Source organism: Streptomyces sp. NPDC107528, assembly GCF_055639295.1.
The window spans coordinates 127380-242722 of record NZ_JBVKAV010000010.1; the positions used below are offsets into that span (position 1 = coordinate 127380).

77 protein-coding genes, 1 tRNA gene and 7 pseudogenes (2 of these 85 cut by a window edge) are annotated in these 115343 nt (G+C 70.6%); 43 read left to right on the forward strand and 42 right to left on the reverse strand.

Translation table 11 applies throughout. The features are described from left to right. The 4 genes from ACZ7L5_RS30000 to ACZ7L5_RS30015 all read right to left on the reverse strand — a co-directional run. Positions 1-261 carry the 5' end (the start) of an ABC transporter substrate-binding protein gene (locus ACZ7L5_RS30000; RefSeq protein WP_471520426.1) on the reverse strand. The gene continues 1413 nt to the left of window position 1, outside the view, so 261 of the gene's 1674 nt are visible here — the first part of the coding sequence; its start codon is at positions 259-261; its stop codon lies off the left edge, out of view. Positions 262-646: 385 nt separating this feature from the next. Then, the gene (locus tag ACZ7L5_RS30005) at positions 647-1909 is read right to left on the reverse strand and encodes a DUF2079 domain-containing protein (RefSeq protein ID WP_471520888.1); all 1263 of its coding nucleotides are present in this window, start codon (positions 1907-1909) and stop codon (positions 647-649) included. Positions 1910-2536: 627 nt separating this feature from the next. After that, positions 2537-3847 carry a sensor histidine kinase gene (locus ACZ7L5_RS30010; RefSeq protein WP_471520428.1) on the reverse strand — a complete coding sequence of 437 codons (1311 nt, stop codon included), beginning with the start codon at positions 3845-3847 and terminating at the stop codon, positions 2537-2539. Further along, positions 3844-4515: a response regulator transcription factor gene (locus ACZ7L5_RS30015; RefSeq protein ID WP_471520430.1), complete on the reverse strand. Its 672-nt coding sequence runs from the start codon at positions 4513-4515 to the stop codon at positions 3844-3846. The genes ACZ7L5_RS30010 and ACZ7L5_RS30015 overlap by 4 nt, the downstream gene beginning before the upstream one ends. A gap of 142 nt (positions 4516-4657) precedes the next feature. Between ACZ7L5_RS30015 and ACZ7L5_RS30020 the strand changes: the two genes are divergently transcribed. Genes ACZ7L5_RS30020 through ACZ7L5_RS30035 form a run of 4 tightly spaced genes read left to right on the forward strand, consistent with a single transcriptional unit; the run spans position 4658 to position 8155 of the window. Further along, a complete protein-coding gene (locus ACZ7L5_RS30020; RefSeq protein ID WP_471520432.1) occupies positions 4658-5128 on the forward strand; it encodes a hypothetical protein in 471 nt (156 codons plus the stop codon). A gap of 26 nt (positions 5129-5154) precedes the next feature. Then, positions 5155-6219, forward strand: coding sequence for a peptidoglycan-binding protein (locus tag ACZ7L5_RS30025; RefSeq protein WP_471520434.1), 1065 nt, complete (start codon positions 5155-5157; stop codon positions 6217-6219). Continuing rightward, positions 6216-6953 (forward strand): ABC transporter ATP-binding protein, encoded by a 738-nt coding sequence (locus tag ACZ7L5_RS30030; protein WP_471520436.1) that lies wholly within the window; start codon positions 6216-6218, stop codon positions 6951-6953. The genes ACZ7L5_RS30025 and ACZ7L5_RS30030 overlap by 4 nt, the downstream gene beginning before the upstream one ends. Further along, positions 6950-8155: an ABC transporter permease gene (locus tag ACZ7L5_RS30035; RefSeq protein WP_471520438.1), complete on the forward strand. Its 1206-nt coding sequence runs from the start codon at positions 6950-6952 to the stop codon at positions 8153-8155. The genes ACZ7L5_RS30030 and ACZ7L5_RS30035 overlap by 4 nt, the downstream gene beginning before the upstream one ends. A gap of 122 nt (positions 8156-8277) precedes the next feature. Here the strand turns inward: ACZ7L5_RS30035 and ACZ7L5_RS30040 are convergent, their stop codons facing one another. Then, positions 8278-9087 (reverse strand): MHYT domain-containing protein, encoded by an 810-nt coding sequence (locus ACZ7L5_RS30040; RefSeq protein ID WP_471520440.1) that lies wholly within the window; start codon positions 9085-9087, stop codon positions 8278-8280. A gap of 309 nt (positions 9088-9396) precedes the next feature. Here ACZ7L5_RS30040 and ACZ7L5_RS30045 point away from each other — a divergent pair, with 309 nt between their 5' ends. The 5 genes from ACZ7L5_RS30045 to ACZ7L5_RS30065 are packed head-to-tail and all read left to right on the forward strand — an operon-like array spanning position 9397 to position 13664. Continuing rightward, positions 9397-9981 carry a hypothetical protein gene (locus tag ACZ7L5_RS30045; RefSeq protein WP_471520442.1) on the forward strand — a complete coding sequence of 195 codons (585 nt, stop codon included), beginning with the start codon at positions 9397-9399 and terminating at the stop codon, positions 9979-9981. Further along, on the forward strand, positions 9978-11162 hold the full coding sequence (locus ACZ7L5_RS30050) for a peptidoglycan-binding protein (RefSeq protein WP_471520444.1): 1185 nt from the start codon (positions 9978-9980) through the stop codon (positions 11160-11162). The genes ACZ7L5_RS30045 and ACZ7L5_RS30050 overlap by 4 nt, the downstream gene beginning before the upstream one ends. 47 nt (positions 11163-11209) lie before the next feature. Then, the gene (locus tag ACZ7L5_RS30055) at positions 11210-11968 is read left to right on the forward strand and encodes an ABC transporter ATP-binding protein (protein ID WP_471520890.1); all 759 of its coding nucleotides are present in this window, start codon (positions 11210-11212) and stop codon (positions 11966-11968) included. Further along, positions 11947-12237, forward strand: a complete 291-nt coding sequence (locus ACZ7L5_RS30060) for a winged helix-turn-helix domain-containing protein (protein ID WP_471520446.1) — start codon at positions 11947-11949, stop codon at positions 12235-12237. Before ACZ7L5_RS30055 ends, ACZ7L5_RS30060 begins: the two co-directional genes overlap by 22 nt. Continuing rightward, positions 12234-13664 carry a sensor histidine kinase gene (locus ACZ7L5_RS30065; RefSeq protein ID WP_471520448.1) on the forward strand — a complete coding sequence of 477 codons (1431 nt, stop codon included), beginning with the start codon at positions 12234-12236 and terminating at the stop codon, positions 13662-13664. Before ACZ7L5_RS30060 ends, ACZ7L5_RS30065 begins: the two co-directional genes overlap by 4 nt. Before the next feature lie 75 nt (positions 13665-13739). Here the strand turns inward: ACZ7L5_RS30065 and ACZ7L5_RS30070 are convergent, their stop codons facing one another. The 14 genes from ACZ7L5_RS30070 to ACZ7L5_RS30135 form a co-directional block, all read right to left on the reverse strand. Continuing rightward, positions 13740-14114: a hypothetical protein gene (locus ACZ7L5_RS30070; RefSeq protein ID WP_471520450.1), complete on the reverse strand. Its 375-nt coding sequence runs from the start codon at positions 14112-14114 to the stop codon at positions 13740-13742. Between the two features lie 46 nt (positions 14115-14160). Then, positions 14161-15087, reverse strand: coding sequence for an NADase-type glycan-binding domain-containing protein (locus tag ACZ7L5_RS30075; protein WP_471520452.1), 927 nt, complete (start codon positions 15085-15087; stop codon positions 14161-14163). Between the two features lie 1481 nt (positions 15088-16568). Beyond that, complete coding sequence (locus tag ACZ7L5_RS30080) at positions 16569-17108, reverse strand: phage tail protein (protein WP_471520454.1); 540 nt, start codon at positions 17106-17108, stop codon at positions 16569-16571. Beyond that, positions 17105-19060 carry a putative baseplate assembly protein gene (locus ACZ7L5_RS30085; protein ID WP_471520456.1) on the reverse strand — a complete coding sequence of 652 codons (1956 nt, stop codon included), beginning with the start codon at positions 19058-19060 and terminating at the stop codon, positions 17105-17107. The genes ACZ7L5_RS30080 and ACZ7L5_RS30085 overlap by 4 nt, the downstream gene beginning before the upstream one ends. Positions 19061-19063: 3 nt before the next feature. Next, positions 19064-19492 (reverse strand): GPW/gp25 family protein, encoded by a 429-nt coding sequence (locus tag ACZ7L5_RS30090; RefSeq protein ID WP_471520458.1) that lies wholly within the window; start codon positions 19490-19492, stop codon positions 19064-19066. A 20-nt stretch (positions 19493-19512) separates the two neighbouring features. After that, positions 19513-21324, reverse strand: coding sequence for a VgrG-related protein (locus ACZ7L5_RS30095; protein ID WP_471520460.1), 1812 nt, complete (start codon positions 21322-21324; stop codon positions 19513-19515). Further along, a complete protein-coding gene (locus ACZ7L5_RS30100) occupies positions 21321-21953 on the reverse strand; it encodes a CIS tube protein (RefSeq protein WP_471520462.1) in 633 nt (210 codons plus the stop codon). Before ACZ7L5_RS30100 ends, ACZ7L5_RS30095 begins: the two co-directional genes overlap by 4 nt. Further along, positions 21950-22552 carry a phage tail protein gene (locus tag ACZ7L5_RS30105; RefSeq protein ID WP_471520464.1) on the reverse strand — a complete coding sequence of 201 codons (603 nt, stop codon included), beginning with the start codon at positions 22550-22552 and terminating at the stop codon, positions 21950-21952. The genes ACZ7L5_RS30100 and ACZ7L5_RS30105 overlap by 4 nt, the downstream gene beginning before the upstream one ends. Positions 22553-22569: 17 nt before the next feature. Beyond that, positions 22570-23100, reverse strand: coding sequence for a phage tail protein (locus tag ACZ7L5_RS30110; protein ID WP_471520466.1), 531 nt, complete (start codon positions 23098-23100; stop codon positions 22570-22572). 56 nt (positions 23101-23156) lie between these two features. Next, positions 23157-25445 (reverse strand): DNA polymerase III subunit gamma/tau domain-containing protein, encoded by a 2289-nt coding sequence (locus ACZ7L5_RS30115; RefSeq protein WP_471520468.1) that lies wholly within the window; start codon positions 25443-25445, stop codon positions 23157-23159. 1032 nt (positions 25446-26477) lie between these two features. After that, on the reverse strand, positions 26478-26654 hold the full coding sequence (locus ACZ7L5_RS30120; protein WP_471520892.1) for a DUF6760 family protein: 177 nt from the start codon (positions 26652-26654) through the stop codon (positions 26478-26480). Then, the gene (locus ACZ7L5_RS30125; RefSeq protein WP_471520470.1) at positions 26648-27049 is read right to left on the reverse strand and encodes a hypothetical protein; all 402 of its coding nucleotides are present in this window, start codon (positions 27047-27049) and stop codon (positions 26648-26650) included. Before ACZ7L5_RS30125 ends, ACZ7L5_RS30120 begins: the two co-directional genes overlap by 7 nt. After that, complete coding sequence (locus ACZ7L5_RS30130; RefSeq protein WP_471520471.1) at positions 27046-27504, reverse strand: phage tail protein; 459 nt, start codon at positions 27502-27504, stop codon at positions 27046-27048. The genes ACZ7L5_RS30125 and ACZ7L5_RS30130 overlap by 4 nt, the downstream gene beginning before the upstream one ends. Before the next feature lie 14 nt (positions 27505-27518). Beyond that, positions 27519-29147 carry a phage tail sheath family protein gene (locus ACZ7L5_RS30135; RefSeq protein WP_471520473.1) on the reverse strand — a complete coding sequence of 543 codons (1629 nt, stop codon included), beginning with the start codon at positions 29145-29147 and terminating at the stop codon, positions 27519-27521. A 165-nt stretch (positions 29148-29312) separates the two neighbouring features. On the opposite strand from ACZ7L5_RS30135, the gene ACZ7L5_RS30140 reads away from it, so the two are divergent. Further along, positions 29313-29984 carry a Pvc16 family protein gene (locus ACZ7L5_RS30140; RefSeq protein ID WP_471520475.1) on the forward strand — a complete coding sequence of 224 codons (672 nt, stop codon included), beginning with the start codon at positions 29313-29315 and terminating at the stop codon, positions 29982-29984. 7 nt (positions 29985-29991) lie between these two features. Here the strand turns inward: ACZ7L5_RS30140 and ACZ7L5_RS30145 are convergent, their stop codons facing one another. Next, complete coding sequence (locus ACZ7L5_RS30145) at positions 29992-30621, reverse strand: helix-turn-helix transcriptional regulator (protein ID WP_471520477.1); 630 nt, start codon at positions 30619-30621, stop codon at positions 29992-29994. Between the two features lie 343 nt (positions 30622-30964). Here ACZ7L5_RS30145 and ACZ7L5_RS30150 point away from each other — a divergent pair, with 343 nt between their 5' ends. The 7 genes from ACZ7L5_RS30150 (at position 30965) to ACZ7L5_RS30180 (ending at position 39751) form a co-directional block, all read left to right on the forward strand. Further along, positions 30965-31858, forward strand: coding sequence for a hypothetical protein (locus ACZ7L5_RS30150; protein ID WP_471520479.1), 894 nt, complete (start codon positions 30965-30967; stop codon positions 31856-31858). 159 nt (positions 31859-32017) lie between these two features. Further along, complete coding sequence (locus tag ACZ7L5_RS30155; RefSeq protein ID WP_471520481.1) at positions 32018-32803, forward strand: hypothetical protein; 786 nt, start codon at positions 32018-32020, stop codon at positions 32801-32803. A 39-nt stretch (positions 32804-32842) separates the two neighbouring features. Beyond that, entirely contained in the window at positions 32843-33799 is a 957-nt protein-coding gene (locus tag ACZ7L5_RS30160) for a hypothetical protein (protein WP_471520483.1), read from the forward strand. Positions 33800-34028: 229 nt separating this feature from the next. Continuing rightward, positions 34029-35594, forward strand: coding sequence for a phytoene desaturase family protein (locus tag ACZ7L5_RS30165; protein ID WP_471520485.1), 1566 nt, complete (start codon positions 34029-34031; stop codon positions 35592-35594). 34 nt (positions 35595-35628) lie between these two features. Continuing rightward, the gene (locus ACZ7L5_RS30170) at positions 35629-36873 is read left to right on the forward strand and encodes a metal-dependent hydrolase family protein (protein ID WP_471520487.1); all 1245 of its coding nucleotides are present in this window, start codon (positions 35629-35631) and stop codon (positions 36871-36873) included. A gap of 455 nt (positions 36874-37328) precedes the next feature. Further along, the gene (locus ACZ7L5_RS30175; RefSeq protein ID WP_471520489.1) at positions 37329-38141 is read left to right on the forward strand and encodes a DeoR/GlpR family DNA-binding transcription regulator; all 813 of its coding nucleotides are present in this window, start codon (positions 37329-37331) and stop codon (positions 38139-38141) included. A 98-nt stretch (positions 38142-38239) separates the two neighbouring features. After that, positions 38240-39751, forward strand: a complete 1512-nt coding sequence (locus ACZ7L5_RS30180) for a hypothetical protein (RefSeq protein WP_471520491.1) — start codon at positions 38240-38242, stop codon at positions 39749-39751. On the opposite strand, the gene ACZ7L5_RS30185 is transcribed toward ACZ7L5_RS30180, so the two are convergent. Together ACZ7L5_RS30185 and solA are read right to left on the reverse strand one after the other, a co-directional pair. Next, positions 39744-40949, reverse strand: a complete 1206-nt coding sequence (locus ACZ7L5_RS30185; protein WP_471520492.1) for a Glu/Leu/Phe/Val dehydrogenase dimerization domain-containing protein — start codon at positions 40947-40949, stop codon at positions 39744-39746. The genes ACZ7L5_RS30180 and ACZ7L5_RS30185 overlap by 8 nt on opposite strands. Before the next feature lie 78 nt (positions 40950-41027). Beyond that, entirely contained in the window at positions 41028-42209 is a 1182-nt protein-coding gene (gene solA, locus ACZ7L5_RS30190) for an N-methyl-L-tryptophan oxidase (RefSeq protein ID WP_471520495.1), read from the reverse strand. Between the two features lie 300 nt (positions 42210-42509). Between solA and ACZ7L5_RS30195 the strand changes: the two genes are divergently transcribed. The 5 genes from ACZ7L5_RS30195 to ACZ7L5_RS30215 all read left to right on the forward strand — a co-directional run bounded on the left by ACZ7L5_RS30195 (position 42510) and on the right by ACZ7L5_RS30215 (position 50502). After that, entirely contained in the window at positions 42510-44594 is a 2085-nt protein-coding gene (locus tag ACZ7L5_RS30195; RefSeq protein WP_471520497.1) for an acetate--CoA ligase family protein, read from the forward strand. Further along, entirely contained in the window at positions 44591-45397 is an 807-nt protein-coding gene (locus tag ACZ7L5_RS30200) for an SDR family oxidoreductase (RefSeq protein WP_471520499.1), read from the forward strand. The genes ACZ7L5_RS30195 and ACZ7L5_RS30200 overlap by 4 nt, the downstream gene beginning before the upstream one ends. Then, positions 45394-46986 (forward strand): 5-guanidino-2-oxopentanoate decarboxylase, encoded by a 1593-nt coding sequence (locus tag ACZ7L5_RS30205; protein WP_471520501.1) that lies wholly within the window; start codon positions 45394-45396, stop codon positions 46984-46986. The genes ACZ7L5_RS30200 and ACZ7L5_RS30205 overlap by 4 nt, the downstream gene beginning before the upstream one ends. A gap of 15 nt (positions 46987-47001) precedes the next feature. Beyond that, positions 47002-48159, forward strand: coding sequence for an acyl-CoA dehydrogenase family protein (locus ACZ7L5_RS30210; RefSeq protein WP_471520503.1), 1158 nt, complete (start codon positions 47002-47004; stop codon positions 48157-48159). A gap of 120 nt (positions 48160-48279) precedes the next feature. Further along, the gene (locus ACZ7L5_RS30215) at positions 48280-50502 is read left to right on the forward strand and encodes a LuxR C-terminal-related transcriptional regulator (protein WP_471520505.1); all 2223 of its coding nucleotides are present in this window, start codon (positions 48280-48282) and stop codon (positions 50500-50502) included. A 66-nt stretch (positions 50503-50568) separates the two neighbouring features. Here the strand turns inward: ACZ7L5_RS30215 and ACZ7L5_RS30220 are convergent, their stop codons facing one another. Continuing rightward, positions 50569-53874 carry a family 78 glycoside hydrolase catalytic domain gene (locus ACZ7L5_RS30220; protein WP_471520506.1) on the reverse strand — a complete coding sequence of 1102 codons (3306 nt, stop codon included), beginning with the start codon at positions 53872-53874 and terminating at the stop codon, positions 50569-50571. Between the two features lie 550 nt (positions 53875-54424). Here ACZ7L5_RS30220 and ACZ7L5_RS30225 point away from each other — a divergent pair. Continuing rightward, on the forward strand, positions 54425-55495 hold the full coding sequence (locus ACZ7L5_RS30225) for a Gfo/Idh/MocA family protein (protein ID WP_471520508.1): 1071 nt from the start codon (positions 54425-54427) through the stop codon (positions 55493-55495). 61 nt (positions 55496-55556) lie between these two features. Beyond that, complete coding sequence (locus tag ACZ7L5_RS30230; protein ID WP_471520510.1) at positions 55557-56567, forward strand: NAD-dependent epimerase/dehydratase family protein; 1011 nt, start codon at positions 55557-55559, stop codon at positions 56565-56567. Positions 56568-56635: 68 nt separating this feature from the next. Here ACZ7L5_RS30230 and ACZ7L5_RS30235 read toward each other — a convergent pair whose 3' ends face one another. Continuing rightward, a complete protein-coding gene (locus tag ACZ7L5_RS30235) occupies positions 56636-58855 on the reverse strand; it encodes a DUF8189 domain-containing protein (protein WP_471520512.1) in 2220 nt (739 codons plus the stop codon). 585 nt (positions 58856-59440) lie between these two features. On the opposite strand from ACZ7L5_RS30235, the gene ACZ7L5_RS30240 reads away from it, so the two are divergent. Next, positions 59441-61315 carry a LamG domain-containing protein gene (locus ACZ7L5_RS30240; RefSeq protein ID WP_471520513.1) on the forward strand — a complete coding sequence of 625 codons (1875 nt, stop codon included), beginning with the start codon at positions 59441-59443 and terminating at the stop codon, positions 61313-61315. 25 nt (positions 61316-61340) lie between these two features. Here the strand turns inward: ACZ7L5_RS30240 and ACZ7L5_RS30245 are convergent, their stop codons facing one another. Beyond that, on the reverse strand, positions 61341-63341 hold the full coding sequence (locus ACZ7L5_RS30245) for a transglycosylase domain-containing protein (protein WP_471520515.1): 2001 nt from the start codon (positions 63339-63341) through the stop codon (positions 61341-61343). A 361-nt stretch (positions 63342-63702) separates the two neighbouring features. Between ACZ7L5_RS30245 and ACZ7L5_RS30250 the strand changes: the two genes are divergently transcribed. From ACZ7L5_RS30250 to ACZ7L5_RS30260, 3 genes are all read left to right on the forward strand, one after another. Next, complete coding sequence (locus ACZ7L5_RS30250) at positions 63703-66444, forward strand: helix-turn-helix transcriptional regulator (RefSeq protein WP_471520517.1); 2742 nt, start codon at positions 63703-63705, stop codon at positions 66442-66444. 320 nt (positions 66445-66764) lie between these two features. Beyond that, positions 66765-69320 (forward strand): discoidin domain-containing protein, encoded by a 2556-nt coding sequence (locus ACZ7L5_RS30255; RefSeq protein ID WP_471520519.1) that lies wholly within the window; start codon positions 66765-66767, stop codon positions 69318-69320. 296 nt (positions 69321-69616) lie between these two features. Next, positions 69617-73336 (forward strand): WGR and DUF4132 domain-containing protein, encoded by a 3720-nt coding sequence (locus ACZ7L5_RS30260; RefSeq protein WP_471520521.1) that lies wholly within the window; start codon positions 69617-69619, stop codon positions 73334-73336. A gap of 140 nt (positions 73337-73476) precedes the next feature. Here the strand turns inward: ACZ7L5_RS30260 and ACZ7L5_RS30265 are convergent, their stop codons facing one another. The 5 genes from ACZ7L5_RS30265 to ACZ7L5_RS30285 form a co-directional block, all read right to left on the reverse strand. Beyond that, positions 73477-74475, reverse strand: coding sequence for an XRE family transcriptional regulator (locus ACZ7L5_RS30265; RefSeq protein ID WP_471520523.1), 999 nt, complete (start codon positions 74473-74475; stop codon positions 73477-73479). A gap of 100 nt (positions 74476-74575) precedes the next feature. Beyond that, complete coding sequence (locus ACZ7L5_RS30270) at positions 74576-75751, reverse strand: S1 family peptidase (protein WP_471520894.1); 1176 nt, start codon at positions 75749-75751, stop codon at positions 74576-74578. Positions 75752-76034: 283 nt separating this feature from the next. Beyond that, positions 76035-77822, reverse strand: a complete 1788-nt coding sequence (locus tag ACZ7L5_RS30275) for a LamG-like jellyroll fold domain-containing protein (RefSeq protein WP_471520525.1) — start codon at positions 77820-77822, stop codon at positions 76035-76037. A gap of 348 nt (positions 77823-78170) precedes the next feature. Continuing rightward, the gene (locus tag ACZ7L5_RS30280; protein WP_471520527.1) at positions 78171-78809 is read right to left on the reverse strand and encodes an HAD family acid phosphatase; all 639 of its coding nucleotides are present in this window, start codon (positions 78807-78809) and stop codon (positions 78171-78173) included. A gap of 374 nt (positions 78810-79183) precedes the next feature. Beyond that, entirely contained in the window at positions 79184-79756 is a 573-nt protein-coding gene (locus ACZ7L5_RS30285) for a hypothetical protein (RefSeq protein ID WP_471520529.1), read from the reverse strand. Positions 79757-80236: 480 nt separating this feature from the next. On the opposite strand from ACZ7L5_RS30285, the gene ACZ7L5_RS30290 reads away from it, so the two are divergent. Continuing rightward, positions 80237-81259, forward strand: a complete 1023-nt coding sequence (locus ACZ7L5_RS30290; RefSeq protein WP_471520531.1) for a Gfo/Idh/MocA family protein — start codon at positions 80237-80239, stop codon at positions 81257-81259. Between the two features lie 261 nt (positions 81260-81520). On the opposite strand, the gene ACZ7L5_RS30295 is transcribed toward ACZ7L5_RS30290, so the two are convergent. The 4 genes and pseudogenes from ACZ7L5_RS30295 to ACZ7L5_RS30310 all read right to left on the reverse strand — a co-directional run bounded on the left by ACZ7L5_RS30295 (position 81521) and on the right by ACZ7L5_RS30310 (position 84757). Continuing rightward, positions 81521-82267 (reverse strand): hypothetical protein, encoded by a 747-nt coding sequence (locus ACZ7L5_RS30295; RefSeq protein WP_471520533.1) that lies wholly within the window; start codon positions 82265-82267, stop codon positions 81521-81523. Between the two features lie 244 nt (positions 82268-82511). Beyond that, positions 82512-82742: pseudogene (locus ACZ7L5_RS30300) on the reverse strand (hypothetical protein); the annotation flags it as partial. 138 nt (positions 82743-82880) lie between these two features. After that, positions 82881-83636, reverse strand: a complete 756-nt coding sequence (locus ACZ7L5_RS30305; RefSeq protein WP_471520534.1) for a LuxR C-terminal-related transcriptional regulator — start codon at positions 83634-83636, stop codon at positions 82881-82883. Then, positions 83633-84757, reverse strand: a complete 1125-nt coding sequence (locus ACZ7L5_RS30310) for a sensor histidine kinase (protein ID WP_471520535.1) — start codon at positions 84755-84757, stop codon at positions 83633-83635. Before ACZ7L5_RS30310 ends, ACZ7L5_RS30305 begins: the two co-directional genes overlap by 4 nt. 162 nt (positions 84758-84919) lie before the next feature. Between ACZ7L5_RS30310 and ACZ7L5_RS30315 the strand changes: the two genes are divergently transcribed. Further along, positions 84920-85489, forward strand: coding sequence for an RICIN domain-containing protein (locus ACZ7L5_RS30315; protein WP_471520536.1), 570 nt, complete (start codon positions 84920-84922; stop codon positions 85487-85489). Between the two features lie 275 nt (positions 85490-85764). Here ACZ7L5_RS30315 and ACZ7L5_RS30320 read toward each other — a convergent pair whose 3' ends face one another. After that, complete coding sequence (locus tag ACZ7L5_RS30320; RefSeq protein WP_471520537.1) at positions 85765-87948, reverse strand: hypothetical protein; 2184 nt, start codon at positions 87946-87948, stop codon at positions 85765-85767. A gap of 538 nt (positions 87949-88486) precedes the next feature. Between ACZ7L5_RS30320 and ACZ7L5_RS30325 the strand changes: the two genes are divergently transcribed. Beyond that, positions 88487-89983, forward strand: a complete 1497-nt coding sequence (locus ACZ7L5_RS30325) for a glycoside hydrolase (RefSeq protein WP_471520539.1) — start codon at positions 88487-88489, stop codon at positions 89981-89983. 136 nt (positions 89984-90119) lie between these two features. On the opposite strand, the gene ACZ7L5_RS30330 is transcribed toward ACZ7L5_RS30325, so the two are convergent. From ACZ7L5_RS30330 to ACZ7L5_RS30345, 4 genes and pseudogenes are all read right to left on the reverse strand, one after another. Continuing rightward, the gene (locus ACZ7L5_RS30330) at positions 90120-90356 is read right to left on the reverse strand and encodes a hypothetical protein (protein WP_471520541.1); all 237 of its coding nucleotides are present in this window, start codon (positions 90354-90356) and stop codon (positions 90120-90122) included. Positions 90357-91154: 798 nt separating this feature from the next. Then, positions 91155-94178 carry a lantibiotic dehydratase gene (locus ACZ7L5_RS30335; protein ID WP_471520543.1) on the reverse strand — a complete coding sequence of 1008 codons (3024 nt, stop codon included), beginning with the start codon at positions 94176-94178 and terminating at the stop codon, positions 91155-91157. A 119-nt stretch (positions 94179-94297) separates the two neighbouring features. Then, positions 94298-95650 carry a lanthionine synthetase C family protein gene (locus ACZ7L5_RS30340; protein ID WP_471520545.1) on the reverse strand — a complete coding sequence of 451 codons (1353 nt, stop codon included), beginning with the start codon at positions 95648-95650 and terminating at the stop codon, positions 94298-94300. A 1931-nt stretch (positions 95651-97581) separates the two neighbouring features. Continuing rightward, positions 97582-97772, reverse strand: a pseudogene (locus ACZ7L5_RS30345) (IS630 family transposase); the annotation flags it as partial. A 682-nt stretch (positions 97773-98454) separates the two neighbouring features. Here ACZ7L5_RS30345 and ACZ7L5_RS30350 point away from each other — a divergent pair. The 3 genes and pseudogenes from ACZ7L5_RS30350 to ACZ7L5_RS30360 all read left to right on the forward strand — a co-directional run. Next, positions 98455-98760: pseudogene (locus ACZ7L5_RS30350) on the forward strand (transposase); the annotation flags it as partial. A 159-nt stretch (positions 98761-98919) separates the two neighbouring features. Next, on the forward strand, positions 98920-99174 hold the full coding sequence (locus ACZ7L5_RS30355) for an STAS domain-containing protein (RefSeq protein ID WP_471520547.1): 255 nt from the start codon (positions 98920-98922) through the stop codon (positions 99172-99174). Positions 99175-99714: 540 nt separating this feature from the next. Next, positions 99715-104964: a hypothetical protein gene (locus ACZ7L5_RS30360; protein WP_471520549.1), complete on the forward strand. Its 5250-nt coding sequence runs from the start codon at positions 99715-99717 to the stop codon at positions 104962-104964. Between the two features lie 48 nt (positions 104965-105012). On the opposite strand, the pseudogene ACZ7L5_RS30365 reads toward ACZ7L5_RS30360, so the two are convergent. Together ACZ7L5_RS30365 and ACZ7L5_RS30370 are read right to left on the reverse strand one after the other, a co-directional pair. Further along, positions 105013-106149 (reverse strand): annotated as a pseudogene (locus ACZ7L5_RS30365) (IS110 family RNA-guided transposase). 237 nt (positions 106150-106386) lie between these two features. Beyond that, positions 106387-106488, reverse strand: a pseudogene (locus tag ACZ7L5_RS30370) (dihydrofolate reductase family protein); the annotation flags it as partial. 421 nt (positions 106489-106909) lie between these two features. On the opposite strand from ACZ7L5_RS30370, the gene ACZ7L5_RS30375 reads away from it, so the two are divergent. The 7 genes and pseudogenes from ACZ7L5_RS30375 to ACZ7L5_RS30405 form a co-directional block, all read left to right on the forward strand. Further along, positions 106910-107752 (forward strand): hypothetical protein, encoded by an 843-nt coding sequence (locus tag ACZ7L5_RS30375; RefSeq protein WP_471520550.1) that lies wholly within the window; start codon positions 106910-106912, stop codon positions 107750-107752. Next, entirely contained in the window at positions 107719-108147 is a 429-nt protein-coding gene (locus tag ACZ7L5_RS30380) for a hypothetical protein (protein ID WP_471520552.1), read from the forward strand. Before ACZ7L5_RS30375 ends, ACZ7L5_RS30380 begins: the two co-directional genes overlap by 34 nt. A 20-nt stretch (positions 108148-108167) precedes the next feature. Next, the gene (locus ACZ7L5_RS30385) at positions 108168-108560 is read left to right on the forward strand and encodes a zinc finger domain-containing protein (RefSeq protein WP_471520896.1); all 393 of its coding nucleotides are present in this window, start codon (positions 108168-108170) and stop codon (positions 108558-108560) included. A gap of 595 nt (positions 108561-109155) precedes the next feature. Beyond that, complete coding sequence (locus ACZ7L5_RS30390; RefSeq protein WP_471520554.1) at positions 109156-110211, forward strand: pentapeptide repeat-containing protein; 1056 nt, start codon at positions 109156-109158, stop codon at positions 110209-110211. A gap of 64 nt (positions 110212-110275) precedes the next feature. Next, positions 110276-110495, forward strand: a pseudogene (locus ACZ7L5_RS30395) (GNAT family N-acetyltransferase); the annotation flags it as partial. A 234-nt stretch (positions 110496-110729) separates the two neighbouring features. Continuing rightward, a tRNA-Met gene (locus ACZ7L5_RS30400) sits at positions 110730-110803 on the forward strand. An 830-nt stretch (positions 110804-111633) separates the two neighbouring features. After that, a pseudogene (locus ACZ7L5_RS30405) lies at positions 111634-112382 on the forward strand (ISAzo13 family transposase); the annotation flags it as partial. A gap of 277 nt (positions 112383-112659) precedes the next feature. On the opposite strand, the gene ACZ7L5_RS30410 reads toward ACZ7L5_RS30405, so the two are convergent. Beyond that, on the reverse strand, positions 112660-113670 hold the full coding sequence (locus ACZ7L5_RS30410) for a hypothetical protein (RefSeq protein WP_471520556.1): 1011 nt from the start codon (positions 113668-113670) through the stop codon (positions 112660-112662). Positions 113671-114322: 652 nt separating this feature from the next. On the opposite strand from ACZ7L5_RS30410, the gene ACZ7L5_RS30415 reads away from it, so the two are divergent. Together ACZ7L5_RS30415 and ACZ7L5_RS30420 are read left to right on the forward strand one after the other, a co-directional pair. Beyond that, complete coding sequence (locus ACZ7L5_RS30415) at positions 114323-114754, forward strand: hypothetical protein (RefSeq protein ID WP_471520558.1); 432 nt, start codon at positions 114323-114325, stop codon at positions 114752-114754. 368 nt (positions 114755-115122) lie between these two features. After that, a protein-coding gene (locus tag ACZ7L5_RS30420) for a hypothetical protein (RefSeq protein WP_471520560.1) crosses the window boundary here: on the forward strand, positions 115123-115343 show its beginning. 646 nt of this gene lie beyond the right edge of the window; 221 of the gene's 867 nt are visible here — the first part of the coding sequence; its start codon is at positions 115123-115125; its stop codon lies beyond the right edge, outside the window.

Consider the following 115343-nt stretch of genomic DNA (forward strand, 5'->3'; position numbering starts at 1 on the left):
GGCCTCCCAGCTGTGCAGGTCCCAGCCGATCGCGGGGTCGTAGGACTGGGCCTCCGTCGCCCAGGCCGTGACGACCTTGCCCCCTCGGCGTGCGCCGGCCGGATCGCCGGGGCCGGGGCCCCACCGGGTGACATGGGCGACGGGGCCGAGCCGCGCGGGGCGCGGGTCCCCGGTGCAGCCGCTCAGCAGCACACCGGCACCCGCGGCCGTGCCGGTGGCCAGGACCTGTCGTCGGGTCGGGGTGTGCAGCGGTCCAGCCATGGGTGTCCTCTCGTGAAACCGCCGTGCGACGGCTGAGGGGGGCGGCGGCGTGCGGGGCGTTGTCGGTCGCGGCTGTCCGGAGCGAGGGGCGGGTGCCCGGACGTCCGGGACGCCGCGAGGGAAGTGGGTGAGAGAGGCGAACGGGGTCGGCGGCGGCGCGGGTTGCGCGTCCCGCTCGGGCCGGGTCCCGCGCGGCCTGGGCGGGGGGCCGTCACCGCCCCTCGACGGTCGTCGAGTTGCAGGGAACGTAGCCCCGCGAGTTCGGCCGTGTCAACGATTTGCGCCATCTTTATTGACCGATGCGTCAGTTGAAAAGTGGGGGTCCGCAGCACTCGGCGCCGGGGGCCGGCGGACGCTGAACACCTGGTGAGAGGGCTGGCGACGGTCATCGCACCCGTTCCATCAGCACGTAACCACCCGCTTCTCCGGCAACGCGGTATCGGTCTTCGGGGTGGAGCTCATGGGCGTAGTCGAGGGGGCCTTCGTCCCCGCCGGAGTTGCTGTCCAGGGCGATCCAGTCAGGGGTGACGCCCCGGCTGTCACCCACCCACAGGACACGGCAGCGGCCGGTCAGACGGCTGAGCGGTCCCACGTCGGACTCGACGGTCGCGCCGTCGGGGATGCGGGCGAGGAGCTTCTCGGCCGCGACCGCCCGCTCGGGTTTGCGGTAGGCGTCGGATTCGGTGAGCGCCGACAGGGGTTGCGCGGTGGCCAGGGCGAGCGCGACCGCCGCGGCGCAGCCCGGCAGCCGCTCCGCGTACGCGCGCAGCCAGGGGCGCCGGCCGTGCCGCGAGATGTCGACGGCGTCGGCGAGGGCGAGGAACACCACCGGCATCAGGACGGCGCTGTAGTGCCAGTCGGTGGACCAGTAGTGCTCCTCGCCGGACAGGAAGCGCCAGCCGAGCGTGGGGGCGCCGACCAGCAGGAGCGGGGAGCGGACGGCGAGCAGCCCGCTGGTGGGCAGCAGCAGCCAGGCCAGCGTGCGGATCTTGGTGTCGGCACCGGCGAACGGGCTCGGGCCGCCCTCCACCTTGGTCCAGTAGGCGTAGCCGGAGCCATTGAAGGCGGGGATGACGGCGGTGACGGTGACGAGGCTGGCGAGGATGCCGAGCGCGGCGACGCCCAGCGCGTACCGGCGGACCCGGGGCGCCTCCCCGCGGGCCCGCCACGCCACCACCAGGGCGATCGCGGCGAGCGTGACGCCCAGGTCCTCCTTGACCAGGACCAGCGGCACGGCCCACAGCAGGGCGGCGCGCCACCGGCGGCGCAGCAGCGCCTCCAGGGAGAAGGCGATCAGCGGGACGGCGAAGCAGATCTCGTGGAAGTCGAAGTCGACGGCCTGCTGGATGCCCCAGGACAGTCCGTACGCCACGCCGACCGCCAGGCCCGATGCCCGGCCCAGCAGCCGGGTGGCCGCGCGGGTGACGGGCAGGGCGGCGAGTGCGAAGAGCGCGGCCTGGGCGACGAGCAGGGTGACGGGTGTGGGGAACATCCGGTAGGCGGGGGCGAGGAGCGCCGTCACCGGGCTGAAGTGGTCGCCGAGGATGTTGGTGCCCGGGCCCTTGAGATCGACGACCGGGGCCCGCAGGTGGGCGTAGGCGCGCACGGCCTGCTCGAAGATGCCCAGGTCCCAGGAGCGGGTCTCCATGCGGTGGTAGCGCAGGACGGAGTGGGTCGCGTACACGGCGAAGAGCGTGAGGGCGAGGAGGCGCGGGGCGAGGACGTGCGGTGCGGGCTTCCAGCGGGTCCGCCGGTGGGCGGGGGGTGGGGCGGGGTGTCCGGCACCCGGAGTCGGTGACCGTGCCTGGGGCGGTTTTGGTATCGGTGCCTTTGATGGTGCGGATTCCGGTGCCGGTGGTCGTGCCGGCGCCGGAATCGGTATCGGTGGGGTCTTCTCGGCGAGCGGCAGGAAGCCGGGTCCACGCACGGGCGGGCTCCTCTGTGGGGGTAGGGACCGGGTTCGGTCGTCTGCACCGGCCGGGTCGTTCAGGCCGGGTGTTGCCGCGGAGCCCGTGACGGTGCCCGGTGCCGGACACCGTTCCCATGCGAGCACGCGCCGGGGCCGGACGCGCAGGCGTGCGAACGACCGGGCGGATGCCGCTCCTCGGCAGTCCTGCGGCAAAGCCGCAGGTGAGGGGGTGTCGATCGGGGTGCAGTGGGCAGGGCGAGGGCATCTGCCGTCGCCTCCGCACACGGTGAAGTGCTCAACCCTGGTGAGCAGATGCCTTGGCGGGCAGGTGGGCAGGGACTCAAGGGACCGGGATCCCGACTTGCGCTACCCGTGGGTAGGTTGACGTAGAAGTAGTTGAAACCCGGTCCCTTCAGTCCCTGTGCCGGTGACACGGGGCCGCACCCCGGTGCCGGCGCGCGTGGCATCCACCCGGACGGTGAGCCCGCCGCCCGGATTGGCCCGTGCCTCGATCGCGCACCCGTGGGCCCGTGCGATGGCGGCCACGATCGACAGGCCCAGGCCCGCGCCGTCACCGGGGGCGTGGCGACGCTCGTGCAGCCGGCGGAAGGGCTCGAACAACAGGCCCACGCTTTCCTCGGGGATCACGGGCCCGGTGTTGGACACCTCGAGCCCCCGCGCATCGGTGTGCACCCGGACCTCGCCCCCGGGATGGTTGTGGCGGATGGCGTTGCCGACCAGATTCTGCGCCAGCCGCTCCAGCAGCACCGGATCGCCGACGGCCGGCAGGGACCGGAGCTCGGTGTGCACGCTCACCTCGCGCCGGGCCGCCTCCGGAGACAGCGCGAGCAGCGCAAGGCCGGTGACATCACGCAGATCGACCTCTTCACGGCGCTGGAGTTCCTGTTCGGACGCCGCGAGCAGCAGCAGTCCCTCGATGAGCTGTTCCTGCCGCTGAGACGTCTCGACGAGCTTGCTGCGGATGGCGGCGACGCGCTCGGGGGTCGGTGAGCCCGCCAGACCGACCTCCGCCGCCGTGCGCTGGAGCGCGATGGGCGTGCGCAGTTCGTGGGCCGCGTTGGCCGCGAACCGCTGCTGGGCCTTGACCTGGTTCTCCAGCCGGTCGAGCATCTCGTCGAAGGTGTCGGCGAGCACCTTCAGCTCACCCGGAGGCCCGCGCAGCGCGATGCGTTCGTGCAGGGTGGTGCCGGTGAGCCTGCGGGCCGTCTCGGTGAGGTGCCGCACGGGACGCAGGACGCGGCCAGCGGTCCACCAGGCGACGGGGACGGACACGGCGGTGAGGGCGGCGAGGCCGAGCAGGGCCGCGGTCGCCAGTTCCCGGGCCGCGGCGGAACGCATGGAGGCGACGAACCGGTTCCGTTCGGCCTCGTCCAGCACGTCGGAGGCGGTCGCCGCGGTCCCGGCCGTGCCCGGCTCGACGGGGGTCAGGGGGATGACCGGTGCGGTCCCGCCCTGCTGGACCGGGCCCTGGCCGCGCTGCGCGGGCACGTCCGACAGGGGGATGCGCGCCACCTTCTGGATGCTGTCGTACAGGTTGTGGTTGGCGAACACGTACACCAGCGCGATGAGGCCGCCGCCGACCACGAGGAGCATCGTGCAGCACAGCGCCGTCAGCCGGGCGCGCTCACCGATCGGGGGACGCACGGAGCCGCTCATGCGACGGGCTCCTCGGCCATGCGGTAACCGGCGCCCGGCACCGTCTCGATGACCGCCGGGTCACCCAGCTTCGCCCGGAGCCGGCTGAGGGTGACACGCACGGCGTTGGTGCGGTAGCTGGTGTGTTCCTCCCACACCTGCTCCACGAGATCGTCGTGGCTCACGACGGCACCGTCCGCCCGCAGCAGTGTCTCCAGCACGGCGAACTCCTTGGGTGACAGCGGCAACGGGCGCCCGTGCCGGCCGGCCCGGCGGGCGGAGGTATCCAGGACTACGCCCGCGCGGCGGATCACCGGGGGCAGCGCGGGGCGCGCCCGCCGGCCCAGTGCCAGGACCCGGGCCACCAGTTCCTCGAAGGCGAAGGGCTTGGCGAGGTAGTCGTCCGCGCCCAGGGACAGGCCCTCGACCCGGTCGTGGACCGTCCCGGACGCCGTCAGCATCAGAATCCTGACGAGAGAGCCGTCCTGCACGGCCCGGCGGCAGACCTCGTCGCCGTGCAGGCCCGGCAGGTCGCGGTCCAGCACGAGCACGTCGTACACGTCGTCGTCCAGGCGCCGCACGGCGGCAAGGCCGTCACCGGCCACATCCGCGGCGATGGCATTGGCGCGCAGCCCCTCGGCGATCATTTCCGCGAGGAATTCCTCGTCCTCCGCTATCAGGACTCTCATGGCGCCCGTTGTACACGAAGCCACCTTTCGGTGGCATAACAGAATCGGTGAGAGCGCCGTAACCGCCGTCTCGTGCACAGTCCCGCCATCCGGAAGGGAAGCCACCCGGGATGTGATCACCGGGTCGCGAGAAGGAGGCGGAATGACACGCAACAGGATCGGACTCGCGGCGGTGTGCGCGATATCGGTGATGACGTTGTGGCTCACCGGCTGCGCGGGGCAGGACTCGGACGGCGAAAAACCCTCCGGCGGGAATTCCGAGAGCGATCAGCAGGCGAAGGCGCTCGATTGTCTCCGCGAGAAGGGCGCCGAGGTCACGGACCCCAAGCCGGGCTCACTGCCCGCCATCCAGCCCGGCGAACTGTCCCAGGAGCAGTTGCAGAAAGCGATGAAGGACTGCGGGGCCGGCGGCGGCAAGGGCGCTGGCGGCATCTCCGCGCAGGCCAAGGACAAGATGCTCAAGTACGCCGCGTGCATGCGCGAGAAGGACTTCGACGTGCCCGACCCCGAGTTCGTCGACGGGCAGGCGAAGATGCCGATGGTCCAGGTGCCGGACGACCGCAAGGACGCCTACGAGACCGCCTCCAAGACCTGCTCCCAGGAACTCGGCTGACGCCGCCGGGCCGAAGGAGACGTCACGTGAGGTTCAAGAAGCCCCTGATCGCAGCCCTCGCGGCAGCACTGGTCACCACGGGCGCAATCCTGGCGGCCACCCTCGCCTCGGGCACATCGACGCCGATGTCCCACGAGGCCCCGGTCCCCGTCCCCACCAGGACGGCCACGGTCACCCGCCAGACCATGGTCAGCACCACGGACGCCGAAGGCACCCTCGCCCACTCCGCGCAGCGCAAGCTGACCGCGGGCGTACGGGGCACCTTCACCTGGCTGCCGTCCGCCGGCTCCACCGTGAAACGGGACGGCAGGCTCTACGAGGCGGACGGCTCGGCCGTGCGGCTCCTCTACGGCGCCACACCGGCCTACCGGACGCTCAGGAAGGGCGACGAGGGAAAGGACGTCCGCCAGCTCAAGGAGAACCTCATCGCGCTCGGCTTCGGTGACGGGCTGGCGGCCGACGACGAGTTCACCGAGGGCACCGAGCGCGGGGTCAAGGCCTGGCAGGAGAGCCACGGACTGAAGGAGACGGGAACCATCGGCCCCGGACAGATCGCCTTCGCGCCCTCCGCGGTCCGGGTGCAGAAGGCCGAGGCCCTCCTCGGCGGGCGTGCCGAGCCCGGCGCCGCGGTGCTGACGGTCAGCAGTTCCGCACGCGTCGTGCAGTTCGGTCTGGGCGTCTCGGCCGCGCAGCAGATCTCCGACGGGGACGCCGTCACCGTCAAACTCCCCGACGGCAAGCGTGTGAAAGGGAAGGTGAGTTCCGTCGGGAGGACCGCCGAAGTGGACGAGCAGGCGCAGGACAAGTCCCCGAAGGTGACGGTCACGGTCGAGCTCGACCGGCCGGGGCAGGCGGGTGGCATCGACAGGACGCCGGTCACCGTGACGATGCCGGGCGAGCGCCGCGCGAACGTGCTGTCCGTGCCGGTGGAGTCCCTCCTGGCGCTGGAGAACGGCGGCTTCGGCGTGCGGGTCGTCCAGGACGGCAAGGCCCGCACCGTGCAGGTGAAGCTCGGCATCTTCGCCGACGGCCGGGTCGAAGTGTCGGGCGACGGATTGCGCGAGGGCATGAAGGTGGGGGTTCCCGCATGACAGTCCTTGAGCGCACAGGCACCCCCGAGGCACCGGGCGCGGAGGTCGTCGCCGAGCTGCGGGGAGTGACCAAGGAGTACCCCGGCGGAGTGAGCGCGCTGAGCGGCGTCGATCTCACCATCACCGCGGGCGAGTTGCTTGCGATCGTAGGCCCGTCCGGCTCGGGCAAGTCCACGCTGCTGCACATCCTCGGCACCCTGGACCGGCCCACCGCCGGCACCGTCGCCATCGCGGGGCACGAGGTGGGGGAGCTGTCCGACCGGCAGGTCTCCGCACTGCGCGCCCGTCACATCGGCTTCGTCTTCCAGTCCTTCCATCTGGTGGCCGCGGCCACGGCGTTGGAGAACGTCACCGAAGGGCTGCGCTACTCCGGACTGGCGCGCGGCGAGCGCCGGCGGCGGGCGAGAGCCGCCCTGGAGCGCGTGGGGCTGCCCGACCGCGTCGGGCACAGACCGCACGCCCTGTCCGGGGGCCAGCAGCAGCGCGTGGCCATCGCCCGGGCGGTGGTCGGGCAGCCGAAGCTGCTGCTCGCCGACGAGCCGACCGGGGCACTGGACTCCGTGTCCGGCAAGGCGGTGATGGAGCTGCTGCACGAACTGAACGCCGAAGGGGCGACCATCGCCGTCATCACCCATGACCGGGAACTCGCCGAGTCCCTGCCCCGCCTCGTCCGCATCCTCGACGGGCACGTGGTCGAGGACACCCGCGCGCCGGGCCGGGGAGGCACACGATGAACCGCGAACGCCGTCTCACCCCGGCCCGGCTCGGCCTGACGGACGTCCTTCAGGTCGGGTCCGTGGGGCTGCGGGGCCGGCCGATGCGCGTCGTCCTGTCCGCGCTCGGTATCGCCATCGGGATCGCCACGATGATCGCCGTGGTGGGCATCTCCGCCACCGGCCAGGCGGCGCTCCTGCGGGAACTCGACAGGATCGGCACGAACATGCTGGTGGTCAGGCCGGGCACGTCGTTCGTCTCCGGGGAGGAGGTGCAACTGCCGAAGAACGCGGTCCGCAGCGTCGGCGCGATCGACGGGGTGGAGCAGGCCGCCGCGCTCGGCGGTGTCGACGGCGTCCACGTGTACCGCTCGGAGCACATCCCGAAGTCGCAGACCGGCGGCATCGCCGTCCAGGCGGCGACGGAGAGCCTGAAGGCCACCCTGCGCGGATCCATGGCGAAGGGCGGCTGGCTCAACCAGGCCAACGGCCGCTACCCGGCGGTCGTCCTGGGACACGCGGCGGCGAAGCGGCTCGGCATCACCGACAGCGGGCAGCGGGTCTGGACGGGCGACCGGTACTTCACCGTCGTCGGCATCCTCAACCCCCTGCCGCTCGCGCCCGAGGTGGACAGCTCCGCGCTGGTGGGCTGGAAGGGAGCCGCGACCTGGCTCGGGTTCGACGGCCACCCGACAGCGGTCTACGAGCGGTCGGCCGACGACCGCGTCACCGCGGTGCGGGACCTGCTGGCCCGGACCGTCAACCCCGAGTCGCCGTTCGACGTCGAGGTGTCCGACCCGTCCGAGGCACTCAAGGCCAAGGCGGCGTCGGAGAACGCCTTCTCCAGCCTGCTGCTCGGACTCGGGGGTGTCGCGCTGCTGGTCGGCGGGGTCGGCATCGCCAACACCATGGTCATCTCGGTGCTGGAGCGCAGGCACGAGATCGGGCTGCGGCGGTCGTTCGGCTCCACACGGGGCCAGATCCGGCTCCAGTTCGTCGTCGAGTCGCTGCTGCTGTGCGGGCTCGGCGGCCTGGCCGGGGTCGTGCTCGGGGCGCTGGCCACCGGGATCTACGCGAGCACCGGCGGCATGCCCTGGACCCTGCCCTTCTGGGCCACGGCGGGTGGCGTGGGGGCGACCCTCGCGATCGGCACCCTCGCCGGCCTCTACCCGGCCGTCCGCGCCGCCCGGATGTCCCCGACCCTCGCGCTGCACGCGATCTGAGGCCGGGGCGGGACCGCGGCCGACGCTCGCCATCCCAGGCCTCGCGGAGGAGTCTTGGCGGTGTCGCGGTGTCGCGGTGTCGTGCGTCACCGGGCGTGCCCTCACCGGGGGGTGGCGGTTCCTCACACCTTCGTGCCGCGCAAAACCTTGGGTGTGCCGGTCTCTTGCTCCGGCGCGGGCGCCGGCTCGGCCCGCGATGCCGGATCGCCGTGGACGAAGGGGTCCAGCGAGAGGACGAAGGCGGTGAGGAGCAGGACGAACACGGGGGCCGTGAGCAAGGGCAGCAGCGTAGGCACCGAGGGGTGGCTGTACGCCTCACCGGCCGCGCTCGCGGGGCGGTAACTCAGCGCGTACAGCGCCGTGTAGTGCGTCCCGGTGGCCGCGACCGCCAGGACGGGACCGGCGACCAGCGGCGACCGGGCAGCCGGTAACCGCACCGCCGCCCGTAGCGCGGCGGTGGCGGCGGCGACCGCGAGGACGACGGAGAGGACGACCATGGCACGGTCGGGTCGCAGGCGGTCGGCGGTGTGCACGGCGGTCATGCCGGCGAAGTGCACGACGGCCGCGCCGGCACCGGTGATCAGCCCCGCCGCGCCCACACCCGCCGGGCTCCTTCCTAAGTAGCCGACGACGAACAGGCCCGCGCCCACCACGGCGATCGTGACGCCGAGGCCGAGGACCGCCCGGTCCTCGTCGTACGTGAGACGCGAGTCGTCGATCGCGAAGCCCATCATGGCGACGAAGTGCGAGATCCACATGCCGCAGCCGATCGCCGCCGCACCGAGCGTGAGCCAGCCCGGTTTGAAACGGGACCGGTGATGCAGGGCCCGCGTCAGACAACGCAGCCCCAGAGTCGAGCCCAGCGCCGCCATCAAAAAGGCGGCTGTCGGCGTAACCGCTCCGTACGTGAATCCGTCGATTTCGCCGGCCATGCATCTCACTTCCAACTCGCTTGCAGAGAAGGAGACTTTCGCGCGGGCGGGACCGGATCAAGCTGGAAGTGCCCTCTGCGGAGCACTGATCAGTCTTTTGAGTAATCGGTTTGCCGCCCCGGCCGCGTCGCTGTCGCGCACCTTGCGGAAAGGTAAGGAAATCTCTTGACCGGGGCGCAACAGGCGGTGCCCTGAAATGGAGCCCGCGACCGGCCGCCGGGCGACCGCGTCCCCCGAGGGCGCCCGGCGAACGGTCGCACCACTGGTCGTCGAGGCTCCGGGAGCGGAGCCCCCTTTCAGGAGGCGTTCATGTACATGTCGCTCCGCACCGGGCGCCGGAGCCTGGCCGCCGTCACGATGGCGCTGCTGCTCGCCTCGGGCGCGGTCGCCTGCGGCGGCGGGGGCAATCCCGCCGCCGACGACAAGGCCAAGGAGCAGCCGGGTACGAGCCAGAACTCGGCCGCGGGCGCGGGCGATGCCGACTCGGGCGACGCCGGCAGCTCGTCGGGGAACGACGACGGCGTCACGTACGCGGCCTGCATGCGGAAGAACGGTGTGGACGTCCCGGACCCGCAACCGGGAGAGCTGCCGCGGCTCCCGGACGACGTCGCGCGGTCTCTTTTGAAGAAGGCCGAGAAGGCGTGCGGCGAGGCGCCGGGGGGGTCCCGGCAAGCCGGCGGCGGAGAGTTCGCGGACGATCCGAAGCTGGAGCAGCTCACCCTCGCGAATCAGAAGTGCCTGCGTGAGAACGGCTATACGGCGCCCGATTCCAAGGATGCGATGCAGCCGAAACTTCCGGGCGAGGACCCCGTCCTCGACCGGGCGATGGCGGCGTGCAAGAAGAGCGGCGACGAGCTCACCGAATACCTCAAGAAGGTCATGGGGGAGAAGTGACCCAGGAGGATCCCGACACGGTTCTCCTGCAGCAGCAGCAGCAGCAGCAGCAGCAGCAGCCGGCCGCACCTTCCTCCGCAGGACCGGAGGACGGCGCACCGGGTGAACCACAAGAGCCGTCGCGGCGACCGCGTCTGCGGCGCGCCGTGCTGGTCGCCCTCGCGGCGGGCCTGGTGCTCGCCACCGCGCTCGCGGGCACGGCGTATCTGCGCGACACCGCGCCCGGCAAACCCGTCTCGCGACAGAAGCTGCCACCCCGGACGGAGCAGATCGTGCGCGGCGACCTGGTGACCGAGGTGGTCGCCACTGGGACGGTGAAGTACACCGGCGCGCGTGCCGTGAAGAACCACCTCACCGGCATCGTCACCTGGGCGCCCTCGCCGAACAGCGTCATCGCCCAGGGCAAGCGCCTGTACGCCGTCGACAACAAACCGGTGTTCCTGCTGCGCGGGGACCTCCCGGCATGGCGTGAGCTCAAGCGCGGCATGCCGGACGGAGAGGACGTCCGCATGCTGGAGCAGAACCTGGCCGAACTCGGCTACACCGGCTTCACCGTGGACGACGAGTTCTCCCCGAAGACCGAGGCCGCGGTCAAGCGGTGGCAGAAGAACAACGGCCTGCCCTCGAACGGGAGGATCGAGCTGGGCCGGGTGGTCTTCGCCCCGGGCTCGGTGCGGATCCAGACCGCCGAGGTGCGCGCCGGTGACTCGGTCGCACCCGCCCAGGACGCGCTCCAGGTCACCGGGTTCCAGCACCGCGTGTCGGCACAGATCCCGGCGAAGGAGCAGGACTTGGCCGTCAAGGGGGCCAAGGCACGTATCGAACTGCCGAACGGCGAACACGTCGAGGGAACCGTCTCCTCGGTCGGAGCCGAGAAGACGACCGAGGACAACAAGAAGGTCGTTCCGGTCACCGTCCGGCCCGAGTCCTCGCGGCTGCTCGGCGATGTGCAGAGCGCGGACGTCGTCGTGGTGCTCCGGCGCACGGAGGCAAAGGACGTCCTCTTCGTCCCCGTCACCGCACTGCTGCCGGCCCAGGGCGGCGGGTTCGCGGTGCAGTTGGTGAAGGCCGGCAAGGTCACCGTGGTCAAGGTGAGGACGGGCGCGTTCGCCGACGGACGCGTCGAGGTCACCGGTCCCGGAATCGCCGAGGGCGCGCGGGTGGGGGTGCCCCAACTGTGACCGCACTCCTGCCCGACGACCGGCACGCCGCAGCGGGCGCCGAGCCCGTGGTGAGTCTGACGGCGGTGGGCCGCTCCTACGGCAAGGGGCCGCACCGGGTCGACGCGCTGACGGGAGTGACCGCATCCGTCGCCGCCGGAGAACTGGCCGCCGTCGTCGGCCCCTCCGGGTCGGGGAAGTCGACCCTGCTCAACCTGATCGGCACGCTCGACCGGCCCACCTCCGGGCAGGTCGTCGTGGACGGGCAGCGCGTGGACCGGCTCGACGACCGCGGACTGTCCGCGCTGCGCGCCCACCGCATCGGGTTCGTCTTCCAGCAGTTCCACCTCGCCGCGGGCGTACGGGCCGTGGACGGCGTCGCCGACGGACTGCTCTACACGGGCATGTCCCGCCGCCGGCGCCGCGACCGTGCCGCCGCCGCACTGCACCGGGTCGGTCTCGGCAGCCGGCTGCACCACCGGCCGCACGAACTGTCCGGCGGCGAACGGCAACGGGTGGCCATCGCCCGCGCCGTGGTGGGAGACCCGGCGCTGTTGCTGGCGGACGAGCCCACCGGCGCACTGGACACCCACTCCGGTGCCCTGGTGGTGGAACTGCTCCGCGAACTGAACGCCTCCGGCACCACCGTGCTCGTCATCACCCACGACACCGAACTGGCGGCGAGGACCGCGTCGGCGGCCTGCGCCTGGGCGCCGACGACTACCTTCCCAAGCCGTTCGACTTCCCCGAGCTCGTGGCCCGCCTGCACGCCCTGCACCGCAGGTCCGGCGCGCCGCCGCCGCCCGTGCTGGAATGGGCCGGCCTGAGGCTGGACCCCTACCGCCGGGAGGCCTACCGCGACGGCCGCTACCTGCGGCTGACGCGCAAGGAGTTCGCCGTGCTCCACGTCCTCATGGGCGCACAGGGCGGCGTGGTCAGCGCGGAGACCCTGCTGGAGAAGGCGTGGGACCAGAACGCCGATCCCTTCACCCAGGCGGTCCGGGTCACTGTCTCCACACTGCGCCGCAAGCTCGGCCAGCCGTCCCTCCTGCACACGCGCACGGGCGCCGGCTACTACCTGGGGCGCTCGGCATGAGCACCGCGCCGCGACGTGCGCGCCTGACCATCCGCGCCCGGCTCACCCTCACCTACGGGGCGCTGTTCGCGGCATCGGGCGCGGCCATGGTCGTGCTGCTGTACGTCTTCATGAGCTACGGCCCGGACTACTCCGAGGCACTCACCAAGTCGGCGGCGGCCACGCCCACCCCGGCCGAGTCCGGCGCGAGCCCCAGCCCGCCGCCGTCACCGCAGGGCGACGACGCCTCGACCCCGACACCCGGCCTGTCGCCGTCACCGCAGGGCGACCTCGCCCCGACGCCGACACCGCCCGGTCTGTCGCCGTCACAGCCGGGTGGTGACGGCTCGGCCGCCACCCCCAGCCTGCCCGGGGACACCAGCGGCTCGCCCACGGCCGGGCTGACCCCCTCCCCGCCGGGCGCCGAATCCGCCGCGCCGGTCGGCGGGCTGTGGTCCATGGAGGTGTCCACCAAGGCCGACTTCCTGCAGGCGCTGTTTGTCTTCGGGATCGTCGTCTTCGTGATCCTGCTGCTCATCTCCGTGATCGTCGGCTGGTTCGTCGCCGGCCGGATGCTCGCGCCGCTCAAGCAGATCACGGCCACCGCCCGCGTCGTCGCCGACTCCACGCTCCACGAGCGCATCGCCCTGGCCGGGCCCCAGGACGAGGTCAGGGAGCTCGCCGACACCTTCAACGCCATGCTGCGCCGCTTGGAGCAGGCCTTCGAAGCCCAGCGCCGGTTCGCCGCGAACGCCTCGCACGAACTGCGCACCCCGCTGGCCAGCATGCGGACCATCCTCCAGGTGGCGCTCGTCTCCCCCGATCCCGAGGAGATACGTGCCGCCGGGCCGCAGCTGCTCACCCTCAACAAGCGGTCCACCGAGATCACCGAGGCGCTGCTGACCCTGGCCCGGGCCGATCACGGAGCGATCACCCACGAGCCGGTCGACCTGGCGGAGACCGCGCGTGAACACTGCGTCCAGGTCCTGCCCCAGGCGCACACGGCGGGGGTACGGCTGACCCCTCCCACCGGCGCGGCGCCCACCACGGGCGACCGGACCCTGCTGCGCCAGCTCGTCGGCAACCTCATCGACAACGCCGTCAAGCACAACCACCGGGACGGCTCCGTGACGGTCCGCGTGCACCGGCCGGAGGACGGCCGGGTGCGGCTGACCGTGCGCAACTCCGGACAGGAACTGGACCAGGAGGCGGTCGAGCGGGCCTTCGAGCCCTTCCACCGGCTCGACGCCCGCACGGAGGCCGGCAACGGCCGTCCGGCCGGGCACGGCCTGGGTCTCGCCATCGTCCGGTCCATCGTCCGCGCCCACGACGGCACGCTGCGTGCCACTCCGCTCCGGCCGGGCGGCCTGGAGGTGGCGGTGGAACTGCCGGGCATCCCGCCGGCCGGCACCTCCCAAGAGCGACTTGGAACCGCTCAGGAAAAGTGAGCAGTGTGGTGGCCCACCGCGGGGCCGACGGCCTTGCCGGCAGCCCCGGGCGGGCACCCCGCAAACTCTGCCCGGTCAGACGTCGTCCCCCGGGCGGAGGGCGCTCGCAGCCCATCCGGCCCTGCGTTGTCGGTCGGCGCGGGCGATGGCGCGGGCGAACTCCTCGCAGAACAGCGGGAACCAGTCGTGGAAGAGGTCCTCGACCGCGCTGCGATAGTCCTCCGTGCCGGTCTTCCCGGGCTTGAGCAGCGTGCCGTCGAAGGAGACGCACTCGCCGAAGTACCAGGACAGGCAGTCGAGGAAGCCGTCCACGAGCGGATCGGGGGAGGCGGACAGGGAGAATCCGCGGGCGAGCCGGAACTGCCGCCAGTACTCCCCGAAGTCAGGAATCTGGGACAGCTCCTCGCGCCATGGTTTCGCCAGGAGTTCCCACGCGACCCGGGACTGCATCGAACTCCTCCAGACGGAACGGGCGTTGACTGCGGATCGCTGGTGCTCACGACAGCAGCGAGAAGAACTCCAGCTCGGCGACGGTGACGTCCTTGCCCTTGTCGGAGGGATACACGTCGGTGATCTCGATCCGTACGGTCTTGATGCCCGTGGCGTTCTTGAGCGGGAACTTCTGCGGCTTGGCCGTGTCCTTGAGCTGGAGGCGCATCTGCTTCTCGTTGGTGAAGGTGAGCAGCATCTGACGCGGCCGGCCGTGCTCGGTGAACGCGTCGCCCGCACCGGCCGTGACGATGAGCTGGTCGAGCGCCACGATGCGGTCGAACTCCACCACCAGGACGGCCTTCCCGGCGCGCTCGGGGGAGCGGGAGGCGAACGGAGCGGCCCAGTACGTCGCGGTGTTGAGGTCCACGAGGTGTTCGGGATCGCTGCCCTTGACGGAGTTCTCGGTGCGGACGCCGGACGGCCGCACGGGGTCGTACTGGGACTCCAGGAAGCCCGTCGCGGTGGCCCGCAGTGACGCCGCCTGGTCGTTGACCGTGTTGCGGAAGGGCGCGTAGGTGGCGTACAGCATGCAGGACACGCAGATGACGACGCCCGCGACGACTTTCGCCTTGGCCCACAGCGCGGCGAGCCCACCGCCGGGGGCGGGGGCCGGTTCGCTCGGCTCGCCGGTGACGCTGTCCAGCGGTACGACCCGCGGGCCGCGCCGCCGGCGCAGCCGGTGCCACCAGGGGGTGCGGGCGACCCGGGCCTCCCGCAACTCGTGCCCGCAGCGTGCGCAGAACCGGCGGGTTGGGGTGTTGCCCTGTCCGCAGTCGCCGCAGATCAGATCGCCCGGGCGGATCGTGTTGCTGCGGAGGGTTGGCCGGTGACGCCGGGCCGGGCGGGGCTGCGGGGCCTGCGGGAGGACCACGTCCGGTTCGCTGTCGAGCAGATCCTCGTCGTCGGCCGACGCGACAGGTGGCAGCGGCACGATGAGGGCGGCGTCCCTGTCACGAGCCGAAGCGGCTGCCGCCGGCACGGTCGGCAGAGGGACGGTGTCCTCCTGCCGCGGGGGAGCGACGGGGCCGGGACCGGCAGCCGCCGACGGCGCGGCGGGCCCAGCCGGGCGTGCGGCAGCGCCGCCCGGACGGGTCGGTCCACCCCTGCCCCCCGGTGACCCGAGCCCGGAGACAGGCACGTGCGTGCTCCGGCCCGACGGGCTTGGGGGGACATCCGTGCCGGGTGGGTTGCCGAGTCCCGGTGGGCGTGGCGGGGTGTCTGTGCCGGGTGGGTCGCTGGGGCCGGGTGGGTATGCCGAAGGGCCCGTGTCGCGTGGGTTGTTGAGGCCGGGTGGGTGTGGGGGTACGCCTGCTCCGGGCGGTGTTCCGAGGCCCGGTGGGCGTGGGGGCGCGGTTGTGCCGGGTGGGGTGGCGAGGCCGGGTGCGTGTGGGGGGCCGCCGAGGCCCGGTGAGCGGGGGGGTCCGCCCTGGCCTGGTGCGCCGGCGGGTCCCGGTGGGCGTGGCGGGACTCCTGTGCCGGGTGGGTTGTTGAGGCCGGGGGAGTGTGGGGGTACGCCTGCTCCGGGCGGTGTTCCGAGGCCGGGTGGGCGTGGGGGCGCGGTTGTGTCGGGTGGGGTGTTGAGGTCGGGGGAGTGTGGGGGCACACCTGCTCCGGGCAGTGTTCCGAGGCCGGGCGGGCGTGGGGGGCCGCCCTGCCCCGGTGCGCCGGCGAGTCCCGGTGGGCGTGGCGGAGCGCCCGTGCCGGGCGGGTTGTTGAGTCCCGGTGGGCGTGGCGGGGTGCCTGTGCCGGGTGGGTTGTTGAGGCCGGGGGAGTGTGGGGGCACACCTGCTCCGGGCGGTGTTCCGAGGCCGGGTGGGCGTGGGGGCGTGGCTGTGCCGGGCGGGTTGGTGAGGCCTGGTGGGCGGGGAGGCCCGCCGAGGCGCGGTGCGCCTCCTGGGCCCGGTGCGCCGGCGAGTCCCGGTGGGCGTGGCGAAGCGCCCGCGCCGGGTGGGTTGTTGAGGCCGGGTGGGTGTGGGGGCACGCCCGCTCCGGGCGGAGTGGTGAGACCCGGGGGACGGGGAGGCCCGCCCGCGGCAGGGGGGCCGCCGAGGCCCGGTGGGCGTGGGGGGCCGCCCAGGCCCGGGGGTCCGCCGAGGCCCGGGGGTCCGCCCAAGCCCGGGGGTCCGCCGGGGCCCGGGGGTCCGCCCAAGCCCGGTGGGCGGGGGAAGCCGCCGAGTGGGGGGACTGTCACCGGGGTGCCTGTCGCGGGTGGGTTGACCAGGCGGGCCGTGCCCTGGAGCACTCTGCGGAGGAGGGGGACAGGGGGAGCGGCGGCGGCTTGTTCGGCCTCTTCCCTGACCTCCTGGGAGATCTCCGGGGCCGTGCGCGTGCCCGACCACTCCAGGAACGCGCCGCAGGACCCGCAGAAGTCGTCGGCGTCATGGTTGCGGCCCCCGCAGCGGCGACAGACGATCATCGGCGTACCACCTCCGTGCGATACGGGACATGGGCCGGCATGCACTGCCGCGTCAGCGACTCCAGGTCGACGGCGCCGGGCTCCTCGCCCCCCGCCACCGTCACCCGGAGCACCGCGGTCTGCGGCAGGTCCTCCGGGAACGGCCTGCCGGGCGTCTGCGAGGTGAACACCCCACCGGAGTCGAGCAGTTCCACCACACCCCCGCTCGCCAACGCCAGCTGCTCACGCACACCCTCGACCGTGCCGCGGGTACGGTGCGCGGTCAGCGCCCCCCGCGTCGCCGCCCGTTGACGCGGCACGGGCCACTTCTCGTCCAGTCGCGTGCCGAGCCGCTCCGCCAGCCACGCGAGGACGTCCGGCGGAGTGAGCCGCGGATCCAGATACGCGTCGAGACAGTCGAGCGTGCTGATCACCGGTGCGATCACCTCGTCCCAGCCCGCGGTCAGCCGCACCGTGAAGGGGTCCTCGCGGAACACTCCGGGCAGCAGATCGGCCAGGGAGTACGGACTGCCCAGCCCCTCGACCGCCGCCCTCACCGCCGCTCCTCCACCCGGATGTGGTGGTCGTAGGACACCACCAGACTGTTCGGCGGCAGATCGATCCGCCGGCTCTCCTGCCCCCGCTCGCCCGTCACCGGGTTCGCGGCGAACAGCCGTACGTCGTCGACCAGATCGACACCGGACACCCGCTGGAGCAGCGCGAAGATCTCACCCACCTGCACCGGCCGCCCGAACGGCCAGCCGGTGCCCCGCGGCCCGCCGCCCGGCAGCGGATCCAGGAACCGGTACAGCGCCTCCTCGGCGTCCTTGCGCACCCGGTCCCCGGTGGCCCGGTGATGGGCCGTCATCCGCGCCACCACGGTCACGCCCCGGTACAACGGCGGCTCGATCATGACCCGGGTCCCCACCAGCCGCGCCCGCTCCAGCCGGTCGGCCACCCGGTCGAGGGTCCGCTGCGCCGGCACCAGATGCTCCAGCCGCACGCGTTCACCGGCCGGCGCGGCCGGCACCACCAGCAGCCGGACCGCCCCCGGTTGCTCGTCGGGCAGCAGCCGCACCCGCGCCAGCTCCGGCGCGGCCTGCTGCGCCAGCGACTCGAAGTCGTCCGCCGTCACCGCCCGGCTGCTGCTGCGCAGCACCAGCGGCGCGCGGGACACCGCCTCGGCCAGGGTCTCCCCGTCGGCGCCGCCCCGCGCGGGGGCGCGGTTCTCCACCCCGGCGACGAACGGCAACGACGACAGCAGCGAACGCACCGCACCCGCCGGGACGTTGCCGCGGGCCCCGCCGCCCACCGCGAACCGGCGCAGCCGGACCGTGGCACCGTCGACCGGGACCGACCCGTACCGGCGCAGGCTTCCGTCAGCCTCCCGCACGGCCGGCCCGAGCAGCACCTCGCGGGCCATCGCGTCCAGCACGAAGTGCCGGTCCTCGGGCCCGCTGCCGGAGAAGTCGTCGACGCGGGTCCAGGTCTCCCACACGGGGTCGTCCCCGCGCGGGGCGATCTCCAGGACGGGATCACCGTACGGGGCGAGGACCGGGCCCCGCGGCACGGGGAAACGCTGCCCCGGGACCCCTTCCGCGTCGTCGAGGTACTCCCGGTCGACGACCTCGACGTTGGTGGCCGGGACCGTCACGCCGATCGTCACCGTGCTCAGGGCGTGGACCACGGGAGAGGAGGTGTAGCCGGGCAGGCCGGCCGGCGGTTCCACGACCCGCGCCCGCAGCCAGGCCGCCGTCCGGCCGCCGAGTACGGCGGTGTCGTTTCCCTCGGGCACGTGGACGACGATGTCGCCGGCCCGGTTCAGGCCGCCCGTCCCGTCCGCCGACACCTCGCACGGCGACCACACCGAACCGTCCCACGCCTCCCACGCCAGCGGTGGCGCCTCGGGGTCGACACCCACGCCGTCAATGCGGCCCTCGAACCCGACGCGCACCGCGCAGCCCGGCACGGCCTGCTCCAGACCGAGCAGCAGGGAGTCCCCGGTGCGCGGCGGCGTGCCGAACGCGGCGAAGGGGACACGCACGCCCTGCGCGCCGAACTCCCGGTCCTGCGGGCCGTCGTCAGCGTCCGCCAGGGTGAGCACCTGCGTCAGCCGGCCGGGCACCATCGTCGCGTCGTGGTCGGTCGAGAAGGCGACGGCCTCCTCGGTCTCGGTGCGCACGGTCGCGACGCGGGTGCCGCCCCGCACCACCAGCGGTGCCTCGGTGACCGGGGACGTCGACCAGAACGTGACCGGCGCGCGGGCCGCGGCGGGCGGCAGCAGCCGCAACCCGATCAGATCGAGGAACTTCACATACAGCCGGTCGGGCACCTGGTTGAGCCGGTGGATGATCTGGTCCGCCATCATCGCGAACGTCTCCACCAGCGTGCTGCCGGGCTCGGACGGGTTGTGGTCGGTCCACTCCGGGCAGCGCCGCGCGATCAGCCGCCTGGCCTCGTCCATGAGGTCGGTGAAGCGTCGGTCGTCCAGGTCGGGGGTGGGCAGCACCGTCTACCGCCCTTCCGCGTCCGGACCGGCGGGCAGGTCGTCGTCCGGCAGCGCGTAGAACGGGAAGACCATGTTGCGCGGGTCGTCGGAGTCCCGGGGCGTGTACGTGATCTCGATGTTCACCAGGGTGGCGCGGTCCGCGTCGGGTCGTGCGCGTACGGCCTGGACGGTGACGCGCGGTTCGCAGGCGGCGAGCGCCGAGGCGACCTCGCGGGCCAGGTCGTCGAGGGTGTCCGGATCGGTGCCGGCGAACACGTAGTCGCGCAGCCGGGATCCGAACGCGGGGAGCATCGGGCGTTCGCCCGGGTAGGTCGTCAGGATGAGCTTCATGGACTGCTCCAGCAGCGCCGTTGCGCTCACCGTGCGGATGGCGCCGCCGACGCCCGCGCCCAGCGGGAACGCCCAGCCCGTGCCGATGTGGTCGTTGTTCACCGCAGCCGCCCTCCCGGACGTCAGTTGAGTTCGATCTTCGAGCCCTTGATGGCGACGGTGCCGGTGCTCTCGATGCTGATGGATGTCCGGGCGCGCATGCTGAGCGAGGCGCCGCCGTCGATGGTGACCTGACCGCCCGCGCCGGCCGAGATGTCGACGGCGCCGCCGTCGCCGCAGTCGATGTGGATCCGGCCGGCGGCGGCACCGCTGCCCGGGGGAGCGGGCCGGCAGGTCAGCATCACCGTTCCCGCGGCCTGGTCGACGGCCAGCCCCAGCCCGCCGTCGCCGGTCCCCAGTACGACTGTGGAGACGTCCGCCGGCCCGCCCCGGCCGGCCGGCACCTTGTCGTGGAAGGCGAGCATGTTCCCGGTCGGCGAGACGATGCCGCGGCGTACGACGTCGGCGGTCCGGCCCGTCGCCTCCACCGCCGGCCCGCCGGGCGCGTACGCACTGGCCTCGCCGAGCACCCCGCCGACCACGTACGGCCGCCGCGGGTCGCCGAGTTCGAAGCCCAGCAGGACCTGGTCCCCCACCTCGGGCAGCAGCAGCGCCCCGGCCCGCCGGCCGCCCCCGGCCTGGACGACCGGCGCCCAGTCCGTCTCGTGGTCGGGAGCCAGCCACGGCAGGACCACCCGCACCCGGCCCTTGCCCACGGGGTCGTTGACGTCCGTCACCACACCGCAGACCAGGCCGGGCACCCGGGGCGCCTCATGGGCGGCACCGGACGGCGCGGTCAGCGCGAGCAGGGTGCGGTCCGCCGGGGTGCCCAGCTCCAGGTGGGTGCGGTAGCCGCCTTCCAGCTGGTCGAAGACATGCCGGGCCGCGTTGACCGCCCACGTCCCGGCGAAGGGACGGGGCGGGCCCGTCACCCTCACCGTCGTGCCCGCCCGCAGCCGGGGATCGCCCCAGACCGTCGCCTGCGCCTCGGCCAGGCTGCCCGCCAGCCGCTGCGCCGGGCCTTGCAGGGCCTCGGTGGACGCGGCGGTGATCGCGCCGCCCGACGCCGGGGACGTGCCGGTCACGATGTGCCCGCCGGCACTGGGGGCCGGGCCGAGCGCCGACGCGGCGGGGGCCGGTGCTGCGGGTGTGCTCCGGCCCCGCACCGCGGCGAGCGTCTGCGCCGCGTCCACGCCGGTCAGTTCCACGGCCGGGCCGGCGGTGTCCGCCTGGGTGGACACCGCCCGTGCCCGCAGCGGATCCCACACCCGCCTGTGCTGGAGTTCGAGGGCGGCGACCGGCGTGCCGCCGGCGCGGCCCGGGCCCGGCCGGAAGAAGAACCCTTCCTCGTCGACCCCGAACTCGTAGCCGATCTCCCGGCAGCGCCAGGCGAGGAACTCCCAGTCGGTCTGGTTCATCTGCCCCAGGTGCGTGTGGGAGGTACGGGTCGGCTCGATCCGCCCCACGGGCAGTCCGGCCTCCCGCGCGATGCTGCCGGCGATGTCGGCGTCGGTCATGTTCACGAACGTCCGCACGCGTGAGCCGCGTTGCAGCCGGTGGCTGCGGTCGTAGGCGCGGACGGTGGTGACGACGGACAGGTCCACGCAGTCCGCCTCGACGGCGGTGACCTCGCCCGTCCCGACCAGCACCGGCTCGGCCGCGCCGATGGGCAGGCACCACACCTCGATCCGGCCGCCGAAGACGATGCCCGCCCGGTCCAGCACATCGGCCTTGTCGTCGCGGAACGCGACCTCGATCATGGTCGGGGCGTTGCGCCGGCTGTCCACCACGGCGCGCAGCACCCGGCTCTGCAGGTCCTCGGCGAGGGCTCGGGCGGTGTTGCCGCCCACCCGGATCGACGGCGAGGGCGCGGGGGGCGCGGTGGGCGCGCTCATCGGCCCGCCAGCCTGCCGGCCATGTTCCGCGTGGGGTCCAGGCCGGGGCCCGGGGTGCTTGCGGGGGAGAACCCGGCGGGGACGCCGGGGGTGACGGCCGCCGGTGCCGTCCCCACCGTCCCGGCGGCCGCCGGTGCCGAGTCGGCCCTGCCCAGGACGTGCAGGGTGAGGTTGCGGAGCTCCGCGCGGATGGGCAGCCCGTCGCGCGCGAAGCGGGTGTACGTGCAGTCGAAGCGCATCAGTTCCACCGTGTAGTCGAGACCGCTGCCCGTGGTGCCCCACTGGAAGGTGAGACGCTCGCGCTCGCCGGGCACCGCCGTGCCCTCCGGCCGCTGCTGCGTCCTCTCCACCACCCACTCCAGCAGCAGGTCGACCCTGCTCCTGATGTCCGTGCCGGTGAGGACGAGCGTCGACATGATGAGCCGGGTCGACCCCCGGGTGACCATCGCCGCCACGAGGCTGTGGTCGTGCTTGCTGTCCTGCCCGACCGGGTCGGTCAGCCCCTCGGCGTTGTGGGACAGGCTGATCTCGGTCGGGTTGTACTCGAACGTGAAGTCCTTGCCCTTCCCGTCCCGCAACACGCCCTTGGTGACGTTGCGTTGCAGGGAACTGCCGGCCGGCACGGTCACCTCGCCACCCCCGGAAGGTCGCCGGAGTGCGCGAGGAACCCGCTGTGCTCGAACGACAGCCGCTCGATCGCGACGGAGTCGCTGCGGGCGTCCAGATCGGGCCCCGTCCACTCCGTGGGCACGGCCCGCTGCAGCACCCAGCCGGTGACGAGCGCCCCCTGGTGGTCGAACAGCCGGATCGTCACGTCCTGCCCCTGGTACGCCCCGGCCCGGCCGCCGTCGTACTCGTAGCCGGTCCACCGCGCCGCCACGCCGGCCAGCCACGCCTGGAGCCGGGGCGAGTCGGCCTGCGTCATCATCCGTTCGAGCGTGACCGTGCTGTACGTGACGCGTTCGGGCAGCAGCGTGCGGTCGCAGTACTGGCCGCCCTCGACGATCTCCTTCGAGCCGAACGAGACCTGAAGCCCGCGGCACGACGACCACAGGCCGAGGTCGATGTCCCGCTCGTCCAGCGTCACATGGAAGCGCATCGCGAGACCCGGGCGCAGACGGTCGCCGGCGGACGGGCCCGGGTGGCTGGGGAACACCCCCGGGCCGGGGCTCTGGACGGGGCCTGGCATCGGGGCACTGGTGCCGGGGCGCGGTGGTGCAGTGGTCATGGGGAACCTCGACGGGGTCAGTACGTGCGGGAGGGGGTCGGGGGTGTGGGGCCGGGGTTGGCCGGTGCGAAGTCGTCGTCCAGGAAGCCGCTGTGCGCGAGTTCGAGGGTCTCCATCGCGACGCCTCCCCCCGCCGAGTCGAACCCGTCGATGCTCCAGGCGGCCGGGAAGAACTCCTTGAGCTGCCAGGTGACGGTGGGTCTGTCCTCCCAGTTCATCAGGGCGATGGCCCCGGTCAGCGGTACGCTCCGGCGCGACGTCTCGGTCAGCCACGCCTGCACGGTCTGCGAATCCCGGCAGGCGGCCCGGGTGAGCCTGATGTGCTCGTACTGCGGCACCCCCGGGAAGACGAACGGCTGGTTCCAGCGGTCACCCGAGCGGTACTCGGCCACCTGCCAGGTGACATGGAGGCCCGAGGCCGTGGCCCAGGTGCCCAGTTGGTAGCGGGAATGGTCGATGGCGACGGCGAAGCGGTGGGCCATGTTGACCGACCCGAAGAACGCGTCGTCGTCCACGGCGAGGCCGCCCGCGGCAGGACGCTCAGGCATCGCCTGCTCCCTTCTTTCGTATCCGTCGGTTCGGTCGTGTCATGTGTTCGGTCGTGTCATGTGCGCGGAACCAGCAGGCCGTTGCGCTCGCGGTCCACGACCAGTTCCCGGCGGATCCGCGCGAGGACACGGTCGTGCAGCCGTCCGGCCAGGGCGTCCAGGAACGCCGGGTCGTCCATGTGCCCGAAGGGGCGCTGCCGCCGGTGCGAGGCCAGCAGGTCCATCAGGGCGGCCCACTCGGGGGTCTGATCGAGCGGGGCGTCCCGGCCGCCTGGTCCGGGCCCCCCGCCGGCCCCGCCGCCTGGGCCGGAACCGGTTCGCGGCGGGGGTGGGGTGACCCACTGGCCCGTGGGTCCCGGTGGGAACGCGGCCGGTGGCGCGCCGGTGAACGGACCCGTCGGGAGCACACCGGAGGGGATGGAACCGAGCGGGATCTCGCCACTGCCGCCCTGCGCGCTCCACGAGGCGACCGGCGCCGGTGGGGAGGCGTGGGGCGTCTGTGCGGCACGGGTGCGCGCGGCACCGAACCACAGGTGTGCCGCGCGCGTGCGGGCACTGCCGGAAAACCGGCTGAGGGCAAGCTCCTCCGGAGGCAGCGTGCCTCCGACCGCGATCGACGCCGGGTACGACACCGACGCCTCGTGCCGCGCCCCGGCCACATGCTCGGGGCTCGTGACGGCCTCCCGCGCCGGCTCCCACTCGTCCTGCTCCGGCCGACGGGCCGCGAGGACGGACGGCGGGGACGTCGGCACGGGCCGGTGCGGCGGGGCGTACGACAGGCCGGCCAGGGGTGCGCCCTCCGGTCGCCGTGCAGGTGCCGGGGCCGGCGACGGCGGCGTATCACCTACGCCGGTTGCCGTCGGACCGAGCCCGCGCACCGCCGGGATCAAGTCCCCGATGGGCCCGGCGACATGCCGCGCGCCGGGGCCGGAGTGGCCCTCGGGTGTCCGAGGGAGTGTCGTGGGGGTGTGGGGGCCGGCCGGCGCTTGCGAAAGGTCGAGGCCGGGGTCCTCGGTGGGGGGCGGTGGTGTCGTGAGCGGGGTCGGCGCCGGTGCGTGACGGGGTGTGCCGGGGCCGGACGGGTGAGCGGACCGTGGAGGTGTCGTCGGCGGGGTCTCCTGCGGCAACTGCGGGCGGGCCGCCGCCTCTTCGGGCTCCGTCGGCGGTGTCGTCGCCGGACCCGTCCCCACCGCGCCCCGGTCGGGCTGCTCCGGCTCCGCCACAGCGCCCGGGGGCTCAGGGAGAGGGGCGTCGCCGTCCGACCGGACCGGGTCCACGGGCCACTCGTGCGCGGTGGGGGAGTAGGAGTCGGCTTCCAGGGGTGGCGCGATGCCGGCACGATCCTCTTCCGGGGAGGGGCCGACGCCGGTCGTCGTCGATGTGCTCGGCGCGGAGTCCTGCGGGAAAGCGCGGCGCGACCCCCTGCCACGGTCCCCGGAGGCCAGCCGCAGACTCCAGGCTGCCTCCCACCCGGGTGGGTTCGCGGACACCTGGGAGCTGTTCGGCTCCGTGCCGCCGCCGTGGCGGAGGCCGTCGGGGTCCTCGGGGGTGCCCGGCGCCGTCGGCTGCGTCGGCTTCCTAGCGGCCGCCGCGGGCGCGGTAGAGGCGTTCGGCCCCGGCAGGGTGGGGGAGGAATCCGCGTCGGTTGCCTCTACGGCTGTGGTCGGGGACGCGGCTTGTACGCGAGAGGCCTGCGAGCCCGTGGTGTTCTCGTGTGCGCCTGCCGTGTGCGCTGCTGCGTCACCCGGAGCCGGTGTTGCCGTACCAACGGCTGCCGGAAGGCCGGAGTCCGGCGGGGTCGGGGGCATCGGTGCCGTCGTCCCGGGTGCGGTGGGCAGGGTCGGTGCCGTGGGAGCCTCCGGGACCCCCGGCGCCCGGGCGCGTCCGTAGTCCTGAGGGTGCCGTCGCGGCCGTCGTGGCCCGGGCAGGCCCGCAGCCGCACCGGCTCGGTGCCGGGGGGCTGGGCCCTGCTCCGTGCCTCCGGCCGCCGGTGCCGCCGGTGCCGCCGGGGTCGCCGGTGCCGTCGCCCGAGGAGCCGGGGACTGCGGGCTCGGCCGGGGGGCCTGCGGCGTGGGGGCGGTCCCTCCGCTCGCCTCGGACGACGACGCCGCGTCCGCCGCCAGGCGTGCCTGGACGAAGGACGGGAGGTCGTTCTCCGCGGCGAGCCGTTCGAGCAGCCAGGCAGGGCGGAAAGCGTCCAGCTTGCGGTCGAACTCCGAGCGGGATCGCACCGGCGGCGGCGTCACGGGCCGGGGCGGGCCGACACGGTCGTCCGTGGCACGCGTCAGGGCCGGCTGCTCCTGAAGCACGGCGTCCGGCACCACGGCCACCCGCCGGACAACCATGACCGGCAGCCCCGAACCGCCCCCTTCCAGGCCACCCGCCACCTCGCCCGAGCGCGCACTGCTCGCCGCGCCCGTACTCGTGTTGGCGGCCGTGGCTGTGTCGGTGCCGCTTGCCCACGTTGAGCGCGTCCTGTTGCCGGAGCCCGTACTCGTGTTGGCGGCCGTGGCTGTGTCGGTGCCGCTTGTCCATGTCGAGCGCGTCCTGTTGCCGGAGCCCGTACTCGTGTTGGCGGCCGTGGCTGAGTTGGTGCCGCCCGCCCATGTTGAGCGCGTCCTGTTGCCGGAGCCCGTACTCGTGTTGGCGGCCGTGGCTGTGTCGGTGCCGCTTGTCCAGGTTGAGCGCGTCCTGTTGCCGGAGCCCGTACTCGTGTTGGCGGCCGTGGCCGAGTCGGCGCCGCCCGCCCCGCCCACACCCGCGCCGGTCGCCGTACCCGTACCCGGGCCGATACCCACGCCGGTGCCCCTGCCCGCACCCGTGTTCCTTGTCCGGCCGGGGCCCAGCAGCAGACCCCGGCCGCTCGACAAGCCCGAGTCCGAGCCCGAGACCATGCCGGAACCAGCACCCGTGCCGCTGCTCTCCCCCTTCCCCGGGCGCCCGACACCCCCGCGGACCGTCATGACCCGCGCCCCGGGCGACCACCACCGGCGGTCTTCCCGCCCCAGCGGCATCACCCTCGGCACCACCAGCGCGTCCACCCGGCCCGTCGGGACGGCGGCGGCGTCCGACGGCTCTCCGCGCCCGCCGTCCAGGAAGGGGACCCGGACCGCGTCCCGCCCGGAGCGGCCGGCCGGCGTCGCATGGATCAGCGGTCGCGTGCCGGCGCGGGCGACCGACCCGCGGCCCAGGGCCGACACCGTCCACGGCACGGACGCGAGCGTCGGACGAAGGCCGGGCCCCTGCATCCACGCGGGAATGCCGACGGGGCCCGCCGGCAGGCGGGACGAACGCCAGGTGCGCCACCGGGCGAACACCTGCCTCCACGACCACGGCACGGGCCGCCTCCTTTCCAAGGGCCGGACACCGGACGCGTCTCAGTCGTCCGGGTCGTCGTCGGGTGCGGAGATCCGCTGGTTGATCCGACCGATCTCCTCGATCACCCGCTGTCGTGCCGGGTGCTCCAGGTCGAGGACCGAATCGGCGGACCAGTGAAGGTAGTAGGCGACGTAGACGACCTCCTCCCAGAGCCGGTCGGCCGTGTACGTCAGGATTCCCCCGGAGCCTCACCCGCCACGTCGACGAGGAAGCGGTGCTCGCAGGACGGGCAGTGCACCTCGGCCTCGGTGCGCCCGTCCTGGTTGATCCGCCGGTAGAGGTCCTGGAGGAACGCCAGATCGGACGCGAAGAGGTTCTCGACGGTGTCGGCGGACACGTCCGTGACGGAGCCGAGCCGCGTGAGGGTCCGGCTCAGCAGCAGCACCGTCAGATAGGCGGGATTCTGCTGCACCTTGGGGTCCGTCTGGGGCGCGATCTCGTCGCGGGCCGTGGCGAGCCGCATCAGGCCCTCCCGGTGCACCCGGCCCTGCGGGTCGACATATCCGCGGGGCAGGACGAACGGGTACTCCGTCCGCATGGTCTGCCCCGTCACCTCGGCACCGGGGCTCATGTCGGAATGACCTCTTCGCAGGTGAACGTGACGGTCTCCAGGACGATCTCGGACGCGCCGGCCTTGAGGTTGCCGATCTCGATCTTGCTGGGCCACGCGTTGATCAGCCGGTAGGTGGCCTGCGGCTGACCGCTCGCGTTCTGGAGCTCCAGCGTTCCCGTCATCCGGGCCCCGGGATTGCCGGCCCGGACCATGCCGTGCCACGCCATCAGATGGCCGGTCCCGTCGACACCGCGCTTGAGGGTGACCGTGGGCGGCTTGGTCTTGCCGAACTGCTTGGTGTGCACGATCGCCCCGGTCCGGGCGTCGGCGGCGATGTACTCCGTGGGCTCCACCTCGCTGGTGATGCCGGTCAGTTCGGAGAAGTAGGACGGAGCGGTCCCGTCGAAGCTCACCACGAAGCGGGCCGCCGAGATGGCCTGGGGTATGCCCGATACGCCGGTAGGCATGGTCATGGTCTGCTGCCCTTCTACTCGTTGCTCTCAGCGCCGGGTGTGTACTGCGAGAGCCGGAACACCACGAACTCGGCCGGTTTGACCGGGGCGATGCCGATGTCGATGGTCAGCAGGCCCGCGTCCCGGTTCTCGGGAGGGTTGTTCTCCTCGTCGCAGCGGACGAAGAACGCCTCGGCCGGACTGCGGCCGAACAGCGCCCCGCTGCGCCACACGCGCGTGAGGAAGGCGGTGACGGTGCGGCTGACGCCTTCCCACAGGTAACGGTCGTTGGGTTCGAAGACGACCCAGTTCGTGCCGTCGAGGATCGACTTCTCGATGTAGTTGAACAGCCGGCGCACATTCAGGTACCGCCACTCCGGGTCGCTGGAGAGCGTGCGGGCGCCCCAGACGCGCACCCCCTGACCCGGGAACGTGCGCAGGCAGTTCACGCCGATCGGGTTGAGGATGCTCTGCTCGCCCTTGGTCACGGCGACGGCCGGGGACAGCACACCGCGCAGCACCTCGTTCGCCGGCGCTTTGTGCACACCGCGGGTGGCGTCGTTGCGGGCCCACACGCCGGCCACGTGTCCGCTGGGCGGGAGGGTCGTGGCCCGCTTCTCCAGCGGGTCCATGACCTTCACCCAGGGCCAGTACAGGGCGGCGTACTTGGAGTCGAATCCGGAGTACTCCTGGCGCCAGTCGCGTGCCTGCTGGGCGCCCATCCCGGGCAGCGGGTCGAGGATCGCCACGCGGTCGCCCATGGTCTCGCAGTGGCCGATCAGCGCGAGCTGCACGGCCTTGACGGCCTCGGCGTCGAGGGCGCCGCTGCCGTAGGCCGACATCAGGTCGGGGACCGCGACCATGGTGATGTCGTCGACGGCCTCCAGACCGGCGAGGCCGGAGCGGGAGGCGGTGTCGCCGATGTAGCGGCCCGCGTCCAGTTCCCGCACGTGCGCCGGCTCGGTGCCGCCGCGTCGTGCCACGGCGGGCGCGGCAGCCGGCGTGACGGGGGCGAGTGACACCTTCGTCCCCTTGGCGGGGCGGGCGGGCGCGGCGCCCTTGACGTCCTCCAGCGTGATCAGGGCGGACTTCTTCAGGGCGGTGCCCACGAAGGACGGCCCGCGCTTGGCGGAGACGTTGTCGTACTCCTCGACCACCTTGCCGTCGCGGCGCACCACCAGCTTGAAGGCCTCGTCGTCGCCGTCGGCGCCGGTGGCGTCCTCGACCTCGACGACGACCTGCCCGCCGGACGGGCCTCCGGACGGACCGTCGGTCGCGGCCAGGGCGACGGTCAGCGCGGGCCGACCGCCGGCACCGGCCAGTTCGCCACGAGGCGGCGGGGCTTGCGTGGCCGGTGGCGCCGGCGTGCCGGGGCCGGCGACGGGGCCGGGCGTGTCCGCGCCGGTGCCCAGGCTGATGACGTACGCGTTGCCGCCGCCGTTGAGGAAGTAGCCGTACACGCTCTGCGGCAGGTAGGCGCCGGCCGTGAACTCGCCGAAGACGTTGGTGTACTGGGTCCAGCTCGTGACCAGGACGGCCTCGTCGACGGGACCCTTCTCGGTGAAGCCGATGAACGCGGCGGTCGCGGTTCCGACACCCTGGATCGGCTTGATGCCCGAGGACGTCTCCTCCACGAAGACGCCCGGAGTCAGATAGTTCGGCACACGCTCCTCACTTTCCTGTGGGACGACTCACGGTTTCACCCGTCCGGTGCCGGGAGAGAGAGCGATCAGCCACACGGGAGGACACCTCCGTCTGCCCCATGGGGAATCCCTTCGGGCGTGGCCGGGCGCCCAGGGAGCGGCCACCATGGCGTGATGATGGAGGCGGTGACCCTCTCACTCGGGGCCTGGCTGAGGCGTTGTGTCCCGCACGCGGAGCTGTCCTTCGAGGACCCGGCGCCGGAATGGGCGGACGCGGACGGACCGGTCGTCGTGCGGATCTGTCTCTACGACGTGCGCGAGGAGAGCCGGGGCCGCGGCGGCGGCATGTTCCTGCGGGAGGGCGCGGACCGCCCGGTCAGCGCCCGGATGCAGCCGCTGCGCGTGGTGAGGTACTCGTACCGGCTGACCGCGCACGGCAGGGACTGGCGGGCGCGGCAGCGGGTGCTCGGGGACGTCGTCGTGGCGGGGGCCGCGGCGCCGTGTCTTCCGGACGACCTCGTGCACGCCTCCTTCTCCGCGTTCGGCGCCGGGGCGCTGCCGCTCGTCGTGGCCCCGGCCGAGCCGGTCCCGGCGCCGCCCTCGCCGCCGCCTCCCGCACCGCCCCTGCACCTCGTGGTGCTGGCGCCGCTCCGGCCGCCCGCCGACCACGCGGTGGACCGCGCCCCCAGCCGGATAGACCTCGGCGCCCGCCGCACCGACACCCCGAACGCCCCTGGCGCCCCGGGCACTTCAGGCACCTACGACACCGGCTCGGGGCGCCGCCGGTCGGTGCCGGGGCAGCGACCGCGCATCGAGGAGCGGGGCGAGGTGACGAACAGGGGGTGGCCGACGGGGTGACGGCGCATCAGATGAGGCCCTCGCGGATGGCGTAGGCCACGGCGTGCGAGCGGTTGCGCAGCTGGAACCGGTGGGTGACGTCGTGCAGCACGTTCTTGACGGTCCGTTCCGAGTACGACAGTTTCTGCGCGATCTCCCGGGTGTCGAGCCCGGCGGCGACGAGCCGCAATACGTCGCCCTCGCGGTCCGTGAGCCCGTTGAAGCGCAGCCCGCGCGGGGCCAGCACATGCTGCTGCACCTGCGACACCTGCTTGAGCAGCCGTCCCAGTAAGTCCGGCGGCACCACACCGGCACCGCGGTGCACCGACGTGATGACCTGCACCAGACGGTCCGCCGTCGCCTCGCGCCGCCGCACCAGCCCGGCCACCCCGGACTCCACGGCGAGCATCAGACCGGCGTCGTCCAGTTCCGACACGACCGCGATGACCTCGTGCATGCCCTTGCCCCGGACCGCCCGCAGCAGGTGCAGCGCCTCCTCGTTCATCTCGTCGGCGACGATGAGCGCGACCGTGTCCGCGCTCGCCTGGGCGCCGTCCGCGATCCAGATCTCCGCCCGTGACTTCAGGGCCGCGACGATCCCCGCCTCCGATATCGGGTCCGACGTCCTCACATGGACGAGAATGCGGTCGGTCGTCATGGTGGGCTGCTCCTCGTGCGTCGAGCCTGCGGGCAACGGTGCTGCCCGGGGCCGTTGTTCCTGGTTGCCCGATCAGCCTCCCTCGCGGACGGGGGCGTGACCATGACCGCGATCGGCTGTTTCCTGGACCGAACCGGTGTTACCGGCTCGTACGCGACGTGGGCCACGGGGCAGACGGCTCGTATCCGGCGCCGGCCCAGGGAGAGGGGCCCGAACGGGCAGCCGGAAGGCCGCACCGGTGTCCCGCCCTCCCCGCGCGATCGCGTTCCCGCCCGCCCTGGCGGGAGAGCGCGTGGCGGACGCACCGTCGAGCGTGAGAGCCGAGGAGGGGAGCCGAGGGGGCATGCCGAGAACACAGGACGCCGTGCACGACGCGGTACTGCGGGCCGTCGGGGGTGCTGTCGAACGGGCCTGGGACACGGACCGGTTCGCCCTGGCCGGAGGCCTGCGCGCCGCCCTGGCCGAGGAGACCGCGCTGCCCGCGTGCGACGCGGTCCGGCAGGTGTTCCAGCGGTACGGCCCGGCGCTGACCGGCCTCGTCCTGCGGTACGCCGGACCCGGTCCGGGCGGCCTGCCGGCACCGCACATGCGCCAGGAGGCCCATGCCGCACTGCACGAGACGGTGGCCGCGCTGGTCGCGGACCTCATCGCCGTCGGCGTGGTCGTGCCGGCCGGTGTGGAGCCCGCCGCCGACGAGGCGTACGAGTCCCCTTCGGTGCACGAGGCGGTGCACGAAGTCCCTCATGTCGTGGCGGCGTCCGCCCGCCGCGCCCCCGGGTCCTGGCCGGAGCCGGGGGAGTACCCGTCCGACGGCCGGGACCGGTCGCCGGGCGCCTCGGCCCGCCGCCGGGCCCAGCGGGCCGAACTCGCCCTTCAGCAGGCGCGGCTGACGGTCGACGCCGTCGACTGGGAAGCGGCCGGGGATGCGAACCGGGCCCTGCTCGCCGCACTGAAGCCCCATCAGCGACTGGCCGTGCTGTGGGCCGCGGACCCCGGCCGGCTCGTCGTCGGCAGCGCCAACCCCGCCTACCCGCCCGTGTGCGCACTGACCGGCGTGCAGGGTGCGGGGGTCTTCGCCGGGTCGGTGCAGCGGGGAGCCAACGCGGGCCCGCTGCGCCGGACGCCCACGGCCCGGGTGACCGGACTGCCCGGGGAGGCGGGCGAGGAGGTCACCGCCGCGTTCGCCGCGCATGGCTTCCGGGTGGCGCTGCGCCCCCCGTCCCGCTGGGACCCGTGAGGGGGCTCACCGGTAGGGGCTCACCCGTATGGGCAGCGGACGGGGTCCGCCCGGGTGCCCGCCGGGCCTGGTGACTGTCGCCGGCGGTCCAGCACAGTGACGGCAACGGCCGGCCCACGACGCCCGCCCCTGCGCATGCCACCCGTTGAGGAGCCGCACGTGTCCGAGGCATCACCGCTCTACGACGACGTTCTGTACCGGTGGGGACAGCTCCCCCCGGGTACCGAGTGGTTGACCTTCGCCCAGATCGTCCACGAATCCGACCTGGCACCTTACGCGTACTACTTCTTCGAGTTCGACAACGTCCTGGCGCAGCTGCCCGCCGACCGCGAGGACGAGGCGCTGTACCGGCAGGACGTCGTGACCCGCTTCGTCTACTGGCTCGCGGGCGAGTTCGGCATCTACGGACAGTGGCCCCCGGCCGAGCAGTACGCCCAGAACACCGCACCCGCCGAGGCGCACCAGTACGCGCAGTACGCGCAGGCCGACCCGTACGACCAGTACGCCGCGTACGACCAGTCGGCGCAGTACGCCGAACAGGCCGCCGCCTACGACCAGTCGGCGCAGTACACCGAACAGGCCGCCGCCTACGACCAGTCGGCGCAGTACACCGAACAGGCCGCCGCCCACGACCAGTCGGCGCAGTACGCCGAGCAAGCCGCCGCCTACGACCAGTACGCGCAGCACGCCGACCACGACCAATACGCCGGTCACGACCAGGAGTTCACGCCCGCGACCGAGGAGCCTGCCCCGGCGCCCGACCCGGCTCCGGCCGACTCCGCCGTGCTCGGGGAGCTGGTCGAGGCCGTGCTGGCGGCCACGAGCGACAGCGAGGCCGAGGGCATGCTCACCGAGGACCACATCCAGCTGATGCAGGAGCACGGTCTCTCCCTCGAGGTCGACCTCGACGAACTGCCGCCCCTCGATGGCGCGGACGCGGCCTGACGGCATCCCGGCACCCCACCCACGACCGGAAGGACGACGATGACCGTCAACCCCGCTCTCGCCGCGACGGGCCCTCTGGGCCTGGTGGCCACGTCGACGGCCAGCCTGGCCTACTCGATCGTCAAGGACCTGAACAGCAGTCTCTCGTTCGAGGCGACCTCTGCCACTCCACTGGACTCGGTGCCCGAAGTGCTCAAGGACGCGCTTGTCGACGAGGACCTCGGGGAACACGCCGTCTCCGGCCTGTTCTACACGCACAGCCGCTTCCAGCCCATCGTGCGCCAGGTGAAGCACCTCGCCGGGCTTCTGCACCGCCACCGCGACGACGTGCCGGAGGCGGTCAACCACAGCCACAGCATCTTCATGGTCCTGCCGCTGCGCATGTCGTACACCGCCGTGCGCCTGAGTACCCGTCAGGCACAGGTGCAGCTCATGAACAAGGCGAACGAGTCCGGCAGCGCGGCGGACGCCGTCGACCTGGACGAGATCGTGCGGGCCGAGGAGCGGGTCGCCCAGCTGCAGGCGCTGCTGGAGGGGCACCGCTACGCGGACAACGCGGCCGCGCGCAAGACCTTCAAACGTGAGCTGGAGCAGCATCTGCGGAAGATCGAGACGTTCAAGGCGCACCGCAAGGCGGCGGACCGGCTCCGGGTGGAGGCGGGCAAGGTGCGCCAGGCGAAGAACCGCGTCCACATGAAGAACTTCAAGATCCGCCCGTTGGAGCAGGTGGGCGGTGTGAAGGGCCGCAGCTCTGCCGGTCTGCGCGGCAAGGGCACCATGGTCGTCACCCCCAGGCAGATGCCCTCGCCGGACGGCGGGCTGCCCCGGCACTTCGTCTCCGTGCAGTTCGACTGGCACGAGGACAACCTCTTCGGCCACTCCTACGACTGGCACGGCCGTATCGACCTGGGGTGCGACGACCAGGGCATGCCCCAGCTCGTCGGGGGCGACGGCAAGTTCCTGGAGAGGTTCCGGCAGAGCTCGATCGTGTCCTGAGTGCCTCCCGCTGACTGTTAGATCAATCAGCAAGCGAAAAGAATAGTGGAGTCGCCAGGCGACCTGAAAGCAGCGCCAGTCGAGCCCTGAAAGCGCCTCTGACCTGGTCTTATCTTCGCCCGTGGGTGAGCTTGAGCCGCCTCTCAAGGTACTGAGTCGTCAATCAGTAAAACATCATTCGCCGCGCCAATCTCTTGTGGTGGTGGTCCGAGGCGTGTTAGCAAGAGGCATGCCTCGGAATGCCTCGTTCTCGCAGGACGTCTACGACGTCGTCATCGTCGGTGGTGGCCACAACGGTCTCGTCGCCGCTTCCTACCTGGCCCGGGCGGGGCGCTCCGTGCTCCTGCTCGAACGGCTCGACACCACGGGCGGCGCCGCCGTGTCCACCCGTGCCTTCGCCGGAGTGGACGCGCGCCTGTCGCGCTACTCCTACCTGGTGTCCCTGCTCCCGCCGAAGATCGTGAAGGAGCTCGGACTGCGTTTCCAGGTGCGCAAGAGGTCCATCTCGTCCTACACACCTGCCGAGCGCGGCGGCCGTGCCACCGGCCTGCTGGTCGGCGGGGGAGAGGAGCGGACCCGGGCGGCGTTCCGGGACTTCACCGGCTCCGACGCCGAGTACACGGCTTGGCGCGAGTTCTACGGAATGACCGAGCGGGTCGCCAAGCGGGTGTTCTCCACCCTCACCGAGCCGCTGCCGAGCAAGGAGGACCTGCGCGCCCGGATCGGCGACGACGACGCGTGGCGGATGCTTTTCGAGGAGCCCCTCGGTGTCGCCGTCGAGGACCGCTTCAAGGACGACGTCGTACGCGGTGTGGTCCTCACCGACGGTCTGATCGGCACGTTCACCGACGCCCATGACCCCGAGCTGGCCCAGAACATCTGCTTCCTCTACCACGTCATCGGCGGGGAGACCGGCGACTGGGATGTGCCGGTCGGCGGCATGGGCGCCCTCACCGGCGAGCTGGCCCGGGTGGCCCGGGAGGCCGGAGCGGAGATCGTCACCGGTCACGAGGTCACCCACATCGAGCCCGACGAGACCCTCTCCGTCATCACCTACGACGACGGCTCCGGCGAGGCGACCGTGGGGGCCCGCAAGGTCCTCGTCAACGCCTCGCCCGAGGCGCTGGCCGGGATGCTCGGCGACACGGTCGACGACCCGGCGGAGGGCGCACAGCTCAAGGTCAACATGCTGCTGCGGCGGCTGCCGCGGCTGCGGGACACCTCCGTGGACCCGAAGGAGGCCTTCTCGGGCACCTTCCACATCTCCGAGGGCTACGACCAGTTGGCCCGGGCCTACCGGGAGGCCGCCGACGGACGGCTGCCGTCGGCCCCGCCGTCGGAGATCTACTGCCACTCGCTGACCGACCCGTCCATCCTCGGCCCCGAACTGGCCGCCCAGGGCTACCAGACGCTGACGATGTTCGGACTGCACGCCCCCGCCCGGTTGTTCGTCGAGGACAACGACGGGGCCCGGGAGGCCCTCACCAAGGCCGCGCTCGCCGAGCTCGACTCGGTGCTGGCCGAGCCGATCGCCGACTGTCTCGCGCTGGACGAGGACGGCCGCCCCTGCATCGAGGCGAAGACGCCCATCGACCTGGAGGACGAGCTGCGGCTGCCGGGAGGCAACATCTTCCACCGCTCGCTGGCCTTCCCGCACGCGACGGAGACGACGGGGCGCTGGGGCGTGGAGACGCCCTACCCCAATGTGCTGCTGTGCGGCGCCGGCGCGGTGCGCGGTGGCGGCGTGAGCGGTATCCCCGGTCACAACGCCGCGATGGCCGTACTCGGCGAATGACCACGCTCGCCATGTAGGGAAGAGAGGGAGACAGATGGCCGTCGCACTGCGTTGTGCCCGCCTCGTGGACGTCGAGGCCGGCAGGGTACTGCCCGATCACATCGTCGTCGTCGAGGGCGAGCGGATCACCGCCGTGCGGCCGGCCGGCGAACCGGTCCCGGAGGGGGTGCGCCTCATCGACCTCGGTCAGGCGGCGCTCGCTCCCGGACTGGTCGACCTGCACACCCACCTGGTGGGCCCTGCGGCCTGCGGTGACTTCATGCAGGAGCTGCGGCAGTCCGGGGCCCAGCAGGCGCTCGACGGGGTGGTGCACGCACGCGACACACTGAACGCCGGTTTCACGACCGTCCGGGACGTCGGGGCCTTCCGCGCCTTCGTGGACGTGGCACTGCGCGACGCCATCGACCGGGGCGTCGTGCCCGGGCCGCGCATGGCCGTCGCGGGAGCGTATGTCTCGGTCTCCACCGGCGGAGGCATGATCACCGGCCTGGCCCCCGGCATCGAACAGCCCCGGGAGTACCGGTTCGGCTCCGTGCGCGATGTGCCCGACGTCCGCGAGCGGGTGCGTGAACTGCTCACCGGTGGCGCCGACGTCGTCAAACTGATCGCCACCGGGGCAGTGCTGACTCCCGGAACGGTCCCGGGCGCCCCCGAACTGACCGAGGAGCAGATCCGGGCCGCGGTGGAGGAGGCGCAGTGGTACGGGGCACACGTCGCCGCCCACGCGCACGGCACCGAAGGCATCAAGCGGGCGATCCGGGCCGGTGTCCGCTCCATCGAGCACGGCACAGAACTCGACGACGAGAGCATCGAGTTGATGCTGGAACATGGTACGTACCTGTCGGCCGACATCTGGTGGAGCGACTGGATCGTCGAGAACACCGAGACGTTCGACGACGAGCAGTTGGCCAAGAACGACGCGGCGACCGAGCGGCAACGGCGAAGTTTCGCCAAGGCCGTTCGGGCCGGGGTACGCATCGGGTTCGGCACCGACGCCGGCGCCTTCCCGCACGGCCTGCAGACCCGTCAGCTGGCCACCATGTGCGAATGGGGCATGACACCCCTCCAGGCGCTGCGGGCCGCGACCCTCACCAGCGCCGAGTGCATGGGCTGGGAGGACCGCATCGGCTCCATCACCCCGGGCAAGTACGCCGACCTCATCGCCGTGACCGGCGACCCCGAGGACCCCACCTCCTACAACGACGTCCGCTTCGTCATGAAGGGCGGCGAGGTCGTCCGCAACGACCTCACACTGCTCGGACCGGCTGAGCGATCCTAGGGACTTTCCCTGTTCCCCCAGGAAGGAGCGGTGAGCGAGTCTGGGAACAGGTCGGGCCTTGCCGAATCGGCGGCGTGCCCGGCCCTCCAAACGCTCACTTGCTTTGATCACTTCGGGGAGTAAGAGTAACTGTCTGATTATCCCCCGTTATAGTGTTCCAATCCTCGCCTTCCGCGTTCCGCCCGCGCAATGCGAGAGTCGCAAAGTACTGGGCGAACGGAGGAACAGGAGCTGATTGTGGCGCCCTATCGCCACAACCGCGATGGCTTCACAGCGCACGCGGTCAGCCCTGTCATGTAAACCGCCGGGTGAGGTCTCACGGAACATTCCATGAAATTGGACAGCCAATATTCGGTTCTCGGTCTATCGATGAAACATGACGCGAGAAAGTGGGTCGCGCGATGTGCCGACGGAACCTTCCGGAAATCTGTCTCGACGGCACGACGGAGCCAACGGTGACCGACCGGACACGCGATACGCGGATCTCGACCGTCCTGGCGCTCCTCTCGCAGCGCGGGGAACTCCAAGTGCGATTCCTGCCGACGATCCTCGGGGTCTCGGGCGCCACGGTGCGCCGGGATCTGGCGGTGATGGAGGAGAAGGGGCTCATCCGCCGCTCCTACGGCAAGATCGCCGCCGCCCGACGCGGCGCGGAACTGCCCGTCAGCCTGCGCCGCTCACAGAACACCGAGGCCAAGCGTCGTATCGGTGCGCTGGCCTCCTCCCTGATACCGAACCGGCCGCTCACCATGGCGCTGAGCGGCGGCAGCACAGTCGGGTTCGTCGCCAGCAGTCTGGCCGGCCGCCCGGACCTGACGGTCGTGACCAACGGCCTCGACACGGCGACGTCCCTCATGGCGCGCCAGGTGGTCAGTGTCGTCGTCACCGGGGGCACCGCGCGCCCGCTGTCCAACGACCTCGTCGGCCGGGCCGCTGAGAAGACACTGCGTTCGTATCAATTCGACTTCGCGATCGTCGGCGTGGACGGTATCAGCCCGGAGGTCGGTTTTACCCGGCACAGTGCGCGCGGTGCGGAGATCGACCGGATCATGCTGGAGCAGGCGCAGCACAAAATCGTCGTCGCGGACAGTTCAAAACTCGGGCGTGTGCATCAGGCGAAAATTGCGGATGTCGGCTCCATTCACACGCTGGTCACGGATTCGCATGCCAACACCGAGATGGTCGCCTCGCTCAGGAAGAGCGGAGTGAACACCACACTGGTCGTCATTCCCGCCACGGTGAAGAGCAATCGCATTCGTTTTCCTTGATCTTCGGACTCCCGTGAGCGGCATTCATGCTCTTATCATGCAAGCCCGAAATCCGCGGACGTCGCGGGCTCGGTGAGCGAGGGGAGGACGTCTGCGTCATGGCGCTGACCGCCATAGCGTCCCGTACCAGGGCGGAGAGCCGGGGGGACGCCGAAGTGCTCCGGGCCGTCCGCGGCGGACAGGGCCCGCTCTTCGAAGTGATCCACCGGCGTCACGGGGACGCCGCCCTCGCCTATGCGCTGACCTGCACTCCGTCCGTCCAGGTGGCGAAGGACCTGGTCTCGTCGGCGTTCGGCTATCTCCGCGACCGGATCGTCTCCCCCCTCCCGCTGGAGCAGGGCCGCCACTCGGGCTGCGTCCGGCTCCAGTTACTGGAGTCCGTCCGCCTCGCCGCGGTGACCCGGGCCCTGAGATCCCCCCACTCCTTCCTGCCGGAGTTCACCAGGTGGATCCGCGGCGGTTCCATGTGGCCGATGCTGGACGACGGCCAACTCGCCCTCGCCTACGAACAGTTGCCGCCCATGGCACAGTGCCTGCTGTGGCACGCCCTGGCCGAGGGGGACGACGACTCGGACATCGCGGCGATCAGCGGGCTGTCCGGCCGCGAGCTGGCCCGCGGCCTGCAGCGCGCGAACCTGACCCTGCGCCAGGTCCGCATAGACCTGTACTGCGAACGGATGGAGAACGCCGACTGCCTGCAGTACCTCCAATCCGTCGCCGACTTCCCCGGGACGCCCCTGGACCCCGCCGTCGCCGACCACCTGGGCAACTGCCCGCGCTGCTTCGCGCTGTACGAAGACCTCGTCGACCTGGACGCCCGCGCCTCGCGGCATCTGCCGCTCAGGCTGCTGGGGTGGTGGCCGGTCCACGAGTACCAGGCCAACAAGAGGCAGTTCCGCAGTCCTTCGTTCGACTTCCACAAGCGTCCCCGCCGTGGTGCCGCCCCCGCCGCCGGCACCACGGCGGCGGGGGCGGGCGGGGCGCGCCACCGCAAGCCGTCGGCGTACCGCAGGTTCATGGCGCCGGCGAAGCGGCGCCGGGCCGTGGCCCTCGCGGTCGTGTCCGGAGTGCTGGCCGGCACGGCTCTGACCGTGCAGTGGGTGGCCGACACGGGCACCGACCCCGACCTCGGACCCGGCTCGCCGGGACCCGGACCGTCCGCGCCGGACGACCCCTCACCCCCGGCCGAGGGGGAGGTCCTCGCCGACACGTTCGCCTACTCGCAGGGCCCGGTGACGCCGGCCCCGTCGGGCGAACCGAATGCCCTGCTGCTCACCGACGGAGCACAACTCGGCTACGAGGACGTGCGCTTCGGCACTGCGCGGTACGACCGGCTCGGTGTGCATGTCTCCGGGCTCACCGAACAGGCGCGACGGCTGGAGTTCTACACGGGAAAGGGCAAGGGCAAGCTGTGGGCCTCCGTCGACCTGATGTCGACGGGCGCCGACGGCGAACCGGTCCAGGTCACCGTCAAGCCCCTGTCCGGACGGCAGAATCTGCGCGTCGTCGCCCGGTGCGAGGGTGAGCGCCCGTGCGTCACCCTGCACTCCTTCCGCCTCCTGCGCTCCGAGTCCCGGCCGAACCGCCCGGGGAACACGGCGATCAGCTGAACGCGGCCTCGATGGCGGTGAGGTTGTGCTCCACTACGGCCTGAGCGGCCTGTCGCGGCGTGACACCCTCGGCGTCTGCGCTGTCGAGCATGTTCTCGGTGAGCCGGCGCATGGCTCCCCGGACCATGGCATGGGCCTCGTCGGAGTCGGCGCCGATGTCGCCGAACAGGGTCCACCACCACCAGGCGTTGGTGGCGGAGTTGACCACGAAGTCCGGCAGGACCGTCACTCCGCGGGCGTGCAGCGCCGCCTCGGCCTCCGGCAGCACCGGCATGTTCGCCGCCTCGGCGATCACCCGGGCCGTGATCCGGTGCTGGTCGGCGGGTGTCACGCAGTAGGAGACCGCCGCCGGCACCAGGACGTCGCACTCGATGTCGAGCCAGGTGCCGCCGTCCGCCTCGGTGTCCTGCGGGCGCAGCTGCGTGCGGTCGACGGCACCGAAGGCGTCCCGGGTGAGCAGCAGCCGCTCCACGTCGAGGCCCTCGGGGTTGGCGACGACACCGTGCGCATCGGCGACTGCCACCACCTTCACGCCCGCTCGGGCGAGATAACGGGCGGTGGCGCCACCCATGGACCCGAAGCCCTGCACGACCGCGCGGGCCGCGCCGTGCTCCATCCCGATGCGGTCCAGGGCCGTCAGAGCGGACTCGGCGACGCCAAGTCCGCCCACGAGTTCGGGCAGGGGCACCGCGTCGACGGTGACGGCGAACGCGTCCGCGAGCCGCAGCCGGGCCGTCACCGGGTCGTCCAGCAGCGGGTAGATCGCCTCGATGGTGCTGTCCAGGCCGAGCTTCGCCGCGGCCTCGTCGACGCTGTCCTGCCGGACACCCAGGTCCTCGCCCGTGGTCCAGTAGTCGCGCAGCAGCGGCTTGATCCCCTGGAGGAACCGGCCGAGCACCGCCGGGCTCTGGGGGTCGCGCGGGTCGAAGTCGATGCCGCCCTTCGCGCCGCCGAGCGGGATGTAGCGCCGGGCCGGGTCGTAGTGCAGCGCCTCCTTGCGGGTCATGCCGGCGGCGAGCCCGCGCACCTCCTCCAGCGTGCAGCCGTCCCGCATGCGCAGTCCGCCGCTCGCCACGCCGCGGACGAGCCGGTCGATGACCACGAAGCCCCGCCGGCCGGTGACCGGATCGGTCCACACGACCTCCAGATACGGTCTGCGGGTGGTCGTGGCGCCGGAGGTGGTGATGGTGGCAGTCATGCGTCGTCCGTCCCTTTGCCCGGTGCGGGGCGATGTCGAGGCAGGGGTGTGGTGCGGGCCGGCCGGGCCGGCGGCCGGTCAGGTCATCCAGTTGACCGGGTGGTCCGGGTCGGTGAGGGCCGGCCGGTCCAGGCGGAAGGGTGTGTACGGCTCGGTGGCGCCGAGCGCCGGATCGCCGGCGAGCTCGGCCAGCATCCGGCCCAGGGTCGGGGCGAACTTGTAGGCGTGCCCCGCGCCGAGACCGACCAGGATCCGCTCCGCCCCGGGCACGGCGCCGAGCACGAAGTCACGGTCGGGGGTGAGCGTGTACAGACAGCGCTTGGAGCGCACGGGGGCGCCGCTGCCCGGGAAGGTCGCCGCCATGAAGGACGACAGCCGTTCCAGCATGACCGGGTCGGTGGTGCCGGTGCGCGTTTCCGGGGTGACCTCGGGCCCGCCGCAGTCCTCACCGGCCTTGACCGTGGCCTCGCCGTAGCAGGGGAAGCCGAAGAAGCTCGGGTCGTCGAGCCAGATCCACACCGGGAACACCTCGGGGGCGTACCGGGCCGGTTCGGCCGGCTCGAAGTAGGTGATCTGCTGGTCGAGGACCGTGAGCGGGATCGCGGCGCCCAGCGGCTCCAGCAGCCTGTTGGTCCACGCGTCGCCGCACAGCACCACCTTCTCGGCGGAGAACCGCCCGGCGGGCGTCACCACCTCGACGCCGTTCGCCCGGTGGTGCACCTCCGTGACCGGGGTGCGGTCCATCAGTACGGCACCCGACTGCAACGCCAGACGCTGCATCGCGGCGACCGACTGCGCCGCCGGCACGATGGAGGTGCGCTCCTGGTAGAGGGTGGAGGTCCCGTCCGGGAGCCTGACCTGCGGCCAGCGGGCGCGGACCTCCTCGACACCGAGCACTTCGTAGGGGATGCGCTCGCTGTCCAGGCTCTTGGTGTAGTCGTCCAGGGGGAGTGCCGAGCCCTCGGGGCACAGGTCGATCCCGCCGGTGGTGGTCACCAGCGTCTCCCCGGACTCCTCCTCCAGCGTGGCCCAGTCGGCGTAGGCGTGGTGGGTGAGCCGGACGTAGTCGGGCCGGTGGTAGCTGTGCCTCAGGATCCGGGAGGTGTCGTGGGAGGCCCCGCGGTCGTGCCCGAACGCGAACTGTTCAAGTCCGAGGACGCGGCGTCCGGAGCGGGCGAGGTGCCAGGCCGCGGCTGATCCCAGTCCCCCCAGACCGATGACGACGACATCGAAGGTCCGGGTACCTGCGTGAGCGCTCATGGAGGTCCTTTTCGCTGCGCAGAAGCGGTGCCGCCCGGAAAGGGGCCGCGGCGCGTCGGCCGGGCATGACCCCCTGCGGGTGGCGGCTGTGCTTCGACGATGGCGGACTGCCTTTGGGATGTCAATAGATTCTGAATCTGTTGCTGACTCGCCAGTCAGTGACTTTCCCTTTGGTCTGCTGCTGGTGAGGGCCATTGACATGACACGGGAGGAAGCTTCACGATCCGTCTTACTGACTGTATCGCCAGTCAGTAGATACCTCCGGTCCTCCGGTCTTCTTCGAACGAGGAGTCGAGACTCATGACCGACCCGCCCGCCGGCGGCACCCCGCGTTCCTCACTCGCCGTGTTCCGTGACCCGGCGTCCGTGGCCGTCGTCGGGGCCTCGTCGAACCCGGCCAAATGGGGCCACTGGCTCGCCCGCGGCGCCCTCGCGGGCCGCGACCGGCGATCCGTGCACCTCGTCACGCGCGGCGGCGGCGACGTCCTGGGCATGCCGACCGCGCCCACGCTCGCGGCGCTGCCCGAGGTGCCGGACCTCGTCGCCGTGTGCGTCCCGGCCCCGCACGTCGGCCCCGTGATCGACGAGGCCCTCGGCCTCGGCGTCCGCGGTTTCCTCGGCATCACCGCCGGCGTCCCCGACGCGGCCGCCCTGGCCGCGCGCATCACCGCCGCCGGGGCAAGGATCATCGGCCCGAGCAGCCTCGGCCTGTACGACGCCGAGACCCAACTGCACATCGCCTGGGGAGACTTCCAGCCCGGGAGGCTGGCCATCGTCTCCCAGAGCGGCCAGGTCGGCAGCGAACTCGCCCAGCTGGCGCAGCGCGCCGGGCTCGGCATCTCCCGCTTCGTCTCCGTCGGCAGCCAACTGGACGTCACCATGGCGGACCTGCTCGACGACCTCGCCGACCACGCCGCCACATCCGTCGTCGCCCTGTACGCCGAGGGCTTCGACGACGGAGAGCGCGTCTTCGCCGCCGTACGACGGCTGCGCCGGGCGGGCAAGCCGGTGCTCGTGCTGAGCGCCGGGGACAGCGAGGCCGGCGCCCGCGCCGCCCGCTCCCACACCAGCGCCCTCACCTCCCCGGCGGAGCTGGTCGACGCGGCCTGCCGCGCCGCCGGAGCCCTGCGCGTGCCCACTCCCGCCGCGCTGGTCGACGTGGCCGCCTGCCTCGCCGCGGGCACGCCGCCCCGGGGCCGGCGCATCGCCGTGCTCAGTGACAGTGGCGGCCAGGGCGCACTGGCCGCCGACTGCGCCCACCGTGACGGCCTCACCGTCCCGCGGCTGAGTGCCGCACTCGCCGGTGAGATCGCCGCCCTGCTGCCCAAGACCGCCGCCACCGACAACCCGGTCGACCTCGCCGGTGCGGGGGAGCAGGACCTGGCCAGCTACACCGCCGTAGCCCGCGCCCTGCTGCGCTCCGGCGAGGTCGACAGTGTCCTGATGTCGGGTTACTTCGGCCGCTACGGGCTCGACAGCGCCGCCCTCGCCGGAGCCGAGCAGGACGAGGCCGCCGCCCTGGCCGCGCTGCCGGACACCTACGGGCGGGCACTCGTGGTGCACTCCATGGGCGCCGACGGCGAGGCCGCGGACCTGCTGCGCGACCTCGGTGTACCCGTGTTCCCCACCGTCGGCGCCGCCTCGGGAGCCCTGTCCGGCGCCGTCGAACTGGACGCCCGGCCGGTGCGGGAGTCCTCTCCCCGCGCCCCCGACATCTGCGCCCCCGCCGGTTTCTGGGAGACCCGGGCCGATCTGCTCGGCGCCGGCATCGTCTTCCCCGAGGCGCGCCGGGTGCAGGACCGGGCGCAACTGCTCGGCGCGTTCGCCGAGTTGAGACCGCCCTTTGTGCTGAAGGCGCCCTGGCTCGAGCACAAGACCGAGGCGGGCGGGGTCCGTATCGGCCTTGTCGACGCCGGCGCGGCGACCGCGGCATTCGACGAGATGCGCGGGCGCCTCGGTGAGGGCACCTACCTGCTGGAGGAGCAGGACGTCCGCCCCGATGTCACCGAGCTGATCGTCGGCGCCCGCCGCGCGCCCGGGCTCGGCCCGGTCGTCACCGTAGGCGCGGGCGGCACCCGGGCCGAGGTGCACCGCGACACCGTCACCGAATGCGCGCCCGTCTCCCCGGAACAGGCCCGCGCGATGATCCTCCGCTTGCGCTGCGCCCCTCTGCTCACCGGCTGGCGCGGAGCGCCCCCGGCCGACCTGGACTCCCTGGTGCACGCCGTGGTGGCGGTCTCCCGCCTCATCGCCCGGTACCGGGGCGACCGGATCGAACTGGAGATCAACCCGCTGCGGGTCGGTCCCGACGGAGCCGTCGCCGTCGACGCGCTGCTGCTCGCCCCGGCCGACGGCCCGGGCCACGACACACAGGGAGAGACATGAACGACGGGACACATCCGCAGGAGTTCGCCGGACGGGTGGCCCTGGTCACCGGCGGCGGCTCGGGCATCGGCCGGGCCGTCGCCCGGCGCTGGGCCGCGGGCGGCGGGCACGTCACCGTGCTGGGCCGCCGCGAGGACGCGCTGAACGAGACCGTGAAACTGATCGAGGCCGACGGCGGCAGCGCCGACGCCGTCACCTGCGACGTCCGTGACGCCGCCGCCGTCGAGACGGCCGTGGACGCGGTGGCGGAACGGCACGGGCGGCTCGACGCCCTGGTCAACAACGCCGCCGGCAACTTCGTCGTGCCCGGCGAGAAGCTCTCCCCGGGCGGCTGGAAGGCCGTCATCGACATCGTGCTCAACGGCACCTTTCACTGCACCCGGGCCGCCGCCCGCCACATGCTCGACCAGGGCGGCGGCGCCGTCCTCAACGTCATCGCCAGCTACGCCTGGCACGGTCACCCCGGCACCGTGCACAGCGCCGCCGCGAAGGCCGGCGTGCTCGCCATGACTCGCACCCTCGCGGTGGAATGGGCCGCGCGCGGCGTCCGGCTGAACTGCCTGGCCCCCGGCCCGACCGAGACCGAGGGCGCCTCGGCCGCGCTGTGGCCCACCGAGGACGCCCGCGCCCGCGTCCTCGCCAGCGTGCCCGCCGCCCGCTTCACCACCCCCGAAGAAGTGGCCGGGACCGCCGCGTTCCTGCTCGGCGACGGCGCCGCCTACATCACCGGCGAGGTGCTCACCGTCGACGGCGGGCAGTGGCTCGGCAAGCCCGTCTACACCGACCCGGGGGCCGGGGCATGACCGAGAAGCTCACCGGCGGCGAGGCGCTCGTCGCGGCCCTGCGCGCCCACGGCACGGACACCGTCTTCGGTATCCCCGGCACCCACAACCTGCCCGTCTACGCCGCCCTTTCCCGGTACGGCATCCGCAATGTCACGCCCCGGCACGAGCAGGGCGCCGGCTTCGCCGCCGACGGCTGGGCCCGCGCCTCGGGGCGGCCCGGTGTCTGCCTGACCACCACCGGGCCGGCCCTGCTCAACGCCGCCACCGCCGCGGCACAGGCCTACTCCGACTCCGTGCCCGTGCTGTTCCTCTCCCCCGGCCTGCCGCTGCGCCACCCCGGGCGGGGCAACGGTTACCTGCACGAGGTGAAGGACCAGCGGGGCGCGCTGGACGCCGTCGTCGCCTACAGCCACCGCGTCACCGCCGTCGAGGAGATCCCGGTCGCGGTCGCCCGGGCGTTCGCCGCGATGACCACCGGGCGGCCCCGCCCCGTGCATCTGGAGATCCCCCTGGACCTGCTCGACGAGCAGGCCGAGGTCACGCTCGCCGAGCCGGTCACGGTGCCGCACCTCGCCCCGTCCCTGCCGAAGGTCAGGGCCGCCGCCCGGATCCTCGCCGACGCGGTGCGGCCGGTCGTCGTCGCGGGCGGCGGCAGCAACGACGCCGCCGGGGAACTGCGCGTCCTGGCCGAACGGCTGGGCGCGCCCGTCGTCACCACCGCCAACGGCAAGGGCGTCCTGCCCGACGACCACCCGCTGGCCGTCGGTGCCGGACTGCACCACCGGGCCGTGCACGACCTGGTGCGCGACAGCGACGCCGTGATCGCGGTGGGCACCGAACTCGCCCCCAGCGACCTCTGGTTCGGGCCACTCGACATCCCCGGCCCGCTGATCCGGATCGACGCCGACGCGGAGGCCGTCACCGCCAACGCCCTGCCCGACGTCGCACTCGTCGCAGACGCCGCCCTCGCCCTCGGCTCGCTCCTGGAGCACCTGATCCGCCCTGGTGCACCGGCCCCGGGCGCCGAGCGCGCCGCGCGGGCCCGCGAGCACCACCGGGAGCAGGCCCGCGCCGAAGGCGCCGCCCACCTGGGGCTGACCCGGGCACTGGCGACGGCTCTGGGGCGCGAGGGCGTCCTGGCCGGCGACTCCACCATGGCCTGCTACTACGGCGCCCTGTCCAACCTGCCCGGCTACATGCCCCGTTCGTTCCTCTACCCGACGGGCCTGGGCACCCTCGGCTACGGGCTGCCCGCCGCCATCGGGGCCAAGCTGGCCCGCCCCGAGGTGCCCGTGATCGCCCTGCACGGCGACGGCGGAGTGATGTTCACCGTGCAGGAACTGGCCGCCGCGGCACAGCTGAAGCTGCCGCTGCCCGTGGTCGTCGTGGACAACGGCGGCTACGGCGAGATACGCGACGAGATGACCGCCCGCGGCGACGCCGTCCACGCCGTGGACCTGCCGCCGGTCGACTTCGCCCTCGTGGCCCGCGCCATGGGCTGCCACGGCGTGCGCGCCGAAGACGAGGAACAGTTGGTCCGCGCGCTCGGCGCGGCCCTCGCGGCGGACCGGCCCACCCTGATCCACCTTCCCGAAGCCGCCGGCTGAGACAGGAGCACCAGCATGAACGCACTGACCGAACCCTGGCCGCTCACCGACGAGCAGCGCGCCGTCGTGGACCTGTGCCGGGACTTCGCACGCAACGAGATCCGGCCGCGCGGCCGCGAGGTGGACGAGGCGGACGTCGAGACGCCCGTCGGCCTGTGGCGCGAGGCCGCGAAGGTCGGCATCACCGACTTCATGCTCCCCGAGGACCTGGGCGGCGGCGGTTTCACCGACGTCTTCACCCAGTGCCTGGTGCAGGAGGAGCTCTGCTTCGGCGACCCCGGCATCGGCAATCTGCTCTGCTCGAACGGATTCTTCGCCGATCCGCTGCTGGCCCTCGGCACCGAGGAGCAGAAGCAGCGCTGGCTGGGACCCCTGGTCGGCCCGGACGCGCCCATGACGTCACTGGCCACCACCGAACCGGGCTCCGGGTCCGACGCCGCCTCCATCACCACCACCGCGAAGAAGGTGGAGGGCGGCTATCTCCTGAACGGGCAGAAGGCGTGGATCTCCAACGCCGGCGCCGCCCGGTTCTACGTCGTCTTCGCCAAGACCGATCCCACCCTGCGCTCCCGGGGCGTCAGTGCCTTCCTGCTGCGCTCCGGCACCGACGGGCTGAGCGTCGGCGAACCCATGCGGAAGATGGGCCAGCGCGCCATCGTCTGCCGCGAGGTGTTCCTCAGCGATGTCTTCGTCCCCGAGGAGGACCGGCTCGGCGCGGAGGGAGAGGGCTTCACCGGGCTGATGCGCACCTTCGACATCTCCCGGATCGTGCTGGGCGCCGCCGCCGTCGGCGCGGCCCGCGCCGCCTACGAGTACGCCCGTGACTACGCCCGCACCCGGGAGCAGTTCGGCAAGCCGATCATCGAGCACCAGGCCGTCGCCTTCCGCCTGGCCGACATGGCCAACCGTATCCACGCCGCGCGACTTCAGGTCCTGCACGCCGCGCGGGTCGTCGACGCGGGCGGGGACGTGACCGGACTGGCCGCCATGGCCAAGCTGACGGCGTCGGAGGCGGCCATGTTCTGCACCTGGGCCGGACTCCAGACCATGGGCGGCTGGGGCTACTCGCGCGAGTACCCCATGGAGCAGTGGATGCGGGACGCGAAGCTGGAGGAGATCGAGGAGGGCACCTCCGACATCATGCGGCTCGTCATCTCCCGCAATCTTCCCTGAGCCGGGGGCAACCGCTCGGTCACCGTGAGCAGTTGCCGCCGGGCGCCCTCCTCGCTGATCAGACACGTCACCGCCTGCGTACTGGGCGGTGTCGCGTTGTCCGAGCAGAGGAGGGACCGCATGCGTGCGGACACCCCGCCGGCGCCCCCGGGGCCCCGGTCCGACGAACCGTCGGGACCCGCGGGGCCGCGCACGGCGTCCTCGGACCACGGCTCCGCCCCGGCCGTCGAGGCCGCCCTCCTGCTCCTGAAGGACGGGCACCTCGCCTCATGGACGGACGCGGACCCCTCGGCGCCGGGGCGGCCGGCACCGAGGGGCCTCGACCTGTGGCTGCGTACGGCCCCGTACCGGCCCCTCACGACCTCGCAGCCCGAATCCGGCGAGGTGCGGCTGCCCCGGCCCTACCGGCGGCTCGTCCAGTGCCTGGCGGTGCTCGGCGAGGAGGCCCCGCTCCAGTGGCTCGGCGAACTCGTCGAGCGCGTACCGGAGGTGGCGACGATCGTCGAGGCCGCCGCGGAGGCCGGACTGGTCGTCTGGCACCCCGGTGAGGGCCGGGTGTCGGCGGCCGGGCCGATGCGGCCCCTGGTCATCGCCACGATGAGCGCCTCGGAGACCTGCTTCGCCCACCGCTGGGCCGCCCGGCACGCCCAGGGCGCCGCCGCCCTGCTGCACCGCGCGGCGGCCGCCTGCGGACCCGACGAGGATCTGGCCCGGCAACTGGACGCGCAGGCGCGGCGGCTGGCGGCCGGCGGCCGGTCCGGGCAGGCCGCCGAGCTCGCGCGGCGTGCCGCGGATGTGTCGGACGGCGCCGGTCCGGCCGCCCGCCGGACGGCCGACGCGGCCGAGTACGCACTGCGCGCCCACGACCTCGCCCACGCCCGCCGGGCGCTCGCGCGGCTGGAACCCGACGCCGCCCCCGCCCGGCACCGCGCCCTGGCCGGCCGCCTCGCCGTTCTGGAGGGCCGGTTCGGCGAGGGCGCGGCCCGGCTGGGCGAGGCGTGCCGGGAGCTCCGGCCGGCCGACGGCCCTGCCCCGGCGGGCCTGGAGGCCGCGGCCGTGTGGGCCGTCGAGGCCCGGTGGCTGGCCGGCACTCCCGTGACGGAACTGCGGGAGTCGCTCGCCCGCTGGGACCCCCCGCACTCCGGTGATCCGTACTGGGAGGGCGAACGGCGTTGCCTGGACGCCGTACTGACCGCCGCCGCGGAGGGGCCCGCCCAGGGGCTGGCCGTGCTGACCGCCGGTGCGCCGTCCCCGCTGCGCCGCACCGCGCAGACGCGGGGGCGGGCAGCCGTCACCGAGGCGTGGCTGCGGCTGGAGAACGGCGACCCCGAGGGCAGCGAGGCGGCGGTACGTACTGCCCTCGGGGCCGCCCCGCCCGCCGCGGGCGAGCAGGTCAGGGAGATGGCCCTGACCGTGCGCGGCCATGCCCTGTGGCTGCGCGGCGCATGGGGCGCGGCCGAGGCGAGCGGCCGGATCGTCGCCCGGTCGGCCGTCCCGCTGTGGCGGTCGCGGGGACAGGAACTGCTCGACCTGGTTGCGGCGGCCCGCGGCGACGCGGTGTCACAGTCCGGGGCAGGCGGGCAGGAGCCGGCGGAGCCGTCCGCGCCGGGCGCCGCCGCGCGGCTGTTCCACGCGCTCGTCACCGACGAGACCGCCGGAGGCACCCGCACCGCAGCCCTCCTCAGGGCCGGCGAACACCGTCTCGGGCTTGACGTGCTCTCCGGCCCGTTGCTGCCCTGGCGCAAGGCGGAGCTGGCCCGCGCCGCGGTCACCGCCGGGGACGGCGCACTCGCCGCCGCACTCCTGGACTCCCTGCGCTGCGAGGCGGCCGGCCTGCCGCCGTGGGTGCGCGCCTGCGCGTCCTGGGTGGAGGCCCGCGCCACGGCCCTGACCGGCTCCCGCGAGGCCACCGCCCGGCTCTACGCACAAGCCGACGAGGCCGCCGTGTCCTTCGAGGCGGCGGCCCCCTGGTACTACGCCCGATACCAGGCGGACCACGCCGAGTTCCTCGCGGCGGCGGGCCGCCGCCGCGACGCGGTCGACCGCTACCGCGCGGCCTGGACGGTCGCCGGGCGGATCGGCGCCGAGCCGCTGCGCCTGCGGTGCGCCGCCGGGCTGCGCGCCCTGCGCATGCCGGGCCGGACCGAGCCGTTCGCGCTCACCGCCCGGGAGACGGAGGTGGCCCGCCTCGTCAGCGGCGGCCTGACCAACCGCGAGGCAGCGGCCCGCCTGTTCGTCACACCCGCGTCGGTCGGCTTCCACCTCGGCAACATCTACGGCAAGCTCGGCATCCGCTCCCGCTACGAACTGCGCCGCTGGTGGGCGGGCCACCACGAGGACTGAACCCGCGCGCCCGCCCCGGGGCGAACACACCCCGGGACGGGCGCGGGACCGGCGTCCAGCGGAACATCAGCCCCGGGAGACGAACTCCCAGTCGCCCTGCGGCACCCGGTAGACCACGAAGCCGTTGTCCAGCCGGACGCGCTCGGCGTCGTCGTGGGCCGTCACCCTGGTCCGGCCGGATGTGGGGACGTGGACCTCGGCGGTGGAGCCGACCGGGACGCGCACCGACAGCCGGAGCGTGCCGTTCTCCGCCTTCCAGGAGACGGCGATCTCGCCCCGCACGGTCCGCAGGGAGGTGCGTGCCCAGTCCACCCCGTCCCGTGCGTCGGGGCGGACGGTGAAGGTGCGGTAGCCGTCCTGGCCCTGCCGCAGTCCCGCCACGTTCTGGTGGAGCCAGTCGACGACCGTGCCCTTGAAGAAGTGGTTCTGGGAGCGGTTCCTGTCGACCTCCCAGTACTCCCACATGGTGTCGGCGCCGCCGTTGTCGAACCAGTTGCCCCAGCTGGGGTAGGCGGTCTGGGTGGCCACCTTGTGGGCGACGTCGGCATGGCCGTGCGCGGTGAGCTGCGGAAGCAGGACGCTGGTCCCGAGCACGCCCGTGTTCAGGGTGTTGGGCGCCCTCTTGACCCCGGACGCGGGCGGCGACGTGACGTCCTGGACGAGTGCGGCGACCACCTTGGGCACCGAGTCGTCCGGAACCAGGCCGAACGCCAGCGGGATGCAGTTGTTGGTCTGCTCGTAGCCCCGGTCCCCGGCGGTGCGGTACTGCCCGGCGGAGGTGAGGAACCTGTCGTTGAACGCCGTCCTGATCTCCGCGGCCGCCGCCCGCAGCCGGGTGCCCTCCGCCTTCTCCCCGATGGTGTCGGCCAGTTCGGCGACGGCTGTCAGGGAGCGGTGGACGTAGGCGGTGCCCGTCAGGGTCCTCGACTCCTCCGACGTCTCGAAGTACGGGCCGGGCGCGAGATAGTCGCCCAGGGTCGAGCCGATCAGGCCGTCCTTCCTGCGGCCGAGCTCGAAGTCCAGGTAGCGCACCACGGGGCGGAAGTGCTCCCGGACCAGGCGCTCGTCGCCGTACGCCCGGTGCATCTCCCACAGCAGCAGCGGGTACACCGTGGTCCACTCCGGCGCCGGGTTGTAGGAGGGGGTGAAGCCCCATCCGCCGTTCGGCACGATGGACGGGACACGCCCGGCCTCGTCCTGGCTGTCGCGCAGATCGCGCAGCCACTTGGTGAAGAAGCGCCGCATGTCGAAGGAGTGGAGCATCGCGGGCACGGCGACGTTCGCGTCGCCGGTCCAGCCGTTCTTCTCGTAGGTCGGCGTGTCGGTGGGGATGCCGTGCAGATTGTTGGCCAGCGTGCGCCGCATCGCCTTGTCCATCTGGACGTAACGGTCCAGCGAGCAGTCGAACTCGCCCGCCTCCCGCAGGGCGCTGTGGACCAGACGCCCCTCCACCTGCCCCGGCCCGGGCGGCCCGGGCAGGCCCGAGACCTCCACGTAGCGGAAGCCCTTGTAGCTGAATCTGGGCTCCCACACCTCGTCCTCGCCGGTGCCGGCGCACACGTACTCGTCGGTCTGGAAGCGGCCGGGCGTGAAGCCGCTGGTGGCGACGACCCGGCCGTTCGCGAGCTTCTCGCCGTGGGCGAGTGTCACCTTGGTGCCCGCCGCGGCGCGCACGGTGAGGCGGCACCAGCCGGACATGGTCTGCTCCATGTCCAGCAGATAGACGCCGTCGGCCACCTCCCTCACGAGCTTGGGCCGCACCGTGTCGATGATCTCGATCGGCTCGTGCGTTTGGGGGCGCAGCTCGCCCTTGGGCGCCTCCCGCCGCAGCGCGGGGCTCCAGGCGCGGTCGTCGAAGCCGGGCTCCGTCCAGCCCGCGGGCTCCTCACGGGCGTCGTAGGTCTCGCCCGCGTAGAGGGAGTTGGAGCGGGTGGGCCCGTCCGTGATGCGCCAGTCCTCGTCGGTCGCCACGGTCGTGACCGTGCCGTCGGTGTGCCGGATCTCCAGCTGGGCGATCAGCCGGGGCTCGCCGGACCAGTAGGCGTTGCCCCAGTCCCAGGCGTTGGGGGTGAGCAGTCCGTAGAAGCCCCGCCCGAGGCTCACACCGATCGCGTTGCGACCGCGCCGGACGTCGTCCGTGACGTCGTGCACGGAGTACAGCACCGTCTCGTCGTAGGCGGTGAAGCCGGGGTCGAGGACCTGCTTGCCCACGCGTCTGCCGTTGATCTCGGCCTCGTAGTAGGCGAGACCGCTGATGTAGAGGCGGGCGCGATCCACCTTCTTGGTGACGGCGAACTCGCGGCGCAGCAGCGGCGCGGGGGTTTCCTCGGCCAGGGGCAGTCCCGCCCCGCGGGTCCAGGGGCCCTCGCCGTAAGGGGCGACGACGGTGGCCTGCGCCCAGCCGCTGTCGTCGAACGCCGGTGTGTTCCAGCCCTGTTCCTCCCGCTCGGAGACCCTCCAGTCGTCGCCGGTGACGAACTCGGCCGTCCGGGCGCCGGTTTCGTCCTCGACCAGCAGCCGGACCAGGAGCCCGGCCGGGTTGTTGCCGCGGTTGGTGGCGACGGCGGCGAGCTGCACCCGGCTTCCCGCCGTGAGCCGCTCGGTGATGTCGGCGAACTTGCCGTCCTTCCATGCGTCGGGCTGCTGCGGCTGGTGGGCGATCCGCTCGCCGTCGAGATACAGGGTGAAGTCGTCGTCCGCGGTCACCACGACGCCCGCCTTGGCCACCTGGGCACCCTCGGGCAGCGTGAAGGAGCCGCGGAACCAACGCGGCCCGACCGGGGCGCTGTTCACCGTGGCACCGGCGGACCAGATCCAGGACGCGCCGTCGAACGGGGGGAGCCGGACGGCCCCGGCCGGGCCGATCCACTGCCCCTGCCAGCCGTCCTCCGGCAGGGCCGTCTCCCACCAACGCACCGGGCTCCAGGCCGACGGGCGGCCCTTGTCGTCCCAGACCCGCACCTGCCAGTGGTACCGGGTACGAGGCTTCAGCGCGGGACCGTCGTAGACGACGCCGACGGACCGGCCGGACCTGACGCGGCCGGAATCCCACACCGGACGCCGGGAGAGGCCGGACACCGAGTAGGCCGTACGGATCTGGTAGGCGGTCTGTTCGGCGCCGCGCCGTCCCTCGGCCGACAACTCCCAGGAGAAACGGGGCCGGGTGACATCACAGCCCAGCAGGGTCTCGGCGTGCTCGACACTGGTGCGCCGGACCCGCAGGGGCGCCCGGGAACCCTCCCGGTCGTCGTCGTGTTCGTCGTGGTCGCGCGCCTGGGCCGGCACGGTGCCGAGGGCAAGGGCCGCGGCGGTGGCCCCGGCGGCGACGGCGGTGGTGCTGAGGAAACTTCTTCGGTTCCAGTCTTCGGACATCGTGTTCCCTTGTGCGGCGACGAGGAGCACGGGGGTGTGAGTGGGGGGAGCCTGCGACCGAAACGGCAGGTTGAATCGTTTCACCCCGGTGTAGGGCGGCGATCGTAAGCAGCCTTCGGGAAAGGCGGCAAGGGCCCGTGACGGCGGGACGGCGCGAGAACGCGCAAGGCCGGTGCGCATTGTGTTCCGGCGCCGCATGCCGGCAGGAGCGGGGAACGCGGGCCCACCGCTGACTCGGGGCCGACCGGCCCGGGCGGTCCGACTCCGTTCCGGCCGGGTAATGCCCAGCCCGCGTGAGCAGTTCACCGTGGATCCGGGGTCGCGATCCCGGCGGCAGCCGCGCCCCGCGGAAAGGGCTTGCGCCCCGTTCCGTGATCCGCTTGCATGGCCGGGCCCCTGTCCGCACCGCGGAGGGGGACGCGCGGTGGCGCCGGGCCGGAGTCGCCCTGCACACCGGCCCCGGCGCCATGTGACGCCGCCCCGCCGGGGGTTCGAAGCCGCACCCCCGACGCCGTACGCATCCCGCCCGTACCTCCCGAAGAGGAGCCCCATGCCGCAGACCCGCCAGGCCGACGGACCCGCGGACCGCACGACCCGCACGGTGCTGCCCGCACCCCGGACGCCCTCCCCGCGCGACGCGCCGGTCCTGCACTGGGGAGTGATCGCCCCGGGCGGTATCGCCGCGTCGTTCGTCGGGGCGCTGCGCGCGCACACCGAGCAGCGCATCGTGGCGGTCGGCTCACGCGACGCCGGGCGGGCACGCGCCTTCGCCGACCGGTTCGGGATACCGGCGGCCTACGGCAGCTACGCCGAGGTCCTCGACGACGTGCGTGTCGACATCGTGTACATCGCCTCACCGCACTCCGAGCACTACGCCCAGGCCCTGCAGGCGGTCGAGGCCGGCAAGCACGTCCTGGTGGAGAAGGCCTTCACCCGCAACGCGCGTGAGGCCGAGCAGCTCATCGAGGCCGCCCGCGCCAAGGGCGTGTTCTGCATGGAGGCGATGTGGACGCGCTTCCTGCCGCACATCGACGTCGTCCGCCAGGTTCTCGACCTCGGACTGCTGGGCGAGGTGCGCACGGTGACCGCCGACCACGGCCAGTTCATGGACCCGGCCACCGCCCACCGGCTGTTCGCACCCGAACTGGCCGGCGGGGCCCTGCTGGACCTCGGCGTCTACCCGGTCTCCTTCGCGTCCATGGTGCTGGGCCCGTTCGCCTCGCTCACCACCGTCGGGGACACCACCCCCACCGGCGTCGACGGGCAGGCGTCGGTCGTCGTCACCAACGACGCCGGTGCGCACGGCGTGCTCAACACCTCCCTCCACGCCCGCACCCCGACCACCGCCTCGATCTCGGGCACGCGTGCCCGGCTGGAGATCGAGGGCGCCTTCTACGCGCCGGCGACGGTCCGCCTGATCGGGCGGTCGAACGAACTGCTCGGCTATCACGTGCCCGCCCAGCGCGAGGGAGGCCTGTGCTACGAGGCCGCCGAGGCCGCCCGGTGCGTGGCCGCCGGCAAGTCGGAGTCGGACCTCATGCCGCTCGACGAGACGCTGCGCGTGATGCGAGCCCTCGACCGGATCCGCGCCGACCTGGGCGTGACGTTCCCCGGCGAGTGACCCGGCGCCTCCCACCCGGCGAGAGCCACCGTCCCCCCACCCCCGAGGAGCGGTACCCCTCATGACCACGAACCACATCAAGGGCCGGAGCGTCCTGTTCATCGGCGGCACCGGGGTGATCAGCTCGGCCTGCGCCGCGCGCGCCGCCGAACTCGGCGCCGATGTGCACCTGCTCAACCGGAGCGTCTCCGCCGCGCGGCCCGTGCCCGAGGGCGCCACCGTGATCACGGCCGACGTCCGTGACGGCGCCGGGGTGCGCGCGGCCCTGGGCGGCCGGGAGTTCGACGTCGTCGTCGACTTCCTGGGCTTCACGACCGAGCAGGTCGCACTGTCCGTCGACCTGTTCGCCGGGCGCACCGGCCAGTACGTGTTCATCGCAACGGCCGCCGCCTATCAGAGGCCGCCCGCCCGGCTGCCGGTCCCCGAGACGGCGCGGCTGCACAACCCGCACTCCGCCTACGCCCGGAACAAGATCGCCTGCGAGGAACTGCTCGCCCGGGCCCACCGGGAGCAGGACCTACCCGTCACCGTCGTACGGCCCTCCCACACCTACGACCGCACCGCCGTGCCCTTCGACGGCGGCTGGACGGCGGTGGAGCGGATGCGGCGGGGCAAGGAGGTGATGGTCCACGGCGACGGCACCTCACTGTGGACCCTGACCCACCACACCGACTTCGCGCTGGGCTTCACCGGGCTCCTCGGCAACCCCGGGGCGCTGGGGGAGACCTTCCACATCACCGGTGACGAGGTGCTGAGCTGGGACGAGATCTACCGGATCGTGGCCGGGGCCGCCGGAGTGGCCGAGCCGAGGCTGGTCCATGTGCCCTCCGACGCGATCGCCGCCGCCGACCCGGCCTGGGGGGAGGACCTCCTGGGAGACAAGGCCCACTCGATGGTGTTCGACAACACCGGAATCCGCAGGCTGGTGCCCGAGTTCACGGCGTCCGTGCCGTTCGCGCAGGGCGCCCGGGAGATCGTCGCCTGGTACGACGAGGACCCCGCCCGGCGAGTCGTGGACACCCGGCGCGAGGCGATCATGGAGCGGCTGATCGAGGCGCACCGGCCGCGTTAGCGGACCGGTGCGTCCCGGCGTGCCGGGCCGGGGGCGTCCGGGCAGGTCACACCCGGACGCCCCCGGTTTCAGCGGGTGGTGAGGAGGAGCCGGCTGGAGCCGTCGGGCAGTCCGGCGATGCCGACCTGGTCTCCCGCGAACGCCTTGGCGCCCCTGATGCCTGCGACGGGACGGAACGGCGTCCAGTCACCGCCGCTGTGGCGGACGGCGTGATGGACATTGCCGTCGAGTCCCACGGCGGCGACCTGGCTGTCACCGTTCGGCAGGCCGGTGATCGACACGGCCGTGGCGCTCATGGTGGCGGTGTTCACCCCGGCGGGTGCTCCCCAGCCGGTCCAGGTGCCGTCGGCGCGGTGAATGGTGTGCCAGATGTTGCCGTCGTTGCCGATGGCGGCGATCTGGGCATCACCGTTGGGCAGGGCGGCGACGGACAGGGCCGGGCCGGCGAAGTCGGGTGCGTTGACGCCCGCGACCTTCTGCCAGGGGCTCCAGTCGCCTCCGGCGGCGCGGGTGCTCAGGCGCATGGTGCCGTCGGCACCGTGGACGAGGACCTGGGTGGAGCCGTCGGGCATGCCGGCCGCGGCGACCCGGCCGGCCTTGACCAGCCCCTTGTCGGGGCCGGGCATCGCGGCCCAGCCCTGCCAGCTGCCGTCCGCGCGGCGGATGTTGTGGTAAGCGTGCCCGTCCTTGCCGACGGCCACGATCTGCGCGTCGCCACCCGGCATGCCGGTCAGGGCGACGTCCTGGGCGGCGAAGCCGAGGCTCCTGTTGTCGGCGGCCGGCAGCACGTTCCAGCCCTGCCAACTGCCGTTCGCATGACAGATGTTGTGCCAGATGTTGCCGTCGAGGCCGACACCGAGGACCTGGATGCCGCCGTCCGGCATCGCACCGACCGCCTGCCGCTGCCCGGCGAAGCGGAACGACTCCCCGGCGCCGCGCAGGGCGCTCGGCGCGCTCCAGCTGCCGTCGGCCCCGCGGCCGGTGTCGTAGAAGGTGTGCGAGCTGATCCGCTGCGGGAGGTTTTTGGAGATGATCTCCCGCTGAAGTTCTCCGGCGGCCACCCCGCCCCGGTTCTGGTTGACGTCGTCGGTCATGACGATGTTCATGTTGTCGGTGACGTCGGTGTGGTTCCAGGCGGTGCGCAGCCTGTTCAGCACCTGCTTGTTGAGCTCGTTCTCCATGGCGATGAGGTAGTTCTCGGCCTCCCAGCCGGAGACGATGCCGAGCTTCTCCAGGATCTGCATGAGGGCGGCGTCGGGTATGGAATGGGTCGGGTCGACGATGGCCTGCTGGACGAAGAACTTCTTCTCGGCTCCCGGCTTCGGCGCCCTGGCGAGGACCTCGTCGCCGCGCCGGAGCACGGCGTCGTAGGTCTTCTGCCGCAGCTTGGGGTCGAGGGCCGCCTTGAGGATGTCCTGCCAGTCACCGCTGACGCCGACATAACTGCCGCGGTAGTCCTGCACATCGGGCTGCCGCCATGCCCACGGGTAGGAGGTGCTGTCGGTGTCGTCGACGACAACCACGTGCTTCCCCGCGGCCATGAAGTCGTCGTACGTGGAAGTGGGGGTCAGGGAGCCGTCCGCGATCGCGGGGTTGTCGAGGCGGCCGCCGCCGACCATGCCGCCCAGTTCGGCGACGGCCGCGCGGCTGTCCTCCTTGAGGGTCGCGGCCGGGCCGGTGGTCTTCACCCGCAGGATGACGATCTCCTTGGGGTGGCGGTTGATCCAGTCGGCGAGTTCCCGCGCCTCGCCGGGGACGATGCCGCCCTGCGCGCCACCGTGCGCGTCGAAGAACTGCCGGCCCAGGGGGCCTCCGTGGTACGAGTACCAGCGGTCGCCCTGCTTGCACAGGCGCAGGTCCAGATAGCGCGACCCGCCCTCGAGCTGCTGCACGAGCGAACCGCTCTGCGTGCGTGACAGGCTGCTGGCCAGCTCCGGCCACTTGCGCGCGGTGTCCACCGTGTCACCGGCGTCGCACATGCCGCTGTCCGGGGTGATCCCGGCCGTCCCGGCGTCATGGCTGCCCGGTATCACGACCTGGTTCAACGGCCGGTCCCCGATGGTCGCCCCGAGCTGCTCCATCCACGCCCCCAGCCGGATGCCGCCCGGCTCCACCGCCGAGGTGCCGGCCGGCCCGGCGGACGCGGCAGGGGCGGCGGTGACGGGGGGCCCGGCGGGGGGCCCGGCGGGGGGCCCGGCGACGGCGGTACCGGACGTCAGCGCCGTGAGGGCGATCGCCGAGGTCCCGAGCACGAGTCTTCGGCGCACTGATCTGCTGCCCGCGTTCATACGTTGCTCCCTCCCATCCACGCTCACCCGGATCTCGGTGCGAGCGCTCCCAGAAGACGCCTGATCATCAGCAGCTCCTGACGCTCAGTCAATGACGCCGCGTCGAAGGTGATCCGGCCCTCTGCGGCCGGGGCCCGCCCGCATGCCCCCGAGGCACCCGGCGGGCCTGCGGCGCAGCACGTCGGACCGAGGCGGGCAGGGCTGCCGGACCCGGCCGGGAGGCCCTCACGCGCCTCACCAACTGCTCATGGCAGCCGAGCAGTTCGGAGGGTCGGGCCAGGACGCTCCCCGCGCCGCAGGGGCCCTGACCGTGCGAAAACTGGTCGACCGGTCTTTTCGTCGTGCGGGAACACACCGCCACCGCACCCGTCCGAAACTGGGCAGTGATCTCCGGGTGTGGCACGGTGGCCCGGACTTCGTCGTGATCCCCCGCACGGCGAAGTCCCCGGCCCACGGCGCCCGTTGCCGCCGACCGCGTCGGTCGGGTCAGCGGCCAGGACGTCGTGCGGCGGCGGGGTGACAGGAACGCGCGCGCGAGCCGGGGGACCCTCCTCGACGAGCGACCCCATTCCTCAGGAGAACGACGTGCCGCAGTTCGGGTGCCGGCTCCCCCACACCGCCGGCCCTCCCACCCCGCCCCTCCCCTCGCCGCCGGGCGAGACGGGACCGAGCGATGGCGACCTGGTGCGCGCGGCGCTCGTGCCGCCCGCCACCGCGGATCCGCTCGCCCGCGAGACGGCCGCCAGGGAACTGGCCGACCGCCACGATGCCGAGGTGACCGCCTACGCGACCCGGTGCACCACCACCACGGCCGCCGCCGAACTGCTGCGCACCTCCGCACAGCGCACGGCGGCACAGTCGTTCCTGCGCGACGACGAAACCGCATGGCGGCCCCACCTGCTGAACACGGTCCTGCACACCGCCGCCGCGTGGAGCGGCGCGGACGCCCGCCGCCACCTCGTCCCCGACCTGCTCACCTGGCTGGAAGGGGCCCGCGGGGAGATACCCGTCCCGGTGCCGGCGGACGACGACACGAGCGACGTCCCACTGCTCGTCGCGGCGTTCCGCCGGCTGCCCGGCAAGCTGCAGACCGTGCTCTGGCACGTCTTCGTCGAGGGGGAGGACCTCACACTGGCCGCGCGCTGCACCGGCAGCGGCACGGCCGTCGTGCGGCGGTGGACCGAGACCGTGGAGGACGAGTTCCGTGCCGTGTACGGGCGGTTGTACGAGGAGTCCGTGCCACCCCCGTGCCGTCCCTACAGCCGCCTGGTGCTGACGACGGCCCGTACGGGAGCCGACCGCCCGGTGCGGGGCGCCGGCGAACTGGCGGGACATGTGCAGGGCTGCGAGGGCTGCGCACGGGCGTTCCGCGATCTGTCGCTGCTCCACACGGGGCAGTGGGCGCCGCTGCTGGCCCAGGAACTGCTGCCCTGGGGCGGACGGCAGTACCGTCAGGAGCGCGCGGGGCGGCGGCTGCTGCCCGAGGTCCGTGCCGCCGCCGTTCCGCACAAGCCCCTTGCGTGGCGCGGCGAGCGTCGCCTGTGGTGGGCCGCCCTGGCCGTCGCGGCGGTGCTGGCCGCGACCGGAGCGGGACTGATGGCCACCGGCGCCCCGGACCCGGTGGCCACGACCCGTACGGCCCGGACCGGGGAGCACGGGGACAAGTGGAACCACTGGACCGGGTCCTCGCCCCCGCGGCCGGGTGACCTCACCGACATCCCGGCCTCCACCCCGCCGCCGAAGCCCGAACCCTCCCGGTCGTCCCGTGCGGGCGAGCCGTCCCCGCCGGGGAAACCCGCGCCGCCCGCCCGTCTGGACCTCGCGCAGGCGCAACTGCGCTGGGACTTCCGCACATGGGGGTCCCGTCCGAAGGACACCTCGTCCTTCGACCGGCCGGGCGAGTACCACGGCTATGTCGACTGGCGGCCGGACCGCGAAGGCTCCGTCTGGTTCGACGGCAAGAGCCATGTCCAAACCACCCGGGCCGTGCTGGACACCTCCCGCAGCTTCACGGTCTCGGCCTGGGCACGGCCGGTACCCGGCGGCGGGGCCCACACCGTCGCGGCCCAGGACGGAGCGAACGTCAGCGGGTTCCTCCTGCAGTACTCCGGCGACGACAACCGCTGGCGCATGACCATGGGCGACGCGGACTCCCCGGACGCGGCTCGCGACGAAGTCCGCTCCCTTGGCCCGCCCGCCCTGGACGGGTGGCAGCACCTCACCGCGGTGTACGACGCCGGGAAGCGGCAGCTGCGGCTGTATGTCAACGGCACGCTCCAGGGCACCGACAGCCACACCTCCGCGTGGCGGGCGAACGGCCCCTTCACGGTGGGACGTGGCCAGCGCGGCGGTGCCGGGGCCGATCTGTTCCAGGGCTACCTGGACGACGTACGGGTCTTCCAGGACGCCCTCGGCCCCTCGCAGATAGAGGACCTCGTCTCCGCCGGGCACAACCGCTGACCCGGCGCGGCGGCCGGACGCGCGCTCACCGCGACATGGCCTCCATGTACGTGGTCCAGATCCGTCCCGGCAGCCGTTGTGCGCTCGCCCGTCCCGTCCCGCCGGTGCCGGCGAGCGGCAGCAGCGCCTTGCCGGGTTCGGCGCGGAACAGCGTGACCGCGGTGGCCAGGTCGTCCCCGTAGCCGGCGAACCAGGCGACCCGCTGCGTCTCACGGTCGCCCGTGGACATGCCGGCGAAGCGCCCGCCCGGGCCCGTCGTGTCCGCGGCCGCGTCGCGAAGCACCGACGTCATCTGCCGGGCGACGAACTCGTCCATCGCCCTGCTGCCACGCGGCCGGGAGAACCCCGCGAGTCGTTCCCCCCTGCGCAGCACCTTCGTCACCGAGTACGGCTCGTGCCGCGTCCCGCCGTCGGCGAACGTCGCGTAGGCGGTGGCGACCCGGATGGCGCTGGGGGAGGACGTGCCGAGCGGGAACTCCTCGTCCAGCGGCGCCATGGTGTCGCGCAGCATCCCCGCGTCGACGGCCAGGTCCCGCACCCGCGTCAGGCCCGTGCCGGCGCCCAGACGCCGGAACGTGACGTTGGAGGAGGAGACCAGCGCCTGTCGCAGCGTCGGGAAGTCGGCGGACGGTGCCAAGACCGCGGCCGTGCCCGGTGAGCCAGGGACGACCGGCACGCCGCCCGTACGGAACTCGCCGGAGGCGTCGTAATAGCTCTCGGGCAGGAAGCGGGCCACCTTGCCGTTCTCCGTGCGGACCCCGTACTGCATCCCGGCGGCCAGCACGAACGGCTTGAACACCGAACCCGCCGGGACGCCGGCCGTGTCGGCGTTGTTGCTGAACTGCTTCAGGGCGTCGGCACCGCCGTGGACGGCGACGATCGCGCCGTCACCCGGCCGCACGGACGCCGCCCCCACCTGCACATGCCGGTCCTTCGCGCGCCGGGCGGGGCGGATGTCGCGCAGGGCGTCCTCGACGGACCGCCCCAGCCGCCGCATCGCGTCCTTCTCGAACGTGGTGTGGATCTGGTAGCCGCCCCGGTCGAGCTCGGCGTCGGTGAGACCGGTCCGCTTCTTGACGTACCGCCTGGCGAGGTCGACCAGATAGCCGGTCTGGCCGCCGAGGCTGGTGGCCAGGGTCTGCCTGCGCGGGACGGGGAACTCGGTGTATCGCGCGCGTTCGCCGCGGTTCATCATGCCCAGCTCCACCTGGCGGTCCAGGATCCACGCCCAGCGCTTCTCGGCCCGGTGCCGCTGAGCCTCGCCCTGGAACGGGTCGAACTCGTTGCCGCCCTTGAGCAGCGCCGCGAGGAAGGCGCCCTGGGACGGGTTCAGCCGGCTGACATCCACGCCGTAGTACGCGTTGGACGCCGCCTGGATGCCGTAGGCGCCGCGCCCGAACCAGCTCGTGTTCAGGTACCCCTGGAGGATGTCGTCCTTGGACGTGCGGTTGTCCAGCTTGAGGGCGATGGCGAGTTCCTGCACCTTCCTCGAGAGGGTCTGGTCCTGGGTCAGGTACGTGTTCTTCACGTACTGCTGGGTGATGGTGGAACCGCCCTGGGTCTCCTGCCCCCGGGCCATGTTGACGATCGCGCGGCCCATGCCGCCGACCGAGACGCCCGAATCGCTGTAGAAGTCGGCGTTCTCCGCGGCGAGGACCGCGTCGCGCACCGCCCGGGGCACCTGGGACAGCCGCACGTTGCGACGGTTCACCGAGCCGACGCTGACCATGTGGCTGCCGTCGGCCCAGTAGTAGACGTTGGCCTCGTGCCGCATCTCGGCGTTCTGGCCGGGGATGTCGACGTAGAGGTACACGGCGACGCCGAGCCCCGCGATCGCGGCCGCACAGGCCAGCAGCGTGCCGGACACCAGCCGCCAGGACGGGAACCAGCGGCGCGGGCCGGACCTGCCGTCGCGCGGGTAGTCGAGCCACCGCCGCTTCCTGCGGTGGCCGCCGCTCCTGGCATCGCGGATCGGTCGGCCGGCGGCCCTGCGCCTGGACCGGGACGGGCGCGGCTGTGCGGTCACGTGCGGTCTGCTCCCTCGGTCGTGCCTCATGTGGCCCCGTCGCGCGTGGCGGGCCCGCCGAGGAGGACGGACGGCGCACGCCGGTCGTCGGCGCCGGCAGCCGTGAAGGACATCACGCAACTGCCAAGGGGGCTGCGGCGTCCGCTCGCACCACCGGGCGGCCGGCGGGGGCGGGCCGGACGCGCCAAGGGATCCGGCTGTCCCCGCCGGCCGCACGGCACCGCACGGACCCGCCGCCGGCATCGCGGATCACTCACCCCGAGTGAGCGATCGGAGCGGGCCGCCGCGGCGACGCGGGGTTGCTCCGTTCAGCGGCCACCGACATGCGGGCACGGCGCCCGGGTGCATACCATGCGCGGTCATGACGGCGCAGTCAGGCATGGTGGGACGTGGCGATGAACTGACGCGATTGCTCGACATCGCGGAACGGGCACGCCGTCAGGAAGCACAGATCGTCTTCCTCTGCGGACCGGCCGGTATCGGCAAGACCGCGCTCACCGCGGCTTTCTGCCGCGAGCTCTCGGACTTCCGCATCCTGAGCGTCGCGGGAGTGCCGACGGAACGCCTCATCAAGTACGCGGCCGTCAACAGGATGATCCAGAACGCGCGCAGCGGACTGCCCCTGGACCAGCGCCGCGTGAACCTCGTGCCGGAGACCAGCAGTGTCATGGCCGCAGGCGGTGCGCTCATCGACGTACTCGACGACTTCCGGGGGGACAGTCCCACGGCCCTGGTGATCGAGGACGCCCACTGGGTCGACGCGAGCTCGCTCCAGGCGATCGCTTTCGCGGTGCTGCGCATGATGCACGATCACCTCCTTTCCCTGGTCGTCACCGAGCAGGTCCGCCGCACGAAGAGCGACATGGGGTTCACCGGAAGCATCAGGGGAATCACTCAGCTCGATCTCGGCGGCCTTTCCCCGCAGGCCGTGCGGGAGTATCTCGCCGCGCGGGGATTCCCGGCCGTGCCCGAGTCCCAACTGCTGCGGATCCGCCGGTGGAGCGACGGAAATCCGCTGTACCTCAAGGCACTGCTCGCGGCCTCGGAGGCCGGCTACCTGCCCGGCCGGCCGACGCTCGCCGAGGTGCCGCCGCCACTGGCCGAGGCGGTGCGGGAATGGTCCCGCTCCTTCCCTCCGGCCGGCCGGCTGCTGCTCGACGTGCTGGCCGTGCTCGACGCCCCCGCGACCGTTCCGCTGCTGCAACGGATGACGCGCGACGAGAACGTGCTCCAGCACATCGACGACCTGGTGGCGGCGGGCGCGGTCATCTGGCGGGACGAGGCCGGGGAGCCGAGCCTGCACCTCATCCACTCGGGCCAGCGCGACGCGTTGTACTCCTCTCTTCCCCTGCCCGAGCGCAGACGCCTCCATCGCGCGGCCGCCGAGAACGTCGATCTGCCGCGGCGCTGGCGCCACCGAGTCGCCGCCCTGGCCTCCTACGACGCTGAACTCGCGGCCCAACTGGGCCGGGCCGCGGAGCGCGAGTGCGCCGAGGGAGACCTGTCACTCGCGGCGCAGTACCTCCTGGCGGTGTCGGCCGTCTCCCCCGAACCGGACACCCGCGATGCCGCTCTGCTTCAGGCGGTGCGGCTGCTCGTCGGCAGCGGACAGTACGCCCCCGCCCTGACGTACGCCTCGCGCGTCGAAGCCCACCCGGCGTCACCGCGAAAGCAGGAAGCCCTCGGATTCCTCGAGTACGCCCGGGGACGCGACGTCAGTGCGGCGGAGCACCTGCGCCTGGCCCGGGACGGTTTCGCCGGCGTCGACGAGGAGGCCGCGGCCCGCGCGGCGGGCGACCTGGCGACCCTGCAACGCTCCCTCGGCCTGGGCGAGCAGTCCGCCCGCTCCGCCCGGTACGCCCTGGCCCGGACCTCCGACCCGGCGATCATCGGCGAGGCCCGCGCCAACATCGCCTACGGCGCCGCCCTGTCGCGCGGCCCCGCCGAAGGGCTGCGGCTGCTGACCCATCTCAGGCAGAACCCGGCGGATGTCGCGCCGGCGGACCTGGACGCGCTCGTCTGCAGGGGCACTCTCAGGGGACTGTCCGGGCAACTGGTCCAAGCCCTGTCGGACCTGCGCGTGATGGCGCGCACGAGCGCTCCGGGGCTCACCCGGCGCACCGACTTCGCCGCCAGGGTGCATGCCGCCTCATGTCACTTCCAGCTGGGGGAGTGGGAGGAGGCCCGGCGCACCGTGTCGTTGGCGTTCGACGAGGCACAGGTCTCGGGACGCGACGTGGACTTCGCGGTGCTCCACACCATGAGTGCCACCCTCCACGCGTGCAGAGGGCGCTGGGAGGCGGTGGCCGCGGACCTGAACGCGGCCGAGGAGATCGCCCGGACGACGGACTTCTCCGCACCCGGCTTCCATGTGCTGCAGTCCGGCGCCCTCGCCGCCTTCCTGCGGCAGGACTGGCAGGGCGTGATGACACGGCTGCGGCGGGCGCAGGACGACCCCGCGAACGCCGGCCGGGTCCGCCTCTACGGGACGTGGTTCCTGCCTCTCCTGGGCGTCGCCTGCGCCCGCGGCGGGCAACTGCCCTGGGCCGAGGAGGCGTTGACGGCAGTGGAGGAGATCGAACCGACGGGAGCCATGCCGGTCGTCGCGCGACTGTGGCTGCTGGGCAACCTCCTCCACGCCCGCGGTGAGACGCACGCGGCGGTCCGGGCCTACCGCGACGGCCTCGCCGAACCGCCCGACGGCGGTGAGCCGGTGATCCACCGCTCCCTGCTGCGCTGCGACCTCGGCCGTGCGCTGACCGAGCTGGGCGAGTCCGGTGAGGCCGAGTCGCACCTGGCGGACGCGGAGCGGGCGTTCCGTGGGCTCCAGGCCCGGCCCTGGCTCGAACAGTGCCTCGCCCTGCGCGGCGAAGGCGCCGAGCCGGGCCGGGCGGCGGACGCGGAGCGGTTCTGGAGCGAGCTGACCGACCGGGAGAAGGACACGGCCCGGCTGGTGGCGCGCGGCTGGACGAACCGCGAGATCGCGGGGGAGCTGTACCTCAGCACCAAGACGGTGGAGTACTACCTGGGGAAGATGTACGCCAAGGGGGAGCTGCGGAACCGGCGTCAACTGCGTGACCTGGTACAGGCGTTGACCGCCTGACCGCCTGACCGCCTGACCGCCTGACCGCCTGACCGCCTGACCGCCTGACCGCCTGACCGTCGGCCGCGGCAACCGGTCACCGTGCCTGAGCATTTGCCGTGACCGTGCCACGCCCGGTCGGTGAGGAGCGTGCGGCGGCCGGAGTCTTCGCGTGGCGCCTGCTGCCTGTACCGGAGGGCTCCGGCGCATCCCGACACCGTTGCCGCCCACCGTCGTTCCGCGGCACCCAGCGCCCCTGTCCGCTCTGGACAGCACCTCGGCGGGACTGAATGCTCGCGTCGGCCCGAACGCGGCCACACAGTGCACTTCAGGAGGTTGCTTTGCCGTCCGGACGATTACGCGACTCGATACGAAGACTCCGCTACTCCCACTGGCTCGTCGCCTTCGCCGTCGGCTCCCTGCTGGTGGGTCTGACGCCGATGCTCGGCGTGGCGGAGCCGGCCGCGGCCGAGCACGCACCGGGGCACCGGGACGTGCCCTTCGACCAGCGAACGGCGATGTCCTCGCCGCACCACCCCGTCGTCCCGGCGAACGCCGCGGAACCGGCCGCGTCCGTCCTCGACCGGAAGGGCTGGACGGTCACGGCGAGCAGCGAGGAGACCGCCGGCGAGAACGGCCGCGCGGCCAACGTCCTCGACGGCGACGCCCGCACCATCTGGCACACCAAGTGGAGCGGCACCGCCACGCCCCCGCCCCACACCCTCACCGTCGACATGCACGGCACGGCCGTGGTGTCCGGGCTCGTCTACCGGCCCCGCGCCGACAATCCCAACGGGCGCGTCGGCGAGTACAGCATCAGCGTCAGCAAGGACGGGCAGGACTGGGCGGACCCGGTGGGCACCGGCACCCTCGCCGACGACAACAGCGCCAAGACCCTGAGCTTCGCACCGCAAGGGGCACGGTACGTCCGGCTGACCGTGCTCGGCGAGGCCGGCGGGCGCGGGCCCTGGGCCGCAGCCGCCGAGATCGACCTGCTGGGCGACCCCGGCACACCGTCCGCCACGGTCGACCTGTCCCGCAGCGGCTGGACGGCCACGGCGAGCAGCGAGGAGACCGCCGGTGAGGACGGCCGGGCCGCCAACGTGCTCGACGGCGACGCCGACACCTTCTGGCACAGCAGGTGGAGCGGCGGTACACCCGCCCCCCTGCCGCACAGCATCACCGTCGACATGCACCGCACGGCCGGTGTCTCGGCGCTGAGCTACGAACCCCGGCAGGGCAAGGCCAACGGCCGCGCCGGCGCCTACACGGTCACCACCAGCACCGACGGGACCACCTTCGGGGAGCCGGTCGCCCAGGGCACCTGGCGCGACGACGGCACCGTCAAGACCGCCACCTTCACCCGGGCCGTGCAGGCCCGCTACGTACGCCTGACCGTCAGCTCGGAGGCCGGCGGGCGCGGACCGTGGGCCGCGGCGGGGGAGATCCGCCTGAGCGGCCCGGCCGACCCGTCCGCGCACGGCTCCTGGGGCCGGCTCATCGGCTTCCCGCTGGTGCCGGTGGCCACCGCCGTCCTGCCGGGCGACAAGATGCTCGCCTGGTCCGCCTACGCCGTCGACCGCTTCGGCGGCAGCAACGGCTACACCCAGACCGCCATCCTGGACCTGAGGACGAACAAGGTCACCCAGCGCCGCATCGACAACACCGGCCATGACATGTTTTGCCCCGGCATCGCGATGCTCGCGGACGGCCGGGTCCTGGTCACCGGCGGCAGCAACGCGGACAAGGCGAGCATCTACGACCCCGCGACCGACGAGTGGTCCGCGACGTCGAAGATGAACATCGCGCGGGGCTACCAGGCCATGACCCTGCTGTCCACGGGCGACGCGTTCGTCCTCGGCGGGTCCTGGAGCGGCCGGGCCGGCGACAAGGCCGGTGAGGTGTGGTCACCGGACACCGGAACCTGGCGCAAGTTGCCCGGCGTGCCCGCGACCCCCGCGCAGACGGCCGACCCGGACGGCGCCTACCGCGCCGACAACCACATGTGGCTGTACGCCACTTCGGGCGGCAAGGTCCTGCACCTCGGCCCGAGCAAGAAGATGCACTGGATCACGACCAGCGGCAACGGCAGCCTCACCGAGGCCGGCACCCGCGCCGACAGCGGCGACGCGATGAACGGCAACGCGGTGCCCTACGACATCGGCAAGCTGCTCACCCTGGGCGGCGGGCCCGCCTACGAGAAGAAGCCCGCCACCCGGCGCGCCTACACGGTGAACGCCTCCGGCGACCAGGTTGAGGCCGCCCGCACCGGGGACATGGAACAGGCGCGCAGCTTCAGCAACAGCGTCGTCATGCCCGACGGCAAGGTGGCCGTGTTCGGCGGACAGTCCATGCCGGTGCCCTTCAGCGACGCGACCTCGGCCATGACACCGGAACTGTGGGACCCGGCCACCGGGAAGTTCACCCCCCTGGCCACCATGTCCGTCCCGCGGAACTACCACAGCGTCGCCAACCTGCTGCCGGACGGGCGTATCTTCTCGGGCGGCGGCGGCCTGTGCGCCCAGCAGGGCTGCGCCACCAACCACCCCGACGGTGCGGTCTTCACACCGCCGTACCTGCTCAAGGCGGACGGATCGCCCAAGCCGCGCCCGTCCATCACCGACGGGGTTCCGCCCCGGGCCGCGCCCGGCGCGTCGCTCACCGTGAAGACGGACAAGCCGGTGAAGTCCTTCGTCCTCATGCGGGCGGCGGCCGCCACCCACTCCACCGACAACGACCAGCGGCGTGTCCCGCTGACCTCCACACAGACGGCCACGGGCACGTACAAGGTGTCCGTCCCGGACGACCCGGGTGTGGCCCTGCCGGGCACGTACATGCTGTTCGCCCTGGACGCGGAGGGCGTGCCGAGCACCGCGAAGTTCGTGACCGTCTCCTGACACCACGTCGGTCACGGTGGCCCGCACCAGGCGACATCGGGTGCGGGCCACCCGAACGTGCACCTGAAGTGAGCACTTCCGCCCCCTCGCTGACCAGCCGTTTCGCCCATATGCCCGGGTGTTGTGCGTGTCCGGCGCGTGCTTCCCGGTCGCAAGGGCGCTCACCCGCCCGGCCGATGACAGTCCCTCCGGTTACGGTCCTCGGCAACATCGACCGCGGCGGCATGAAGGGCCCTGGTCGCGCCGCCTCGCTGAACGGGCGCCGGCCCGACCCGAGGAAAGGACGTGAACACACGATGCGGCGTTGGGAATTCGACCAGGGCACCTCGTCGAAGTTCTGGGAGGCCGAGGCCTCGGGCGACCGGGTGACGGTCCGTTACGGACGCCTCGGCACGCAGGGGCAGGAGCAGCACAAGGAGTTCGCCGACGCCGCGGTGGCACAGGCGTACCTGGACAGGACGATCGCGCAGAAGGAACGCAAGGGCTACCGGCAGGTGACCACCGGCTCCCCGGCCGCCAGTGCCGGGCCTGCTGCGAGCGGCAGGCCCGCGACCCCACCGGCGGCGCAGCCACCGGCGAAGTCCCGCACGGACGACGACGCCTTCGCCCTCCCCGTGGCCTGGCGCAAGCAGTTGTACCCGCGCAGGGGCGGTGTGCGCCGCCCGCCCGCGGCATCCGGGACGGCCGGGCACGCGCGGACTTCGGAGCTGCTGCGCGACCGTGAGCACTGGACCCCGGCGACCTTCAGCGAACGGACCGATCCCGCGCTGGTCGCGGCCGCGCTGGCCCATCTGGAGGGGCGGGACGACCCGTTCGGCGCCGCCGTCGTCGGCACCATGGCGACCACCGTCGACATCGACCGGACGGCCGTCGTCGACGCCTGGGCCGCCCAGCACGGCTTGCCGTTCGCGGCCTGCGGCGTCCTGGACATGCTGGATCTGCACGTGTCCTGGGTGCACCAGAAGGACCCGCGGCTGGACCGCCTGGCCCACAGCCTGTGGAATCGCTCCATGGCCCTGTTCCGCGGGCAGGACTCCCCCGCCGAGTGCCGGGAACTGCGTGAGCGGGGAAACACCGTCGCCGGCATGGCGGGCCCGATCCACCCTTCGGTCGCCGTGGTCACCGAGTCTCCCCTGCCGCTTCGTCACGGACGCAGGGAAGCGCTCGACCGGGTCCGTGAACTCCTCGCGGCCTGCGAGGAGGAGACCTACCAGGAGACCCTCACCCGGCTGGCCGGGCGCCGCGGCGGCTTCCTCCGCAAGGCCGCGGCCGCCTACCTCGCCCCGACCGAGAGGGCCTGGGTCGCCGACTGCTTCGCCGACGTCGCCTCCGTCGCCGAGGCCCCCGGCGACCTGCGCGCGCTGCTGCGCTGTCTGCCGCTCACCGCCGACCAGATCGCGACGCTGACCGAGCACGACCGTGAGCCGGCGACCCTCGCGGAGTGTGCGACGGTGGCCGAAGGCGCGGGCACAGCCGTCGAGGAGCTGATCGTGCACGGCCTTGGGCTCTGGGGAAACCGCAGCCACGACAAACCCACGCACCTGCGTCGCGCGCTGCTCGCCATTCCCACCGACCGGTCCTTCTCCTGGTTCCTGGAACGCGCCGGTGACAAGGAGATACGGCCCTACACCGTCCAGGCCGTCGAGCGCTACCCGGTACGGGCCTTGCGCCTCCTGGCCCGCGCGGCGGCCGCGGACGGTCCGGGCTCCGCCGCTCACGTGCTCCTCGTCTCCCACATCGGCACCCATCCGGACCTGACGGCCGCACACCTTCCCGCGCTCGATGCCCGAGCCGCCGAGACCGTACGGGACGTCCTCGGCGCCTCCGCAAGGCTGCCCGACGCCACCGACCTGCCGGAGCTGCTCGTCGACCCGCCCTGGAACAGGCCGCGCAAGGCGGTGCGGCCGCTCACGGTCACCGGCCTCACCCCGGCCGGGCAGCCGCAGGAGGCGTGGCTGCCCGGGGAACGCGAGGAATGGGCGGCCACCCCGTGCGATTACGTGCCCTGGCCCTGGACGGGTTCCATGCAGTACGACGAGGGGCTGCTGCGCGAGGGACTTCTGTCCAACGAGGTCCACAGGGCGGGCTGGTACATGGAGCTCCCCGAGGACCGGATCCTGCCGCTGCTCAACGACTGGACGCCCGAATACTTCCACGGGCATGAGGTCCTCAGACCGTTCCTGGCCAAATTCGGCCTCGACGTCCACACCTTCCTCGTCCGCCTGGCCACCCGCGAACCCCAGATCACCGGACATCTGCTGATGCCGCTCGTCAGCTCGGACATCGCCCGGCTGATGGCCGACTGGCTGGTGCGGCTCAGGGCATCGGCCGCCACGGCACGCGCCTGGCTCGACCGGAACGGCCCGCAGGCCGCGCAGCTGCTCGTCCCCGACGCAGTCGGAAAGGCGGGGCCCTCGCGACGTGCCGCCGAGGCCGCGCTCAAGCACATCGCGGCCCGCCACGGCGACACCGTGGTCCGGGAGGCCGCCGCGGGGTACGGGGAGGAAGCGGCGGCAGCCGTCGGCCAGTTGATGGACACCGCCGATCCGCTGCTGGACGCGCTGCCCCGGACCATGCCGAAACCGCCCGACTGGGCCGACCCCGGGCTGCTGCCGCAGATCGAGGTCCGTTCCGGCGGCGCGCTGCCCGCCGACGCGACCCGGCACGTGGTGACCATGCTCGCCCTGTGCAAGCCGGGCGCGCCCTATCCGGGCCTGGACGTGGTCGAGGAGACCTGTGTCCCCGCCTCCCTCGCCGAGTTCACCTGGAGCCTGTTCCAGCGCTGGCGCCAGGCGCACATGCCGGCGAAGGAGAGCTGGGCGCTGACGGTGCTGGGCCGGTTCGGCGACGACGAGACCGTACGGCGGCTCACCCCCGTCATCCGCGCCTGGCCCGGAGAGTCGGCGCACCGCCGCGCGGTGGAGGGCCTGGACGTCCTGGCCGAGATCGGCACGGACGTGGCCCTGACCCATCTGCACGCCATCGCCCAGCGGGTCAAGTTCACCGCCTTGAAGGAGCGGGCCAACGAGAAGATCGGGGAGGTGGCCGAGGGGCTGGGGCTGACGACCGACCAGCTGGCCGACCGGCTCGTGCCGGACCTCGGTCTCGGGCCCGACGGCACCACCGTCATCGACTACGGGCCGCGCCGCTTCACCGTCGGCTTCGACGAGGTCCTGCGCCCGTATGTCCTGGACGGGGACGGCAAGCGCCGCAAGGACCTGCCCAAGCCCGCCGCGAGCGACGACACGGACCTGGCGACCGCCGAACGCAAGCGGTTCAGCGCTCTGAAGAAGGACGTGCGGACCGTCGCCGCCGACCGGATCGGGCGGCTGGAGACGGCCATGGTGCGCGGCGGCTCCTGGACGGCGTCCGAGTTCCGTGACCTGTTCGCACACCATCCGCTGATGCGGCACCTGGCCCGCCGCCTGGTGTGGCTGAGCGCGCACGCGTCGGGCGACCGGACCTTCCGCGTCGCCGAGGACGGGACGTTCGCCGATCAGCACGATGACGCGTTCGACCTGCCGGAGGACGCGTTGGTGCGCGCCCCGCACCCGATGCATCTCGCCGGCGAGGCGCTCGGGGCGTGGCAGGAGGTCTTCGCGGACTACGAGATCCTCCAGCCCTTCCGGCAACTCGACCGCCCGGTCCTCGCCTTCACCCCCGAGGAGGCCAAGGCCTGGGAGCTCACGCGATTCGCCGGGCGGAAGGTCGTCGTCGCTACCCTGCTGGGCCTGGCCGAGCGGGGCTGGCGACGCATGTGCGTCATGGACGCCGGCGGCTTCGCAGGTGTCTGCAAGGAACTCGCCCCAGGCCAGTTCGTGATGGCGGCTCCCGAGGACGGCCTCAACATCAACGACATCGATTACGCGGCCACGGTCGAACTGTCCGGGGTGTGGATCAACGGCTACGAGGACGACTTCGTCCGAGAGGGCGATGTCCGCTACGGCGACGTCGACCCCCTCACCGCCTCCGAACTGCTCCTCGACCTCACGTTCCTCACACCGGACGCCAACTGACCCCTCCTCGGCGCCCTGCCTCGGTCCCTGGCCTCGGTCCCTCGTCTTTGCGCAGGTGGCAGGGGGCCGTGCGAGGGGGACAGGGACTGAAGGGACCGAATTCCCTATATAGGTGCCCGGTAAGGAAGGGCCTCGGCGCCTCAGCCGCCCGCCTCGGCAGGGCCCGGCCACCGCCACGAGACGCCGTGGATCCCGGCCGGGCAGCGGCCCGGCGCGGAGTGGACGCTGTGCGAGGCGTCCGGCAGCAGCCGGTGGTTGTACGCGAGCCCCGCCGTGCTGTGCTCGCGGTAGTAGCGATGGCAGGCCACCGGCCGGGCCGCCGGGTGGAAGTACACCTGGAGCAGATAGTCCCGCAGGCGGGTCCGGGTCCGCCGCTCGTAGTGGTCGTCCGTCCCGTCACCCGGCTCCACCCGCACGGTGTAGTCGACGACGGCGGTCTCGTTCGGGGCGAGGACCCGTCCGAACCGCACCTCCACGACGGCCGTGCTCAGCTCCGGCAGCTCCCGCAACGGGCCCGGCAGCCCGCAGCGTACGCGTACCCGCGCGCCGCGCATGCCGCTGTCGAAGGTGTGCACGGCGGTCAGGCGGTCGGCGCCGTCGCCGGTGGCCCGCACCAGCTGCTGGATGGACAGGGAGGTGATCCGCCGCCGGGCGTCGAGGGTGATCACCTCTCGGATGCTGAGCGTGCGCAGGGCGTCGTTGAGGCGGTCGAAGCCGGCGCCGAGGGCCTGTTCCACCAGGGAGTTCTCGCCGAGCACCCGGTGCGTGGCGGAGAGGTCGTGTCCCGGTGCGGTCATCCGCCCGCGCGGCCGATAGGGCCGCAGCAGGGAGCGCAGGGCGCCGGGCGGCAGCGCGAGAATGCGCTCCAGCGCGTCCACCGCGCGCAGCGAGTCGGCTCGCTCCGGCTCGCTCCTGCCCCGCTGCCAGTAGCTGAGGGTCGTCAGGCTGATCCGGATCCCCTGGGCCGCGAGCCGGTGCTGCACCCGCTCCAGGGACAGTCCGCTGTGCCGGACGGCCTGCTGGAGCACCTCGGCGAAGGGCGGCGCGGCGGGTGGCGACGTGCCGTCGGGATCGGGCCACGCGGGCTGCGTCGCGGGATCGGCCTGGTGCAAGGGCGTTCTTCCGGTGTCGGCGGGCATCGGACGACCGGCACCAGGGCCGGTACGGCAAGGGCCGTCCACCGTAACCGGTGGACGGCCCCGCACCAGGTGCCTCAGATCAACTGCTCACTGGCTTGATTCATGTGTTGAGGGTGAGACCGTAGTGGGCCAGCGCGTCGTCCAGGGGCTGGAAGTACGACGAACCCGGCGAGTTCACACCGCCGTCGCACGACTGGCTGGACGGGCCGCCCGAGGTCATGCCCTGGGCCTGGGTGCCGGAGATGTAGGCGCCGCCGCTGTCGCCGCCCTCGGTGCACACCGAGGAACTGCCCAGGCCGGTGACGACCGTGTCGGGGCCGCCGTTCGCGTCGGAGTAGGTGACGGTGGCGTCGTAGGACTCGACCTTGCCGCAGGTCCACTGCGTGGTGCGGCCCGACTTGCAGAGGTCGGCACCGACGGGTGCCCGCTCGCTGCCCTCGACGGCGATCTTTCCGGCCTGGCCCCAGGTGCCGACCTCGGTGGCTATGGAGCTTCCCTCGTCGAGGGTGGCGATGCCCATGTCGACGCTGTCGGACCCGAGGGCGAAGCGGGTGTCCGTGCCCTGGGCGAAGCGCTGGCCCTCGTACTCCAGCACGGGCAGGTTCTCGATGCAGTGACCGGCGGTGACCAGGACCTGCTTGCCCGAGGAGTCCTGGGCGCCGTAACCCACCGAGCACAGGAAGCCGTCGAAGGTCATCTCGTCGCCCGGTGTGACGACGGCCTGGGTGCTCAGCTCCGGGGTGTCCCGCAGCACGCGGACGGCGTCGCCGTGGGACCGCGCGGCGTCGAGGAAGGACTTGGCCGCGGCACCGGCGGCGTCGTGCACCTTGACGACCACCTGGTCGGAAGCGAGGTCCACCGACCACGAGTTGACGCCCGCGGGCGTCTTCTTCAGTGCCAGGCCGTCCAGTTCGGCCTTGACGCGTTCCAGCGCCGCTCCGCCGTGTTCGGCCGAACGCGGCGTCAGACCGGCCTTCTCGATGCGCTGTCCGGCCCTCGCGTCGGCCGCGTTCACCACGAGCCGGCCCGACTTGTCGAAGAAGGCCCCGTCGGTTCCGGCTCCCTGCCGTTGGAGTCCGGCGAGTGCGTCCTGCTGCTCCGCCTGCCGGTCCAGTCGGTCGGCCGCCGCGTCCTCGCTCACGCCGAGGGAGGTGGCCAGGGCCTGGAGCATCGCACGGTCGTAGCCGGACGCGGTGTCCTGGGCCGCCTGGGCGGTGGGGAGGGCGGTGAGGGAGAGCAAGGTTCCCGTGGCCGCCGCCACGAGAGCGTTCCGGATGAATGCCAAGGTCGTTCCTTCCGTTGGCGGAACGCACGGCGGTCGAGGTGGGGGGTTGCGCGTCCGAAGGGGGACGGGCTGTGGGGGACCGTGCGTCCGGCGGCGTGGTGGGGGATCGGCCGCGGTTCGAAACTTTGACGCATTCCTGCCAACGCGGACAAGGGAGTTGGCGCGCCCGGAATTCAACAGAGTTGCGCCACAGTGTTGAACCGGCGTTGAAGCGGCATCGAACCGGCGTTGAACCGGCGCGGCGCCGGACGTGTGCGAAGTCCGGCCTCAGGCCTCAGGAGTTGGGCCGGGCCTTGGCCAGCGCCGCGACATCGGACGCGCCGAGCGCGCGGTCGTGGACGCGTACGTCGTCGATGCCGCCGTCAAAGACGTCCGACGGCTTGCCCTCCCACAGCCCGCGGCCCACGGTGAACGAGCCGCGGGCCGACCATGCGGGTGTGTGCTCGTCGGTCTCCTGATGCACGCCGTCCACGTAGAGGCGGATCTCGTCGTCGTCCGCGTCGAACACGGCCGTCAGATGCTGCCACTGGCCGACCTTGGGCGGGGCGAGCGACAGGGCGTCGCACTCGTCGTCCTCGGCCGAGTCGGAGTGCCCCACCGCCAGGCGCCACCGGTTGTCGTCCTTGCCGTACTGGAGGAAGAAGCCGCTGACGTTCTCGCCGTCCTGCCCCGCGACCGTCTGGAAGTCCGCGGTCGAGGTCAGGCGCGCCCAGGCGGACACGGTGAAGTCGCCCTTGGTGTCGGCCACGGCATCGTGCGACTCGACGTACCCCGTCCCGTCGAACTCCGCGGACCCCGCACGCTGCCCGCTGTGCCGCACACCCTTCACCGAACGGCCCTCGGGAGCACCGGGCTTGGTTCCGGGTCCCGCGAAGTCCCAGCGCAACGCGGCACCCGGCACCGACAGGGGGCCGACGCGGGGGGACGACGAAGGCGAGGGCGGCGGCTTGTCCGGCTCGTCCCGCGGGCGCTCGTCGCCGCGCGCCGCGTCCGTCTCGTCGGGGCCGCCCGACCCGGAGGCGGAGGGCTCGGCGCTGGGGACAGGGATGTCCGGGGGGCTGACGACGGTGGGCAGGGAGGTGACACGGGGACCCTCGTCGGTGCCGCCCTCGGGGACCGCCATCCATGCGGTCAGTGCGGACACTACGACCAGGGCGGAAGCACCGAGCAGGTACCGGCCTGTGCGCGACCGCGGCAGTCGACCGGTCACCTGGGGCAGGCCCGCGCGCTCCTGTGCGCGGGCCGCGGAACCCTCCGGCCGCCTGTCTCCCCGGTGGGCGCCGTCGCGGGATGTCCGTCCCTGGAGGTAGCCGGTGCCGTCCCACAGCAACAGCGCTTCGGCGAGCTGCTCTGGGCAGGAGTGGTCCCGCATCCGCCGCAGATCGCGCAGGGCGCGGGAGCAGGAGGGGCAGGACGCCAGGTGTTCGTCGAGCCCACCGGCGGCGGACGCGGCGGCGGCACGGTCGTGCTGTGCCTGCGCGGCGGTGAGCAGCAGCCTGGTGTACGGCCCGCACGCCGGTCCCGCCGTTTCCCCGAGCACCTCCGTGAAGGCGGTCTGCAGCCGGCGCTCCGCCGTGGCCGTCCACGGCAGGACCGCGCCGCGTGCCACTCCCAGATGCCGTGCAACGGCCGCCGGTTCGTCTCGTTCCACGGCGTTGTGCCACAGAGCCACCTGGATGCGGGCGGGCAGCCGGTAGAACGCGGTCACCAGTAGGGACGGCTCGTCCTCCACCGGGGAGGCGGTGTCGGACAGCCAGGCCAGCAACTCGCCGCCGAGGCGGTCGCGCCGCTCGTCCAGGGACCATTCGACGGCCGTGCGCAGTACGGCGCCGAGCACATGCGGGCGCCAGGCCGTCTCGTTGCCGTGGCTCAGGAACTCGCGCACGGCCGCCTCGCACGCGGCCGAGGCGAGGAACGTGGCGGCCTGTGGCGTGGCGGTGCACCGGGCCGCGTAGGCGAGCACCGCGTCCAGGTGACGCTCGGTCAGCTCCGACATGGCGGCGTCGGCCTCCCAGCCGGTCCGCGCCGCCCTGCGGGCCAGGGTGAGGTCGGAGACATCCACGTCGCTTCCCCTTCGCCTCCTGCCGACTGCCTGCACGCCGGAGCCTTTCGCTCCGGAAGTACTGGATCAAGGCGTGGCCGGCGACACGGCGGGCGGGTGACGGAGGCGGACGGTGCGGGCCGGGGCGGGCCGGGGCGGGCGGAGGACGGATCGCGGCTGCTCATCGCCGTGCGCCGGCCCCCGCCGCAGCCCTGGGATGTGACGGGCCAGGCTCCCAGGGGAGCCGGCGCACGGGCGAACTGTTCACTGTCTTGAGCGTTGCGCGTTCGGCATTCGCACGTTCGCGCGTCCGTGTCGCTCGGTGAGTCGCTTCGGTAGCTGCCGGAGCCGGAAGCTACTGGCCCGGCCTCACAGAAGCCGCCCGTTGTAGTCCGGGAGCTTGAAGGCGCGTTCGGCGTGACCGCCGGCGAGGTCACCCGGGGTGTTCCCTATGTTGGCGATGATCGTGTACCCCTTCGCCTCGATCGCCGCACGCTTCCCGGTCTTGTACTCGGTCACCGCGAAGAGGTCGAGGAGCTCGGTGAGATAGAGCCCGTCGACGGGATAGCCCGCCTTCTTCAGGTTCCATTCCGTGAGGTCTTCGACGATGCCGGGCCGGGCCGTGACGAAGAAGACGTCCACGCCCCGGGAGTCCGCGTAGCGGACCAGGTCCCGGACGGCGGCGACCGCGGGTGTGGGCTGCTTCCACACGGGGTGGAACTGCGTCTCCAGCGCGGTGTTGTCGATGTCGAGGACGATCGCCTGCTTCTCGGTCCCGGCCTCGGCGCTGCGGCTCTCGATCCACGGGCGTGCCTCGGCGACGACGGCCGCGACGTCGCTCTTCCAGGTGCCGTAGTCGACGCCGAGGGCGAAGGCGTCCCGGGCGGTGGTGGTCGCGGCGGGCGGGGCCGTCTCCGCCGCGGCGGCCGCCGTGGCCGGGACGGCAGCGAGGGCGAGGGCGGCGGTGAGTGCCGCGGCCCGGCGGGCGGTGGTGGCACGGACATCCATGGGGGGTCTCCCGGAGTGGTGGAAGCTGCCGACGGGGGGTGCGCCGTCCCACGCGGACGGGGCGTGGTGATGCCGCCCTGATGATGGAGGGCCGGCGACGCGCGTGCTACCGGCCGGTAGTAGCCCTTGCGCGGCACCGGCCGACCCGCACGGACCCGCCCGCCGGGCGCCGGACGCCGGCCCGGACACGTCACGCCGTGGTCACCGCGACCGTGAGAGAGCAATACGTCCCTCGCCGGACTCCGCCACCGCGGCCGCTGCGCCCCCCGAACTGCTCACTCGCGATGAGCGTTTCCCAACTGGCCGCGCGCACAGCCACGTTGGCGGTGGAACTCCCCCGGCTCGTGCGGGAGATCCAGATGCCCGGCCCGGGATCAGCTGACGCCGGTGAGCTTGTCGAGCTGGGCCTGAGCCACGTCCGGGGGCCGCTTGCCGTTGCCGGAGAAGTCGAAGCTGGTCGAGGAGACCGTGACGACGACGGACCCCTTGCGCACGGCGACGACGTTGACGGGCAGGGTGAGGCCGTCCTCCCCCACCTTCAGGACCCAGGCCGCGGCGTCGTCGCCCTCGTCGACGGGAACGGCCTTGAGGGACACGACCGGCATGGGGCAGTCCTGCCGGCCGGCGCCGTCGTACGAGCTCAGCGAGACGACCTCCATGTGCATGTCGGACATCGCGTCGAAGGTCTTGTCCAGGCCGTCCTCCAGCCCCTGGGCCTTCTCCGGCTTCTTGTTGCCCAGCTCGCCCATACCCCGCACTCCCACGGTCCCCGCGGCGGCGCGCGGTGTCCCCTGGGGCGTGGCGAGCATGCTGCCGGAGAGTGCCTGACAAGCGGGCTTGTCGGCCGCGAAGAACTTCTGGGCTTCGCTGTTGAAGACCCGCTCGGTCTCCTTCGAACTTCCCGGCGGGACCAGGAAGTCGGGTACGTCCGCGGCCTTGACGAGCATGCCCTTGAGGGCTGTGGCGTCCGGCGGCGGGGGAGCGCCGTCGCCGGCGCCTGCGGTGGGCCCGGAGCCGGTCGCCTCGGACTTCTTCTCCTGCGCCGCGTCGCTCGCGCCCGCTCCGTAGTCCGAGCCGCCGCACGACGTGACCAGCAGGGCCAGGGAGGCGGCGGAGGCGTCTCCTCGCGGCCTGTCCCCGATGAGGGCGTCACGCCGATTGCGGGTCCGGCAACACCCGGCCCTGAACCGGACACCGTCCCGGAAATCGTTGGCACATTTCTGTGTGTTTCCTCTGTTATGCCCACCGCTGAGAGGCGGGTGAATGCGCGGAAAGCCTGAGCGTTGCGCGTTCGTCTCGCGGGAGGCCGTGCCAGGCGGGCCGCCTGCAAGAAGCGGCAACGCTCGATAGCCTCTCTCCGGTGAGTTGGAGAGATGCGGGATTTAGTTTCATTGCCCTTTCCTAAATGTTGTTATCTGATGATGCGCATGAAGCTTCCCGCGCCCCGCACTCCGGACCCCCGTGACGCCCCCACGCAGAACTGGGGCGTCATCGCCCCGGGTTGGATCGCCGCCTCGTTCGTGGAGGCGCTGCAGACGCACACCGCTCAGAAGGTGGTGGCGGTCGGATCGACCGACGCCGCACGGGCCCGCGCCTTCGCCGACAGATTCGGCATCCCGGCCGCCTACGAGGGCTACGCGGCGCTGCTCGCCGACCCGGACGTCGACATCGTCTACATCGCGTCCCCGCACTCCGGGCACCACGCACAGGCCCTTCAGGCCATCGAGGCCGGCAAGCACGTCCTGGTCGAGAAGGCGTTCACCCGCAACGCCCGCGAGGCCGAGCAGGTGATCGAAGCCGCCCGGAAGCGGGGCGTGTTCTGCATGGAGGCGATGTGGACACGGTTCCTGCCGCACATCGACGTCGTCCGCCAGGTGCTCGACCTCGGCCTGCTCGGCGAGGTCCACACGGTCGTCGCCGACCACGGTCTCCCGACGGAGCCCAACCCGGCGCACCGCCACTACGCACCCGAACTCGCCGGCGGCGCCCTGCTCGACCTGGGCGTATACCCCGTCTACTTCGCGGCGATGGCCCTCGGCCCGTTCCGTACGGTACTCGCCGCGGGTACCACGACGTCCACCGGCGTCGACGGGCAGACCTCCCTCGTGGTCACCGACGAGGCCGGAGCGCACGGACTGCTGAACACCACGCTCTTCGCCCGCACCCCCACCACCGCCTCCATCTCCGGCACCCGCGCCCGCCTGGAGATCGACGGCCACTTCTACACACCCGCCGAGGTGCGCCTCATCGGCCCCGGTCACGAGCTTCTCGACACCTTCGTGCCCGGGCAGCTCGACGGCGGGCTGTGCTACGAGGCGGCCGAGGCAGCCCGCTGTGTCGCCGCCGGGCGACTGGAATCGGAGCTGATGCCGCTGGACGAGACACTGCGTCTGATGCACGTCCTCGACGGGGTCCGCCGAGACCTGGGCGTCGTCTACCCCGGCGAGTGACCGCCACCCGGCCGGGGCCCGACCGCGTGGAACGTCAGCCGCGGCCGATCTTCCTCGGGGGCGGACCGGCCGCCGCCGAGGACCACGCGCGCATCCGCTCCGGGGTCGTGCCAGATCCGGCGGTACAGCATCTGCCCACGGTTGCCTCACCCGGGCCCCACAGGGCGCCGTGCAACTTCCCCTGGATTTAGCCCCGTTCGCTCGGCAAGGGGCGCGACGGTCGAGAGGCGGTCGTGCGCGCGGGCGGCGGAGTCGACGACGTCAGGAACGCGGGCGGTTGAACCAGGCCGTGCCGGACGGGACGGTCATCGCTGCCGCCATGATGCCGCCGAAGACGACCCAGAGCAGGGACATCACGATGGCACCGCCCCCGCCGTCCGAGTTGATCAGGAGCACGATGCCGACGACGGCGCCCAGCACACCGTAGACGGCCGTGATGACGCGGACGCTCTGACCGCCGCGCGAGAACTTCACCCCGAGAACGATCGACAGCGCCGCGAGGAGGAAGAGGAACAGCGCGACGCCGATCATCAGGCCGGCACCCATGTTCCCGAGGTCGGAGAAGGGGTTGTCTCCGAACTTGGCCTCGCCCGCGTCGGACACCTTGCTGAACACCAGGGCGCCGATGACGGCGAGGCCGCCGATGATGATCTGCACGGCGGACACGATGTAGAGCAGGACGCGTGCGGTCATCATCAGACCCGGCATCGCCGGGGCAACGGAGACATGTGCCCGGTGGGCGGCGATCGGCGTGGGCTGCGCGTAACTTTGCTGCGGGACGCCGTAGTTCTGCGAGGGCAGCGCTGCGCCGAAGGCCTGGGGGTCAGGGGCGCCGTAGCCCTGCGGATTCTCTGGGGCGCCGTATCCCTGAGCGGCATGTGGTTGGGACGGCGCCGTGCCGTAGGGGTTCTGGTTCGGGTAGCCGTAGCCGTAGCCGTAGCCATGAGAGGCCGGTTCCTGAGACGGCGTCTGCGCGTAGGGGTTGTGGTTCGGGTCGCCGGAACTCATGGCGGGTCTCTCTCTGATGGCCGGAAGCGGTACGAAGCGCGACACGATGCGGAGGCGAACTCTCCGAGGAGGCCGGTTGGACGGCCCTGTCCCCGGCCGTGGGACGCACATGGTTCGTCGGTGCCGCCGCAATGTCCGACAACCGTCCGGGTGGCGCTGTCACGGACAACGGCCTGTCATGGCCGCGATCCGGGTCTGTGCGAACGTACGTGTGCGCGGATCACATGTGCCAGAGGCGGCGAGGCTAGTGCTCACCGGCCATGAACGTTGTGTCTGCGGCGAGTTGTGTCTGTGCCGTGTCGATCAGCCGGTCGACGAGCACGATGAGCACGTCCCGGCACGATCCGCGTTCGCGGGCGTCGCACAGCAGGACGGGCACTTCGTCCGGCAGGGCGAGGGACTCCCGCACGGCCTCGACCGGGTAAGGGTGCTCCCCGTGGGACCCGTTGACGGCGACGACGAAGGGCCGCCCACGGGCGCGGCAGGGACCGGTTCAAGCCAGAATGAGCGCTGCTCACCCCGTAGCTGACGATGTGTCAGTCCGAGGTGGGGAGGGACGGCAACCGCGCACCCATCATGAACACTTCGATCCCGATCTCACGGCCTGATGTCGTCACGTGCCCGCCGCCCACCCGTCCTCACGCACCCGCGCCGCCAGGTCGATCTTCGTGTATGTCGGCCGGCCGGCCTGCTGGTACTTCTCCTTGACGCGGTCCAGGTAGTACTTGGCGGTGTGCGGGCTGACGCCCGTGCGGCGGGCCGTGGCCTTGAGGGTGAGCCCGGAGGCGTACTCCAGCAGCACCTGGCGCTCCTTGGGGGACAGGTTCGGTCGCGCGGGACCGTCGTCGTGCACCCAGGAGAAGGCGAGTTCGGCCGAGTGCGCCGTGCCGCCCGCGGCGACCTCCCGGATGGCCGACACCAGGTCCGGCAGGTCGTGGTCCTTGGTGAGGTAGCCGTCCGCACCGGCCGCGACCGCGTCGACTATGCGTCGGCGGTCCGGGGCGTTGCTGATGATCAGCACCCGCGTGCCGGCCGACAGCAGCCGGCCGATGTTCCGCTCGGGCCGCGACCCGTCGCCGAGCAGCAGGTCCAGCAGAACGACGTCGTAGGGCAACACCCGTCGGCCGACGGAGGAATCGGCGGGTGCGGTTCCGGCCTCGGCCGCTGCCGTACCGGTCTGCGCGGCTGCCGCTGCCGCACCGGTCTGCGCGGCCGCCGCTGCCGCACTGGAATGTGCGGCCGCCGCGGCGAACAGGCCGTCCACCGTGCAGGCGGTTTCGGCCAGGCGTATCCCCGTCACCTTGTCCAGCCAGGCCCGCAGTCCGTCGAGCAGCATCCGGTCGTCGTCGACGACGGCCACGGTGATCACGCGGGCCACCGCAGGGCGATGCGCGTGCCCTCGCCGGGCGCGCTGTCCACCTCGACGGCGCCCCCGGCCTCACGCATCCGGGCGCGGACCGAGGAGGCGAGGCCGCGGTCCGCGGGGACGCTCAGCGGGTCGAAGCCCGGTCCGCGGTCGACGACGGACACCGAGAGCCCGCCCGGGTGGCCGCTGACCGTGACCCAGGCCCGGCGTGTACCGGCGTGCCGCAGCACGTTGTTCAGCGCCTCCGTCAGCGCACTGGCCAGCGCCGCGGCGGCGGGTCCGGGTATGTCCTGAAGGTTCTGGTACTGGGCCGTCACCCGCAGGCCCAGGCTCTCCGCCGAACGGACCGCTCGCTCCAGCGCCGCCGCGACCCCGGGGGCGTCGTCCTCCGAGGCGTGCCGCTGCACGAGCCGTCGCAGGTACGCCGCCTCCCGCGCACAGCGCTCCCGCACGGGCAGCGCGTCCGCGTCGGCCCGGCCGCTCGCGATGGCGGTGAGGGTCGCGAGGACGGTGTCGTGCAGGTCCCGGTGGTGGGCGATCCGCTCGGCGTACCGGGCGCGTTCCGCCTCCGCGCTGAGTGCCTGGGCGGTCGCCGTGTCGAGCAACTGGCCCTGGCGGCGCAGGTACCACCAGAAGACCCGCGCCAGCACCGCCGACCACACCAGGGCGTTGAGGTGCGCGGCGAGCACCGCCACATCGGCACCGGCCAGCGCGTAACCGACGGCATGGGTGGCCGTCAACGCGGCCACGGCGGCCCCCACGGCCGCGACCGGTACGAACGCGACGGCGCACACCGCGCTGGCCGAGCCGCCGAGCAGCATCGCCCAGGACAGACCCTGCGGCCCCTCGATGCCGCCCGCCAGCACCGCGAACGGCAGGGCGCAGCCGACCAGTACCGCGTCGACGCCGGGCGGCCAGGCGCCGAACCAGCCAAGGGTGCGCGCCCGGCCGAACACCAGCAGGCTGCTCGTCACGGCGACTCCCAGCCCCAGCCACGACACCGCACTGTCCCGCTGGTGCTGGACCACGGCCACGGCACCGGCCACCAGATGGCTGAGCCGGTACAGGCCCGTCGCCAGGACCATGAACGACCGGGCCCGGTGCAGCCCCGACCCCACGCTCATGGCACGTCCCCCCGCGCCCACACAACCCCCCTGAACCGGCGGTAAGACGAGGCGCCGGAGCGCCCGCTAGGTTCGGGCGTCGCGGCGCCGGTCACGACGAGACATCAGATCATCGCGGCGGGTCACGGCGCCGGTCGGATTCCGGGCAAAGAAGGAGGAACTGTGGCTCGAAGTGTGCGCTTCGGGGGAGTGGCGGCGGTATTCACCGCGCTGCTCGTCCTGCTGACCCCCCAGGCGGCCGTGGCGGCCGATCCGCCGGTCCGCTACACCGGCTGGATCACCAATGCCGCCATCTACGAGATGCGTGCCTCGTACTCGTGGCAGTGCATGGACGTGCGGGGCGAGTCGCAGAGTCCGGGCGCCGTCGTCCAGCGGTACGACTGCAAGGGCAAGTTGCACCAGCGCTTCTACTTCCAGCCCTCCGGCACCCCGGGCCTGTTCATGATCGGGGTCTACGGCAAGTACTGCGTCGGTGCACAGAACGCCTCGGTGGCCGACGGCACCCCGATGGTGATCGGCCACTGCCAGGGGCCGGGCCAGCACTTCCGCTGGGTCGACCAGGGCAACGGGCACTGGGAGATCGTGGAGGCCGCCAGCGGCAAGTGCCTGATGGACGGAGGGCGTCGGGAGGCGATCCGCCTGGGGACCTGCGGCAACATCGCCGAGCCGTACCCGAGTCTGTGGACGCCCCGCTACGACCGTCAGTACAACTACACCAGCGTGTGGGGCTGATGGCCCCGGACATCCCGGCGTCCCGAACGGACCGGTGAGCGAAGGCGCGGCGGGCCCGGGGGGACCCGCCGCGCCGACGCGTGGTGCGCACGCGCGCCTTGCGACAACGTAAGGAAATCTCCAGACCCGCCCGCAACAGGCCGTCCGGTGTGATGACGCTCGTGACCGGCTGCCGGACGATCTGTTCCCCCCGGCGCCCGGCGCCGGTCGCACCACCGCCCGTCCGACAGGCTCTGCGAGCGCGGCCCGTCAGTGACAGCCATGTGGGCATGTGGTCAGCGTGCGTTGACGACGCTGTACGTCCTCCCGTCCGGCAGGCCGGCGATCTTCACGCCGGTGGCGCCCAGCGCACGCCCCCACGGGCCGCGGACCGCGCCGAAACCGGCCCAGGTGCCGTCCTCGGAGCGGACCGTGTGCCACGCGTTGCCGTCCATGCCGACGGCGAGCAACTGCGCCGACCCGTCCGGCAGGCCGGTGAGCGCGACGCCCGTGGCGCGCATCGCGTCGTTCGGCGCCCACTGCGGGTTCGACCAGGGTGAGTAGCGCAGCATGTCGTCCCGGGTGGTGTGCCAGACCTTGCCGTCCTGGCCGATGGCCGCGATCTGGAGAGAGCGGTTCGGCAGGGCGGTGATCGAGAGGTCGCTGCCGGCGAAGGTAGCGGATCCGCCCACCCCGGGCACGTGCCGCCAGCCGGCGTCGTCCCAGCCTCCGTCGGCCCGGCGTTCCGTCAGCCGCATGGCGCCGTTCCCGTCGTAGGCGAGCACCATCAGAGAGTTGTCCGAGGTTCCGGTCACGGCCACGTCCCTGGCCTTGAAGACACCGCCGTCATTCCCGGCCGGCGCCGCCCAGCCCGTCCAGGAACCGTCCGGCAGACGCACCTGGTGCCGCAGGACACCGTCCTTGTCGACGGCCACCGCGTGCGTCTTGCCGTCGGGAGTGCCCGCCAGGGCGAGCGGTCCGCCGGTGAACCTCTTGTCCGTCTCGTCACTGTTGAGGCGCCGCCAGCCCTGCCACACCCCGTTCGGGCCCCGGACGTTGTGGTACATCCGCTTGTCGAGTCCGTGGGCGAGGTACTGGAGCGAACCATCGGGCAGTGCGGTCACCGCCTGCTCGCCGCCCGCGAACTCCGGTGACGTGTACGCCCCGGGCAGAGCGTGGGCGTCGCTCCAACTCCCGTCGGTTCGGCGCTCGGTGCCGACGAGTGTGCCGGGTGCCGTGGTCGGGGTGTTGTTGGCGATGACCGCCGCGTTGATGTCGCCGGAGCCGATCGGAGTGCCGTCCCTGCGCCTGCCGTCCATGTCGATCCAGTCGAGCTGTACGACGTTGGTGTTCTCGGCGATGAAGGACGGGCGCCAGGCACCTTCCAGCTTCTCCAGGAGCCTGATGTTGTGCTCGCGGGCCAGGTACAGCATGTACGGCAGACCGTCGGGCCTGTAGTCCATGCCGTGGGTGACGACCTTGATGGTCGCGTCGGGGACGGCGAGTGTGGAGTCGACGTTCCCGGAGAGCACGAAGAGCTTGGAGTCATCACCTATGTCGCTGGTCAGCACGTCGTGGTTGCGTCTCAGCGCGGTACGGCTGATCAGATCGAGAGCGGGGTCCGACGAGGTGGGGTTCGTGAGCCTTTCCTTGACGAGGGCGCCCCAGTCCTGGTTCTCGACATAGCTGTTGCGGCCCTCCATCCGGGAGCCGGCGGGCCACATCCACGGGTAGTCCGTACGGTTCCTGGTGTCGAGCAGGACGACGCTCGCGCCCGCCGCCCGGAACTGGTTGTACGTGGACGTGGGCGAGAGCTTGTTCCGGTCGGCCATCCGCGAGGTGCCGATCGTGTCGCCTAGGAGCCGCACGGCCTCCAGATGGTCCTCGGTGGCGGTGTCCCGCTCCGCCGAGTGGTCGGCGTCCGGCGGCACCGAGGTGCGCAGTTCGATCGTGACGATCTCCTCGGGGTGGTCGCGCATCCATGCGGCGATGTCGTTGATCTCGCCCTTCTGGCCGGTGGCGGGATCGTCGAAGAACAGGCCGCCCAACGGACCGCCGTGGTACGTGTACCACTTGCCGTTCTGCTTGCACAGCCGCAGGTCGAGGTAGCGCGAGCCGCCATCGAGCTGTTCCTTGATGGGTGTCTTCTGCGTGACCGAGACGGTGGCGGCGATCTGCGGGTGGTCCCTGGCCATGTCGGCCTGGCTCGCGGTGTCACAGACCCCGGTCTTGTCCGTGATGCTCCAGGAGCCCGCGTCGTGACTGCCCGGCATCACGATCTTGTTCAGTGGCCGGTCCCCGATGACGTCCCTGATCTGCCCCATCCACCGGGCCAGATCGAGGCTGTCGGGGTCGATCGCTCGATCGGCGGGAGCGGGAGCGGGAGCGGGGCCGGGGCCGGGTGCGGCGGTGGCCGTGCCGGGGAGACCGGTGACGGTCAGGCCGGCTGTGAGCGCGGCGAGCACGAGGGTCGTGGACATGCCACGACTTAAGGTGTGGTGAGTCATGTGTCAGCACAGTCCGTTCTGGGAGTCGCGCGCGTCCGAAGGGGCGTCACCAGGTCGGCTCCTGTCACGTGCTGAGAGCCGCTCACCGGCACAGGAAACCGACGCCGGCTGAACCTACGCATGTTCGTCCGGGCAGGACAGACACCGCTGCCCGGGCGGGAGCGGTGGAGCCGTCCCGGCTCGCCGGTTCGCCCTGAGGCGGGGCGGACCGCCAGCCTGTTGACGCAGGTCCCCGGCATCTTGACAAGGCTGTCGGCGGATTCCGGCAGGCTCGTGAAGGCGCGCAGAGTGCGCGCCGTGAGTGAGCGATTCGGTGCGCGCGGACACCGCCTCCCCGACGAACGGGCGTGTCCCATCTGGCCGTTCACCCTCACGACCCGACGCCCGCACGCCTCGCTTCCTTCAATGGTTTGAGGAAGGCTTGTCGAAACTCTGGACGTGCCCCGGACCGGGAGCCGATGCTTCGCGACAGCCGAACGGGACCAGGCTGTCGAACGAGCGGAGAAGCCACATGATCGGACGAAGAACACTGCTGGCCGCCACCGGAGCGGGCGTCATCGGCGGCACGCTGGCGACCGGTACGGCACGCGCCGACGCGACAGTCGTCGTCGATCCGGCGGCGGACGGGGGTGTCTGGGAAGGCTGGGGGACATCGCTGTCCTGGTGGGCACGGGCCCTCGGCGACCAGGACGTGTTCGCCGACATGTTCTTCACGACGAACTCGGTGATGTACAAGGGCCAGTCCCTGCCCGGGCTGGGCTTCAACATCGCCCGCTACAACGCCGGCGCGAGCAGCTGGAACCAGACGGCCGGCGGCGACCGGATGGTCGTCTCCGACAACATCCAGCCCTGGAAACGCATCGAGGGGTTCTGGCAGGACTGGACGAGCGAGGACCCCGCCTCCGCCGCCTGGAACTGGGACGCCGACGCCAACCAGCGCGCCATGCTGGTGAAGGCGACCCAACGCGGCGCGCAGAGCGAGCTGTTCGCGAAGTCCCCCATGTGGTGGATGTGCAAGAACCACAACCCCTCGGGGGCGGCACAGGTCCACCAGGACAACCTCCAGTCCTGGAACTACCGCAGCCATGCCTACTACCTGGCCACCGTCGCCTGGCGTGCCAAGACGCAGTGGGGCGTGGACTTCGTCTCCGTGGAGCCCTTCAACGAGCCCTCCGCCGAGTACTGGTACGCGCAGAACAAGCAGGAGGGCTGCTACATGAGCCACGGTGTGCAGAGGGCGGTCCTTCCGCATCTGCGCAGCGAACTGGACAAGCGCGGTCTGACCGAAACCATGATCGCGGCTTCCGACGAGACCAGCGTCTCGGCCGCCCTCACCACATGGAACGCCTTCGCCCCGACCACCCGCGGCCTTGTGGACCGCGTCAACGTCCACGGCTACGAGACGGGCAACCCGCCCCGCGCGCAGTTGTACGACGAGGTCGTCACCCGGTCCGGCAAGGGCCTGTGGGTGTCCGAGACCGGCAACGGAGACGGCGGGGGCTTCTCGATGGCCCTCGGCATCCTCGCCGACCTGCGTCAACTCCGGCCGACCGCCTGGATCTACTGGCAGGCGATGGACAACAACGTGAACTGGGGGCTTCTCGACTACATCCCGGGCACGGGGTACGGCGCCATCCCCGACACACCCGCGCAGCCCGGCTCGGTCCGCGCCAAGTACTACCTGATGGCGCAGTTCAGCCGGCACATCCGCCCCGGCATGAAGATGCTCGCCACCGGCGATCCGTTGTCGGTGGCGGCGCTGGACGAGAAGACCGGCAGGCTGGTCATCGTGGTCGCCAACAAGGGCAGCACCCTTCGGAACATCACCTTCGACCTGTCCCGCTTCTCCGCGGTCGCGGGCCGCCCCGACGGTGTGGTGCGCCGCTGGAACACCGGTGCCGGTGACACCTACAGGGAGCGGGCCTCGACGCTCGACGGGAAGTCCGTCACCGTCCCGGTCAACGCGAAGTGCCTGCAGACGGTCGAGGTGGAGGGCGTCATCGCCTAAGATCTGTCCCGTCGATCTCGGCAGCCGTGGGGAGTATGGCAACCCTGCCAGGTGTGACAGAGAAGGAAAACCACAGGTGAAGAGCTGATTTCTCTGGCGCGGGCTCCTTGAGACTTCCGGCTTGGCGAGCGGCCTCCTAGGTCGTGTGGTGTATCTCAACGAGCGCGCGGAGAGACAGGTCACTGTCCGCGATATTCGCGTTCGGCGGGACCTCGCTGATGCTCCTGATCTCGACTGCAGTACAGGTCACTCGCTCGAGCCAGCGGCCGGGGTGGTTCGGCATCTCCGCGACCGGAAGCGGCAGATCGTTTCTCCTGTCCTGCAGTATGCCCAGGAATGCGACCTGTTTGATCTGTAGTTCAAAAAGTCCCATTGCACACGCCTCCTGCAGGATTTCAGATCTCCTGACCCTCTCAGCGAGGTGGCAACTCCGATGACCGGCTCTGTCCTCAGCGTTCGCGGCTCCACTGCAGCGTCTACTGGGGCCGGGTCACATTCGGGCGTCCCGCGGCCGCGGGACGTCGAGGCTGCGTCCGTTTCAGGCCAGCCACATCCGGCTACACCGTGAACAAGTGCCCCCTCATGGACAGTGTCTGCCCGGCGTCACCTGTCGGCCACTCGAGGGCTTGCCGGTACGGGGACTTGCTGTGCCCCGAGTGCGGCAGCAGCTGAGTGACAGGGGGACCCGCGGTCTACTGCTCGCGGAAGTGCTGGCCCTGCGACGCCCGGTCTGCGAGACAAGAGGGGCCCGTGGCGTCTCGGGCCGTCGGCTCCACCGCCGTCGACGCGATGGATGCCGCCCGCGCGGCCCGACCGGGCCGGACTCACGGCTTGTGACCGACGATCACCTGCAAGTTCAACGCTGACGGTGGCACGATGAGTTGGGATGAAGGGTGGTGGTTCGTGCGTGGTGACAGGCGGCAGATTCAGACGGCGGTCCTGGGCGGCGCGGACTCGGAGGAGAGCCGCTGATACTCCCGCTGGAGGCGATCGAGCTGGACGCCTTCCGCCGGCGTCACGAGCACGAAACGTTCTGGTGCGGGCTGCTGCTCGGTGGCTGCGGCCTTCAGCTGACCACCAAACCGCAGGCGTCAGGCGGCTGCCGCGCCCACAGCGAAGCGGCGTACGAGTGGCCGCCTGCCCTCGTTTGAGTGTGTCAGGCGTCGGCTGGCTAGACCTCGGACCGCAGCTGTGCGGGAGCGACTGGAGCGTGAACGAGGCTGGCGCGGGTACGGCGGAGCAATTCCAAGGTCAGGGCCTCTGTCGACCGGTCTATCCCGAAGAGGCGGTTCGCGTGCATGTGTACAAAGCTCTGGCACAGCGCCTTCCGGGACTGACACAGGTTGCCGTCGCGGTGGAGCGCCAGGAGCTGGGTGATGGCGGACTGGAGTGCTGACCGTCGTGCGCTGAGCAGCCGGGACACTTCGTCATCGACAGGGGGGGCTCCCAGAGCCTGACGCAAGGCGCGTTGCCGCTCGCGGTACTCGTAGCCGCCCTGGCGTGACGATGGGGGTCCTCCGTAGGAGAAAGTCGCACGTTCCTGAGAGGACAGGCCAAGGCAGGCCAGGAGGTCGTCGATGCTGACCACGGCCAGGTCTACAAGATCTGTGCTGAGCCGCCCGTCGGTATGGGCCCACAGCATCTCGGCGACGCTTGGGCTTTCGGCCGTGAACAGCGCTTCTGCCGCCTCGATACCAGATTCGCCTCCGTACCTCTCGACCTCACGCTCGTAGGTTTCGAACGAGAACTTTCTGCAGAAGCCGTCGGTCGTCAGTCCGTTAGCCCAGACACAGGTTTGCTCCATCAGCTGCCCCACGAGCATGGCTGGATCGCCGTGGAAGCGGAGGCGTACGTGGCGTTCCGGATCCGCGTAGCGCACGAAGAACCATCCGTCCGCGAGGCCAGTCGAGGCGGCCTGGTTGGCGAACGCGCGCAGAGGGCCACCGATCAGATCAGCTTCGAGCTGCGGATCGCAATAGAGCTTCAGACTTAGCCAGTCGCTGCCCGGCGGACGCAACCGTGTCACCGGATCGACCACTTGGGGAATTGATGAGGATTCGCTGCTGGGGCGCTCGTCGCCGCGCCGCACGAGGGGTGCCACTACCTCGCACATGTGGCCGCCCTCCGTCCCAGGCAGCCAGGCGTGTTCCGGTCCTGGCAAAGCTTCCTGGAGCAACAAGGACCTACCGGACGTTTCTGACTTGAGCTCTTCCCGGAGCAGCTGAAGGTCCTGTAGATCGTCCAGGTCGAGCAGTAGCCGATTGTCAGCGACGGTCAGGTACACGTGAGAGGGAACATCCCACGTGCTCCGCCATCGCGAGATGGCCTGTCGGAAGTCGTTGTCGAACGCGCCGCTGTCGGTGGCGACGGAGTTGAAACGCCACTGGGCGGGGGCCAGGACGGTCCGGTGGCGCTGAACTCTAGGGAGGTAGGCCAGGCTCGCCGCTGGCCCCCACGAAAACCCAGTGAACTGGCACCAGCGGTCAGAGGCGACGTCGGCCAGAAACCGGATGGCAGCTGATGCCCGCCGGGTGTTGAGCATGTGCCCTTGGAACCCGACGACCTCGGCTCCCCCGTCCGGCCAGCTGACCACGAAGCGCCCCTTCCTCAAGCCGATGACCAGCTCGCGTACCGGTATCACGCCCTCGGGCGGTACACCGGGCCAGGCATCGACAAGGATTTCGTGTCGTCGAACGGCGGGCCTCAACGCGACGTTCGCGGACCGCGGGGGGGCGGGTGAGTAGACGATCTCGGCAATGAGCGTGTCGGGGTCGTGTGCCTGCTCGATTCGCGCGAGCTCTTCTAGTGCCTTCGCCGCGGGCGGACCGAGGAGACCGGCGAACCGCCCCAGGCAGCGGCCAGCAGCCGACGCCCCGAGGTTGGGGCCAACTACGACCTGGAAGTCCCCTCTATCGATGGCATCCGACGATGTGGCGGCGACGAAGAAGGACAACTCCAGTGAAGGCGGGACGCGCTCGAGGTCGAGAGCAGAGGGGGCTAGTCGGGAAAGAAGCTCGTCGTCCAGTTCCACAACCAGGCGGCGTTCTCGGTTGGCTTCCATGGCAAGGTCGAGGAGCAGTCGTTCGCGCGGACCACTTGTGAGCTCGCCCGCGGGTTGAAAGGAGGGCGGCCCAAGCCCGATTGCAGGGTCGAGAAGTTCCAGTAGGGGAACCTGGCGGTGCGCCCCGTATCGGCCTTCGAAGGCGCGGCGGTAGTCGGCCAAGTAGGGCATTCCCTGACGGAAGGGGCTTAGGCGGAGTAACACCTCGGCCGCCTCGGCAGCTTCGGCGGCCACTGAAGCGTGCAATCCAGAAGACCGGAGCGAGACGGCGGTGTCGGTTTGCAGGATCTTGTTCCGGGCCCTGGCGCCATCGACGCCGCCCTTCGTTGTGCCGCCCCCTGGAGTGGTCACAGCGGAATGCAGCTCGGTCAGCAAAACGAGCAAGTCAGGTAGGTGGTCTGCTTTCTGATCGAGAGGGAGTTCATCCCAGTTGGCGAGCTCGGCGGCCAGCTGGGCCAACTGCCGCGCGACGGCACGTGCTCGGTCAGAGGGGGCTGTCTCGAGGGATCTGCACAACCGCGTCACTGGATCGCCGCAGGTTGGTGCCAGGCATAGTTCGGAGATGAGGAAGCCCTGGCTCCACAGGTCGTCGACCAACTGGACGGCCTTGTCATGAGTGGCGGCGGGGATGCTGCGAATCGCCTTTGCCAGTTCATTTCGCGAGGTGGCCACCCGTCCTGCGCTCAATACAAGACGTACAGCAGCCGTGGCGGAGACAGATGTTCCTGCCGTTGGTCCCTCCGTGAGAATGGCGCGACCGCCGTGCAGCATCACGGCTGGGCTGGTCATCAGGAGTAGGTGTGGACCGATGGCCGGGTCGTCGCGGAGGGACTCGGACAGCGCGTCCAGCCATCCCATGTCGGCCCGGGTGGCCGTGCGTGATGCGGCCGGGATGATCTCGAGGTCCGTACAAGGAGCCCATCGGACCAGGCTGACTCCTGCGAACAGGCCGAATGGCGTCGGCCTGGTGGTCATCCGGATGAGATAGCGCCTGAGTTTTCGGAGCAGCCGGGGAGCTTGTCCATGGTGCGGGCCGGTCCGCTCCAGCGCCGCGGCTAGGTCCGGACTGGCCACTCGTATCGCGAGGCGCAGCAGTGAGTTGGCCGGCTGCAACGACAACTCGGACGCGGCCATGTGAGTTGCGTTGCGGCTATCGGCCGGCAGAAGGGGGGCTCTTAGTACGGCCCAGCCGAGCGGCTCGTAGAGGGCGGGTCCGTGGTGTTGGCGCGCCTGTACCGCGCGGTGGGGACGGGTCATGAGAGGAGGAACATCCTGTCCCAAGTCGGTTCGATTCCGGTGGCTGCAGCAAGAAGAGTCATAGCAACGCCAGCAGCACCGTCGAGGAGACCGGCACGGTCGACAGCGACGTTGGTCGCCTCCATGGAGGCGTAGCCGAAAAGCCGTTGGGGCTCGTATACCGCCAGAAGTTCGTCGACGAGCGCGACCGACGCGTCCGCGAATGGCTCCGATGACATGTCGCGGGCGAAGCGCAGGACGATCTGGAGCAGTCCGGCAACTCCGTGGCAGAAAGTGGGTGAGGTCAGGTGCCGCAGTGCGGCAGGGCGTCGCAGGACGCTGGCCATGGCTTCTGCCGCCGAGTGCCTAATGCTGTCGTCGGCCAGGGCCTCGCCCGCCAGCCAGAGCGAACGAGCTACCCCCGGCGTGCCGTAGCACCAGGCACCTCGCGTTTGGCCGGACGATCGGCCCGGGACCGACTGCCCCGCAGGCGTCAACGGCACGGCGTCGGGCCAGTCGCGCCCCCATGGGTTCTCGATCCGATGCGAGATCAACCATTGGGCGAGGATGCGCACCGCTCGGTGCTGACCGGGGACCTCAATGCCGCTCTGCAAGGCGAGGGACAGCACTGCGAGCGGCCCGGGTATGCCGTGCGCGAGCCCACAGTTGAGCTGTCCTGTCGGGTAGACCCGGCGTGAGGAGTCGGAGGGCAGGAGTTCGGGTGGAGTGGCCCAGCGAGGCTCCCCTCGGGAAGATCCGGTGAGGCGCACCAAAGCGGTGAGAACGTCCGGCAGCACGCCGAACGGATCCCTTCTCAAGAGGTACGCAGCTATGCCACTGGCTCCCGAGACGACGTCGAAGGCACTAACCGGCAGGCCGCCCTCGGCACTGACCAGTCGCGCCGCGAGTTCCGACGCCCCCGGGGCCAGCAGGTTGTCGACGGCTGTGAGCACGCGCTGGTAGCGGGCGCCGTTCCGACTGAGGGACTCCAGTGCAAAGGCGAAGCCACCGAGTCCGGCGAACAGCCCTGCGTAAGTGGAGCCCTTGTTCTCCAGGGCGGCTGCCCCTTCGGTGAGGAACCCATGGCCGACCGCGTCCCACCCCTCGCCAGGGAGGCATTGATCGAAGTATGAGCACATCACTGCGATCCCGGCGTCTCCTCCTGCAAGTCCAATCGGGTTCCAGTGAATCGAGTTGGGGTGGCGAGATTGGTGGCGGGCCAGCGAAATGGACTGAGTGACACGTGCGCGGTCAGTCGTTCGGATAGCAACGTCCCGTGCGATGATGAGCGCAGCATTCCGCCGGGCTGCGTCGAGAGTTCCACTCCAGGTCGCCCCTGGTTGCTTGAAAATGGTGGTTCCCTCCGGCACCTTGGCCTCCCTCGGTGCGAGAAATGGCCGACCTTCCTCGTTCCGCCATTCGCCGTTAGCAGTAGTCTGTGACGCACGCCGTGTCAATACAGGTAATCGTATTGTCGTACTCTTCTTCTGGGAGGCAGCCGGCGCACGTGCTCTCGCACGTGATATTGGCGGGATAAGTATCGCAAGTGCATGTCATTGACCCACAGGTACAGGTCAAGAAGCTGTCTGTGAAACACTCCTCGGCAAGATTCGTGATGGGGTTGGTCCACCAGTCAAGCGGACGAGTCTGATCGTCGTACCCCGTAATCGCGGCTGCGAGAGGCTGTGGCTGACGCAAGGCTCGCCGTCGGCTTTGACGCCTGCTGATGGATGACCCTCGCCTGCGGCGAAGATCCAGGTCGAATTCATCTGGCGGGCGGACAGATGTCGTACGCGTGTAGTTGATATGGGCACCCTTCTTCAGCGTGACTCGAGTTGACTCGGTACCGCGGAAAGGTGGCCTAGCCGAAGGAATCTGCGCGCTGTCGAGAACATCACTGATGGCAAATTCGATGAAGTAGTCAAGGCCTTTCGTGAGGTAGAGGCGCCTGTGGCCAGGTCGATCGCTGTCCCCGAGAAGCCCGCTCACGGTCAGACCTACCTCTGGTGGTCGTGATGGGTTCGGGCGTAGTCGTTCGACCAACGGGTCCTGAGGGCCTTCCATGTCCCTGGAAGCGTTGCTATCTGCGGAGTCGGGCATGACACTCTCCCCAAGCAATCCAGGCGGTCCGACCAGCGAACTGACTCGGGCCCTTCGCGCCTAGTTTCAGTGTCTCTCGCCACCGTGACCTGGGCCAGCCGAGCCCAGCTGACCGCCCCTGGCACTCTGGCCTCTTTCGAAGATGTAGGCTCCCGGAGCCTGAGGGTTGGTTCCGCCGGCTCAGGCTCGGCGGATCGTCCTGCTTCCGGGGGCCCGCCGATCCTGCTTCGTTGACCAAAGGTCGGCGGGCGGAGACTGATATGAGCGGTGGCGCCAACCATGCACGAGCCCGTTAGGGCGTGCAGAAGAGCAACATGCGGGCGCTTGATGGGCTGACCTGCGAGGTCAAGTCTCGGAACAGGCAAGTTGATTCTCTGCATGCCCTTAGGTCTGTTCGCACAGTCGGGAGACGGTGGCGCTGACGGCGCCATGGGCGTCGAGCACGGCTGGGTGGAAGGCGTGGGCCACCTCGAGAGTGGGGCCCGAAGGTGAGGCCGGCGACGTCAGTTCGGTACGCACAGCACGGACGCGGTCTTCGAGCATGGACGTGCCGACCTCGCGGATCAGGGCGGCGATGGCCGTGTTGACCGTAGGAACGCAAGTCGAGATGAGCGAGGAGCTGGTGGGCCAGGGCCGATTTCATCGCACGGCCGCCGGCAGCGGCTCGGCCTCGCGCGAGCACGCGACTGGCGCACCGCCCTGCTCGGCCTGGTGGGAGTTGTAGAAGGCTGTTCGGCTTCCGTGCCTACGGCGAGGTAGGCGTCGGCTGCACGGGCCGGCCCTCCGGAGCCACCAGATATCGCCCAGGACGCGGTGGTGGCGTCCTTCCCAGCCAGGGTCCGTGCGTCGGCGTGCTTGGTAGGGAAGGTCTCCGGCGAGGCGGGCGGCCTGGGCGAAGCCTCGCCCTGCGGCTGGGTTCAGGCGGCCGTTGCCGTCGGCGACAAGCCGGTGTCCGCGTGTGAGGCCGCGTGCGTCCGATATCGCGATGCGCCTTGGCCCGGTAACCGCCCCCGGCGAGGACCTGCGCCCGGCCTGCCTCGGCTGGCCGCCCTGCCGCACCTGCCCGGGACCGACACCCCGCCGCGCCCACCCCGACGGCGACGGCCGCTGCACCACGTGCGCCTCCACGTTCATCGACCACCCGGAAGGAAGCACCCCGTGACGCAAAAGTTCTACAACACGCAGCCGACCGCGCACCACCAGCGGCGAATAACTCGCGCAGGTCTGCGGTCAGATGAATGCGGACGTTGTCCCAGAAAGCACGATCGGACCACCGAGTTGGATCCGGGCGCGGATCAGCAGGGCACGAACGTCTCGGGAGCCGAAACCTTTCGGCTGGTCCTTGCGCCCGCGGTATTCGCGGACTGCGTAGATCAGCCGCGATCGTTCGCCGGCCACCTCGCCGTCGTCGTATGACAGCAGGGCGCGCACCAGCCACAGCAGCCAATCCAGGGAGGCGGGGCGGCGACGTCCGGCGAAGATCTCGCTCATGGAGGCTTTCGACAGGCCGACGATGTACCCAGAAGCTTCTCGCCACGCGCGCGGATCCGGTCGTATGACGGAGTCCCTTGCTGCCTCATTAGACCGGTGAGGGTTTCGCCCAGCTCCTGCAGCACCCTGTCGTAACTGCCGTCGCTGTTCCCGGCCTTGTCCGACATGATGCCGCCCTCATCCGCTGTGACGACAGCGTAGAGTCTTTCCGGGGCGGAACAGTGAACACCACGGAACACAGGCGCCAACGGTCGACGGTCGCACGAGGCTGTTCCGAAGGCATCGGGGTTGTTCCATTCGTGCAGGTCAGCGCCCCGGCAGGTCGATCGTGGTGGCACGAATCAGATGACGCCACCCCAGGAGGGCCCCAGCCATGGGGGTTCCGCAGAGCCGCCGTTTCTGTCCCTGCACACCACCGTGGTCCTGCTCGCCGGGCTCGTTATCGGGCTGGTGACGGGCTGCCTTACCGTCCTGACCGGGGCCCCAGCAGCGGCAGCCGTACTCGCCGGCCTGGCCACAGCTGGCTTCTCGGTGCCGGTGTTGAGCTCCCTGATCGGTCCAGCCGATGAGTAACTGGTCCACGGTCCTGACGTCGACGCCGGCAGTCGGCGTCAGGACCGGAGCACGCATCCCGATCGAGGTCGGCGACGGCAGCACCTTCCCGACCGCCGGCCGCCTGGCCGCCTACGCGGGTCTCGCCCCGGCGACCCGGAGCTCGGGCTCATCGATCCGCGGCGAACAGCCTTCCCGGAGAGGGAACAAGCAGCTTTCCCGCGTCGTGATCGAAATGCGCGGCGTCAGGTTCATGGACTACACCGGCATCAGTATCCTGCTCATCGCTTGCCGTGCTCTCAGTGAGGCAGGCGGCTGGCGGCGCCCGGCCCGATAGGCCGCCTACCCTGCGATCGTCGGCGTCGACACCCTCATCAGCTGCCACGAACCCCTCTATCAGGCCCGGAGCGCCTGAGGTCCGTCAAGGGGAACTGACCTCCAGGAGCTCGGACTTGGGCCTTTGACAGGTTGGGCCTGTGGCCCTGAGGCTAGTGTCATGGACAGTGGCCTGCAAGGCGGGCCCGGTAGGTGTCTGCGAGTGTCAAGCGCGGTCGGAGCCGACCGGACCCTGGTAGTCGTGGTGGGCGAGGCGGATTTCACCACGTCGCCTCGGCTGGCAGAAGCCTTGGAGCAAGCGATGGCCAACAGAGGTGGCCGGGTCGAGGTGGACCTCGCCAGCCTGTCCTTCTGTGACTGCTCCTGCGTGCATGTTCTGCTGGCCGCCCGCGAACGCGCCATGGGGCCGGGCTGATGTTCGTGTGTGTGGCACTCTCACCGTGTGCCGAGCGGGCCTTGGAACTCACCCAGGCAGGGCCGCTGCTGCAGGCGGCCTGAGCGCCCCAGGCTCCTGACACCGACGTGTCTCAGTCAGGAGGCTCTGCTCGGGCGCGCGTGACGTCTGTGGGTGAGCACCCCACGTGTTGAATCACGGATAGACGGCAGATTTGCCCGTGCTGACCGTGACGAGTCAGTTGATCATTGCGGGTCAGCCTGGCAACGTTCCGGTGGAAGTTGCCTGAAATGTCTGGTAATGGTTGAGATGGGCCTGTTCAATGCCCGTCACGCGCCCGGTCTAACACCAGCGCAGCCACGGGATGTTGGAGGCTGATTCAGTGCGGATTGCAGCCGTGAACCGGTGTAGTAGCGCCGATCCGCTGGCCAATGCGCCAACTGTGGCGTGAATGGTAATCGTCGCGCCCGGCTGCCTACGGCGAAAGTAGCGCCCGATGGCATCAAAGATCACCTTTCCTATGTGTGTAGGACGTGCGGGAAGTCCCGCAGGAGTGGCGTCATGGGTATAGAGACGTTTCGAAACAGCATGCCGTCCGCTGACGGAAGCGTGACAGTCGACCCCCATCTGAAGGCTCCGGATTCGTTCTCGATAACAACCCAGATGATGCAAGATGCAGTTCAGGCGCAGGGCGTGTCGGTGGCCGAAGGGGCGAACAAGGAGGCGCTATTTTCGAATCCCTATAAAGATGCACGTGAGGAAGCCCTCATCCTGAACGCGAATAATCAGCTGACGTACCTGGAACGCATTGACTCCTCAAGTACAGGATGGGCACAGAAACAAGTCTTGCCTGACATTGAGACAACCTTCTCCGAGGTCGTGATTGCCGTTCACCCGAGCCGCGAAGTGTGGGCCTTTTGCGTACCCGCCAGTTCAGAAGGCGGGACCTTGCTGCCTCCGGAAGCTTTCGTGCTGAAGAAGACCGGTTCCAATCCAGACGGCACGTCCCAGTGTGCATGGAAGCCTGCCACCACTGACGCAATCGATGGCCCTCTGGCGGCCATGAAGTCTTTGTCTGTTTCATACTCACCCGGAGGGGGCCCGGCAGTAGTCGGACAGCCAGCAACCGGTATCACGTGCCTTATCGTCTCTGCCGTAGCCGGGGATCCTACATCGGACAACCAAAAATTCGTTGCACGGAGGTGGACCCTCAAGCAAGGCCCGCCAGTTGCTGGAGCAGGGCGCATTGTCGGCGGAGGCTATATGGTCTATCCGGCACCGACAGTTTACGCATCATACGTCTACTATGTGCTCGATAAAACTACTCTGTCTCGTTATTCGTTCAATGTGGACACCCTCGCTCTTGGGTATCAACTACTCAGCACATCCGTCGCTGCTTTCTGCGGAACATGGAACGTTCCCCGTTTCCCGCATCTCCATCCTCAGACTGATGTCGGTTATATCTACCTGGATGAGGATGGGCGTCTAGTCACCGGGTACTTCCCGCCGACATCTCCCGGAGTGAGGGCGGAGAGGTCGGAATCCGGGCTGGGTTTCGTCATCCCCGAAGGAACAAAGTCTCCCGCTGCACCTACGTCGTGGCAGGACGCTGCCGGCCGCTTGCACATTTTCGGCATCACCGGAGAAACGAATGAAAACGGTGCCGGAACGCTGAGTGTCCTGCATCAGGCAGGTTGGCAGTCAACGGGTAACGACAAGACTTATCCGATATTCCCGGTGTGGACGACAGCCCGACTGGCGGGTGCCCCGTCGGGTATCGACGGCTTCGACCTGATGGATTCAAGCTCACGGCTGATCGCTTTCGACTACTCGAGCTCCGGAGCGTCGGATGCCCTGCTCGCCGTCGATCAAACGACGGGTTCAGTTATCACCCGGACACTGAATCCTGGCGAACCGTTCGTGTCATCCGTCACGGGCAGTGCGCTTGACTATCCTTTCGACTGCATGAGGCAGCAGGTTGTTCCGTTTGACTTCACCAGCTCAACGAAGGAGGACCATCTTCTGTGCTATACCTCGCAGCCATGGATGGATAAAAAGTCTGTATGTGTATTCCGCAAGGGAGAAGGAGATTACCTCGAGCTCGTCTACCAGAACGACCAGATTGCTGGCTTGCCGATCACTGATGAAACGAGGCTCGTGCCCTTCGATTACACCAAGACCGGCGCAAATGATCACCTGTTGTATTACACGACCGGCTCAGGGAAAATGGTGTGGGTGCTCGAGCGCAAGACCGGGATCTTCGGCAGCTATTTCCAGGTTCTGGGTCCCCAACAGCATAACTTGGGAGGTTTCGACCTAGGGTCGCCCTGCTTTGCCGTTGGCTTCGACTACAACAGTAAGGGTAGCAATACCCATGTACTGGCGTATCGGCCCGGCACGGGCAAGGTATATGTGGTTACGACGAACGCTGATGCTGTGTTTTACCCGGTGGTCGCCAACGAAAGTGGTGGTATAGGCGGCTGGGACCTGGCGGAAACGAGAGACCGGCTTGTTCCATTTGACTACACCGGTCTGGGATGTAACGACCACATTTTGACCTATAGGCCCGGAAGCCCTGGGCAGCAGGAATGGATCCTTGAGCGAGTGGATCCGGATTTTGATGTGTACGCACCTGTCGTCCAGGGCACCAGCATGGCCGGCTACGACTTCGCCAGTCGCTCCGACATGGTAACGGCGTACGACTACTACCGATCAGGCAGTCTGGAGTATCTCATCGCCTACCGGCCTGGACAGGGCAAGGTGTCGGTGTTCGGGCAGCAGGGCGGGGAGATGAGATCGGTATATCAGGCCCCGCTCGCTTCGCCCACACTGGTCACGGTCGGGCTCCAGAGCACAGTTGCTGGCTTCTTGCTTGATCCCCAGCCCGACTTCAAGCCTTCTGAGCTCATCAAGCTGGACGGCAAGAACCCAGCTGAGGCTTACTGCCTCAACACCCAGGACGTCAACACCTCTCAGTGGCACACGGACAAGGTCCGGCTCCCGCATGTCACCACGCCAGACACGTATGTAGTCTCCCACTACGTAGCCAACGCCACGCTGCTCAGCCGAGCGGGCAACGCCCTGGCCGGGCACAACGTGACCGTTTCGGCAGAGTCTCTTATCGAGGTGCAAATCGGCGATATCTCCTACCAGGTAGGACCAGGCCGTGAGATAACCGCCATGACTAATGTAGTGGGGCAAATTTCGGTAAGCGTCGCCGCTCGAGGGCTGAACCCGCCGGTGATACACCTGAACGCCGATGGACTCGAAACTGGGGCTGCCATTGACTTCGCTGGCCCCGCCAACGCATTTCTTGCGGGTGAGAGCACTCTTCCGTCCCAGAAGGGATTTTTCAACGCCGAGCTGCTCTACAAAGCCACGGCGCCCCCGAACCCAAGCAAGGGTGTGCCAGCATTGGATGAGGATCCGCCGCCCCTGGTTCCGGATTGGAATGCGCTGAAGGAACGTGGCCTGACCCCGCAGATAGTTGTTGATCACTGCAAAAACGCCTACACGCAGGCTGCGAGCAGTGAAAAGACCGTACTGCTCCACATGGATGGGTTTGAGGAGCAGCAAACCATTCACGGCTACGTGATCCAGCTCTGGGACCCGGACAGGCCTGCCTTCCAGGCATTTCGCACCCACGGCGAACTGGACGCCTACAAGGCTTACCGCGACGGCCATCCAGCCTACGGCGGCTGGTGGGAGGACGTCGTCAGCTGGGCCTCAGATGTGTGGGAGGGCATCAAGACCGGCGCTGCCCAGGTGGCCGAAGTCATCGTCTCCACCGTCACGGAAATCGCCATCTTTGTCGGCGATGCCATTGTCTCCCTGGGAGAAATCATAATCGACGCCATCGAACAAGCGGTGACAGTCGTCGAAGCAGTATTCCAGATGATCGCTGACGCTATCTCCCGCGTGGTCGACTGGCTCAAGTCGCTTTTCGCAATGAAGGACATTTGGGAAACGGCGAAGGCCATTGAGTCCTGTGTCACGGGAACAGTTTTCCCGCTCGGCAAGACCATGATCACTGATTTCGGCCACAAGTCGGAACAGTGGTTCCTGGATCAACGAGCTGTGTGCAAGCAATATTTCGACGACATCTGCAACCAATACGGGGACACTCGCGTAGGCGATTTCCAAAACAAATGCGGGAATGTTCGCACCGCATCCGGGGGAGAAGTTGCAAAAAGCGATCTCAGCACACCCCAGGCTACCTGGATGCAGAATAAGGTTCTAGGCAGCAAGGACCTTCCTGCACCAGTCGCCCTCAAGACCAGCGATGGTGCTCCACTTCCAGATTTTGCAGCGTTTGTTGCCGAAATTGTTGGCGACGCGGCCTGGAAGACGCTACTCAACGACCTCAATCGGCTCGGGAGCATTCTCACTGATTTTCTCGATCCTCGTGATGCTGGTACGACAGGTAGCGCCTCTGTGCCCAAACTGGTGCGTATCGTGCAAAAACTCGTAGACGACTTCCTTCAAGCGGCAGGGAAGCTCGTATCGAAGGTCACCGATTACTTGTCCACGGCAATTGACGCAGTTGAGGAGTTCCTCAAGGCGAAGTTGGAGCCTCTTGGTCTCATCGACACTCTCTATGACTGGGTACAGGAAATGGCGGGGGTCGAGCCGGAGAAGCGTACAAAGCCCACCATACTTGGGCTTTGCAGTCTCGTCCTGGGGTTCTTCGTAACCATCTTGTACAAGCTCATCAACGGAGTGGACAACCCTCCCTTCCCAGGGGGTACGTTCACCGAGATTCCCGTCCCACCCTTTAAGGATCCGCAAGCTCTGGACGCCACGCCCGAACCGACTCTGAACAAGAGGCTCGTAGAATTCCAGATCAGTGCAATCGCGGCGGGAATCATGTCAGGCCTCACCACGGCGGCTACGGATTTGGTTAACATCCCAACGACGGCGGTGGCTCCCCCTTCGCCCGCGAAGAAAAGGGCAACCTATGTCCTTAACCTTCTGCAGCTCATATGTATGGAATGGGCTTTCGCCCTGGGTATCCCGAGCGTTACTGCCGGAAGGAAGCGTTGGGACGGACCAGGGTACGCTGGGTGTGCAGTCAAAGGATTTGCTCTGTTTCTCGATATCGTCGCAGTGGTTCAGTCTGGTGTCACGACGGCTACGGGAGAGGAATCCAAGCTCCTCAAAAACCTTGGATATAGTGCAGCAGGTCCAAACGAAGCCAACAAAACACTGCTACCTGGCACCTTTATCCAAACGATTCTCGGTGCGGGAATCCTTGGCTGCAATGTAGCCCAAACCATAAACTCCAAATCGGAAATTTCGGAATCGTTGTATGCGATGGCCATGGCCGAATCGGTCATTGACCCCCTTCCGAGAGTTATTCAAATCGGTCGCAACTTCGCCGAAAGTGCGGAATCCGCCCCTCGCGTATGGCCCATCGTCGCCGCTGTAGACGGGGTCCTTGCCGGCACTTCATTGATCCTGCAGGGTGCCGCGGCGGCCGACGCATACTCGAGCCGGCCTCGACCTGTTCAGAAGAAGGACCTCGTCGTAACTGCCGGTACGCCCTTCGAGCTTCAGGTTTTTGATGGGGGAGACTCCATCTTCCAAGACGGACTTCATCTCGTGGAAGGTTCAGTTGTATGGAACCCGGCGCTGGGGAAGGATGTGGATATCAGCTGGCCGACCACCAGTACAGGCCTCGCGATAAAGGGGACACTTCCTGTTAAAGGGGAGTACACCGTGAGGTTGCAGGTCCACGACCGGTTCGCTCCAAATATGTACGCATCCGATGCCTTCAACATCACGGTGAAGGCGCCTACCAACGGCTACTGATTCCCAATGTGGTTGTCAACGCCTTGCTCGTGACTGGCCGTAGCTGCCTCAGCGGAGGAGTGCGCACAGGACGTTCAGGCGGCGGCGTGCGAGGGCGATGACGGCCTGCTTATGGGTTTTCTTCTCGGCCCTCTTACGTTCGTAGAACGTTTTGGAGACGGGATCGGGTGGCGACCTGGGCCGACATGTAGAAGACTCGCAGCAGGCGGCGGCAGTAGCGATGGGGCCGACGCATGTTGCCGCTGATCCGCCCCGAGTCCTTCGGGACGGGCGCCAGGCCGACGACGCCAGCGAGGCGGTCGGCCGTGCCGAATATGCTCATGTCACCACCGGTGTGGGCTATGAACTCGGCGCCCAGGACGAATCCGATGCCGGGCATACTCAGGATGACCTCGGCGTGCGAAACCGGCTCTCGATCAGGGCGTCGGTGTCGGCGATCTCCTCATCCAGGGCCGCCACTTCCCTTGCCAGCCTGGCCACGACGGCGGCGGCCAGCTTCTCTCCGGGAACGACGGTGTGCTGGGCCTCGGCGGCTTCGATGGCGGCGGCGATAAGCCTGTAGTTGCGAACCTTGCGGTTCTTCAACCAGCCGGCCAGGCGGTTCCTGCCGGTCCGACGCAGCGCGGCCGACGTCTGGTAGCCACTCAGCAAGACCAAGGATGCCTTTGAAGTGCTGTAGTCGAAGGCTCGCTCCAGGGCCGGGAAGTATCCCAGCAGCTGGGCCCGCATCCGGTTGATCGTCCTCGTGCAGTCTGCGGCCAGGTCCAGGCGGCGAGATGTGAGGATGCGCAGATCGACAGCGATGGCGTCGCCATGGTGCATCGCTTGGAAGTCGCGTCGCATACGGGCCTGGTCCGCGATGATGAAGGCGTCCTTCGCGTCGCTCTTCCCGTCGCATCGGTAGGAGCCGGAGCCATGGTGGACGGTGCGGCCAGGGATGTAGAGGACTGCTGCCCGTTGTCGGTCAGCAACGCGATCATCAGCGCGGCACCACCGGCATTAAGATCGATAGCCCAGGTCACTGGCTCATCTTCGGTGAGCGCGAGCACATCCGCGATCAGCTCCAGCGACGCGGCCTCGTCGTTGGCCACCCGCCGTGGACAGCCTGCGCTTGCCCTCTGCGTCGATCACCACGCAGTGATGTTCGGCCTTGCCCGCATCCGTACCGGCCCACAGTTCAGGCACGGCCACCTCCGGAGTCGTTCCTGTTCGAATCCCAGCAGACGACCTCGCCAGCGTGTCCTTACCAAGCGATCTTGCCGCGCGTCCCAATCAGTGGCCGAGTCGTCGCGGGGCACCATGCGGCCAATCAGTAGAAGCCACTTCTACGGCATGAACTTGACAGCTACACCCAGTGCCCCCGGGCTTCCCGATCCTACGCGTAACCGGTATCAACCCACCAACAACGTAAGGAACTTGATTGGGGACGACGAGTGGCGGGTGCTCGAGCACGCGGCGCTTGTACTTGATCAGCTGGATGCGGCCGTCGAAGGTGCGGTGCTCGATCATCTCGAGGGCAACGTCTAGTCCCCGCTCAAGGAGGCCTTGGGGGCGCTTCGCGGACCAGCCTGCTCATCGTTGGAACCCACGCAGAGCGACTGAGTGCAAGCAGGCCAGGCCCGACAGAGTGCACTAGCAACTGTCCATCCAGATAACGGCAATCGGCTGTGGTGCGTGTGGCACGGTAGGCAATAGCCTGACCCGTTGCTCTCCCCGTCGTGACGGGCCAGGGCCGTCGCGAGGGTGAGCGTCCAGTCGGCCGACCACCTCAGCCTCGAACCGGCGGTGGCAACGCCAAGCCCGCATCGCGGGGAACCACGCCCGGCGCTGCCATGGATGCCGCCCATGAGGCCTCCCGGGGTCGGACTAACGGCGTAGGACCGACGATCATCTGCAAGTTCAACGCTGGTGGTGGCACGATGAGTTGGGACGAAGAGTGGGGTTCGTGCGGGGTGACAGGCGGCAAATTCAAACGGCGGTCCTGGGCGGCGCCGACTCGGAGGAGCCGCTGATACTCCCGCTAGAAGCGATCGAACTAGACGCCTTCCGACGGCTTCACGAGCACGACACGTTCTGGTGCGGGCTGCTGCTCGGTGGCTGCGGCCTTCAACTGACCACCAAGCTGTACACCGACCGGGTCTGCCACTTCGCCCACCACCCCGGTCCCGATGGTCATCCTCACCTGTGTGGGCGCCGCGCCCGCGGCGTGAGCAGCGCCGATCACCTGTATGTGAAGGCTCAGACCGCCGTCTGGCTCCGTGACCGGGACCGGCACGCCGATTTCGAGTTCGCCCAGCTCGGAGGAGCGCCGATCGGCTCCGTGGTGGACATCCGGTTCCAGCGCGGCGGGCTGCGCGTCCACTTGGACCGGTCGGTGGAGCCTGTGTGGGACCAGGAGGGCCACGAGCCGGTGCTCGGGATGTCTGTGCCGGTGGACCGGGACACGCTGATCCATCGCTGGTATGTGCACCGCATCCGTTTGGACAGTGAGGGCACGGCACGGCGGGTCCGTATCGGAACAGAAGCCTTCGCGCGGCCCACCGAGTGGTCCGGCCTGAACGAGTGCGAGATGACGGAGCGGGGTCTGTCGACGCCGGCGGTCGAGGCGATCATTCAATCCCGCAAGGCACCCCGACCGTCGCGTTGGTCCCCCGGCAAGGCGAAGAAGGTTCCGAAGCCGGATGCACGAGCCCAGGGCTTGTTGCGCCGGCTGCTGTATGCACGCCGCGTCGATCTGTCGTCATGGTGCGAGAGGTGTGCGCTGAGATCGCCGACCTGTCCGGGGTGAGCCAGGAGATCCAGAGCCAGCTCGAGACCGCAGTTCGACACGGGCACATCTGGCTGGAGGAGCAGGCCGGAATCCGCCAAAGGCTTTTCGCCCGCCTGGACAAGGCAGTGTCCGATCACAGGCCCGGGCAGGTGCGCAGGCTGCTGATACGCGTCAACTTGACCGCCTCCGATGACCGCACGGGCACCGAGGACGCGATCGTGGAGAGGGCGACCGACTACTTCGCCAGCCTCGACAATCCCACGCAGGAAGCAGTGAGCAGGAGGCAGCAGCGGCCGCCAGCCGCCTGCGCACCATCCTCAAAAGCCTGCGTCGCCACGACGCCTACGCGCATGACCTGCGGTCCCAGGTGGAGGATCTGGTCCGGGCAGCGGCCTTGGCAGGAGACCGTGTGACTGCCGGGCAAGCCCGAGATGTGGCCACCTGGAAGCAGCGCGCCACAGACGGGGCGCAGTTGCCGTTGACTCCGCTGCATAAGCAGGTAGGACGCCAGTACTGGATAAAGCAGAGCTGTCCACGCTGCCACGCAGGGCAGGGCAAGCCCTGCGTCCTCGCTGAGGGCACCGACGTCGGCAAGGCTCGCCCATTCCCTCACGACGAACGCGTCCAGCCGATCCTGGACGAACGGAAAGCCCGGCAGCAGGCGAATCCGAAGGTCGTCCCGCGCCCGTGGCGCGTGTACGAGGTGACATGCCCGGACTGCGACCAGGGCCCGGATCTGCGTTGCAAGAGCCCTGGCGGCCCACACCGTGCACGGGTCGAAAGGGCGAAGGAGTACACCCGCCTGCAGAAAGCGCGGCCGCAGTGATCCATGGCGGGCGGCCAGCTGACAACCTACGCAGGAAATTTCGCTTCCTCGGGCTTCGCCGATGACGGGCAGCTCTGCCCTGTACCTCGCGGGCGTGTCGGCCCTCTTGGAATGCGTGGCGCACGCCTCACCGATGGCTTGTGCCCCCTCACCGCCGTGGTGTAGCTGCGCCGCGGCTGCTGTGACCGCGCCATCGCAGAGGCCTCAGTCGAGATGACCTATAAGCAGCTCCGATTCGGGCGGAGCGACGTCGGCTGACGATTGCTACGCGGCGAAGCTATGCGCCATGGCCTCCTTCTGAGGGACTATCAGTAATTGGTCGGGCCGTAGATCCAGACTGTTCTGCTGTACCCGATAACGTCGTGGCCCAGACGTTGTCCCAGAAGCCTTAACGGGTCTGGTCTCCCGTCAGGTGAGGGTTTTAGTAGTCAGGTTGATCGATGTGTCGGATTTCGGTGTTCATAGGAGGGGCATGGTCAGGAGGAGGCTCCCACCAACCCGTGGCGGGGGTGCCAATCAGGATGCTCGTCAGGTGGTCGGCCGGGTACGAAGGAGGGTGCGGCCTTCGGCCCCGTCCGAGCATGCTGATGCCAGCGTGCATCAGCATGTCACTTCCGCAGCCACTGCTCTCACTGCGCTGGCCGCCGTTGCGGCTCTGCTGTTCACCGGGCTGTCGGCGCGGCAGGCCCAGAATGAACTCGGTAATCGGCGAAAGGAATTGGATATTGCCCAGGAAGGACTTATCACGGATCGGTTCACTGCCGCTGTGGAACAAATTGGCGCCGAGTCGGTAGACGTGAGGCTTGGCGGAATTTATGCCCTCGGGCGGATCATGCAGGATTCTCCAAGGGATCAACCCGCTATTGTCAATGTGTTGTGTGCATTTGTGCGTAAGCATGGTGGTGAACGTGTCCAGGTAAGGTTCGCCGGGCAGAAGGTTTGGGCGCCTGCAACACACGTACAGGCTGCGCTCTCGGTCCTGTCCGCTCGCGACCTCGGAGCCGACGGGGAGAGTTCGGTTGATTGGGTAGGCGTCTCGATCACTGGCGCCAATCTGAGAGGCGGGCACCTTCTAGGAGTGCAGGCGGCCGATGCCGACCTGAGTGAAGCCGATCTCCGGAGGGCCGATCTCCGGAGGGCTCATTTGTTGCGTGCTGACCTTTCGAGAACAGACCTAAGGTGGGCAGACTTGCGTGGTGCAAAAATGTTCCGCGCGGTCACTGAAGGCACCCTATTTACGGGGGCGCAACTGCGCGGCGCAAGACTCGATGACATCTCTATGGTTGACGCCGACCTCAGGGGAAAGGATCTAACGGGCGTGAAATTGCACAACTCGCGCGTTGAGCGCGTAAACTTCAGTCGGGCAACATTGCACGATGCCAAGTTGGTTGGAGCAGTATTTACTGATGTGAACCTACGTGCCGCCGACTTGCGCGGCAGCGACCTAAACAGCGCCGTATTCGCTAACTCTCAGTTGCATGGGGCGACTCTTGATGGTGCAGAGCTCCACAGGGCTGACCTGCGGGGTGCTCGTGGCCTTACTGTCCAGCAGGTGCTTGCTGCCCGGCTGGGTTCTGAGACAAGACTTCCCTCAAACATCGCTCACGACCGACGCGTGCAGAAGCGGGTACAGGTGGTAACCCCGGGGTGAGGCACACCTGGCCGCTTAGTTACAAGGAATAGAGGGACACTGTTCACGCTGCCCAAACCGAACGGTACTGCCCACCGCGGCGATCAGCTGGCGGCTCGGCTCAGTTCTGGGGCCAGGGATACGCATCCGAAGCCGCCCTGGCCACGCTGGAGTTTGCGCTCCAGGACCGCGGCCTTGACCGCATCATCAGTATCAACCGGGTCGGTGACGATGCCTCCAAGAACATCAGCCGCAAGCTCGGCATGGTGCCGGAGCATGTGACAGGCCGCCCGGTGTACGACTAGCCGCTGCACGTTCACACCATCGACCTCACCGGGTTCGAGGGCGTAAGCCGGCTGAGCCGTCGTGAAGTCACGAGATGGATCGCCTCGGAATGAGGCACCCTGGCGGAAGATCTCGCCTCCCTGCCGGTGACCTGCACCTTCACGGAGCCATGGTCAGCGACGAGAGCTGCATCATCTCCGAGCAAAATTCGATTCGGCCCAACCCGATCACTGCCGTACAGTTCACCGTACCGACGCGGGGTGGAGCAGCTCGGTAGCTCGCTGGGCTCATAACCCAGAGGTCGCAGGTTCGAATCCTGTCCCCGCTACCCACACGTGAAGGCCCGGTATCCACCGGGCCTTCACTGCGTCTGCGCCTAGCCGAACCCGATTCGGAATGCCGCGGACAACCTCGCCCTTTGTGACCGCACCCGTCTCTCCGAATGCGACGTGTTCGTCGTCGAAGACCGCTCCCCGGCCCGCCTCTCGACGACGACCGAACGCTGACCCTCTGACGGCTGATCAAAAGTGACCCACTTGGTGATCTTCGTCTGACTCTGGCCTTGGTGATCAAGGTCAGGACGAAAGGTGATCGCGGTGGCCGTCGGCGTGCTGACCGTGCTGGCAGGGAACGCATGGGCTGTCGCGGTACTGGCTGCCGGGGGGCGCCTTCGCAGGCACTGTCGCCTTCGCCCGGTCCGTGATCGGCTGAACCGGCCCGGGCGAACGGACGCCCGGGCCGACGCCGTGGTCACCGCGAAGTACACACGTAGTCGCTGCGGGCGTCAGGCGCCGCCCCGTGCAGAGAGCTTGTCGCCTTGCAACTCGTCGACGACGAAACCGGCCTGACCACCGTGGACCTACTCGAACCGCCTCGCTGAGCACAGCCGTGACGTCGAAAGTCCCGTCACGCGACGCTCCGACATGATCAACTGCGTGCTTCAACCCCCACCACAGACAGACCCACGACCCAGCTCAGCCGTCGTCACCGCTAATCACGCACAAGGTCGTTAGGGCGTGCAGAGAATCAACTTGCCTGTTCCGAGACTTGACCTCGCAGGTCAGCCCATCAAGCGCCCGCATGTTGTTCTTCTGCACGCCCTTAGGGCTCGCAGAGAATCAACGTGTTGCTTCCCGTGATTCGGCTCGTTGTTGTGATATGAGCGTCTCCGCTGAGGTCCGAGGTCAACTCGCTGTGAAGTTCGGGGTGTTGTTCCCGCATCTCGACGAGCGGCAGCGGCGGTTGTTGATGGGTGCCGAGGCACGAATCCTGGGGCATGGTGGTATCCGGGCGGTCGGGAGGGCGGCCCAGGTCAGCGAGACGACGGTCCGCAAGGGCGTGGGCGAGCTGGAAGCCGGCGAGGAGCCTCTGGGCCGGGTACGCAGGCCCGGTGGTGGCCGCAAGAGAGCCGTGGCCCTTGATCACGGTCTGCGGCGCTGCTTGCGCTGGTGGAACCTGATGAGCGGGGCGATCCGATGTCGCCGCTGCGCTGGACGGTGAAGTCGACCAGGAGCCTCGCGGCCGAGCTCACCCGTCAGGGACACAGGGTGAGCGCGGACACGGTCGGAGACCTGCTGCGCTAGGAAGGATTCAGCCTGCAGGCCGGCGCCAAGACCATCGAGGGCAAGCAGCACCCCGACCGTGACGCCCAGTTCCGCTACATCAACGGGCAGGCCAGCCAACACATGGATGCAGGCCAGCCGGTGATCAGTGTGGACACGAAGAAGAAGGAACTCGTCGGCGACTACAAGAACGCCGGGCGTCAGTGGCGGCCCGAGGATGAGCCGGTACTGGTCAAGACGCACGACTTCCTGGACCGGCAGGGACCAGGCAAGGCGATCCCGTACGGGATCTACGACATCGCCGCGAATACCGGTTGGGTCAGTGTCGCTGTATCGCATCAGTCCCGCACGGCAGGACCAGTCCAGGAATCGAGCGAGCCGCCACGGGAGACGCCCCGTTTCCCGCTACCGGACGGCGGCGATCTTGTTGTCGATCTGGCGCAACCACATGGCATGCCACACCCGGAGTGTGCGCAGTCGCTCCAGGTCAGGTGCAGGTCATCGAACACGACTCGTGTGACTGAGCACGTTAGTTGGCCCCAAAGGACAACTGCGATGCACAGAACGCGATCAGGTGCACAGGCGACGTGGTTGAGGGCCAGACACTCGTCGCTCAGGGCAGTCAGGCCCAGGGGTCGTCGGACGGTTCGGGCTCTTCCGGGTAAAGCATGCGGCGGACGCAGCGCAGGAGCCCGGGCTCGCTGCCACCGGCGGCAGCCATCCAGGGCAGGACGTCCATGGCACGGGCGCGTTCTGCCGAGGCCAGGGCTTCGACGGTGGCGCGCAAAGTGTCGGGGGCGGGTTCATCGGTGAGGCAGAGCCAGCCGATTGCGGCCGCAAGGCGGACTTCGGGGGCCTGTGCCCGGTCCTGCCACAGCTCGCGGATCCATGCGGTGGCCGGCTGGTGCGGGTGTGCACGTGTGGTCTCTGCGGTGGCGAGAACCAAGGCGGCCCGGGACATGGGGTCCTGCTCCTTGACGAACCGGGTAGCGAAGGCGCTTCGGACCATATGCCCGGGGTCGGCCGCGGTGGCGAGAGCGTAGGAGGCGTCGATGCGCATGGCGGGGTCGGCGCCGTCGAGTAGAGGCAGGAGCACGGGGGCTCCGGTGGTGATCGCGGCTCGGGCGGCGGCCACCGACCAGCCTGCCGGGTAGCCGGTCACCTCGACGCCGTAGTCGTCGTAGTCGTCGTGCTGAGGGCCGGAGCGGTGAAGGAGGAGTTCGTCGCGGGAGGCGACACCGAAGTTACGGGCGCGGGCCGGGGCGGCGAGACCGCCGAGGGCGTCGGCGCGGTGTCGATGGTGGGGATCGGTGGCGATCCGGATCAGGAACGGGACGGCGAGAGCAACGGCGGCCCGGCTGTCGTCGGCGCACATGCCGATCAGGACACCCATCGAGTTACGTGCCGCCCCGTCTCCGGTGCGCAGCAGGCGAACGGCCTCCCGGGCGTTCTCCCCGTGAGGGAAGTTTCCCCAGGGAAGGTCGTCGAGGACGGCTCCGTCGAAGGTCCCGGACCGGATGGTCGCTACGACAGCCCGGATGTCGAACGGGCCTCCCGCGAACGAGGTCAGATCCTCTCCGTCCACCAGCGCCCGACACATCGCGAACGTCGGATCGGTCCGCCAGTCCCCCACACCACACCATCCCACCGTCAATCCCCAGAGATTCGATCATGCGCGATTCGGACGACGCGAAGCCACCTGGCAGTCAGGCCGCTGCATGCCGCAGACCACTATGAACCCAGAAACCCCCAGCTCAGCGTGTCTGTGCCGCCTACTCGCGAGCCACATATCGCGCACAGGGGCCAACCAGCGTACTCAAGGGCCAACTATCTCGCTCAGTCACACCGTCCTCGTGTGCCTGAGCGTTTTACTTGGCCCCTGAGTGCTCTAGTTGGCCCCGCTGAGCGGCGTAGGTGGCCCGCAGGGTAGCGGGAGCGGCCAGATTCGTGGCAGTTTCCGCGGTACTGCTAGCGGAAGGCCTGGCCGTCGAGTGTGCTGGTGCTGTGGCGTCCTCCCTCAACCAGGCGAACCCGGACCGGGGTCCGGTCTGGTCCCACAGCTGCTCGCTCACAGACCCATGGCCGGGCCATGCTCCGCGACCAAGGCGCTTGGTGCCGACTGGAGGTGGGGGATTTGTTTATCGTGCATGTCGGGTGAGACCAGTACGAGTACGTGGGCAGCGACCGGCCCTGCGCGGACGCCGTGGCCCGTACACGGGAACTCGGCCTCTTCCCGGAAACCGCTAACGGCCTCGCCCTACGCGGCCGAGGTCGACGAAGCGGAAGTGACGGAGCCAGCCGACGAGCACTTCTGGATACGCGTGCACACCGCGCTGGCCTCACGGCATGCGCTGCTCCTCGAGGAATGCTACGTCCGCGGCGCCGCACGCTGGCACCGAATCACACCGAAGAACCTCAACACAGTGCGCGCCGGTCTCGGCCCGCGCGCATTGCTGACCGTCTGGCCCGACCTGATCCCGAACGTCGGCGCCGTCCTCGCCGCATTGCCCCAGGAGGAGGCCATCCAGTTCGTCTGGGAAGCGCAGGACGGGACGATCAGCCACGCGATCGTCGACGACACCGACTACCAAGAGCTCACCGTCCACGTGGCCGATGCCCGAGCCGCCTGCGCCCTGCCTCTGTCCCTCACCGAACACCGCCCACTGCTCTGTGCTGCCCTGCCAGACAGCGACGGTGTACTGCGCGCCCGGTGGTAACCCGGTTCGCGCGCCACGGGCGAGCCAGCAGGTCTTGTGCATCGAAGTTGTCCTGCAAGATAAGGTGTCGCGCTCGGTCACAGGATGTGACTGAGCACTAGAGGTGGCGGATGAGCACTTGATCTGGCGGGCTGTGCATGCTGGTGCGCCAGCCCTGAGGCCAGCCAGGTCGATCCGCAGTCGTCATGGGGGCCGTGCGGCGAAAGAGTTTGTCACGAGGTGGGACGTCGACAATGATCGCCTCATGACGACCAGAAAGGGCCATGCCGTTTAGGCGCCCCGCTCCCCTCTCTATCGCTCGCGCGCCGCCGCCCGCCGCTCACCGCAGCGCCCGATGGCCGTGACCGCCCACCCAGGAGAGCCCGCCCGTGCAGACGACCGCCCTCACTCCCCACGCCCATCTCCCCCGAGCTCACCACGACCGCCACGTCCTGACCAGTACCGTCGACGTATTCGGTGTCGCCCACTGGCTGCTCGCCGAACACGCCCCGCAGTCCGGCGGCGATGCCCGGGTCTTCGACGCCCTGGTCGTGTCCGTCCATCCGGACGGCGCCGTCGGACTCACCGAGCTGCGCGCCGTCCGGGCCCG

Bases quoted from the DNA above. Each gene is read 5' to 3' on its own strand.
- ACZ7L5_RS30005 (WP_471520888.1), bottom strand. From the start codon at position 1,909: ATGGAGACCCGCTCCTGGGACCTGGGCATCTTCGAGCAGGCCGTGCGC.
- ACZ7L5_RS30010 (WP_471520428.1), bottom strand. From the start codon at position 3,847: ATGAGCGGCTCCGTGCGTCCCCCGATCGGTGAGCGCGCCCGGCTGACG.
- ACZ7L5_RS30015 (WP_471520430.1), bottom strand. From the start codon at position 4,515: ATGAGAGTCCTGATAGCGGAGGACGAGGAATTCCTCGCGGAAATGATC.
- ACZ7L5_RS30020 (WP_471520432.1), top strand. From the start codon at position 4,658: ATGACACGCAACAGGATCGGACTCGCGGCGGTGTGCGCGATATCGGTG.
- ACZ7L5_RS30030 (WP_471520436.1), top strand. From the start codon at position 6,216: ATGACAGTCCTTGAGCGCACAGGCACCCCCGAGGCACCGGGCGCGGAG.
- ACZ7L5_RS30035 (WP_471520438.1), top strand. From the start codon at position 6,950: ATGAACCGCGAACGCCGTCTCACCCCGGCCCGGCTCGGCCTGACGGAC.
- ACZ7L5_RS30040 (WP_471520440.1), bottom strand. From the start codon at position 9,087: ATGGCCGGCGAAATCGACGGATTCACGTACGGAGCGGTTACGCCGACA.
- ACZ7L5_RS30045 (WP_471520442.1), top strand. From the start codon at position 9,397: ATGTACATGTCGCTCCGCACCGGGCGCCGGAGCCTGGCCGCCGTCACG.
- ACZ7L5_RS30065 (WP_471520448.1), top strand. From the start codon at position 12,234: ATGAGCACCGCGCCGCGACGTGCGCGCCTGACCATCCGCGCCCGGCTC.
- ACZ7L5_RS30070 (WP_471520450.1), bottom strand. From the start codon at position 14,114: ATGCAGTCCCGGGTCGCGTGGGAACTCCTGGCGAAACCATGGCGCGAG.
- ACZ7L5_RS30095 (WP_471520460.1), bottom strand. From the start codon at position 21,324: ATGAGCGCGCCCACCGCGCCCCCCGCGCCCTCGCCGTCGATCCGGGTG.
- ACZ7L5_RS30105 (WP_471520464.1), bottom strand. From the start codon at position 22,552: ATGACCACTGCACCACCGCGCCCCGGCACCAGTGCCCCGATGCCAGGC.
- ACZ7L5_RS30110 (WP_471520466.1), bottom strand. From the start codon at position 23,100: ATGCCTGAGCGTCCTGCCGCGGGCGGCCTCGCCGTGGACGACGACGCG.
- ACZ7L5_RS30115 (WP_471520468.1), bottom strand. From the start codon at position 25,445: ATGGTTGTCCGGCGGGTGGCCGTGGTGCCGGACGCCGTGCTTCAGGAG.
- ACZ7L5_RS30125 (WP_471520470.1), bottom strand. From the start codon at position 27,049: ATGAGCCCCGGTGCCGAGGTGACGGGGCAGACCATGCGGACGGAGTAC.
- ACZ7L5_RS30130 (WP_471520471.1), bottom strand. From the start codon at position 27,504: ATGACCATGCCTACCGGCGTATCGGGCATACCCCAGGCCATCTCGGCG.
- ACZ7L5_RS30145 (WP_471520477.1), bottom strand. From the start codon at position 30,621: ATGACGACCGACCGCATTCTCGTCCATGTGAGGACGTCGGACCCGATA.
- ACZ7L5_RS30150 (WP_471520479.1), top strand. From the start codon at position 30,965: ATGCCGAGAACACAGGACGCCGTGCACGACGCGGTACTGCGGGCCGTC.
- ACZ7L5_RS30160 (WP_471520483.1), top strand. From the start codon at position 32,843: ATGACCGTCAACCCCGCTCTCGCCGCGACGGGCCCTCTGGGCCTGGTG.
- ACZ7L5_RS30165 (WP_471520485.1), top strand. From the start codon at position 34,029: ATGCCTCGGAATGCCTCGTTCTCGCAGGACGTCTACGACGTCGTCATC.
- ACZ7L5_RS30170 (WP_471520487.1), top strand. From the start codon at position 35,629: ATGGCCGTCGCACTGCGTTGTGCCCGCCTCGTGGACGTCGAGGCCGGC.
- ACZ7L5_RS30180 (WP_471520491.1), top strand. From the start codon at position 38,240: ATGGCGCTGACCGCCATAGCGTCCCGTACCAGGGCGGAGAGCCGGGGG.
- ACZ7L5_RS30185 (WP_471520492.1), bottom strand. From the start codon at position 40,949: ATGACTGCCACCATCACCACCTCCGGCGCCACGACCACCCGCAGACCG.
- solA (WP_471520495.1), bottom strand. From the start codon at position 42,209: ATGAGCGCTCACGCAGGTACCCGGACCTTCGATGTCGTCGTCATCGGT.
- ACZ7L5_RS30195 (WP_471520497.1), top strand. From the start codon at position 42,510: ATGACCGACCCGCCCGCCGGCGGCACCCCGCGTTCCTCACTCGCCGTG.
- ACZ7L5_RS30200 (WP_471520499.1), top strand. From the start codon at position 44,591: ATGAACGACGGGACACATCCGCAGGAGTTCGCCGGACGGGTGGCCCTG.
- ACZ7L5_RS30205 (WP_471520501.1), top strand. From the start codon at position 45,394: ATGACCGAGAAGCTCACCGGCGGCGAGGCGCTCGTCGCGGCCCTGCGC.
- ACZ7L5_RS30210 (WP_471520503.1), top strand. From the start codon at position 47,002: ATGAACGCACTGACCGAACCCTGGCCGCTCACCGACGAGCAGCGCGCC.
- ACZ7L5_RS30215 (WP_471520505.1), top strand. From the start codon at position 48,280: ATGCGTGCGGACACCCCGCCGGCGCCCCCGGGGCCCCGGTCCGACGAA.
- ACZ7L5_RS30220 (WP_471520506.1), bottom strand. From the start codon at position 53,874: ATGTCCGAAGACTGGAACCGAAGAAGTTTCCTCAGCACCACCGCCGTC.
- ACZ7L5_RS30225 (WP_471520508.1), top strand. From the start codon at position 54,425: ATGCCGCAGACCCGCCAGGCCGACGGACCCGCGGACCGCACGACCCGC.
- ACZ7L5_RS30230 (WP_471520510.1), top strand. From the start codon at position 55,557: ATGACCACGAACCACATCAAGGGCCGGAGCGTCCTGTTCATCGGCGGC.
- ACZ7L5_RS30235 (WP_471520512.1), bottom strand. From the start codon at position 58,855: ATGAACGCGGGCAGCAGATCAGTGCGCCGAAGACTCGTGCTCGGGACC.
- ACZ7L5_RS30250 (WP_471520517.1), top strand. From the start codon at position 63,703: ATGACGGCGCAGTCAGGCATGGTGGGACGTGGCGATGAACTGACGCGA.
- ACZ7L5_RS30260 (WP_471520521.1), top strand. From the start codon at position 69,617: ATGCGGCGTTGGGAATTCGACCAGGGCACCTCGTCGAAGTTCTGGGAG.
- ACZ7L5_RS30265 (WP_471520523.1), bottom strand. From the start codon at position 74,475: ATGCCCGCCGACACCGGAAGAACGCCCTTGCACCAGGCCGATCCCGCG.
- ACZ7L5_RS30280 (WP_471520527.1), bottom strand. From the start codon at position 78,809: ATGGATGTCCGTGCCACCACCGCCCGCCGGGCCGCGGCACTCACCGCC.
- ACZ7L5_RS30285 (WP_471520529.1), bottom strand. From the start codon at position 79,756: ATGCTCGTCAAGGCCGCGGACGTACCCGACTTCCTGGTCCCGCCGGGA.
- ACZ7L5_RS30290 (WP_471520531.1), top strand. From the start codon at position 80,237: ATGAAGCTTCCCGCGCCCCGCACTCCGGACCCCCGTGACGCCCCCACG.
- ACZ7L5_RS30295 (WP_471520533.1), bottom strand. From the start codon at position 82,267: ATGAGTTCCGGCGACCCGAACCACAACCCCTACGCGCAGACGCCGTCT.
- ACZ7L5_RS30310 (WP_471520535.1), bottom strand. From the start codon at position 84,757: ATGAGCGTGGGGTCGGGGCTGCACCGGGCCCGGTCGTTCATGGTCCTG.
- ACZ7L5_RS30320 (WP_471520537.1), bottom strand. From the start codon at position 87,948: ATGTCCACGACCCTCGTGCTCGCCGCGCTCACAGCCGGCCTGACCGTC.
- ACZ7L5_RS30325 (WP_471520539.1), top strand. From the start codon at position 88,487: ATGATCGGACGAAGAACACTGCTGGCCGCCACCGGAGCGGGCGTCATC.
- ACZ7L5_RS30330 (WP_471520541.1), bottom strand. From the start codon at position 90,356: ATGGGACTTTTTGAACTACAGATCAAACAGGTCGCATTCCTGGGCATA.
- ACZ7L5_RS30335 (WP_471520543.1), bottom strand. From the start codon at position 94,178: ATGGCCGCGTCCGAGTTGTCGTTGCAGCCGGCCAACTCACTGCTGCGC.
- ACZ7L5_RS30355 (WP_471520547.1), top strand. From the start codon at position 98,920: ATGGACAGTGGCCTGCAAGGCGGGCCCGGTAGGTGTCTGCGAGTGTCA.
- ACZ7L5_RS30360 (WP_471520549.1), top strand. From the start codon at position 99,715: ATGGGTATAGAGACGTTTCGAAACAGCATGCCGTCCGCTGACGGAAGC.